Consider the following 115,343-nt stretch of genomic DNA (forward strand, 5'->3'; position numbering starts at 1 on the left):
ATCGTGGTGCTGAGCGCGTACATGGTGGTGCTCGGCGTCGGCCTCGGCATGCTGATGCAGAACCTGGTGCTGGTGGCGCAGAACGACGTGCCACCGCAGGACCTGGGCACGGCCACGTCGACGCTGTCGTTCTTCCGCAGCCTCGGCGGTTCGATCGGCGTCAGCGCGCTCGGCGCGGTGCTCGCCAGCCGCATCACCACGCTGACGCTGGAAGGCCTCGGCCCGCAGGCGGCGAACATGCCGGCGGGTTCGGGTGACACGGTGCCGAACCTGGCGCTGCTGCCCGAGCCGATCGCGACCATCATCCGCGACGCGTACGGCGAAGCGACCAGCGAGCTGTTCCTGATCGGCGCGCCGCTGGCGGTGCTGGCGCTGGTGGCGATCCTGTTCATCAAGCAGATCCCGCTCAAGACGCAGAGCGCGAACGAGCGCCTCGCCGAAGAGAACGCCTAGCGGTTACGCGGGGGTCGTGAGTGTTCAGACCGGTTAGAACCGGCCGGAACACTCACGACCCCTTTTGATCAGCCGCGCAGCAGGTAGCTGGTGGCGAAGCCGCTCGACGTGCACACGGCGAGCTGGCTCTGTGTCTGGCTGTAGGTGAAGCCCCACGGGACGGTGCACGCCCACAGGTTGTTGCGCGGGACGCGGATGTTGTAGCTGTTCGCGAAGCCGCTGGAGGTACAGACCGCCAGCTGGCTCTGCACCCGGTCATAGGTATAACCGGACGGCACGGAACAAGCGTAGAAATTGTCGCCCGGCGCGCGCAGGTGATAGCTGTTGGCGAAACCACTGGACGTGCAGACCGCCAACTGGCTCTGCGTCCGGTCGTAGGTGAAACCGGCGGGAACATTGCAGGCATAGATGTTGTCCTGCGGTCTTCTCAGGTGATAACTGTTCGCGAAACCACTCGGACTGCAAACGCCGAGCTGGCTCTGCACCTGGTCGTAGGTGTAGCCACCCGGCACCGTGCACTGCCAGGTGTTGTCGAGGTCCTCCACAGTGGCCTGAGCTGCGGAAAGACTACTGCCGAGCAAGGCGCCCACGGCGACCGTGACCAGCGCCGCCCGGCGCGCGATCCTGCGTAAAGCTGACATTTCTTGAGACCTCCCCGTTCATGGTTTTCAAGGCGCGCTTATTTGACCCGGCGATCCACCGGCCCGAACAGCGGCCATTCGGTGGATATCCGGTGGTATTACCAGAATTGCCTTGACCGCGATTAATCCCTTTTATTGCCCCGGTATTTTTACCGTCGTGGCCGACGGCCGGACCAGGCAAGGTCGGAGCCCGGTCAGTCGTCCGTCCGCAGGAACTCGGGTTTCGGTCCGGTCCAGGTCAGCGCGTTCAGCGCAGCCACGATCTTCTTTTCCTCGTAGTAGAAGTGCGACTCCAGCAGCGCGGTCAGCCCGTCGAGTTCCCGGCTGATCGTGGCCGCGTCCGCGTCCTGATCGAACAGTTCCTCGAGGCGCCGCATGATCCCGGCGACGATCTCGTGATCGTTCTCGAGTTCGGTGAGCACCGGTTTCAGCTCGGGGAACTGCTCGGCCAGCGCGGGGAAGGCCCCGGCGTCCTCGCCGGTGTGGTGCCGTGTGAGCGCCGAGCAGAAGGTCAGGCAGTGGGTGCGCAGTTCGCGAGGGAGGCCGGACTCGGCGTTGGCGCGGAGACGGGCGAGCTGGTCGCGAAGCCAGATGTGGACTTGGATGAGCTGGTTGCCGAACGCCGTGAGGCGGGCAGTGTGGTCGGTCAAAGAGGAGATCCCAGGTTTCGGCGCCTCCATGCCCGCGGCGGTCTGCTTGCCGGGTGCACTGCGACGCTGGCGCCAGAACATCATCAGACCAGCGACGGCGTCAAGCGCTTTCTTGCCAGCATGAACTCGTGCCGCTCGCTACGACCGTAGGCTGTCGGGCATGGTCGTCCACCTGCTCGTGACCACGACTACACCCAACCGAGAGTCCGGGGCCAACCTCGCGACCTCGGCCCTCTCGGCACACTTGGCCGCGACCTCCCAGCTGATCGGGCCTCTCGATTCGTTCTTCTGGCACCTCGGGGAGAACGGCACAGGCGAGGAGTGGAACGTGACGTTCAAGACCACGGACGCACGGTATGCCGAGCTGGAAGCGCATATCGTCGAGAACCATCCGTGGAAGAAGCCCGAGGTGACAGCCGTCGAGATCGTCCGAGGCACCGACGCCTACTTGCGATGGGTCGAGGAAGCCACCACTGACCGCTCAAGCTCCGGCTGAGCTGGCAGAACATTGACCGAAACCACGTCGCCCAGCCCCGCCAATCCCTTGGCCATCAAGGGACATACGAAGGATCCCCACAGGGAAATCCCTGGTGGTGGGCCGGGTCGGGCTCGAACCGACGGCCAAGGGATTATGAGTCCCCTGCTCTAACCAACTGAGCTACCGGCCCCTGGGCGCGAGAGGAACCGGGTGGCTCCCCCAACGCGTTTGCGATTGCATACGATTCCCAGTTGGTTTCAAGCTATCACAATGTGCCACCAGCGCGGACGCAGTAGGCCAAACAGGTTGTCTCCGAGTTCATCGTGGCGGGTTTCGTCTAAGTTTCAATGACGCCGTGTCGCCTGGATGGTGCCTATGCCTGCCCCGGAAACCACCATGCGGTCCCAAGCGACGGTCAAACTCGCCCTGCTCGACGCGTTCACCGCGGGCGCTGCCCTCGGGTTCCTCGCGCACCAGCATCGGGAGGCTTTGATGACGCATTCCACGGCCATCGGCCTGGGGATGGTGGTGTCCGCCGCCGCCCTCGTGCTGCTGCGTGCCGGATTTCACACCCTGAACAGGGCGAACCGGCGGCTCGACGCCATCTTCCGTGACGAACTCGACGACGAGCGCCGCTAGGCGGGTTTGCGTGCCTCGATGAGGTAGCGCCGGGAGTGTGCCACGAACCAGCCCTCGGCACGTATGCGCTGGTCAAGGGCGGCGAGCCGAGCGCGGTAGCGGGCGATCGTGAAGTCGGGGACCGTCCAGAACACCTTGCGCAGGAAGTAGGCCACGGCGCCGATGTCGAAGAACTCGACTCGCGTCCACTCCTCGCGGGCGTCCACGACGGTCAGGCCCGCCGCCGCCGAGGCTTCGGCGGTCGCACGTTCGCGGGCGGGCGGAAGCGAGCCCATCATGGCCTCGCTCAGCTCCCGGTTCGAGCCGTGGCCGACGCATTGGGCCAGGAAGGTGCCGCCCGGCGCGAGCACGCGGGCGATCTCCGGCCACGGCAGCGCCGTCGGGTGCCTGCTGGTGACCAGGTCGAACGTGCCACCCGCGAACGGCAGGCCACCGCCCTCGGTGACCAAGACCACCCGGCCGCCGAGGTGCCGGAGGTTCGCCGCGGCGATCGCGGCGTTGGGCGGCCAGGTCTCGGCCGCGACCAGCGTGGACGGCGGGCTCGGGATCTCCGCGAGCACCTCGCCGCCGCCGGTCTGCAGGTCGAGCCCGGCGCGGGCCTGGGACATGCGGTCGGCGAGCAGGCGTGCGTAGCCCCACGACGGGCGTTCCTCGGTCGCGCGGCCGTCGAACCAGGAGAAATCCCAGCCTTCGACGGGTTCGGCCTCGGCTTCGGCGAGCAGGTCCTCGAAGGTCATGGGACGAGTTTTCGCAGCGGCGTCGATCTTCGCAAACCAATAGCCTGGCGGCCATGACGCTCGAATCGATCGAGAACGACAACTGGGGCGAACTTCCCACGGACGCAACACGGTTGATGGAAACCGTTCACCGGTGTCAGCACTGAAGACCCTTCGATCGGGTGATCTTGGCGGACCGCAGGTGCTGGGGCTCGCCGGGACACTGCTGGTCGTGCTGGTGGCGCACGGCGTGCTCGCCACGCCCGCCGTCGGGCTCACCGGCATGGCCGTGGTCGTGGCCGCTTGGCTGCTGCCCGGTGGACAGCGGCCGAGCCGCCGCCGGACATTGTGGACACTCGCACTCTGGGGCACGCCGCTGCTCTTCGTTCCGCCGTTCCTGAGCGGCGACATCTACAGCTACCTCGCGCAAGGCGAACTCGCGCGGCGCGGGCTCGATCCGTACACGACCGGGCCTGCCGTGCTCGGCCAAGACAATCCGCTGACGAGCCTGGTCAGTCCGTTGTGGCAGCAGACGCCTTCGCCGTATGGCCCGGTTTTCACGCTCCTGGAACGGCTCATCGCGAGCGTCTCGGGCGGGAATGTCCACATCGGAGTAACGCTTTGTCGACTTCTCGCTCTAGGCGGGATCGCGCTCATCGTGTGGGCGGTACCCAGACTCGCCGTGCGTGTGGGCGTGTCAGCCGAGAACGCGCTCTGGCTCGCCGTGCTGAATCCGTTGGTGCTGTGGCACTTCATCGGCGGCGGACACAACGACGCGCTGATGGTCGGGCTTGTCGTCGCGGGATTGGAGCTGGTGCTCGCCGGGTCGGCTTGGGGGATGCCACTTCTGTGCGTGGCGGCGAATGTCAAGGTGACCGCGGTCGTGGCGGTCGCCGTCGCGGGTGTCGAGCTGGTCAAGCGGCGGCCGGTGGTCGGCGCGGTGACCACGCTGGGCATGCTCGCCGCGATCACCGCACTCGCTTCCTGGGCCGGAGGATTCGGCTGGGTGCGTACCCTGGCCACGTCGAACTCGGTGCCGAGCTGGCTGGCGCCGACGAACTGGCCCGGGTTCGTCGACGCGTCACTCTTCGGGGTGGGCAAAGCGATCGGTGCGGCGCTGGCCCTGACAGCCGTGGCAATGTTGTTGTGGCGGCAATGGCATGGGCGGCTCAGTCCTCCGCTCGTGCTCGGTTGGGGTATGGCGGCGGTCATCGCGGGCGGACCGGTCGTCCAGCCGTGGTACCTGCTGTGGGCCATTGTTCCGCTGGCGTCAGCCATTAATGCTGGTAGGGCGCGTGCAATTCTGATAGGAGTGGTCGCGGTGTTCGCACTCGTATTGCCACCAGTAAGGGATACCGGTGGCAATCTTGCACTCGGTTACCTCATAGCCATCTCCGCACTTGTTGTCATCTTTTTTTTCAAAAAGTGGACAAAGCTTCGAACAGCTCCATTGAGCGGTTGCGGGCCGTATCGCGCGCACTAAACTGGAAATCTCCATCACGGGCAGTGAAGCGGAGGCGGGGCGATCATGGCCGGGGGGCGGGAAAATCCGGACGACGGCCCGCGCTCTCGTCCACCCCGGCAGTTACCCGCCGATGTTCGCGGATTCGTCAACCGGATCAGTGAACTGGAACAACTCGATCGGTTGCACGATGCCGACGAGCGCGACCCTCATGCGGTGGGAATTTCGCTCATTGTGGGCACAGCCGGTGTCGGTAAAACCGCGTTGGCGGTGCACTGGGCGCACCGAATGCGTGACAGTTTCCCGGACGGCCAGCTCTACGTGAACCTTCGTGGTTATGATCCCGGACCACCGATGACCTCGGATCATGTCCTCGATCAGTTCTTGCGCGCGTTGCATGTGCGACCTGATGCCATTCCGGTGGATTCGGCCGCGCGTGCGGCGCTGTACCGATCGCTGATTTCGGACCGGCGCATGCTGATCGTGCTGGACAACGCGGTGAACGCCGGCCAGGTCCGGCCGTTGCTGCCCGGCGCCGCCAGCTGCCTGGTCGTGGTCACGAGCCGCAGTCATCTTCCCGGTCTCGCCGTCCGCGACGGCGCGCGGCAGGTGCCGCTGGCGACGTTGTCCGAGTACGAATCGCTGACCCTGCTGCGCGCGGTGACCTCGGATTATCGGCCAGGCGACGACGATCGGGACCTGGCCGAGCTCGCCAGGCTCTGTGCCCGGTTGCCGCTCGCCTTGCGCATCGCGGCCGTGCGCGCGGTGGCGAGACCGCATATGCATTTGAGCGAGCTGATTCAGGACCTGCGCGACGAGTCTTCGTTGTGGGACGCGTTGTCGACCGACGACGAAGAGGAGGCCGGAGCCGTCCGGACCGTCTTCGCCTGGTCATATCGGGCACTGACGGTCGAAGCGGCGCGGCTGTTCAAACTGCTCGGCCTGCACCCGAACCCGGAGTTCGGCACCGGAGCGGCCGCCGCGCTCGCCGGCGTCTCCCCCGCGGTCGCCCGGCGTCACCTGGACGAGCTGGCCGGCGCTCATCTGCTGGAGAGCACCGGGCGCGATCGGTACCAGTTCCACGATCTGCTGCGCGCCTTCGCCGTGGACCAGATCCAGCATGACAAGTCCACGGAACTCCGGAAAACAGCGCGGTATCGCATGATCAGCTGGTACCTGCACACCGCGCGGGCGGCAGGCGCGGCCGCCGCCCGCGGCTATGCCATGCCGATCGACCTCGAGCCGCCACCCGTGGGCGTCCAGCCGCTCACGTTCGCCGGCGACGAAGAAGCCGTTCAGTGGTACGAAACCGAGCGGGCCAATCTGCTCGCGGTCACCAGGACCGCGGCCGAGTCCGGGCTGCACGACCTCGCCTGGCGTCTTCCCCCGCTGCTGACCGAGATCTACATGTCACACGATCCGGTCGACACCTGGCTGCGAGCGGAAGAGATCGCGCTGGAGTCGGCCAAGAGAGCCGGGGACGGCTATGGCGAGGCCATCCTGCTCGACAGCTTGGCCGTCAAACTCAGGCTCGACCGCAAGTTCTCCGAGGCCACCGCGCACTATCGCCGCGCCGCGGACCTGTTCCGCGAGCTTGGCGACCGGTTCGGGGAAGCACGCTCGCGGAACGGCCTCGGTCTCACGTATCTGACACACACCAAGTTCGATGAGGCTCGCCAGGAGTTCGAGCGGACTCTGCCGATCGCACGAGCGCTGGGCAACGACCATCTCACCGCCGTGCTATTGCGCAACCTTGGCTGCACGTACGCCGACGCCGGACAGCTCGGCGAAGCGGACGAGTTTCTGAGACAGGCGCTGGTCATCTTCCACGAAACCGGGAGTGACTCGGAAGAGGCCTCGACCCTGCGTTATCTGAGCGAAGTCCAGCGAGACCAGCAGCTGCCGGACGCGGCACGAAGTTCACTCGAACAAGCACTCGGCATCGGCAGGCGGCTGGCCGATACCCTCACCGAGGGGCTCATCCTCCTCGAATTGTCCAAAGTGGAAATCGCCACCGGCGATCCCGCGAGAGCGCTGGTGTCCAGCCAGCGGGCCGCGACCATTCTGCGCCGCTTCCACCATCGCAGCAGGGAAGCACAGGCGCTCGACACGACCGGCGAGGCTTACCGGCGACTGGACCGCGCCGAGGAAGCCTCCGCCTTCCACCGCCGGGCCGCCGCGACGCACCGCGAACTCGGCGACGACTGGCTGCTCGCTGTTTCGCTGCATCATCTCGCGACGAGCCTGAAACAAAGCGGCAAGATCGAAGAAGCACGCATCGCCTGGGAGGAGGTAACGACGCTGCTCGAAGCGGCATCCGGGAATCGGGCCGCCGAGCTGCGGATATTGGTTTCGGGAGAACTGGACACGCTGTGATCGGGAGGGATCAGAATGCGTTTCGTCAAGAGGCTGGGAAAACCGCCGCATGAAATCGGCATGACCACGTCAAAGGACAGTTGCCCGGACATCTGGGAACTCGATGACGGCTCGTTCGCGGTGATCGGCACGGATGTCACCCGGCAATTGGCGGGCAGGCTACCGCCGGATGTGCATTGCGCCGACTATGAAAAGATCGTGGTCGTCTCGCGGCCGACCCTGCTGGCCGCGAAGAATGACATCCCGGAGAGCTGACCCGATGAAGGTGAATTTCCCGCCACCCGCCGCGGTGGTGGACGACTATGTGGACCGTCCGGCTTTCCGCGAGGAGTTCTGGAAGGCGACCGAACGGTTGCGCACCAGGACGGTCAAGGTGGAATGGGGACAGACCTTCCAGGAGCCCGGGAATCCGAGCTGGGAGGCGTTCGCCGCGGGCGACTTCCGCAAGGCGATCCACCTGATCGAGCAGAACCGCCAAGACCACATCCGCCAGCAGCGGGTGTTCGACGACACCGGCACGCCGTTCTATCGGATACGCGTCATCAGATTCCCGCTGAGCGACTACCTGAAGTGGGAACTGGCGCATTTCCGGCTCAACGCGGAGCTGGGTGAGCGGATCTTCCTGGCGGAATCGGCGAGGATAGCCGACATCGAGCTGGAGGGCGGCCTCGACGACTTCACGCTGTTCGACGAGTTCCTCATGCTGGCGACCGAATACACCGAGGACGGCGTCTTCAAAGGCGCGCATATCGTGCGGGATCAGCGGTACCTGAGCCAAGTTTCGGACCTGGCCGACAAGCTGCTGGACCGCAGCCTGCCTTACGAGGAATTCCCGCTCGAAAAGTATGTCCCGGAACTCGAAGGATGACCGCACCGGCGGTGGTCCTGTTCTCGTTCGGGCCCGAGCAGTTCTCGATGCTGCACCACACGTGCGAGGCGGCCGGCTACACGCCGGTCGCCTGCGTGTACTGCCGGTCGAAGAAGCCACACTCGCCGACCTCGGCCGAGGTCGGCGAGGGCCTCGGGCAAGTGCTTGGCGACATCCCGCCGGGCATGGATCTGCTGGTGCCCGGCAGCTCCGAAGGCCTGCTGGCCGGGCTCGCCGGGTACCGGCCGGATCTCTTCGTCGTGTACGGGTTCTCGTGGCGGTTGCCGCCGGAAGTCCTGCGGCTGCCCAGGCTCGGCGTGCTCAACATCCACGCCTCCGCGCTCCCCCGCTACCGCGGCCCCGCGCCGGTGCTCGCCGCGCTGCGCAACGGCGACCGGACGATCGGGGTGACCGTGCACCGGATGAACGAGCGCTTCGACGCGGGCCCGATCCTCGCCCAGCGCGACGGCATCCCGCTCGATGAGGACATCGACGCCGCGCGGCTGTGGAAGTCGCTCAACCCGATCGTCGGCGACCTGCTCACCACCGCGCTCGCACTCGGCGACGGCGAGCCGCAGGACGAGACGAAGGCGTCCTACGCGGGCTTTCTGGAGCCGGAGTTCTCGGTCGTGGATTGGTCGCGGCCCGCGCGGGTCATCCACAACCAGGTGCGCACGTGGCGGTTCATCGGCGCCGGTCTCGGACCGGTCGCGACGCTCGACGGTGACCGGGTGACCCTGCTGCGCACCCGGCTGGAACCCGGCGAGGGCGTCGAGGTGAATTGCGGGGACGGTCCGCTGTGGATAGTCGAGTCCGCGCCGCCCTCCCCCAGTTGAGGTAGAAAACCGTTGCTACCAATCCGTTACCTCCGGCGCGCTGATCGCGTCGTAATCTTTCCCATTACCTCAACATCGAAGTGACGGGCGGGGAGGCGAGGACCCGCTGGCGTCGCAGTGTGAAAAGAATACGGCCGAAGACCCTTTTTGAAATCGCTGTTACGGCGTCGTGGTGCAGTTTACGCCATTAATGTAACAGCGCCGGTCGGCGGCCGAATCCCCCATTCCATCCCGTGCGGGCCCGGAGAGGATGGCGCGATGACGCCTGCGCTCAGGCAGCTCTCGACTGCCGAAGGTGAACGACGTTATCTTTTTCTGCCACCCGCAGGCGGCTCCGTGGGCACACTCCGGGAAATCGCGACCGCGGACGCGGTCTGGGGTGCGGAGTATCCGGGCAGGGGCGACCGGATCGCCGAACGACTGCCCGCGACACTGGAAGAACTCGCCGAGCGGCTCACGCTTGAATTCGTCGAAAGATTCGGCGAAAACGGTGTCACCAAGACAATGCTGATCGGCTTCAGCATGGGCGCTTTTGTCGCACTCGAGATGACGCGACGGGTGTTCACTTACTGCGGCGCGGAACCCGCCACGCTCGTCGTGGTCGGAGCCATCGCACCACACCGACGCCGCCCGAGCGCCTATCCGCAAACCGACGAGGCGCTGACCCGATTGCTCGACCGCGATGGCTTGGTGCCACCGGAAGTCCGCGACTACGCGTTGGATTTGCTCCGCGGCGACATGGCGCTCATGGAGAAATACCGCGGCCCGGCCGAGGTCCCGGTGTCGTGCCCGCTCATCGCGCTGTGCGGCGCCGACGATCCCGCCCGCGCCGCCACCGACGACGCGACCGGCGCGTGGCGGCGTTGGACGACCGGGCCGTTCCGAGCGGAACTCGTTCCCGGCGGTCACCTCGACCTGCTCAAACCGGGCCACGGCAGTGCGTTCTGGCATGTGATCGAGCGATGACCGGCCCGTCCACGCTCACCGGCCCGGTCCGGCGTTTGCCGCACGGCCATTGGTGGGAGCCGTTCACGGCGATGGCCACCGCCGAGCCCGCCCGGATCGGGCTGGTCGCCGACGAGGTCGCCTGGTCGTTCGGTGAACTCGACCTGTGGAGCACGCGCCTCGCCCACGCGCTGCGCGAGGCGGGCGCGACTCCCGGCACGGTCGTCGCGTGCGCGATGCGCCGTTCGGTGCGAGCGATACTCGGCCTGTTCGCGGTGGCCAAGACCGCCGCGATCTACTTGCCGATAGATCCCGCTCAGCCCGCCGCGCACCTCGACACGATCCTCGACGACGCCAAGCCGGCGGTGCTGCTGACCGACGTCCCGGCGCTCACCGCACGCGCCGATGTGGTGCTGTCACCGGACAACTGGCAGGCGGAACTCGCGCGCCACGCGACGGTCCCGCTGCCACTGACCCCGCCGGACGGCCCGGCCTACGTCATCTACACCTCGGGGTCGACCGGGCGCCCCAAGGGCGTCGTGGTCGGCAACCGCAGCCTGGTCAATCTCTACCGCGAACTCGCCGCCCGGTTCTTCCGGCTGCGCCGGGGCAGGCAGCGGGTGGCGCACGGGATGCCGTTCGCCTTCGACGCGTCGTGGAATCCGCTGCTCTGGCTGGTCGGCGGTCATGAGGTGCACCTCGTGCCGACCGAGGTCCGCGCCGATCCCGAGTTGTATCTGCGGTTCATCAGGGACCATCGGCTTTCGGTCGTCGAAGCCGTGCCCGCGCACGTGTCGGCGTTGATCCGCGCCGGGCTGCTCAACGGCGAGATCCGGCCGAGACTGTTGCTGATGGGTGGCGAGGCCGTCAGCCAAACACTGTGGTCACGACTGCGCGCGGTGCCGGATCTGGTGCCGGTCAACCTGTACGGGCCCACCGAGTGCACGGTGTTCACCACCGCCTGCCGGGCCGACCGGTACGACTCACCCGCGATCGGGCTGCCGATCGGCAACACCGCCGCCAGTGTGGTGGACGCCGGGCTGCGGCCGGTGCCGATCGGCGAACCCGGTGAGCTCCTGATCAGCGGCGACTGCGTCGCGCTCGGCTACCTCGGCAGGCCGGAGCTGACCGCCGAGAAGTTCGTGGCCGGGGCGTACCGGACCGGCGATCTGTGCCGCTGCCTGCCCGACGGCAGGCTGCAGTGGCTGGGGCGGCTCGACGATCAGGTCAAGATCCGCGGCCACCGCGTCGAACCGGGCGCGGTCGAGCACACCATCCTGAAACTGCCGGGCGTGCGGCAGGCGGTGGTCCAAGCCGACGCCGACCGCCTGATCGCCTACGTCGTGCTCGACCACGACACCGCCGAGGACCTGCACCAGCTGCTGCGGTTGCTGCTGCCCGACTATCTGGTGCCGTCCGCGGTCATCGCGCTCGACGCGTTGCCGCTCGGGCCGAACGGCAAGGTCGACCGCGCCGCGCTCCGGCCGGACGTCCCCGCGCGCCTGGGTGCGCTCACACCGTCGCAAGACCTCGTGGCCGGTCTTTTCCGGGATGTGCTCGGGGTTCCCGTGGTGACCGCGGACAGCGATTTCTTCGCACTCGGCGGCCACAGCCTGACCGCCGCGGTCCTCGCCGGGCGGCTGCGTGCGCGGGGCGTGCGCTGCACCCTGCGCGATGTCCTGCTCCGCCCCACCGTCGCCCAGCTCGCCGAGCTGGTGGAAGGAATGTGAAGGAAATGAACGACTACGACGTGATCGTCGTGGGGGGCGGGCCCGGCGGATCGACGGCGGCGGCGCTGACCGCGCTCGACGGCCATCGGGTGCTGCTGCTCGACAAGGAATCGTTTCCGCGCTACCAGATCGGCGAGTCGCTGCTGCCCGCCACGATCCACGGCATCTGCGCGCTGCTCGGCCTGCGCGAGGAGATACTGGACGCGGGCTTCGTCCGCAAACGCGGCGGCACGTTCCAATGGGGCACCAGCCCCGAGCCGTGGACGTTCAGTTTCGCGGCCTCCGACCGGATGGCCGGGCCGACCTCGTACGCCTTCCAGGTCGAGCGCACCCGGTTCGACAAGATGCTGCTGGACAACGCGCGGCGGCTCGGGGTCGAAGTGCGCGAAGGACACCGCGCGTTCGGGACGGTGAAGACCGGCGGGCGGGTCAACGGGGTCCGCTACATCGACGACACCGGGCACGAGCGGCTCTCGACCGCGCGGTTCGTCGTGGACGCCTCCGGGCACGGCAGCCGCATCCACCACGACGCGGGTGGCAGGCGGGAGTACTCGCCGTTCTTCCGCAACCTCGCGCTGTTCGGGTATTTCCTTGGCGGGTATCGGGTGCCGGAACCCAACTCCGGCAACATCGTCTGCGCCTCGTTCGCCGACGGGTGGTTCTGGTACATCCCGTTGTCGGCGACGCTGACGAGCGTGGGCGCGGTCGTCAAACGCGAGTCCGCGACGAAGGTGCAGGGCGACCCCGAAGTCGCGTATGCGGAGCTGATCAGCGCTTGCCCGCTGATCAAGGACTTCCTGCGCGACGCGAGCCGGGCCACGGAAGCGCCGTACGACCGGCTTCGCGTGCGCAAGGACTACTCCTACGACCGGACCGTGCTGTGGTCCCCCGGCCTGGCCCTGGTCGGCGACGCCGCCTGTTTCATCGACCCGGTGTTCTCCTCCGGGGTGCATCTGGCCACCTACAGCGCGCTGCTGGCGGCGAGGTCGATCAACTCCGTACTGGCCGGGCTGGTCGACGAGAACCGGTGTTTCCTCGAATTCGAAGCCCGCTACCGCCGGGAATTCGCGCTGTTCCGGGACTTCCTGATCACGTTCTATCACCAGCACAGCGACGAGCACGCGTATTTCGGGGAGGCACGCAAGCTCACTAAGCACGCTGGGAGCGCGGACGCGGCGTTTGTCGACCTCGTCGGCGGGGTGACGTCGACCGACTTCTCCCGGCATCTGCTCGGCGACGTGCTCGCGGAAGGCGCGCAACTGCAGTTACGCGGCCTGCTCGGGGAAGCCGCCGGCGCGGAGCCGCCGATGTTCCCCGGTGGGCTGGTCGCGTCCGCGGATGGCCGCCGCTGGCAGCTGCCCGATGTCTGAGCTGGCGATCCTGCTGGCCGCGCTGGCCGTTTTACTGGGCCTGGCCAGGGTTTTCGGCGCGGTGGCGGCGAAACTGGGCCAGCCGGCGGTCGTCGGGGAGATCGCGTGCGGGCTGGTGATCGGCGCGGCGGGCTGGCGGGTGCCCTCCCATGTCGGCGCCACGCTCGACGCGCTCGCCCAGTTCGGGCTGATCCTGTTCCTGTTCGGCGCGGGCGCCGGGCTCGCGCCGTCGGTACGGTCGGTCAAGGCGGCGCTGGTGCCCGCGCTCGGCGCCACCGTGCTGCCGTTCGCGCTCGGTGCGGCGCTGGCGTTGTGGCTGGCACAGCGGCACGCGCCCGCCGGGCACGCGGTGTTCGTGCTGTTCGTGGCCGCGGCCATGGCGGTCACCGCTTTTCCCGTGCTGGCAAGGATTCTGGCCGAGCGCGGCATGCTCGGCGACGCGGACGGGCGGCGGGCGCTCAGCGCGGCGGCGATCACCGACGCGCTCGCCTGGACCGTGCTCGCGTTCGTCGCGGGCTCGCTGCGCGGGAGTCGCGTGTGGACACTCGCGTTGATCGTGCCCGTTCTCGTTGGCCTGTATTGGCTTTCCAAGCCATGGTTCGGCGCGCTGGTGTCGCGGCTTTCCCGCCCGGCCACCATCACGCTGATGATCGCGGTGGCCTGCCTGGGCGCCGCGGCGACGGACGCCATCGGGTTGCACGCCGCGCTCGGCGCGTTCCTCGCCGGGGTCGCGGTCGGTCCGTCCGCCGCCATCGCCGAACCCGTCGGCTCGGTGCTGGTGCCGTTGTTCTTCGTGCTCATCGGGCGCAAGGTCGAACTCGGCGGGATCACCCCGCTGCTGGCCGCCGAAACCGCCGTCATCATCGCGATCGCGGTGCTCGGCAAGTCCGGTGGCGCCTATCTCGGCGCGCGTGCCGCAGGTGAGCCGCGCCGAGCCGCAGCGGTGTTCGCGACGCTGATGAACACCAGGGGCGTCACCGAACTCGTCTTCCTCAGCATCGGGCTGGACCTCGGCGTCATCGACAGCGGCTGCTACGCCGCGATGGTCGTGATGGCGCTGGTGACCACCGCGATGACCGGTCCGCTGCTGAACCGTCTGCTACTGCGGGACAAGGTGCGTTGAACATGATCGCTTATCCGCCGGAACCCTGGCGTATCAAGATGGTCGAGCCCATCAAGGCCACCACGCGGGAGTACCGCGAGCAGGCCATCCGCGACGCGGGCTGGAACCCGTGCCTGCTGCGCTCCGAAGACGTCGCGATCGACCTCTTCACCGACTCCGGGACGAGCGCGATGTCGGACAGGCAATGGTCCGCGCTGCTGCGCGGCGACGAAGCCTACGCGGGTGCGCGGAGTTTCTACGTGTTCGAGGCGGCCGTGCGCGGGTTTTACGGCTACGAGCACGTGATCCCGGTGCATCAGGGGCGCGGCGGCGAGAACATCCTGTCGCGCTGCCTGATCCGGCCGGGCACGCACATCCCCGGCAACATGTACTTCCCGAGCACCAGGGCGCATCAGGAACTCAACGGCGCGACCTTCCACGACGTCATCGTCGACGAGGCGGAGGACCCGCAGGCCGCGTTGCCGTTCAAGGGAAATGTGGATCTGGACAAACTGCGGGCCGTCATCGCCGAGTTCGGCGCGGACCTGATCCCGTACGTGTCGCTCGCCGCCACGGTCAACATGGCGGGCGGGCAGCCGATCAGCGTCGCGAACCTGACCGAGGTCTGCGAACTCGCGCACGCGCACGGGATCCCGGTGTTCCTCGACACGGCGCGCGCGGTCGAGAACGCCTGGTTCGTCAAGCAGCGCGAACCCGGCTGGGGCGACCGCTCGCTCGCTGAGATCCTGCTCGCGCTGTGCGCGCCGACCGACGGCGCGGTGATGTCGGCGAAGAAGGACTCGCTCGCCAACATCGGCGGCTGGATCGGGCTGCGCGATCCGGTGCTGGCCGAGCAGGCACGCGGCCTCGTGCTGCTGTACGAGGGACTGCACACCTACGGCGGCATGACCGGGCGCGACATGGAGGCCATCGCGGCCGGGATCGCCGAGTCCGTCGACGAGGCGCACATGGGCGCGCGGATCGCGCAGCTCGAGTACCTCGGTGGGCGGCTGGACGCCGAGGGGGTGCCGATCATCCATCCGATCGGCGGTCACTGCGTCTGCGTCGACGCGACCGCCGCGCTGCCCCAGATCCCCCGCACCCGGTTCGCGGCCCAGACACTGGCCGCCGCCGTGTACGTCGACGCCGGGATCCGCGGCGTCGAACGGGGCGGCGTGTCGGCCGGGCGCGACCCGGTCACCGGAGAGAACCGGTTCCCGCCACTGGAGTTCCTGCGGCTGGCGGTGCCGCGCCGGGTCTACACGCGTGCCCATATGGACGTGGTCGCGGACAGTCTCATCCGGGTCCACCGGGAACGCGACCGCATCACCCACGGCCTGGAGTTCGCGTACGAACCGGATCACCTGCGGTTCTTCCAGGCACGCTTCAGGCCGGTGTCGGGATCGTCGATTTGGTGAGGTCTTCGGCGATCGACCACAGCGAGGCGCCCAGGTCGACGCCCTTGGCGGTGCGGGGCAGCGCGGACTTGACCGTCGGGCCGACGAGCCAGCGGCGCGGGCCGTAGTACGCGCCCTGCTCGGCGGCGGGGTCGGCTGCGGCGAACAGGAGCGGCTCCGCGCCCTGGCGAACTCCTTGGGAGGGCAGCAAAGTGAAGTCGCCACGGAAGGCGGTCCGCGGCTTCTCGCGGCCGAGGTTCGGGCCCGAGGTCTGGAGGTTGGTCCTGGTGTAGCCGGGGTGGGCGGCGGTGCTGAGCAGGCCCCAGTTCCGCTCGACCGAGATCTTGGCGAGGTGGGTGGCCATCAGCAGGTTCGCGAGTTTCGACTGGGCGTAGGCGGCGCTCGCGCGGTAGTTCTCCGCGAACTGGAGGTCCTTGACGCGGATCCGCCCGAAGTTCGCCATGCCACTCGACATGGTCGCGACGCGCGGCGCGTCGGAGTCGAGCAGCAGCGGGAGCAGGAGGTTGGTGAGCGCGAACGGGCCGAGGAAGTTGCTGCCGAACTGCAGCTCGAAGCCGTCCTTGGTGGTGGCGCGCCGCGGCGGCATCATCACGCCCGCGTTGTTGACGAGCACGTTGAGCGGGGCGCCCTCGTCGAGCAGCTCCCGCGCGAACGAGCGGACGCTGGCGAGGTCGGCGAGGTCGATGCGGCGCACCTCGAGCTTGGCGTGGGGCACCTCGCGCAGGATCTCCTGGCGAGCCGCCTCGCCCTTTTCCGGCGTGCGGACGGCCATGATCACGTGCGCGCCGGCGTCGGCGAGACGCTTGGTGGTCTCCTTGCCGGTGCCGCTGTTGGCGCCGGTGATGACGACGCGTCGTCCGGTCTGGTCGGGAACCTGGTACATGGCCGCTCTCCTCTGATTTTAAAGACCATCGGTCTCTTATGGCTCGAAGTTAACAGACCGCCGGTCTACTAGCAAGAGACTGGCGGTCTGTAGGATGTGCGGTCATGATGTCGTTCCAGCGGGCACACAGCCCTGAGCAGCGCGAAGAGCGGCGGCGGGTGATCCTCGACACCGCATCTTCGATGCTGAACGAGATGCCGGTCGCGGAGATCACCCTCAACGAGCTGAGCCGCCGCGTCGGCCTGGCGAAGTCGAACGTGCTCCGCTACTTCGAGTCGCGCGAGGCGATCCTGCTCGAACTCGCGACCGCGGCACTGGCCGAGTTCAACATCCAGGCCGAGTCCGCGCTGGCCTCGATCGACCCGAACGCGCCCGTTCTGGAGCGCGGCGACCAGGTCGCGTCGGCGCTCACGGACTGCCTCGCCGCGAGTCCCATGCTGTGCGAGCTGGTCAGCACGCAGGCTTCGGTGCTGGAGCGGAACATCTCGACCGAGGCCGTGCTGCGGTACAAGCGGGACAGCATCCGGAACTTCGAGGCGCTGGCGGTGTTGATCCTGCGACGCCTTCCCGAGCTGGGCGAAGACGGTGTGACCAAGTTCGGCGCGGCGGCGATGCTGATGACCGGGGCGATCTGGACGCACGCCCACCCGGTCCCAGCGATCCTTGCGGCCTACGAGGCCGACCCGGCGCTGGCGATCTACAAGCTGGACTTCACCTCGACGCTGCGCGAAACGCTCCAGGTGATCATCACGGGCTTGTTGGCACGCAAAGGGTCGTGAGTGTTTAGACCGGTTAGAACCGGCCGCAACACTCACGACCTCTGCTCGGGAACACCCCTAGCCTCCCCGAGCAGGAATCGCTCCGCGCCGGCCTGTCCGCCCAGTAACCCTCGTGTCAGCCGACGTATACCCAACGTAGTCAGCTCGCGCCGACGCTGTCAAGAATAGTTGATGACTACCCGATCTCCTCACCCGGTTGAGGTAGAAGACCTACCGGAAGCGGCAGAATGTGCACAGGGAGTCATATTGGGCCTCCTCCACCGGGATGGATTCCCCGGCGGCTTGCCCGTTCGCGGGCGCGGACTGTGTATCTTGAGCGCGATATGATCATGTCGCTGTCAGGGGTGCGAAGTGACGGACGGCAAGCGCGGGATCGCCGAGGTGCTGGAAAGCCTCATCGGCGCGCACGCGAAACTGGCCGGTAAAAAGGACCTGAGCTCGCAGGAGATCGCCGACGCCATCCGCGCGAAAGGCGCGAACATCTCGCATACGACGATCTGGAAACTGCGCACCGGCCAGGAGACCAACCCCCGCATCGAGACGCTCGGCGTGCTGGCCACGCATTTCGGCGTCCAGGTGCAGTATTTCTTCGACGCCGACTACGCCGATCAGGTGGACCGCCAGCTCCGCGTGCTCGACTCGATGCGCGCCGGCAAGCTGCTCAACACCGCCGCCCGGCTGGAGGAACTGTCCCCCGAGGGCCAGGACTCGATACTGCGGATGATCGACCGGACGCTCCAGCGTGAGCGGGAGAACCGGCCCGCCGATGACTGAAAAGCTGACCAGGCAAGGGATCCGCGCCCGCTGCACCAAGCTGCTGCGCGAGCTCGGGCTGCGCCGCACGTTCACCACCGAGCAGCTGATCGGCAAGCTGGCCGAGTCACGCGGGCGGCCGATCCACCTGGACCCGGTGCGCTTCCCCTCCCCCGGCCCGTGCGGGCTCTGGGTCGCGACCGATCAGGCCGACTACATCCTCTACGAGGCGGACACCAGCAAGCCGCACCAGGAACACATCATCGTGCACGAACTCGCCCACATGGTCTGCGGGCATCACGCGCACGAGAAGACGCAGCTCTTCCCCGACGTGGCGCCGGAACTCGTCCGCGCGGTGCTCGCGCGCAAGGGGTACTCCGAGACGCACGAGCGTGAGGCGGAGCTGATGGCGTCGTTCCTGCTCGGCCGGGTCGAACCGGAGCCGGACCGGCCGGAGCCGTCCCGCGCGGTCGCCGCGCTCGACCGGATCCTGCGGCCGCCGACGTGATCATCGGCGTCCTCTTCCCGTTCGCCGCGGTGTTCTCCGCGATCGGGCTGCTCTACAAGCTCGGGCATCTGCGACGTAATCCGCGTGATCCCGCGCTCATCGCGTTGTGCCTGGTGTTCGCCGCGACCACGATCGGCTTCACGGTCAGCACGCCGTCGGTCGCGAAGGTGATCGCCACCGCCATCGGGTTCACCGGCGGCACCTTCGTCGTCGGCACCAGCCTGGTGCTACTGCTGGTCACCAGCGAACAGATCCTGCTCACCTACTGGACCACCGACGGCCGCGACGCCAAGCGCAAGGTGTGGACGCACCTGATCACCGGCGGTTCGGTCGTGCTCGGCCTGATCCTGCTGTTCGTCCTCGCCAAGCGCGCGACCGGCGGGCTGCCGCCGGTGTTCCTCGATTCGCCGTACTTCGACGTCTACGTGCTCGGCTACGTGATCGCGTACGTGATCGCGGAGATCCGGATCGCCCGGCTGTGTCACCGGCACGCGAAGAACGCGGAGCGCCGTTCGCTGCGGATCGGGCTGTTCACGGTCGCGGTCGGCGCCGTGCTCACCTTGGGCAACGGCCTGAGCAGGGCAGGTGACGTGCTCGCCGTGCACATCGGGCTGGACATGTCCGTCGCCGACCAGCTCGGCGGGTTGTTCGGCGGAATCGGGGCGATGCTCAAGCTGACCGGCTGGCTGATCCCGGGCATCGCGCCGTCGGCGGGCTGGCTCGCGAGTTACCGCGATCATCTGCGCCTGCGTCCGCTCTGGCTGGCGCTCGTCGAGGCGTATCCGCACATCGCGCTGGACGGACCGAAACCGCTGGCCGCCGACCTGCTTTCGGTCAGGGACATGAAGTTCAAGACCTATCGGCGGGTGATCGAGATCCGCGACGGGATCTTGGCGCTGCGGCCGTACCTGGACGGCCGCGACGACCTGGACGCGCGCGGCGAAGCGGCGCGGATCAAGGCCGCGCTCGCCAGCAGGCAGGCGCCCGGCCACAGCGAAGAGTCGCCGGACCGGGTCGGCGGCTCGGACATCGCGAGCGACCGGCGCTGGCTCGTCCAGGTCGCGAAAGCCTTCGACAGCAAGCTTCCCGCACTGGAGGTGCAGCGTTGACGTCGGTGATCCACACCGCGCCGGTCGTACTGCCGATCAGCACCGAGCCGGTCGCCGACGGCGCGGTGCTCGTTCAGGACGGCGTGATCGCCGAGGTCGGACCGGCCGCCGCACTCACCGCGCGGTATCCCGGTACGCCGGTGCGCGCGTGGCGCGGCACGCTGCTCCCGGGGCTCGTCAACGCCCACACTCACTTGCAGTACACCGATTTCGAGGACCTGGCGGCGGAACCGGTCACGTCGTTCGTGTCGTGGATCAAGAAGATGGGGCCGCGGCGGCAGCGGTTCACCGACCAGATGTGGGCCGACAGCGCCAAGCGCGGCGCCGATCTGCTGCTGGGCAGCGGCACCACGGCCTGCGCGGACATCGTCACCGACGCCTGCGTGCTCGAACCGGTCGCCGAGTCCGGCCTGACCGGCGTCTCGTACCTCGAAGTCGTGCTGGCCGACGACAAGCAGTGGGCCGCCGCGAGCCGCGCCCAGCTGCTCGAGGTGCTGGACCGGCCGAGCGGCCGGGTGCTCGGGATCTCGCCGCACGCCCTGTACACCGTCGGCACGGCGGTGTTCCGCGAGCTGGTCGCCCTCGCGCACGCCCGTGACCTGCGGCTGCATCCGCACCTGTCGGAGTCGGAGGACGAGGTCGTCTTCGTCCGCGACGGCACCGGGCCGCTGGCGGCGCTCGCGCAGTTGTTCGGCCGCGCCTACGAATTGGTCGGCATGGGCAGCGCGCTGTCGCCCGCCGCGCAGCTCGCGGAAGTCGGCGGGCTCGGGCCGTCGACCCATGTGGCGCACGGGGTGCACTGCGACGCCGCGGACCGCGCCTTGTTCCGCGCGCACGGCGTGCACGTGGCCTTGTGCGTGCGGTCGAACGCCGTGCTCGGCGTCGGCGCGCCGCCGGTCGCGGACTACCTGGCCGACGCGGTGCCCGTCGCGATCGGCACCGACTCGCTCGCGTCCAGCCCGTCGCTCGATCTGCTCGACGAGGCACGCGCGGTCCGGGAATTGGCTTCCCAGCAGGGATATCGCCATCCGGATCTCGCTCAGCGCGTGGTCGAGGCGGCGACCAGGGGCGGCGCGCTCGCGATGGGCGGCACCGACTTCGGTGTGCTGACGCCCGGCGCCCGCGCCGACTTCGCCGTGTTCGACACCGCGAACGGACCCGACCCCTATCGCGCGCTGCTCGATTCGGGGAGCTGGACCCATACCATAATCGCGGGCGAAATAGTTCGGGGAATCTCACGCTGATTCGCCCCGGGTTCGGAGAATTCCCCTCCGACCCCCTGTCCGGTTTGTCGCTACCTTGGAATGGTCGACGAACCAAGGGGGTTCTCTCATGCGGAAATCGATCGTGGCCGTGCTGGCCGCCGCACTGCTCACCGGGGTGGCGGTACCGGCGACAGCGGCGCCGGACAGAGCCGAACTGCGGCAGGCGATGGCCGAAGTCGTCGCCGCCGGTGGCGCGGGGATTCAGGTGCGGGTGCACGACGGCCAGGGCGACTGGGTGGGGACAGCGGGCAAACGCGAACTCGGCGGCCGTGACGGCGTGCCCGCCAACGGCCGGTACCGGGTCGGAAGCATCACCAAGACCTTCGTCTCCACGGTGATCCTACAGCTCGTGGGCGAGGGCAAGATCAAACTCGACGATCCGGCCGATCGGTATCTGCCGAAGTTCAGGCTCGACAAGCGGATCACCGTACGAATGTTGTTGCAGCACACCAGCGGCCTGTTCAATTACACCGGCGAGGTCGGCCCGGACGGCACGAGTGAGCCGGGAATCCCGTTGGAGGGCCAGGAATTCGTGGACAAGCGCTTCCACACCTATCGGATGGAAGACCTGGTCGGGGTGTCGCTGTCGAAGCCTGCCCGGTTCGCCCCTGGCACGAAGTGGTCGTATTCCAACACGAACTACGTGCTGGCGGGCCTGCTGATCGAGAAGGTGACCGGCACCGAGTGGGCCGAGCAGGTTGAGCGCCGCGTGCTGCGTCCGCTCGGGCTCAGGGAAACCTGGCTCCCCGGCACCCACTCGAACGTTCCCGGGCCGCACGCCCACGGCTACTACGTTTATCGCGCCGACGGAGCGCCTCGCGTCGTCGACATCACGCGGCTGAACCCATCCTGGGGCACTTCGGCCGGTGAGATCATCTCCACCACCGCAGACCTGGACAGGTTCATCAGCGCACTGTTCGGTGGCAAGCTGCTGGCGCCGCCGCTGCTCGCCGAGATGTTCAAGACCAGGCCGATCGACGACCGCCAGGCGTACGGGCTCGGCCTGCAGCAGACGAAAACCGGGTGCGGCACCACGATCTCCGGGCACACCGGCGGGATCCATGGCTACCTGTCGTACCTGTTCGCCACGGCCGACGGCACCAAGCGGTTCGAGTTCTCGCTGACCACCGGCACGACGGACCTGACGGATCCGGCACAGGCACAAAAGCTCGCGGAAGCGCTGGCGAAGGTCGCCAACGTGGCAGCTTGCGGCCAGGCAGGGGCGTTGCGGGCGAGCCGGCTCTGAGGAGTCGTGAGTTTCCGGCCGGTTAGAGCGAACCGGTATTCGACGACCTGCCCGTGACGTGGCCTTGGCTGGCGTGCACGGGCGGGGCTTGTGTCACGCTCAGCGGAACGACAGTGACTTATGTGTGGTGGTGTGTGGGAAATGTGGCGTTCAACGCTCCGTTTCCCACACGCCGGGCGGCGGGCTGGGTGACACGGGCGGCCCTTGTCACCCAGAGCGTTGCAAGGGCGGCCCTTGTCACGTGCCCAGGGTGGATGAGTCCGAGCGAGTGGAAGAATTTCTGCATCTAACGGAGCAAACCTTCCACTCGTGCCGAGACTCGGGCGGTAGGTAGCCAGGTACCGGTCCGTTAGAACCGGCCGGAACACTCACGACAGCGCGTCGTCCAGTTCGGCGAGGAGCTTGGCCTTGGGGCGGGCGCCGACGATCGTCCGCACGGGGACGCCGTCGCGGAAGAGGATCAGCGTCGGCAGTGACATGACCTGGTAGTTCCTGGCCTGCAACGGGTTCTCGTCGGTGTTGAGCTTGCGGACGGCGAGGTCCGGCCGTTCGCTCGCGATCTCCTTGAGCACGGGCGCGATCATGTGGCACGGCGGGCACCACTGCGCCCAGAAGTCCACTAGCACCGGCTTGCCGCTTTCGAGGACTTCGCTGGTGAACGTGTCGTCGGTGGTTTCCATCATTCCTCGACTCCGCAGGGTCCCGGTTGCCTGGCCAGCGCGCCGGCCAGTTTGGTGAGCAGTCCTTCGCGCACGGCGTTGAGCCGGTCGAGACAGGCGTCGACCTCGGCGAGCTTGCGCTGGTAGACCTCGACCGACGCGGGGCAGGCGTCACCGGCGTCGTGGCCGGTGCGCAGGCAGTCCACGAACGGGCGCGTGTCGTCGAGGCTGAGCCCCGCGGCCTGCAGCGTGAGGATCTCGCGGACGAGCCGGAACTCGTCCTCGCCGTAGTCGCGGTAGCCGTTCGCCGTGCGCGGTGCGGTCAGGAGGCCTTGTGCCTCATAGAACCGCAGCGCGCGGGTGGTGGTCCCGGCGCGCCGGGCGAGTTCACCGATTCGCATACCGGCGACGGTAAACCTTGACGCTGACGTCAACGCAAAGGTTACGGTTTTCCCAGCCTGCGGACGGTGGTGGCGCGGAACCGGAAGCTGTCCTGCTGTGCCGCTTCGTACTCGAACTCGACGCGGTCGCCCTCCTCGAGCGACCGGAAACCGTCCATTTCGATCACGCTGAAATGCACCCAGGCGTCCGCGCCGCCGGGCAGCTCGGGTGAGGCGATCGCGCCCCACCCCTTCTCCGCCTTGAAGAACTTGACCGTGCCCTGTGCCATGGCTCAGTTCCCCGGCCCGTCACGCACGACGCCGCGCACGGTGTCCAGCGAAACGCCGTACGGCGAGAACTGGGTCAGCCACCAGGTCGCGCCCGCCTTCGCGTACAGCGCCAGATCGGCGCCGGGCGCCACGTCGACGGCCAGGTCGAACGGCGTGTCCGAGTTCCGCAGCCCCGCGATGGTCTCGGCGATTTCGGCCACCTGATCGGGATGATCGAGGTTGACCGGGAAGAACCCGTCATACCGGGCGGCCCGGCGCATCGGCTTGGCGTTCCCGGGGAAGCCCGCTGCCCACACCGGCACCCCCGGCCGCTGCACGGGCGTCGGCAGGAACTTCATGCCGTCGACGACGTAGTGCTCGCCGTGGTGGCGCACCGGCTTGCCGGACCAGGCGGCGGTGAGGATCTCCAGCGACTCGTCGAGCATCGCACCCCGCGTGCGCGGATCGAGTTCCTCGCCGGTCTTGGAGAACTCCTCGCCGAATCGGTCCTCACCGATCCCGACGCCCAGGGTGAGCCTGCCACCGCTGAGCTGGTCCAGCGTCGCGGTCTCCCTGGCGACCTTGGTGGGCCGACGCCGCGTCAGTGGGGTCACCATCGGGCCGATCCGGACGGTCTCGGTGGCCGACGCGATCGCGGCGAGCGCGATCCACGGGTCGGCCACCTGCCGCACCGGCGCATGCCAGCGCACGTGGTCCCACACGAAGACCCCGTCCCAGCCCGCCTCTTCCGCCTCCGCGGCCAGCCGGGCTATCTGGATCGGGTCGGCGAGTTCGTCGAAGATGGGCAGCCAGAGTCCTGAACGCAGTGCGGTCATGATCTGTATTGTGCGGTGTGACCGGTTCTCTTGCGGTGCTCTTTTTGGACGTCGCGCCGGGCTGCACTGGAAGACCCGCGGGCTCGTCGAGTGGGCGGCGGGGCGGCCGTTCGCCTGGGTCGATGACGAACTCACCGCCACCGACCAGGCCTGGGTGGCCGAACACCACGCCGGCCGGGCCCTGCTGCATCGCGTCGATCACCGGCTCGGGCTGACCGACGCCGACTACACCGCACTCGCCGAGTGGTTGGGCTAAACGAGCACCGTGCCGCCGTCGACCGTGACCACGGTGCCGGTGGCGAACGCCTGCGTCATGCAGAACAGGAACGCCTCGGCGACGTCCTCGACCTCGCCGACCCGGCCGGCCGGTAGCTGCGCGGCCGTGGCGCGGTAGAGCTGCTCGCGGTCGTCGTCGGACAACCGCGACCAGAGCGGCGAGCGCACCACGCCCGGCGACACGGCGTTGACCCGCACCGGCGCGAGTTCGACGGCGAGCGCCTTGGTCAGCGACTCCATGGCGCCGCAGATGCTCGCCGCGACCGCCCAGCCGGGCCCCGGCCGGTCCTTCGCGACGCCCGTGGTCAGGGTGATCGACTCGCGCACGCGTGCGGACCGCACCGCCGAGAGCACGCCGAAGTAGCGGATCGAGAAGAAGTCCCTGGCCGCGTCGAGGTCGAGACTCGCCATCGGCATCAGTTCGAGCGGCTCACCCGCCGTGTAGACGAGGTGGTCGATCTCGCCCAGGTCTTCGAACAGGGCACGCACCGACGCAGGGTCGCCCAGGTCGGTCACCCGGCCGGTGGCCCCGGGGAGCGCCGCCAGTGCCTTGTCGACGCTGGACTGCCTGCTCGACACGACCGTCACCTCGGCGCCGCGCCCGGCGGCGGCGATCGCGGTCGCCAGGCCGATGCCGGAGGTGCCGCCCAGCACGATCACTCGCTGGCCTCGTAGTTCCATCGTGGTTTCCCTTCACTCGTCTGCTTCCACGATGGGCTGGCAACCCGGCTTCCCGCCAACACTCTTTCCGTCGGCTGTAATACCCTGAAGGTATTTCGCAGGCAAGGAGGCGCTGGTGGACGTGGATCTGCGGAAGCTGCGCTACTTCGTCGCAGTGGCCGAGCAGCTGCATTTCGGGCGGGCGGCGCAGGCCTTGCACATCGCGCAGCCCGTGCTCTCGCGGCAGATCAAGGCTCTCGAAGACGAACTGCGGGTCCAGCTCTTCGTGCGGGACAAACGATCGACCGAGCTGACCGCCGCGGGCCACCAGCTTCTCGCCGACGCCCGGCCCCTGCTGGCCAACGCCGACGCGTTGCGCCGCAGAGTCGGGCGTGCCGCGCGTGGTACGGACACGTTCACCGTCGCGTTCATGCCGGGCCTGATCGTCACGCCCGCCGTGCGCGCGCTCGTGTCGCGTCATCCGGAGCTGAACGTAGAGGTGCTCCGGACGAGTTTCGACGACCAGACGGCCGTCCTGCACGACGGCCGGGCCGATGTCGGCTATGTGCGGCTGCCCCTCGACCCGCGCGGACTGCGCGTCCAGCCGCTGATGACCGAGCCCCGCGTGGCCGTGTTCCCCGCGGACCACCGGCTGGCGGGCAAGGAAACCCTCGAACTGGCCGACCTCGCCGGGGAACACCTGCTGCAAGACCCCGCCTCGGTGCCAGAGTGGCAGGAGGTCGCCGAGGAAATGCGGTCCGGCACCCGAAAGCGCGAACCGGTGCTCACGATCGTCGAAGAGAAGCTGGAACGGGTCGCCGCGGGCCGCGGGATCGTGATCTTTCCCTTGTCCACGGCGACGTTCTACACCCGGCCCGACGTCGTGCACGTGCCCGTTTCCGACCTCGCGCCCACCCAGGTGTGCCTCGCTTGGGACAACGCGCGGCGCAGTCCACTGATCGCCGAATTCGCCGCCATCGCGGGGTCGGCGACCCCATGAACCAGAAGTGACCCACGTCACAGCCAGCGATGTCGAGACGCCGCTCGCGGCGTCGTCCCTGGGGTGTCCGTCACCGAGCCTCCCGAGGAGAAACATCATGCGCAAGCTCATCGTCCAGCAGTGGGTCACCGTCGACAACATCGCCGCCGAGGAGGACGGCGGGCTCGGCTTCGTGGCCGGGGAGCCTTTCGACGACGCGGTCACGAGCCCGTTCAAGGACAACGTGATGGCCGCCATCGACGCGGTCGACACGATGATCATCGGCGCGAACACCTACCAGCAGTCCAAGGGCTACTGGCCATACGCCAAGGAGCAGGGCGTGTACGGCGAGAAGTTCAACGCCCTGACCAAGTTCGTCGCCTCGTCGAAGCTCGATGACGCACCTTGGGGCGACTTCCCCGCCTGCTCGGTGACGCGCGATCCGATCGCCACCGTGCGGGACCTCAAAGCGCGCAGCGGCAAGGACATCCTGCTGTGGGGAAGCCTGACGCTCATGCGTTCCATGCTCGACGCCGGTCTCGTCGACGAGGTCCGGCTGATGGTCTGCCCGGCCGCCCGGGGTAAGGGAACGCGCGTTTTCGAGGATGCACGGGACCTGAAGCTGGTCGAGGCGAACGGTTTTGACAACGGCGTGGCGATCATGCGCTACGAAATCCAGAAATAGGTGCGAATCCGTTCTCACCATCGATGACCCGCCACGTACCACTGCGTGGAGCACGGAATCACCGTCCAGCGGGATGCGGTTCCTTTGCGGCGGGGTTGCCCGCTAGCGTCCGGACGACGGGTGATCTCCCTGCTACGAAATGGATTTTCCATGCGCAGACGAGTGATGACGTTGTCCACGATCGCGGTGGTGATCGCGGCCGGGCTCACCTTGCCGGCCGCGGGCTGGGCCGATCCGCCGGTCCGGCCGCCGCGGGATCCGGACGTGATCACGTTGATCACCGGCGATCAGGTCTTCGTGACCGCCCGGCAGGACGGCGGGACGGACGTCGAGATCAAGGCGGCCGAGGGGCGCGAGAACGTCGAGTTCGCCAAAGTGAGCGACGGCGGGGACGTGCTCGCGCTGCCGATGGACGCGGCGCCGCAGGTGGCGAGCGGGCGGCTGGACAAGCGGCTGTTCAACGTGACCGAGCTGGTGCGCGAGGGGTTCGCGGGCGGGCCGCTGCCCGTGATCGTCGCGCATGACGGGCCGATGGCGGCGGCCGTCACCAGGGAGCTGCCGAGTATCGGCGCCAGCGCGATGAAGGCGGATGCCGGGCTGTGGCGCGGGATGGCCGCCGCCGGTGTCGGCAAGGTCTGGCTCGACGCCAACGCGCGGCTCATCGACGATCAGAGCAACGCCCAGATCGGCGCGCCCGCCGCGTGGCAGGCGGGTTTCACCGGCAAGGGCGTCACCGTCGCCGATCTCGACAGCGGGTATGACCCGGCGCATCCCGACCTGCAGGGCGTGGTCGTCGGCACCAAGGACTTCCTCGGCGGCACCATCACCGACGGGATGGGGCACGGCACGCACACCGCGGGCATCATCGCCGGTTCCGGCGCGGCGTCGGCCGGCAAGTACCGCGGTGTCGCGCCGGACGCGAAGCTGCTGATCGGCAAGGTCTGCGACGCGAGCGGCAGCTGCCCGAACTCGGCGATCATCGCGGGCATGGAGTGGGCGGCCGCGCAGGGGGTGACCGCGGTCAACCTCAGCCTCGGCGGTGGCGCGACCGACGGCACCGACCCGATGTCGCTGGCGCTGAACAACTTGACCGCGTCGACCGGGACGCTGTTCGTCGTCGCGGCGGGCAACGCGGGCGCCGCGAGGACGGTCGCCAGTCCCGGTTCGGCCGACGCGGCGCTGACCGTGGGCAGTGTGACCAAACAGGACGGTCTGAGCCCGTTCTCCAGCCGTGGCCCCCGGGTCGGCGACCTCGCGATCAAGCCGGACGTCGCGGCGCCGGGCTCGGCGATCATCGCGGCCCGCGCGGCGGGCACGTCGATGGGCACGCCGGTGGACGCGAACTACACCAGTGCGAACGGCACTTCGATGGCCACCCCGCACGTCACCGGCGCGGCCGCGATCCTGGCGCAGCAGCACCCCGATTGGAAGGCGGCACAGCTCAAGTCCGCGCTGATGAGCGCGGGCAAACCGTTGGCGGGCTTATCCATTTACGACCAGGGCGCGGGGCGGCTCGACATCGCCACCGCGACCACGCGGCAGGTCACCGTCTCCCCCGCGAGCCTGTCGTTCGGCTTCGTCAAGTGGCCTGGCGGGCCTGAGCGAGCGAAGACGATCACCTATCACAACGACGGCGACACACCGCTCACCTTCGCGCTGGCACTGGACTTCACCGCGCCTACGGGACTGTTCACCTTGAGCGCCAAGGAAATCACGGTCCCCGCGCACGGTACGGCCGACGTGACCGTCACGCTGCGTCCCGGCGCGAGTATCCCGGAAGGACAGTACGGCGGCAGGCTGGTCGCGACGTCGGGGCAGACCGTGCTGAGCACGCCCGTCGGCACGACGATCGAGGGCGAGCGCTTCGGCCTCACGCTCACCGCGACCGGGCGCGACGGCAACGCGCCGCAGTTCATCACCGGCTCGGTCGTCGACACCGCGACCGGATCCTCCGTCGCCACGCTGATCACCGCGCAACCCACCACCGAGCTCCGGCTGCCCAAGGGAAAGTACGACATCCAGGCGGTGCTTTCGGAGCCGTACACCCCGGCAGGCGCGGGCCCGCGCAGCCTGATCGCGTTGCCGGAAGTGAACCTCGAAGCCGACGCGACGGTCGCGCTCGACGCGCGCAAGGCGTCGCTGGTCACCAACACGGTGGACGGAGTCGGAGTCAAAGCCGATTACGTCGACTTCGGTTTCGACGCGGGCAAGTCCGGAGTCGGCTACGTCGCCGACGGCACAGCGGGCATCTACGCCACGCCGACGAAACGGGTCACCGACCGGAAGTACGTCTTCCACTACATGCCCGCTCTCGTTCCTTTGACCGGAACGGAAATCTACCGCCCGGTGCACTGGGACAGCACGGGAGTCCCGGAGTCGCTCACCTACCGCGATCGTGTGCGCGACTTCGCGGTGGTGCACGCCGACTATGGCTCGCAGGCGCCGGGAAGTGTTGGCCAGCGCGGGATCCACGCGTTCTATCCCGGCTCGTGGGGCGGGATCACGCCGCTGCGCACGCTCACGCTGCCGGTGAAGCGCACCGAGTACTACACGCCCGGCAAGGACGTCAGCTGGAGCAACACCCTGTACTACCAGGAGCTTCGGCCGGTGGTGCGCTACGAGAGCGAGACGGCGCTGCGGACCACGTTCGACCGGCGGTCCTACGACATCCGGTGGAATCAGGCGCCGATCGGGCCGTCGACCGGACCGGTCGATCTCGGCTGGGGCCTGCAACGCAAGGGCGACAAGGTGACGGCGTACATCCCGCTGTTCTCGGCGTCGGGCAAGGACACTTACACGAGTTCACTGAACGCCAAGCTGACCGCGACCACGACGGCGACACGGGACGGCCAAGTGCTCGGAACGAGCGCTTACCCGGGCTACGCGCAGTTCACGGCGCCGGGCGCCGGTGTCTACACACTGACGACGTCCGCCACACGTGACCTGCCATGGTCGGTGCTCGGAACGTCGGCCTCGGCCACCTGGACGGTGCACGACCCTGGTGCCGACGGCGCGGTCCCGCTGCTGGCCGTGCGTTACTCGGGCCCGGACGCTCGCGCGGGGTGGCTGTATCCGTTGCGCCTGGAGGTACAGCGTCCGGTCGGCTCGACGGTGAAGCGGCTTGAGCTGGAAGTCTCGTACGACGAGGGCAAGACCTGGTGCCGCGCCCCGATCTTCGGGTCGACCGCCGTGCTGCTGCACCCCGCCACGCCGGGTTTCGTGTCACTGCGCGCCACGGCGACCGACCAGCTCGGCAACTCGGTGACCCAGACGACCATCCGCTCCTACCAGACCCGCTGATCGGGAGTCGTGAGTGTTCCCGACGGTTCTAACCGTCGGGAACACTCACGACCATTTCGTAACGGTGGTTACGCCCTGGTTTATGCCGGGAATTCCGTTTTCACGGCTGGGTTTCGTGTAACCGGGCGACTACGGATTGACGTGTTCGCGGCCGCCTCGCCATGGTGAGCGCTCTGGCCCCTTCGCAACGACGGAGTTGGCATCGTGAAGAAATTCGCTTCAACGGCAGCGATCCTGCTGATCGGTTCACTCGCACAAGTTCCGGCGGCGACCGCCGCTCCCCCACCCACCACGCAGCCTCGACAACAGGTCTATACCTTGCCGACTGGCGATCACGTGGTGATGACCAGGACCGGGCCGCGCTTCGAGCCCGCGCCAGGGCACGACAGGATGGCCTTCATCTCCCAGGTGAACGGTCAGTACACGGTGGTACCCGCCGCCGAGCTGGGTCGTCTGTCCTCTTTGGACACCTACCGGATCGGCCAGGCGGAGCCAAGACCGCCGCAGGCGGAAAGCCAAATGTCCCTGCTGCGCATCAACGCGATCACCCATGGCGGCAAAAAGGCGCCCGCCTCCGAGGTCATCGTCGTCAACACCGACAACCCCGCCGCCGCGGCGCTGGACGCCATCATGATCAACGGCGAGGCCCGCTTCCAGGTGCCGAACGGCCACTACAGCGTCGCCGTGGCGGCCTATCAGGTCGAAGACGCCGATCATGGCAAAGAGACCGAATTCCTCACCCAGACCGATGTGACGGTGTCCAATGGCGGCGCGACCGTCACACTCGACGGCCGTCGCGCGCACCCGGTCTCCTTCCAAACCCCGCTGCCGAGCGAGTTCGACGCGGCGACGATCGCGTGGACGCGCGGATCGGCGACCAAGGCGGCGTCACTGCAGATGGGCGCCTTGTCGGACACCAAGTTCTACGTCAGCGACGCGCCCAAGGCGAAGACCGGCGTGCTGAGCTTCTCCGTGACCGCCAGGCAGCTATCACCCGCGTCGGCGGCGACGCCGTACAGCTACTTCATCGGCATCCCCACGGTCGATCACATCCCAGTCAATCAGGCATACCGGATCGACCCGGCCAACCTGTCCACAGTGGACTCGACGTACACCACCGACCTGCCTGGCCAGCCGGTGCGCGCTTACGACTTCTGGGACATCCCGCACCCGTCGGTGAGGAACCCGCCGATGTCGAGCCTGCCGGGCGTCGTGGCACAAGCGCCTTCCTCGGAACGGCACTACCTCAGTGTCGCGCCCGGCATGTACTACGGCGGCGTGATGAACCCCAACGGCGAGCTGGGCGGCACACTGGAGCGCCTGCTGATCCCCAAGGCGGGCGAACATCGCACGCTCAGCTGGCGCGGCGGGCTGACCGTGCCCGCACCGTCCACTTACGACGGACCTTGTTTCCTGTGCCGCGAGGGTGACGTGCTGCACGGCGTCGGCATGATGGACACCGACGCCTCCGGTGACGTCGGTCAGTGGACCGATGGCACCACCACCATCACCCAGGACGGCACGCAGATCTACGAGAACACCACCATGGGCGTCGAATTCACCCAGGATCTCGCGTCAGGAAAGCATCGCTACCAGTACACAATGGACACTTCGCACGACGGCGAGGGCACCAACCTGTCCACGCACTCGCGGATCAGCTGGGGTTTCGACTCCGCGACCGGGTTCAGCCCGGCGCCGATCCTCTACGCCAGTGCCGCGTTCAACGCCAACGCCCACAACTCGGTCGCACCCGGTGAGGCGTCGCTGTCACTGACCGCGCGACACCAGGCGGGTTCGCCTGACAGCCCGCTCAAGAAGGTGGCCATCTCCATCTCCTACGATGGCAAGACCTGGATCCCCACCACCACGTCGATCCAGGACGCCACCCACGCCAAGGGCACCTGGACGGTGCCTGCGGACATCAAGCCAGGCTACCTCTCGGTCCGCATCGAAGCCGAGGACGCCCAAGGCTCCACACTGGACGAAGCCGTCGAGCACGCCGCGCTGGTGAACGCACCGGACGGTCTCGACTACCCGCAGACCCCGCCTCCGACGGCACCCGGCGCGAAGGCGGCCTGCGCCGACGCCCCGGCAGGGCACGCGCAGTGCTTCGCCATCAAGGCGCCGCGGACCGCGCGCAAGGCAGGGCAGCTGCCCGACGGTCTCGCACGCACCGACCTGGTCTCGGCGTACAAGCTGCCGCAGACCGGCGGCGCCGGGCGGACGGTCGCCGTCGTCGCCGCCTTCGACGACCCGACCGCGGAAGCCGATCTCGCGGAGTACCGCAAGACCTACGGCCTGCCGCCGTGCACCACCGAGAACGGCTGCTTCAAGAAGGTCAACGGGGCTGGCAAACCCGCGCCACTGCCCGGGTCGGACGAGGGCTGGAGTTCGGAGATGGCGCTCGACATCGAGATGGTGTCGGCGATCTGCCCCGACTGCAAGATCCTGCTGGTCGAAGCGGACGACGACACCGCCGCGGCGCTCGCGGCCGCGGAACGCACCGCGACGAACTCCGGCGCGGTGGCCGTGTCCAACAGCTGGGGAGGCACCGAGGACAGCACGGCTCCGTACTACGCACCGGCGTTCAGTCACCCGGGCGTCGCGGTGACGGCGTCCTCGGGCAACCGCGGTTTCCGGCAGGCCATGTGGCCCGCCTCCCTGTCGGAGGTGATTGCGGTCGGCGGCACCACGCTTTCCAAGGACACGAACGCGCGTGGCTGGACGGAGTCGGCGTGGGCGAAGGGCAGCTCGGGCTGCTCCGGCTACTCACGCAAACCCGCCTGGCAGAAGGACACGCATTGCCGGATGCGCACCGCCTCGGACATCGCGGCGGTCGGCGACCCGGCGACCGGGGTGGCCGTCTACGACCAGGGCGAGTGGTCGGTGTTCGGCGGCACGAGCGTGGCGGCGCCGATCATCGCCTCGATGATCGCGCTGGCCGGGAACTCCGCCGCCATGACGAACGCGAGGCGCATCTACTCGCGCTCGTCGGCGCTGTTCGACGTGACCACCGGCAGCAACGCGAACTGGGACTGCGGCGGCGACTACCTCTGCAACGCTCGTAAGGGTTACGACGCCCCGACGGGCATGGGTACTCCGAACGGTCTCGGCGCGCTCTAGCGAGGCCCGGTCCCTGGGTGTGTACCGCACCCGGGGACCGGTAAACTCGGCCGCCGATTCTGGGGAGAAAACCGTGGCAGAAACACCGAACGTCGACGCTTCCAATTCTGATCAGCTCGCCATGTGGGACGGCGGCAGCGGGACCTTCTGGACCGCGCGCGCCGACCGGTTCAACGAGGGCATGGCCGGTTACCACGGCACGCTCGTGAAAGCGGCCGGGTTCCAGCCGGACTCGCGGGTGCTGGACGTCGGCTGCGGCAGCGGCCAGCTCACGCGCGACGCCGCCCGCGCCGCGTACGACGGTTCGGCGGTCGGCGTCGACCTGTCGAAGGCGCAGCTCGAGCTCGCGCGCGCACTGGCCATCGGGGAGCAGCTGCCCAACGCGACGTTCCTGCAGGTGGACGCCCAGGTCCACGACTTCGGCGAGGCACGCTTCGACATCGCGGTCAGCAGGCACGGCACGATGTTCTTCGGCGACCGGCGTGCCGCGTTCTCGAACATCGCACGTGCGATCAAGCCCGGTGGCCGGTTCGTGCAGCTGACCTGGCAGCCGGTCGACCGCAACGAGGGCCTCACCACGTTCCGCACGATCGCGGCAGGCGGCAAGGCGGTGCCGCCGCCACCCGCCGAGGCCCCGACGCCGTTCTCGCTGAGCGATCCCGACCGGGTGCGCGCGCTGATGAGCGAGGCGGGCTTCGTCGACATCGAGCTGACCGGGCTGACCGTTCCCATGTACTACGGCAGCGACGTCGACGACGCGTACGACTTCATCGCCGACGGCTTCAGCTACGAGAAGCTGGACGACGACGTACGGGACAGCGCGATCGACGCGCTCCGGGCCGACATCGCCGCTCACCTCACCGAGGAGGGCGTCTTCTACAACGCGGCGCACTGGCTCATCGAGGCCCGGCGCTCGCCCGTTCGGTGATGGCCCCGGCGACGACCGCGACCACCACGCTCACCGCGATGACGGCTTCGGCCCAGTAGAAGGCCGTGTAGTCGAGCAGCGAGCCGATCGGCGGCGCGCCCGGCGCGATGTTGCGGAAGCCCGCGAGCGCGAACAGCGTCGCCGCCATGAAGCCGAACGCGGGCCAGATCAGCCCGCGGCGGCGGGTGACCAGGTGTTTCGCGCCGAGCAGGACCGCGATCGCGAGGCCCCACATGGTGATCATCATGAACACGGCGAACACCAGCACGCCCGCCGACCGGCTGAACCGGACCTCCGCGCCGCCCACCCCGTTCGCCACCTGATAGGACCGCACGGACAGCCCGAACAGGCTGTCCACCTTGTCCAGTGTGAACAGCACCGGCACCGACTCGCCGTCGACCTCCGCGGCGAACTGGATCTTGACGTCGTAGCTGTCGAACGGGTAGTCGGTCACGGTGCCGCCGGACAGCGCGATCGGCAGGTCGGTGCTCGAGATCCGCTGATGCGCCGGATAAACGTGGTCGCCGCGCAGGCTGGACGAGTTCAGCAGGTGCAGGTCGGCCGCAGGCGCGGCGCCGTCGTCCTCGCCGAACCTGCCGAGCGGGACGGCCAGCACCCGCAGCACCGCCTCGCGCCCGGCCGCGTCGATGCGCTGGACCGAGGCGAACACATCGATGCGGTCCGGCGCCTCGGTGCCCGCCGCGTGCCAGGTGTCCCCCGCCGTCCGGTCGGCGGCGTGCAGCCACAGGCCGAGCCCCGCCGCGACCACGACCAGCAGCGGGATCAGCAGGAACCTGAGCTTCGACATGGCGGAGATCGTGTCAGCGAATGTCCGCGCACGCTGGGTTTGTCACGCTGTCAGGTGAGGCTGACGACCCTGTTACGCCCCAAGCTCTTCGCTTGATAGAGCGCTTCGTCGGCGGCTTGGAGCAGGCGTTCGACGGCCGCGCCCGCGTCCGGGTACATCGCGACGCCGATGGACGCCGACAGATCGTCGATCACGGTCGCGGTGGTCGCCACGGTGAGCACCTCGATCGACGCGCGGACGCGCTCGGCGACCGTGATGACGTCCGTGCGCGTGACGTCGGGCAGCAGCACGACGAACTCCTCGCCGCCGAAGCGGCCGACGGAGTCGTAGTCGCGGACCGAATCGGTGATCGCGGTGGCGACCGCCTTGAGCACCGCGTCGCCCGCGAGGTGGCCGTGGGTGTCGTTGATGCGCTTGAAGTGGTCGAGGTCGATCATCAGCACGCCGAAGCAGGCGTCGGGGGTGCGCTCGACCCTGGCGAGCTCGCGGGTGGCGAGGTTGTGCCAGCCCGCGGTGTTGAACAGCCCGGTCTTCTCGTCCGTGGTGGCGGCGACCTCGAGCTGCTTGACCAGGACACCGCGATGCAGGAACAGCAGCGGCGGCACCACCAGCACCGCGAGCGCGGGCAGCGTGGCCAGCGCGAGCGCGGTGAGGACGCCGAGGCACAGCGTCGACGCTTCGAGCGCGTTGTCGGCCCAGCCGCCGAAAAGTGCTTGCACCGTGCGCTTTTCGACGGTCAGCCCGGGCAGCGCGACCAGCGCGCCGACCGCGAAGTAGACGACGCCGGCGAGCACGACCGCCACCACACCGCGCCAGCCCGCGTCGAGGACGGCGCCCATGGCCGGGACACCCGCGAGCACGAGCACGGCCGAGGCGGCGTGACAGGTGAGCGTCACGAGGCTGGCGTTGAACACGGTGCGGAACGGCGGCACCCGGCGCAACCGGTACCAGCTGCGGACGGCCAGGTGCAGGTACAGCACCGCGACCAGTGCGGCGACGAGCGCGGCCGGCAGGAGCAGCACGCCCGCGAAGGTCCAGACCGAGGTCATGTTGATGTGCGGGGTGGTGTTGACGCGCCTGCGCACGCGCTCGACCTGACGGCCGAGCTCGGCCTGCAGTATCCCCATCCCGGCGAGCGTGGCCAGCACCACCAGGTCACGGGCCGTCGGCACGGTGGTGACGGCGGCGCGCACCGTCAGCACGACGGCGGCGGCTTCGGCGAGCAGGCAATAGCCGACCAGGCCGCGGCGTTGCTGCCAAAGTGCCCATCGACCTGGGAAAAGCACGTCACGGATGTGCGCGGGGGCTCTGCCTGCCGCACCATCGTCGGTCATACTCAGGGTAGGTCCACCCGCCTTTCCAAGGTGCCGTCCACCACCAGTGTCCACCCAAGCAGCGCTGGAGCAGTGGAGGGAGGCCGCCATGAGCAACCGCGACACGTGATCAGCCCCGGCGGGCCCGGCTCCACCCCACCGCGATCGGCACGGCCACGACCGCTCCGGCGGCGCCTGCCAGCGCGACGGCCGGGGCCGGGCCGAGCTGATCGGCGAGCAGCCCGGCGCCGAGCGCGCCCAAGCCCTGCACAGTGATCAGCCCCGACGACAGCAACCCGGCACCCTGCGCCCGTCGTTCGTCCGGCAGCCGCCGCACGAACGACGCGGTGCCCTGGATGTTGTACGCGGTCGCGAACAGCCCCGAGCAGGCGAACAACAGCATCGAGACCGCCAGCCCCGGTGCCAGCAGGCAGAAGACCAGCGGAACACCGGCCAGGACGCCGAGCACCCCGATCACCCGGACTTGCGTGCTTTCCGGCACCCACTTCCCGAAGACGATCCCGCCGATCACACTGCCGATCGGATCGCTCGCCATGATCAGCCCGACGGCGACCGGGCCCATGTCGCCCGCGTACGGGGCGGCGAGCGCTTCGGGGACCACGTAAAACCCTGCCAGCCAACACAATCCGAGCAAGACCCGGAGCGCCGGGTCACGCCACACGATTTGGGCTCCGACCGCTGAGGAGGCCCAGAACGACATGCGTGTCTCGGTGCTTGCGGGGGCTGGTCGTTGTTTGACACCACGCTGGAGAAGCAGTGCCGAGGCCAGGAACGTCCCGGCGTCGAGCGCGAGCGCGACCGGCGGGTTGATCGCGGCGATCAGCGCTCCCCCGCCCGCGAACCCGGCGAGCTGCGCGGCTTGGCTGGTGATGTTCCGGATCGCCATGCCCGCGGTGTACTTCTCGCCGTCGAGCACGTCCGGCAGCAAGGCCTGCTGGGCTGCTTTGAAAGGGCCGTTGAGAAAGGTCGTGACGGCTACGAGCGCGCAGAGCACGGCCAGTGGCATGCCCGGCAGTGCCATCAGGCCGAGTAGGACGGCGCGGGCGAGGTCGGCCGCGACCATGACTTCGCGGCGTGGATACCGGTCGCCGAGGCCGCCCAGGAGGATCCCGCCCGCGAGCGCGGGGACGAAGGTGAGCGCGTAGGTCAGGCCGGTGAGGAAGGCGGACTCGGTGCGCTGGAACACGAGCACGGACAACGCGACCCTGGCGAGCTGGTCACCGGCGATGGAGCAGAGCTCGGCGAGCCACATGGCGCGGAACTCGCGCACGGCCAGTACGTTTTTGAACCGCACTCGCTCCGCCATGATCGCTCCTCTCGCCTGAGCGTAAGGGTTCGGAGGGGAAAGCGACGTTTTGCGGGGTCGGATCTAAAGACATCCCGTATGGACATTTCCGCTCCGGGGTCGGGTGGTGTTTGTGGTCGCTGCGGAAATATCCATACGGACCGGGGCACGGTGGTCAGATTTCGTTGTGGCTCACCGGAAACCCCGGCTGGTACTTGCTGCCCGCTTAGGTATGGGGTCGACCAGCCCGGTATGTCCAGTGGCATATGACTCTGGACACTGGTAGTGTGGAATGCATGATCAGCACCGAAAGTCCTGACACCGCAGCACCACCGCAGTGGTGGCGCTGCGACAAAGACACGCTGCTGCTCGCCTACGTCGCCCGCGAACGAGAAAAACGACGCCTGGAGGCCGAGCAGGGACAAATCCTGGCCGAGATCGAATCCCGCGGCGTGAAGGACGTGACCGGCTACGCCACGGTGCCGGGGATGCTGGTGGACTGGGTGCAGATCAAACACTCCGAAGCCAAAGCCCGCGTCGACCGAGCCCGCGCACTCAACCCACGCCAAGACGGCGGCACCCGGATTCCCGCACTCGCACCACATGCCGCCGCAGCAGCACTGGCCGGTGATCTCGGCGCGGCGCAGCTGGATCCGATCATCGCCGCCCTCGGCGCACTCCCACCCACAGTCTCAGCCGAAGACCGCGAGACCGGTGAGCAGATCCTGGTCAACCTCGCCCGCACCGCCGGACCCCGCCAGATCAGCCACGCGGCGAAAAACCTGCGCGACCGGCTCGACCCGGACGGGCGAGAGCCGAAAGATCCCGATCCGTCCGAGCCGCGTCATGAACTCGGGTTCGTGACCCACCGCGACGGCACCCACGGCATAAAAATCAAAACCGATGCGGAAACCATCGCCCGACTCAAAGCGACCCTGGATCCACTCGCCAAACCTCGCCCGGCATCCGAGGAAGAAGGCCGCGATACCCGCTCCCAATGGGAACGGCTCGGGGACGCGTTCGCCCACTTCGTCCGCATCGGCATGGGCAACCCTGATATCCCGACTCAGGCCGGGGACAGTGTGCATGTCGTTGTTACCGTCGGCCTCGACGAACTCAAGACCGGCATCGGGCGAGCGTGCCTGGACTTGGTCGGAGACATCAGCGCCACCGACGCACGCCTGCTCGCCTGCGACTGCAAAGTCATCCCCGTCACCCTCGGCTCCCACGGCGAACCGCTCGATGTCGGCCGCGCGCAACGCCTCGCCACACCCGCGCAGCGGCGGGCGCTGGCGATCCGGGATGGCGGCTGCGCGTTCCCTGGCTGTGATGCGCCGCCGCAGCAATGCACGGCTCACCATATTGTTTTCTGGGCTCATCACGGGGAAACCCGCATCGATAATCTCGTGCTGCTCTGCGGTCGGCACCACCGGCTGATCCACAACAGTGACTGGGAGGTGCGGATCGCCAGCGACGGGTATCCCGAGTTCATTCCACCGGCGTTCATCGACCCCGCACGTGCACCCCGCCGCAACACCATGCACACCACCCGAATCTGAATCGACCGATCGGTTGTGCGGCACATCAACCTAGACTGCCCGACCACCACCCAGGGCAGGCACCAAGCCCCGGCTGCGGCATCCGGCGAGCCACAACCAAATCGGGCCACCGTGCCCCGGTCCGTATGGATATTTCCGCAGTGACCCACTACGCAACCCGGCCCAGGAGCGGAAATGTCCATACGGGATGGCTTGAGATCCGGCCCGGCAAACCCGAATCCCAGGGCAAGCCCCGCAGCGAAGGGTCCGCTCGAGTCCTTGGCCGGTCCGCATGAGCGCCACGTCGCACACGGCCGGTCCGGCGCGTGCCATGATCGGATGCGTGGACACGACTTGGCTCGACGAAAGCCCGTTCCTGCGCGACCTCGGCGTCCGGTGGCACGACGGCGAGGTCGTCATGACCGTGACCGAACCCCATACCGCGCACGGCGCGCTGCACGGTGGGGCGACGGCGGCGCTCGCCTTGGCGGCCGCGCAGGCGACCATGCGGGCGGAGGATCCCGAGACCGATCCCAGCACCACGTCGCTGCACGTCACCTACGCGCGGTCGGGGCGAGGCAGCAGGTTCACCGCGGCGAGCACCACGCTGCGGCGGGCGCGGGAACTGGGGTTCCATCAGACCGAGATTCGGGACGAGGCCGGGCAGGTCATCGCGGGCGCGTCGAGCACGCTCGCCGATGGCAGGCAGGGCACCGGTGTCGCGCCCGACGCACCGGTACCGCCGGGTGACCCGGCGGTGTTCACGAAGGCCGCCGAGGCGATTCCCTTTCTGCGTGGGCGAAAGCTGCGGTTCGAGGGTGTCGGGCCCGGTGAGCTCGAGCTGAGCATGGGCCTGGCCGAGCGCAACCTCGACGCGAAGGGCCGCTTCGACGAGGGCGCGCTGGTCACGTTGATCGACATGGCGGGCACCAGCGTGCCGTGGACGCTCGCGCGGTCTGGCAACGGTGGCGCCACGATCTCGTTGCACGCCCAGTTCCTCGGGCCGGCGCCCGCTGAGCCGGTGACCGCGCGGGCGACCGTGCGGGCGCATGACGAGCGGGTCTTCTGGACCGACATCACCGTCTTCACGACGGCCGACCGGAAGATCCACGCGTTGAGTCAGCTCGCTTACCGGTTCGCCTGATACCGGTTCAGGCGTCTTCGGCCATGGCCGCGACCTCGGCGAGGTCGGGCGCGGCTTCGGCGAGGAAGCGCTCGACCAGCGCCAGTGGCAACGGTTCGTCGGTGTCCACCCGCACCAGGGCCGCGCCGGTGGTGCCGTCCAGGTAGGCCTCCATGACGACACCCTTGCCCGGCGTCGGCGCGACGTCCTCCAGCTCCCAGCCGAAGCCGAAGCGGGAGGTGTCGCTCCAGGTGTTGATCAGGTAATGGCGGCCGTCGTACTCCCAGCTCATTCCGGCATCATGCCCGGTCAGACCGCCAGGCGCGACCAAGATCGGGTGTCGCGCAGCAGCTGGCGGTCGTGGGTGGCGATCACGACCGCGGCCGGAGTGGCCGCGAGTGCCGCCGTCAGCTCGTCGACCAGGGTGGCCGACAGGTGGTTCGTCGGCTCGTCGAGCAGCAGCACGTGTGGCCGGGCTGCCAGCACCAGCGCCAGGTCGAGCCGCCTGCGGGCGCCGACCGACAGTTCGCCGACCGGGCGGTGCAGGTCGTGCCGGGCCAGCAAGCCCAGCTCGCCCAAGCGTTCCGCTCCGGCGATGGCGTACAGCTGCGCCGCCGTGCGGCCGTCAGGCAGCGCCGACTCCTGGCCTAGCAAGCCGATCCGGGCATGCCGGGCCCGGCGGACCGTTCCCGTGCCGGGTTCCAGCGCACCCGCGAGCACCGCCAGTAGCGTCGACTTGCCCGCGCCGTTGGGGCCGGTGACCACGAGCCTGTCTCCGGAGTCCAATGCCAAATCGACCGGCCGATGCAGCCTGCCCGGCACGCTCACCCCGTTGGCACGCAACAGCGTCGCGCCGGGATGGGCGGGCAGCTCGGGCATGGCGAAGCGGGCCGGTGGTGACGGGATCGCCACCACGTGCGCGGCCAGGTCTTCCTCGCGCCGGTGCACGGCACGGACGAGGCCGGGTGCGCGCGTGGCCCTGGTGTGCCTGCCGTGTCCCTTGGCGGGACGCCAGTTGTCGCGCAGGCGGTTCTGCGCGGCGGACAGGTCGTCCGCCAGGCGTTGGCGTTCGGCGAGTTGTTCGGCGTGCAGCGCCTCCCACCGGGCGCGTTCGGCCGCGCGGGCGTCGACGTACGCCGCGTAGCCGCCGCCGTACACCCTCGGCCTGCCGTCGCTGGACGGGTCGAGGTCGATGACGGTGGTGGCCACGTCGGTGAGCAGTGCCCGGTCATGGCTGACCAGCACGACCGCGCCGGGATAGGTGCGCAGCCGCTCGGTGAGGTGTTCGAGACCGGCCGCGTCGAGATGGTTGGTCGGCTCGTCGAGCACCAGCACCGCGTGGCCCGCGCCGAGCAGGCAGGCCAGCCGTACGCGGTGACGTTGCCCGACCGAGAGCGTGCCGAGCGGCCGGTCGCGGTCGCTGACGGCGTTCAACGCGGCGAGCGAGACCTCGACTCGCCGGTCGGCGTCCCACGCGTCGAGCGCTTCGACCTCCGCGAGCGCGGCGGTGTAGGCGTCGTCCGCGCCGGGACGGCCGTCGGCGAGCGCGTCGGTCGCGCTTTCGAGCCTGGCCAGCGCGCCGCGGACGGCGGACAGTTCCAGGTCGATCAGCGCGCCGACGGTTTCCGTCGCGTCGAGCGGGATTTGCTGGTCGGCGACGCCGAGCGAACCGGCGCGGTGCACTTCGCCGCGGTCGGCGGGCAGGTCCCCGGCGAGCACGCGGAGCAAGGTGGTCTTGCCGCGGCCGTTCTCGCCGACCACGGCGACCTTGTCACCGGCGGCCGCGACCAGGTCGACCCCGGTGAGCACCGGCCGTCCGCCGAAGGAGAGGTGCACGTCGGACACGCGGACATGCGCCGCGCGGGCAGGGGCAAGCGAAAGGTGAGACGGCATGAAAGAAAGTCCTCTGAATGAAAAAGATGCGCTGACAGGACGAACCAGGCGCCATGGCGCCGGAGAGGTGGTTCTCGTCCCTCAGAGGAAGAACAGCTGCATCATGATCACGACCCTAGACGACGCGCATCCCCGCTGTCGCGCGAATTAAAAGGAGTCGTGAGTGTTTAGACCGGTTAGAACCGGCCGGAACACTCACGACCCTTGCGCGAGGCGGAACTCGAGGAGGTTGCGCTGGTCGGTGAGGGCGACCGTCGACTGGAGGACCAGGCCGTGTGCCGAGGCGAGGTCGCGGAACTCGTCGACGCGGCGTTCGCGGCCGCCGAAGATCGCGAGCATGGCCAGGTCGAACTCGGTGTTGTCCTGCCGCCCGCCGAGCGCCTCGATCACCAGGATGCGGCCGGCGGGAGCGCAAGCCTCCACGCACCGGGCCAGGATGCGGTGCGCGTCGCGATCGTCCCAGTCGTGCAGGATGTCGCACAGCAGATAGGCGTCAGCACCGGCGGGAAGCGGATCGAAGAAGCTGGACGCGGTCACCTGCGCCCGATCTTCGACCTGGTGCGCGGCGAACGTGCGCACGGCCTCGGTGGCGGTCGGATCGAGGTCGACCAGGTGTCCGCGCAGCGAGTCATGCGCGACCAGGATCGCCGCGAGCAAGCTGCCATGGCCGCCACCGACATCGACGATCGTCGTGAACCGGCCCCAGTCGAAACCCGCCACGAGTCCGGGGATCTGCTCGCGGAAGCGGTGGGTCATCTGTTCGTCGAACGACGCTCGCAGATGCGGCTGCTGGGCGAGGTCGGTCCAAAAATCCTGCCCGAAGCGGCGCGTGTAGCCGGGCTCGCCGGTGGTGACGCTGTGCAGGAGTTCGGCGAACGCCATCTCGGCGCGGCCGCCCGCCATGTCCAAATGCAAGAAGTTGGTCAAGCCGTTGCCCGCGTCCGAGTACAGCGTCGCGCCGAAATCGGTGGTGCGGTAGCCGGTCGACGTGCGCTCGACGATCCCGAGCGACGTGAGATGGCCGAGCAGGAGTTCGAGCGGCACCGGCGCCACACCGAGATCGGCCGCGACCTGGCCGACGGTCGCGCCGTCGCCACGCAGCCGGTCCGGCAGGCCCAGTGTCACCGCGACGCGCAGCGCCATCGGGGTCGCCAGGCCTGCCAGGTTCCGGATCTTGGCTACGTGATCATTCACGACTGTCGAGGGTTCCAGCTGTGTCAACCGATTAACGGCCCGCCCGCCGGCGCCCACGCGGACCAGCCGCCGCTCGGGGTGACCTGATAACGCCCGTACAGCATGCGGCCACCGGAGAGGATGTCGATCCGGCCGTCGGCGTTGGTGCCGAAGCCGGAACCCACCGCGCCCGCCCCGAACGTCTCCCACGCCGACCAGCCGGTGCCGTTCTCCCAGCGGTGCTCGGTGGTGATCCCGTTGGCGGCGAACACTTCCAGCCTGCCATCGGCGTTGCGTCCGATGTGGACACGGGCGCCAGGCGGCCCGCCGAACGCGGTCCAGCCGGTCCACTCCCCCGCCACCTGGGTTCGCCGCGACGTGCCCGCCGCGCCACCCGCGATCAGTTCCAAAGCACCGTCCGGGCGCCGGTTGAGCGCCAGATGCGCGACGCCGGGCACGGTGCCGAACGGCTCGAACGCCCGCCACCCGCCGCTGGGCACGTCCTGCTTTCGGCGCTGTACCGTGCCGTTGGCGGCGGCGATCACCTCAAGGCGGCCGGTCGCGTCGAGACCGGTGGCGAGCACCGAATCGGCGGGTCCGCCGAACGGCTCCCAGCCCATCCACGCCCCACCCGCCTGCCAGCGGTGGAAGATGCCTTCCGATCCGCTCGCGAAGACCTCAAGGCGGCCATCGGCGTTCTGGGCGACCGTCAGATCATGCGCGGCCGTGCCGAAGTTTTCCCAGCCCTGCCAGACATTCGGCGCCGATTGGCTCCGATGGTCCACCCGGCCCTCCCCCAAGGCGAACAGCTCCAGCCGCCCGTCGAGGTCGCGGGCCGCGGACAGCGTCGCGAATTTCGGTCCTCCGAAAGGAAACCAGTCCGACCATGGTCCATTGCGGACGGTCTGGTAGCGCGACCATACCTGGTCCGGCCCGCCCGCGAACGCCTCTTGCCTGCCGTCCGCGCCGGACACGAGCACCACCCGGCCGCTCGGATCCGAACTCGCGTCGGCCGCGTACCGGCTGCTCCCGGTGCCGAAGTCCAGCTCCGCCAGCCACACTCCGCGCTGGCCCCACCCGGCATGGCTGACCCACCATTTGCCGTCGGTGTTCACTAGCTCGGCGGCATGGCTGAACACGTGGCCGGACAGCTGATCGGCCGAGAACCTGAACGGATCGTTGCTGGTGAACACATCCGTGCCGACGTACCCACCGCGCGGGCCGAGGAACAGGTGCCACGCGCCCGCCTCGAATACCACGAACGGCGACTCGGTGTTCCCGCCGCCGAAGCCGCGTGACGGGTCGGTGAACGCGATCGACCGCGCGCTCCAGTGCACCAGATCGGCGCTCGTCCGGTAGGCCACCACGTGGTTCCCGCCGCCGGGATCGCTGGTCGCGGTGTAGTACATGACCCACTGCCCGCCGATCCGCACCACATACGGGTCCCGCGCGACCGCGCCGTCGCGGAACAGCGGCCCGCTCGGCAGCCGCGTCCAGGTGAACAGGTCGGTCGACGTCGCCAGGTTGATCGCGTGCCGGGCTCCGTCGGCGCCTCCGCCCGCGTAGAACATGTAGTACGTCGAGCCGTTCTTGATCACGTGCGGCGCCCACAGGTGGGTTTCGCCGTACGCGGGATCGGTCTCCAGCACGGGAGCCTGCTTCGTCCACGGGCCGGTCAGACTCGGCGCGGTGGCGTGGGCGAACGTGTCCTCGTCGTCGTCGACCGCGGGTTCGGCGTGCGTGATGCCGAACAGGTGCCAGGTGCCCCGCGCGTCCTGGATGAAGGTGTGGTCGTTGATGTACCACGCCTGGTCGTCGCTCGGGTCGTAGATCTTCACGAACGGTGTGGCCCCGGTCTGCCCGGACGGTTCGGCGGCCGCCGCAGGCGGTGCCGCCCCCACGAGGACCGTGAGGACGAGCACCGCCAGCAGCGTGTGGACGCGGGTCATCCGACCGCCGGGCCGGAACCGTTGAGCCAGCCCCATTCCGACCAGGTGCTGAACCCGGTCTGCCAGCGGTGATAGACGCCGGCCTGGCTCGTGCCGAAGACCTCGATCCGGCCGTCAGCGTTGTTGCCGGCGGCGACTTCCGTGCCGCCGGTGCCGAAGTTCTCCCACGCCGAGAACGCCGCGTTCGGGCGGCCCTGCCAGGTGTGGCTCGCGGTGGAGGCGTTGACCGCGAACAGTTCGATGCGGCCGTCGACCGAGCGCGACGTGGCCAGCTCGGCGTTGGTGATCGTGCCGGAGCCCTCCCAGCCGGACCACGCGGTCGGGCTGGTCTGCCAGCGATGGAACACGCCGCTCGCGTTGGACGCGAAGACGTCGAGCCTGCCGTCCTGGTTGTAGCTGACGGTCACGTCGTGCCCGCCGGTGCCGAAGTTCTCCCAGGACGACCAGGCACCGTTGACCCCGGTCTGCCACAGGTGCTCGAACGTCGCGTCGGACAGCGCGAACACCTCGAGCCGCCCGTCCGGCGCGTTCTCCACGGCCAGCCGCGAGTTGACCGGTCCGCCGAAGGTGCCCTCCCAGCCAGACCAGCCGCCGTTCGGCGCGGTCTGCCAGCGGTGGAACACGCCACTGCCGTTGGACGCGAAGACCTCGATGCGGCCGTCGGCGTTGTTGCCCGCGGCGACCCGGTAGCCACCGGTGCCGAAGTTGGCCCACGAGGACCAGTTCCCGCTCGGCGCCGTCTGCCACATGTGGTCGAGAGTGCTGTCCGACAAGGCGAACAGCTCGAGCCTGCCGTCGGCGTTCGCGGCGATCGTCAGCTGCGCGTTCCGCGGCCCGCCCTCGGCACGCCACGTCGACCAGCCGGCGTTCGGGTCGGTCTGCCAGGAGTGGTAGACGCCGTCGGCGCCCGCCGCGAAGGCCTCCAGCCTGCCGTCCGCCGAGCGCCCGGTCACCACGCGGCCGTTGCCGAACGGGTGCTTCGGGCCGCCGCCCATGCCGGTCCACAACGCGTTGACGATCGTCGTCGCGTCGCCCGCCTCGACGCCGTAGAGGTAGCGGAGGTCTTCACGCGGGCGCTGCACGTCGGCGGCGACCTCGCCGATCGGCGCGTTGTTCCAGGAACCGTTGGGGTAGAACTGCTGCATCACGTCGAGGAACTTGTTGGTCGCGTGCACCGGGTCCATGCACTCGGCGGGTGAACCCCAGCCCTGCGACGGGCGCTGCTGGAACAGGCCGACCGAGTCGTAGTCGACGGCCTCGCTGTAGTTGTTGATGCTCGACTCGACGATGATCGTGGCGACCGCGATCGCCGCGGCCTTTTCGTTGAGGCCACGGGCTTTCACGGCCTGCGTGACGACGCGCGCGCACGAGACCTTGTAGCCGTTCATGTACCCGGCCATCTTGTTGCGCAGCTGCGGGTTGAGCTGATCGGCCATGATCCCGTCGGACGCCGACGGGCCGGCCGGGTCGCACGGCACGGTCGGGATGGCCATGCCCCTGGCCGAGCCGACCTCGGGTGAGTCGCCCGGCTGGTCGCCGACCGGGCCGGGGATGGGTGGCGGCGCGGCGAGCGCGCCGGTGGTGGTGCCGATGACCGCCGCCGCGGCGAGCGCGACGCCGATCGCGGCGCGCGTCAAACTACGTCTCTTCATGTGTTTTCCTTGTGTGCGAAGGGAATTAGCGGATCGCTGGTCCTGCGGAATCCTTGAGCCAGCCCCACCCGGACCAGTCGGCGAAGCCGGTCTGCCAGCGGTGGAAGACACCCGCGCCGCTCGACGCGAAGACCTCGATCCGGCCGTCCGCGTTGTGGCCTGCGTTGATCTCGGTGCCGCCGGTGCCGAAGTTGTCCCAAGCCGAATAGGGCGCGTTGGGGTTCGTCTGCCAGGTGTGGCTCGCGGTGGCGCCGTTGACGGCGAACACCTCGACCCGGCCGTCGACCGAGCGGTCCGAGGTCAGCTCGGAGTTCGCCGGGCCGCCGCCGGTCCCCTCCCAGCCCGACCAGCTGGAGAACCCGGTCTGCCAGCGGTGGAACACGCCGTTGGCGTTGGACGCGAACGCCTCCAGTCGGCCGTCGGTGTTGTGGTTGACGGTCAGGTCGTGCCCGCCGGTGCCGAAGTTCTCCCAGGACGACCAGGCGCCGTTGACCCCGGTCTGCCACAGGTGCTCGAACGTCGAGTCCGACAGCGCGAAGACCTCGAGCCTGCCGTCGAGCGCCGACTCCATCGCCAGCCGCGAGTTCGCCGGGCCGCCGAGGGTGCCTTCCCAGCCCGACCAGCCGCCGTTCGGGGAGGTCTGCCAGCGGTGGAAGACGCCGCTGCCGTTCGACGCGAACACCTCGATCCGGCCGTCCGCGTTGGCGCCGGCGGCGACCCGGTAGCCACCGGTGCCGAAGTTCTCCCAGTTCGACCAGGTCCCGCTCGGCGAGTTCTGCCAGATGTGGTCGAAGGTGCCGTCCGACAGCGCGAACAGCTCGAGCCTGCCGTCGGCGTTCGGCGCGATCGCGAGCTGGGCGTTACGCGGCCCGCCCTTGAACTCCCACGCCGACCAGCCGGCGTTCGGCTCGGTCTGCCACGAGTGATAGACGCCGTCGGCGCCCGCCGCGAAGGTCTCCATCCGGCCGTCGGCCGAGCGGCCGCTCACCACGCGGCCCGCGGCGTACGGGTGCGGCGCGGCGGCGGTGTCCTCGATGATCTTGGTGTAGCGGAGCGCCTTGTAGTCGCCGTTCGGGTGCCCGTCGAGGGAGGCGTCGTTGATGTTCGCGCGCAGATGGCGGACCGGCGTCGAGCCGAAGGAGTAGTAGGAGAAGCCGCCGTGGTCGTCCTCCCACTGATGGAAGAGGAAGACGTGGTCGTAGTAGGAGTTGAGGATGTCGCCGGGCCGCAGGTCGGCGCGCGGGATCTCCTGGGAGTAGTTCGGCAGCGCGCCGGTCCACGGGTTGTCCGCGAGATGCCAGGCCATGGAGATGTAGCCGGAGCAGTCACGGCGATAGCGGAAGTCGCCGCCGGGGCCGGGCGCGTCGCCGCCCTGGTTGTAGGGACCGGGCTGGTGGTCGACCCAGTACTGGGCGCGCCAGATCACCTCGCTCCGGGTGATCGGGCCGCCGAGCGCGGAGCCTTCCGCAGCGGCGGGCATGGCCATCCCGGCTAGGGACAGCGCGGCGATGAGCAACAGTAAAAGCACTCTGGCGGGTTTCAAGGGCACCTCTCCGGGGACGGGGGCGAGCGGCTCCGGAGGTTGCCAGCAGGCGATGAAAAACCGATGACACGAGGCGTTTCCGCTGGCCGCCCGCGACCGGCCATCTCTGGCCGGTTACTGACCTGGCCTGGTCAGGAGCCCGGACGCCACGATCGGTGCTCAGCCGACAAGGGGGGACTCGTCATGCCGACGACAACACTCGACGACCGCGCGCCCGCGGTCACCCAGGCCGAGCGCGCGGTGCTCCGCGGCATCGGCCGCGGCCTCAACGACACCGAGATCGCCGCCGCGCTCGCCACCTCCGACACCGCGGTCGCGCACTCGATCGGCAGGCTCTTCGCCAAGCTCGGGCTGCGCGACCGCGCGGCCGCCATCGTCTACGCGTTCGACCACGGCATCGTCACGCCCGGCCCCAAACCGGTCGTCCCGGGCAGCTTCCGGATCTCGGTGCTGGGCCCGCCGCGCGCCTGGAACGACGCGAAACCACTCGACCTCGGCCCGGTCCGGCAGCAGGCGCTGCTCGCCGCGCTGGTGCTGCGGCCGGACCGGACGGTCAGCCAGCGCGAACTGCTCGAAAGCGTGTGGGGCCTCGACGCGCCGGTCGGGAACGTGGTGCCGGTGTACATCTACCGGCTGCGGCAGAGCCTGCGCCGCGGCGACGACCGGTCCGACTCGATGATCGTGCGCGACCGGTCCGGCTACCGTTTCCGCAGCGAAGGCGTCCGGGTCGACACTTTCCAGCTGGACGCACTCGCGGCCGAGGCCGAAGCGTCCCACCGAGCGGGAGACCTCGAAGCCGCGGTCGGCGCGCTGGCCCGCGCGATCGGCCTGTTCGACGGCGAGCCGCTGGCGGGCCTGCCCGGCCCGTTCGCGGAACTGGAGCGGCTGCGGCTGACCGAACGCAGACTCTCGCTGTCGCTCCGGAAGGCGGAGTGGCAACTCCGGCTCGGCAGGCACGCGGAGGCGATCGACGACATCAGCGCGTCGGCGACGGCGCACCCGCACAGTGAGCCGGTGGCCGCGCTCCTGATGCACGCGCTCGCCACGAGCGGCCGCCGCGCCGAGGCGCTGGCCGTCTACACCCGGCTGCGCGACCGGCTCGCCAAGGACCTGGGCGTGGAGCCCGGCGCGCGGATGCGTCACCTACACGGTGCTGTTTTGCGTGGTGAAGACCGGTCCTGACCAGGCACCGGCCACAAATGGCCGGTTCGGAGCCTGTCGTCGCACGTGATCATCTCGCGATGATCGACTCCCGGCGTTGAAAGGAGAATGACGTGAGGAAGAGCTTCGGCCGCTGGCTGCTGGCGATCGCGTTGGCGGTCGCCTGTGTGCCCGTCGGACAGGCGCAAGCCGCCCCCGCGAAACGGCCATGCGGACCGGTCATGTTCGTGGTGCCCGGCTATCAGGACGGCGGCGCGTTCAAGCTGCTCGACCGGAACTTCGCACCGGACGGCGCCGATCCGGTGCGCATCCCGTACCCCAACAGCCAGGCCGACATCAACCTGTACGCCGACGTCGACGCGGGCGTCGCCAACCTCAGAACCGCGCTCTACAACCTGTACGTCACCTACAACTGCGACCTCGACACGAAGGTCTACATCGTCGGCTTCAGCCTCGGCGCGCTCGTGGCTGGCACGGTGCTGGAGACCGAGCCGCCCGACCGCAACATCCAGGGCGTCCTGTTCTCCGACGGCAGGCGTCAGTCGGTCGAGTCGAACCAGCCGGGCGACCCCGGCGGCCTCATCGGCCGTCTTCCGTTCCCCGGCCCCGGCGGCGCGGGCCTGCGCCCGCTCGACGCGTTCCGGTATCCGACGCTGACGTTGTGCAACGGTCCCCGATCCGGTGGCGGCGCCGACGTGATCTGTTTCGGCGGCTCGGACCTGAACAGCTACTTCACCTCGCACCCGTTCTACAGCTTCGACGTGGCAGGCGAGCTCGGCGTGCACGGCGAAGGCCCGTACGACCACAACCTGCGCAACCGCGTCATCCCGTGACGGACGGCCGGACCCGGCGCCCGCGCAGGATCACCGCCAGCGGTTCGGCCAGCAACCCCAGGTCGGTGCGCGGGTCTCGCGCGTAGACGACGGCATCGGCGGGCGCCCCGGGTTCAAGCCCCTTGAGCCCGAGGTACTCGCGCGCCGACCACGAAGCCGCCCCCAGCGCGTCATGCGGCCGCATCCCCGCGGCCGCCAGCGCGCGCACCTCGGTGGCGACCTGCCCATGCGGCCGGGAATCGGTGCCGGCGAGCACCAGCACCCTGGCCTCGGCGGCGGCCGCGACCAGCGGCCCGTGCGCCTCGGTCCCGCCGAGCAGCCAGTCCTTGGCGGGACCGTCCGGCCGGTCGCCCAGCCCAGTCACCATGTCCTGGAACCCCGACAGCGTCGGCGTCAGCGCGATGCCTTTGGCTGCCATGTCGGGCAGAAGGTCCTGGTCGAGCCACATCCCGTGCTCGACGGAATCGACACCGGCCCGCACCGCGGCCGTGCTGCCCGCGGCATGCTGGGTGTGCACGGCGACCCGCCCGCCGACCCCGTGCACGGCCTCGGCGACGGCCGTCAGCACGTCGACGGGCACGGCCTCGTCGTCGAGCCGCCAGTCGGCGATGATCTTGGCCCAGCCGCTGCGCTTCGCCTGCGCGGCGGCCACTCCCGGCAGGTCGGCGTGCTCGACGCGGTTGCCCCAGCCGTCGAAGAACTGCCCGCGCTGCGCGAGCCACGGCCCGGCGTGCGAAGCGCGCGGGAGTTCCGGGTCCGTCCCGAACCACTCCGGCGGCTGACCGGCGAGTCCGGGCGATCGGATGAGGGTGACCCCGGCGTCGACGTGCAGCCGGAGGTCATCGCGGAGCAGGTCCTCGTCGAGCGGATCGCCGGGCTCCGCGGCGCCGGGGTGAGTGTGGGCGTCGACGAGCCCGGGCAGCAGCCAGCCCTCGGCGACCAGCTCGGCGTTCGGGACCGGGTCGGTGGTCCAGCGATCGCCGTCGGCGTAAAGGTCGACGTACTCGCCGTGCGGTAAGGCGTAGCCCCGGATACGGATGACCATCGAAACCCCCAAGTCTCGACCCGAACGTACCGGGATTCGCGGCCGGACGCCTCGGCGTACGCAGGGGTCGTGAGTGTTGCGACCGGTTCTAGCCCAATGCCGTTAGTTGAGACTTGGCTTGCGTTGTCAATCGACGCGTCAGCGCGCGAAATCCGAGTTTGGGCCATCCACTGGCCCAAACTCGGATTTCGCGAAGGTCGGGCCCGTCGTGAGGGTGGACGTTGTGAACGGGGCGTTCACAACGTTCACCCCCACCCCTGCGGCACCCGCCGAGCGGCAGGCTTGATCAACCGGCCGCAACACTCACGACCTGAGACGCGCTCTTCGTAAAAAAGCTGATGCGTGGGCATGCCCGCCGGGCGATCATGGGACCGTGGATGAGCTGCTGAACGTCGCGCTGAACGAGGCGACCGTGCTCGGGTTGCGCCCGCGCCCGGACGGCGGCGTCGCCCTGCTGCTCGAGGTCTTGGCGCTCCCCGAAACCCCGGACGCCCGCCGCGAGCTGATCATGTCCGGGGTGTCCAGGGTCCGGGTGCTGCTGCGCCGAGAGATCATCGGCGAGGGCTACGGCCCGCCGATTCCCTTGGACGGCTTCGCCGCCATCGAGGCGTTCTTCGCGTCGATCACGCTGCCCAAGTCGATGTACGGCTGGGAATTCTTCGACTTGCCCGACGTGCCCGATGACTGGCCGCCGAATGTGAGCTTCGATGTCCGGCCGTCAGCCGGGCCGGGTTCGCACTCGCTGCACTGGTTCAACGAAGCCGGGCTCGACAGCGAGCAAGGCGGCTACACGCCGTACTGCATCGAAGGAATCGTCGAGTTCGAAACACTCGCCGTGACGTACGCCGACGGCACGCCACTGTCCCTTGAGGACTTCGCCGCCGCGGGAAAGCGTTGGTGGGACGACTTCTACCGCGTGTGATCAGCCAGGAGGAGTGAACCCGTGTGGCCAGACGGTCGCCTCGTCGGTGATGACACCGCTGAGATCCGCGCCTTCGAGATTCGCGCCGGTGAGATCGGCTGAACGCAGGTCCGCGCCACGAAGCGTGACGTCGAGCAGCGTCGCACCACCGAGTTTCGCGCCGACCAGGCTCGCGCCGTCGAGATTGGAGTAGGCGAAGCAGACGCGGGGAATGTCCAAACCGTCGAGGTCGGCGCCGCGCAGGTCCACCCGTTCGAGCTCGGACGACGCCCCTTCGCCAATCACTGATCCACGTTTCAGCACGGCCAGCACGGCACCGATGTCGTCGGGGAGGCCGCCGTGGAAGCGGCTCCGGTCCGGTTCCGGACCGAGCGGCGGCCACGGAAGCTGCTGGCGGACGAACGCGGTGAGCAGCGCGTGCGCGTGGCCCTGATAGCCGGGGTCGAGGTCGGCCAGGAGTTCCAGCGCGTAGACGCCGCCGTGCCTGACCGACACCTTGTCGCTGGCGAGCTGGTCGATGGCCTTGGTGAACAGGTCGATCGTGTGCCCCTCGCGGTTGGCGCGCACCTGACGCAAGGTCATCATCGCGCCGAGTGCCACACCGCTGAGCGCGAGCAGCCCGGCGAACCCCTGCAGCAGCGTGGAACGGCCATCGTTGCGCGCCTTGAGCTGCTCGGCCGGGGTCAAGCCCGCCACCGGCCCGACCAGCAAATCCGGCCCGAAGACCAGGCAGCTCACCAGGCCGCCGGCGAGTGCCAAGACCACGAGCACCACGACGACCGTCACCTTGACGCGCATGCCTCCCCCTTCGTCAAGCCGAAGGCCGACAGTAGTCGATGTTTGCGCTTAGGCGTATACGTCTATAGGCTGGCTTCATGCCGTTGGACGCGTCACGCAACAGCCTCGTGCTGCCCCTGCTCGGACTTCTCGTCGAGCAGCCGTCGCACGCCTACGACCTCACGACCCGGCTGAGCGAGCGGTACACGCATCTGCCTGCCACGCGAAGCACGGTCACCTCGCTCCTGAAAGCCTTGGAGAGAGCCGACTTGGTCACCTCGCGCACCCCGGAGCGCGTCGGCAGACGCCCACCGCGCACGGTCTACGAGTTGACCGAGACCGGCATGGCGGACTTCCGCACGAAGATCGAAGCGGGGCTGCGCGAGGCTTTACCGGCGTCGACCGACTTCGTCATGGCCGTCGCCTACGCTGGCGCGCTGTCACCCGACGACGTGTTGTCCATTTTGGACGCCCGCGCCGACCGTCTCGGCCAGGAACTCGCCGCGCTGCAAGGACTTCCCGACGGCGTGTCCGAGGTACACATGCTCGAGGTCACCTACTGGCGCGCCGTTCTGGCCGCCGAGATCGCCTGGATCGAGACTCTGGCTTCGCGCATCCGCACCCACGACATCGACTGGCCGGAAGGGACCGCACCATGAAGTTCGGCATCTACCCCGGCGGGCGCGCGGGCACCGTCTGCTCGCACCCGCCTGACACCGCCGCGATCGGCTCGCTCGTCGACGAGCTTTCGGGTGGCCACCCGTTCGTCATCCGCGAGTACGTGCATTTCTTCGGCGACTCGGCTTCGCCGGACGTCATCGCGTCACTCGGCGCCGAAGACGAACTCGAGCACCTCACCATGCCCGATGACTGGTACGCCGCAGGGCGTCGCGAGCTGGACCTCGTGGTCAGCTATCTCCCCCAGACCGCGGACATGCCGGGCTGGCTGGCGTTTCTCGACGCCGTCATCGACCGCTACGGCCACCTGACGCGCTACCTCCAGGTGACGCTGGAGCCCAACTTCCCGATCCCGTTCATCGACGGCAGCTCCCCCGGAGTCCGGGAAGCGCTGACGCAAGGCATCCCGCACGCCCGCGCCACGCTGAACCGACGTGGCCTGGAGGACGTCCGGGTCGGCTTCTCCGTCGCCGAGCCGCCGGAATGGCTGGGCGGCGACGGCGACTTCTGGCAGCATCTGGGCGGCTTGCCGGATTTCGCGGCACACGTCGACTATGTCGGCCTGGCGCTGTACCCGGACGCCTTCTCACCCGTCCCGCCGGAAGCCGTCGCGCCGATGACCACGCACGCGCTCCACCACCTGCGCGAACAGTCGCTACCGGCGGCCGGGATTCCAGCCACGACGCCCATTCACATCGCCGAGAACGGAACACCTCACGACTCACTGAGCGCCATGCTCGGCGCGATCGTCGCCGACCGGGAATCGCTGAACATCACCCACTACGAGCTGTTCAGCCTCCGCGACGCCGACAGCGCGTCGTCCGAGCCCACCGGCTCGCTCGGCCTCGTGACCGACACCTACCGCCGCAAACCCGCCTTCGAGACTTATCGGAATTTCGTCGACTCGATGTGTCGACCCGGCGCCGTCCCGTTCGACGCAGGAGTATGACAAACACTGTGAACGAGCCGACCTCGACCACCAACCTCGACCACTCCGGGTCAGCCGCGCTGGACTGGAGCCGCCCTCGCGACGTCCTCGTCGCCGACACGCCCGAGACCGACCTGACGTTCTTCGTCTCGACCGTCCGCCCGGACGGCCGCCCGCATTCGGCGGGCGTCGGCGCCATCTGGGTGGACAACGCGCTGTACTTCGTGAGCGGCCCCGGCACCCGCCGCGCCCGCAACCTGGCCGCGAACCCCGCGTGCGCGGTCTCGGTCCGCCTGCGCGGCATCGACCTCGTGCTGGAGGGCGACGCGCACCGGGTCACCGATCCGTCCACTTTGGAGCAGATCGCGGCCGTCTACCGGTCCGGCGGCTGGCCCGCTTCCGTCGAGGGCGACGCTTTCACGGCTCCGTACAGCGCGCCGAGCGCGGGACCGGCGCCGTGGCACCTGTACCGGCTCACCCTCCACACCGCCTTCGGGGTGGCGACGGCCGCGCCATACGGCGCCTCGCGCTGGGACTTCACGGCCCAGTGAGCGCCACCGACTGGGGTCGTGAGTGTTTAGACCGGTTAGAACCGGCCGGAACACTCACGACCCCCGGCCGCACGCCCACTCCGAATTGGGGTGCGGCGCCGGGGGCGATCACCGATGATGATGCCCATGACCGACACCATCCGGCTGGCCGTGACGCCGACTGACGTGGGTGACTTCCAGGTGGAGGTCTACGTCAATGACGTCGAGATGACCGCCGAAGGCGCGGGGCTCGGGATGGATCCGTTCGACGTTCTCATCCCGGTCAACCGGCTGGCGACCGAAGGTACCGTCCCGATCGCCCGATGCACTTGCGGCAACTACGGCTGCGGCGTCACCGATGTGGCGATCACCCGCGAGGACGGCCGGGTGCACTGGGAGTGGCTGGTCGAGAAGCCGATGGACCGGATCGTGTCGTTCGCGGCCGAGCAGTATGACGCCGAACTCGCGCGGATGACCGCCGATCATGCGTGGGAAACGCCCGAGCGGACGGCCGGGCGGCTCATCAAGACCGGGGTCGACCGGGAGCGGCTGCGCTCGCAAGGCGTCGAGCTGGGCTGGGTGAGCAATGACCATCGAGATCCCGAGCGGCTCCTGATTCATTTCACCCTCGGAGGTCGCGCCGCCTACCTCCACATACCGTGGAGTGGGCGCCGTCCGGACGAGGTGGCGCGAGAGGCCTGCGCGACTATGGCGTCGCATCCCCGTGAATGGCCTGCCGCCTACACACTCTGGTGATGAATGGCAACCGCTCCTCCCCCTCGTGCGTGTACCGGGCACGAGGGAGAGGAGCCCGTCATGGAGCGAGAGGAAGTCGAAAGCCCGCCGTCGTGGGCGATCGGGCTGGACATGGGTGAGCCGCGTTTGTGCGCTGCCGCACCGAAAAAGCCGTCAAAGGCGCCAGACGTCGACGCTGACGTCGTGCGTCCGCTCGGAAAAAACACGACCTCCCAATAACTTCCGCAAGTCGGCCTCGAACGAAGCCAGGCGGTCGCCGAACAAATGCGGCGCCGAACTGGACAGCGAGAAGACCGAGGCGACGATGTCGTCGGGCTCGCGGACGACCACCCGGCCCGGCACCCGGATCCGTTGAGGGCCCGTGAAACCCGCCGCCCGATAGATCTCGGTCTCGCCTCCGAGCGTGCCGTTCGGCAGGGTGCCTTGGCCCGCGCGGCGTACCGGGCCGAGGTAGGCGCGGACCAGGTCGGCGATCGCCGCGTACGACGGCCCGGCGCCTTCGTCGATGCCTTGGTGCGTGGTGGCGTGGATGTGCACGCAGGCTCCGCCGGGCTCGAGCATTCCGCGCACCTTCGCGGCGACACGGGGGCGGTCGAGCCAGTGGAACGACTGCGCGAACGTGACCAGCCTGAACTCACCGAGGCCGGCGGGCAGTTGCTCGGCACGCAGGTGCAGCCAGCGGCAGTTGGGGACGGCCGCGCGGGCCGCTTCGGCGAGCATGCCGGCGTCGGCGTCGATCCCGATCGCTTGCTCGAAGTGGCCCGCCAGCAGCAGTGTCAGGGACCCGGGGCCGCAGCCCACGTCGAGCAGGCGACCGGAACCGTCTAGGTCCAGTTCGGCCGCCAGCGCGTCGGCGAGGGCTGCGGGGTAGGCGACACGGCCCCGCGTGTAGTAGGCGGCGCTGCCCGCGTAAAGCGACGGGTCCACGTCAGTCGAAATCGGTGCCGCGGCTCACCTTTTCCCAGGTCGCGACGTCGGCGCGGAAGCGGTCGGAATGGGCGAGGAGCAGGTCGACCGCGTCGTTGCCGAGCGGGAGCCGCAGCGGGGTTTCCTCGGCGTCGAGTGCGGTGATGATCGCCGCGGCGGCCTTGGCGGGGTCGCCTGCCTGGGTGCCGTCCGAGGCCGCGGCATTGCGGACGGTCGCGCCGACCGTGTCCTGGTAGGCCGGGATCGGCTTGGAGACCGCGAATCCGTTCTGCAGATTGGTGCGGAAGTTGCCCGGCTCGACGATCAACACCTTGATGCCGAACGGTTTCACCTCGTCGGCCAGCGCCTCGGACAAGCCTTCGAGCGCGAACTTCGCCGCCGAGTAGGCGGAGTAGCCCGCGAACGACAGTGCCCGCCCAGGCTGCTGATCTGCACAATCGCCCCGGAACCTTGACCGCGCATATGTGGCAGCACCGCGCGGGTCATCGCGGCCGCGCCGAAGAACATCACCTCCAGCATGCCGCGCAGCTCGGCGTCGGTGTTCTCCTCGACCGCGCCGACCAGCGCGTATCCCGCGTTGTTCACCAGCACGTCGATCCCGCCCCGCCAGCCAGCGGCCTCCGCCACCGCGGTGGGGATGCGCGCGGAGTCGGTCACGTCGAGTTCGAGCGGCAGCACCCGGTCCGGATGCGCGGACACCAGATCGGCCAGCGCCTCCAGCCGCCGCGCGCTGGCCACGACATGGTCGCCCGCGGCGAGCGCCGCCTCCGCGATGGACCGCCCGAAACCGGACGAAGCGCCCGTGATCAACCAAACCTTGCCCATGGCCCCCATACCTTCCTGACGACTACCCCCACACTACGTATTTTCTTTGCCCCGCAACCACACTTCGCGCCATCGATGGGCGTCGTCCGGCCGCGCCACGGCACGGCGCGCGCCCAGTCCGAGCGGATCCACTCCGCACTCGGGACACGGGACGTCCGAGGCCGGGGTCCGCCCGCAGGCGAAGCAGAGCGTCGATCGGCTCGCGCCGGACTCGTGCGCGGCGATCACGCGCTGGACCACCACCGCCAACCGCGCGGTGGGATGCTTGTCGAAAACGGGACAGTAGGCGAGCATCCTGGTTCGCCATCGGTCAGCGTGGCTTGGAATCCGGTGACCGGCCGCCTTTTCCCGACGGCGCCGCGCGATGAAGTCTTCCTCAGAAGCCAGCCACACCAGCCGGGCCTGCTCCAGTTCCTCCAGCATGCGCACCAAGGACGGCTCGCCGACGACGAGATGGTGCCACGTGGCGCGGAAACCGTACGGCGCGAAACGCAGCACACATTCCCGCAGCGCCAGCACCCGGTCGCGCTGTGGCAAACCTGTATCGCGAACCTTGCGGGCTGATGCGAAATAGCTGGTCACCCCAAGGAGGGTATCGACGCGCTAGCGCAGCAACCACTTACTTGTCAGGCGCATGACGTCGCGGCGGCTCCGGCCGCCGTGGTCGGCCGCGATGAAGTGGTTCCCGATGCGCAGCGAGAACGCGAGCAGCGCACGCACCTCGACGTCTTCCTCGTCCTCGCAGAACTCCCCGAACAGCGAGCGCAGGTAGTCCATCCGGGCGTTGTCGGCGTGGCGGAGGCGCTCGGCGACCGCGTCGTCGCGGCGGGCCCAGTCGCGGATCGCCAAGTCGGCGGTGGTTCCCGTCAACGGGCCGTCCGCCGACGAGGCGATGCGGAAGAGGCGCTCCAATTTGGACCTGGCGTCGCCGCCGCCGCTCTCGACCTGCTCGATGATCTCCTCGGTGACCGCGCGCTCCCAGGCGTCGAGCATCTCGGCGAGCAAGGCGTCGCGGTTGCGGAAGAAGCCGTAGAAGCCGCCCTTGCTCACGCCGAGCGCCTGCGCGAGTGGCTCGATGCGGACGGCTTCGGGGCCGCCTGCGGCGAGGGCGCGGAGGCCTTCCTCGATCCACTTGCCGCGCGGGGTGCGGGTGATGCCCATGTGATCCCTCTCATCTATACGCCACCGTATAGATAGGTGCTAGCCTCGATGTATACGCCATCGTATAGATAAGGGGCACGGCATGAGACTCGCCAGCACCGAACACACTTCACGCCCGTGGCGGATTCACGAGATCGCCGCCGACTTCCGCCTCGAAGACGTCTGGGCGATGCCGACGCCCGGCGGCCCCGACGACCTCGCGCGGCTGGTGGACCAGTTCGCGAGCGGCACCGGCGGGCCGATCAGCTCGCCGGTGCCGAAGGCGCTCTTCGCGATCCGCTGGCAGCTCGGGAAGGTGCTGGGCTGGGACAAGAAGGACGCCGCCGAGCTGATGCCGTCACTGCGGGAACGGCTGCCGGAGGACCTGGCCGAAACCAGAGGGCCGGATCTTCAGGCCGTGCCCTTCACCTCCGTCTACCAGACCCACGACGAGTGGGTCGCCGAGATCCGCAACCGGACAGTCCACGCGCTGATGCACATCGGCTGGGTGCCGGACGGCGACGGCCACCGCGGGCAGATGGCCGTGCTCGTGAAGCCGAACGGGGTGCTCGGCCGGGTGTACATGATGGGCATCAAACCCTTCCGCTACCTGGGCGTTTACCCGGCGCTGCTGCGCGGGATCGGCCGCGGCTGGGAAGCGAACGCGAATTCGCGCTGAAGACATGTCGAAAAGCCGCCGCCTGCTTCTACACCCCTCCAGAAGCGAGAGGAGAAGCAAGTGAGCAACGTGAACTTCCTGGCGGTCGGGGTGGCGACCGTGGTGGCCTTCGTGGTGAGTTCGACCTGGTACATGGTGTTCGGTGCCGCGCGGGCCCGCCTGCTCGGCGCGGATCCGGCCGAACAGGCGAAGCCGGTGCCGTGGAAGATCGGCACCGAGGTGGTCCGCACGCTCGTGCTGGCCGCGGTGTTCGCCGCGCTGCTCGGGAGCGGCTCGCTGGGGACCGCGGTGCTGCTGGGGCTCGGCCTCTGGGTCGGGTTCCCGGCACTGATCCTGACCGGATCGGTGGTCTGGGACGACGCGCCGTGGCGGCTCGCCGCCATCCACGCGGGCGACTGGCTGGTGAAACTGCTGGTGATCGCTACTGTCATCGGTCTCTGGAACTGAAGGGGGAACCAGCCATGAGCTACGTGACCGACTCGCGCGTCGACGACTACATCGGCAAGCTGCCCGAGTGGCAGCAGGAGATCTGCCACGAGGTCCGCGACCTCGTGCACGCCGCGGATCCCGAGGTCGAGGAGACCATCAAACGCACGGTCCAGCCGTACTTCGTGCTCCAGGGCAACGTCTGCGCCCTGCTCGCGGCCAAGACGCACGTCAACGTCTTCCTCTACGACGGCGCGATCGTGCCCGATCCCGAGGGCATCATCACGGCCGGGCACGACAACAAGACCGCCCGGACCGTCTCGTTCCGCGAGGGCGAGCCGATCAACAAGCCCGCGCTCCTGGCGATGTTCCGGCAGATCATCGCCAACAACCGGGCAGGCGGCTGGCGCAAGCTCAAGCGTGACTCGAGGTCGTGAGTGTTCCGGCCGGTTCTAACCGGCCATACCACTCACGACCCCACGAAGGCGGTTATCCAGACCAGCGAGGAGTTCCAGTTGATGGCCACCTCGTTGGTCGAATAGGACCCAATCTCGTCGATGTAGCACTTCGCGGGCGGGCAGCCCGGGAGGTTCTGCTGCGCGACGGGGTCCGCCAGCGCGGAGTTGGGGCCGCCCGCGAGGGAACCGGGCGGCGGCTCCGGCAGCTTCGGGTCGAGTTCGTGGGCGAAGATCCGGTGGTGCTGGTTGTGACTGGCCCGCTCGCCGTACCCGGTCACGAACGACTGGTTCAGCGCGTTGCGCCCGAGCAGGTAGTCCATCGACTCGAGCACCGCGTCGCGGTAGCCGGCGCGATGGGTGAGGTCGTACGCGGTCGCGATGATCATCGCGTTGTTCGTGGTCGCGCTATTCGATCCCCAGGCGTACTGGCCGTCCGCTGGCAGGTAAGGGTTGGGATAGCCCTGCGCCTTCAGGTCGCGCACATAGCCGTCGGCGACCGCGAGGACACGCGAACGGGCCGCGCGCACTCGATCCGCGGGGAATCGGGATGGCAGTCGCACGATGGTCAGGTCGGCCAGTCCCCCGGTGTCCTTCCAGGAGAAACCGTCGGCCGTGAGCCTGGTGGTCACCCTGTCCAAATAGGACCGCTTGCCCGTGGTCGCGTACAGCTCCGCACCGGCCCACGAGAACTCGTCGGTGACGTTCGTGTCGTCGTATGGCCCGCCTCCGACGTTGTCCTCACGCGGCGCGTAGACGGCGGGATGCGCGACGGCCGCGTTCCACGCCTTCTCCGCGACGCTCAGGCAACGCTTCGCGAAAGCCGGATCCCGCACGGCCCAGACACGCGCGCACTGCGCACCGGCAGCGGCGAGATTGAGCGTGGCGGCCGTCGACGGCGGATGCAGGTAGCGCGGCTGAGGATCGTTCTGCGGCTGGGTCGGGAGCGGGGTCCACGCCTCGTCGTGGATCTTGTGGTGTGCCATGCCCGCGAGCGGCTTGCCGTCAGGAACCTGCATGCGCAGCAGGAACTCCATCTCCCAGCGCGCCTCGTCGAGCACGTCCGGAGTGGACGGTGACCGCTCGTAGGAGTCCATGAGCTGCCACGCGGCGAGCGCGCCGTTGACGACGTACTTGCCCTGATCGCCCGCGTCGTACCAGCCGCCGCGCACGTCGAGCGAGTAGTCGCAGGTACCGGGCCTGCAGGGCACCTGGATATCGCCCTTGTTGGGCGCGACGCCGAGATGGCCCGCCGGACGCGCGTACGGGTCACCGACGATCGCGATGCCGCTGCGGTTGTAGTAGAAGTACTTGAGCGCGTCGCGGCGCAACGAGCCGTACAGATTCTCGGCGATGTCGAACGGCAGGCTGACCGCGTCGCCGACCGCGATCGTGTAGCCGGTCCCGGCCTTCCGGAAGCCGCTGAAGTCGGCGAGGTGCACGTGGTCACCCGACATCGCGTCGTCGCCGCGGACCCGCGTCTCGCCTTCCGCCGCGATCGCGCCTGAAGCGTCGAGCAGCCGCCAGCGCACGGGCTCGCGAGTGGCGTCCACAATGGACGCCTGCTTGGGCCCGGACACCGCGTAGCCAACCTGGTTGACCCGGACCGGCGAGCCGAACGTCCGCCCGCCGCCGGGCGGGATCGCGCCGCCGGTCAGCGAGACGTCGTCCAAACACAGCCTGTACGCCTGAGTGGCGCCACCGGCTTGGAAACCGACCTGGCCGTGGAGCGTGGACACCGCGGCGGGCCCGGTGAACTCGAAGGTCGTGGGTGTGCCGGTCAGCGCGGCGGGCTTGGTGAAGCTGGTCGTGCTCGGCGGGACGGCGAGCCCCAGCGCGGCGCGGATCGTCACGTCGCGGCTCGCCGAGGCGGTGAACCGCAGCGTGTACGGCTGACCGGCCTCCAGCGGGATGTCGTTCTGGCCGATCATCGACTCCCACGGGTTCACCGTGCCCGCCGGGACATCGGCGCAGAGCCGCCCGGAGTCCACTGTCGACGGTGTGTTCCCGCTGCTCCACCAGGGAGCCTTGCCAATGCTGAACGTCCCGTTGAGCACGCGCTCGTACGGCTCGGCGTGCGCGTCGGTGGCGAAGCCGACCACGAGCACGGCCACCAGCCCGCCGACCGCCCACCGGGGTCGTGAGTGTTTTGGCCGGTTAGAACCGGCAATGCCACTCACGACACACCCAGCGGCTCGAGGGCGAGGTGGGTCGTCACGCCGTCCGGCCACGTGAAGGTCAGGTCTGTAAAGGTCGTAGGCGTATCGGGCAGAGCGTCCGCGCTCAAGGTGGCCAAGGCGACGAAGAGCCCGGCCGAAGCGTCGCCGGTCAAGCGGGGCATCCGGGCCCAGGCCGTGTAAGCGGTCCCCTGGGGCGCGACGACCTCGTCCTCGTCCGTCCAGCCCTGAAGCGGCCGTAGCGACGAAACCGCCTCGGCGCCAGTGGCCCAGCCGGTCAGTTCGACACGAGCGCCTGGCGGGGCCCCGATCACCCGATGCACCCGCAACTCGTGAACGCCACGGGCGACGGTCAAGCTCTCGACTCGCAGCCCAGGCACCATGGGTGAGCCCGTCGCGAAGACCGGCCGATGCCACGAGGCCGCCCAGTTCTCCGCGGCCCCCAACGGATGGATCCGGCGCCGTACACTCCGCACCCCCGCGACCACCACGGCGAAGTGGTTGTCGGCCGGGTTTCCGGCCGAGGTGGGACCGGTGTGGGTCGAGTAAGCGAGCCTGCCGTAGTGGGGATCGTCGTCACCGGCCACTTCGCCTTCGAATGGCCGGACATGGTCGCTGCCGTGGTTGTGCAACCGGACGATCCCGCCCGACGACTGCACCAGGAACCCAGGTTCGGGCAACGCCAGCACCCGATCCGGCCCCTCGCTCGGCGCAGCCTCCTCGACTGAGGTCCACAATGGATGATCAGCACCGGCCAGCAAGCACACAAAGGCTTTCGAAGCCCAGTAAGGCGACCCAGGTCCCGAGTAGGACTGCAGCGTCGGCTCATGCGGACCATGCCAGCCCAAGCTGAGCAGCCCGTTCTCGTCGACGGCGGCACGCTCCAGGAAATACCGGAGCGACCCGCTCAGCAGCCGCCGTGACACACCCAGCGCGAGCGGCGTCGAACCAGTCACCGCCCCGAGCCCCACCGCCGAAGCCGCGGCGAACCGATACGTCAAAGACCGTCCGAAATGGATCGGTGAGCCATCGGCCCCGAACAGCAGCGAGAAGCTTTCCAGATGCTCCCGGAGTCGATCACCGTGCAACGACTTCCCTGCCAGGTAGCCGTCCAGGACCGGATACAGATGCAACGCCCAGCCGTTGTAGTGGTCGAACGCGCGGCCGTCGCCGTCGGAGTACCAGCCCTGGCCGTGATACCAGGTCTCCAGCAGCTCCAAGGCCCGGCCACGGGCAGACGCCGTCTCCGCGTCACCGCGGCCGACCGACTCCAGGAAACCCGCGACAGTGAACGGGAACAGGTACCAGTTGTTCGGCGCGGGCACGTGCCGCAACGCCCCGCGCAACCACTCCTCGGCCCGGTCCTGCACCTCCGGATCGAGCCGGTCCCACAGCCAAGGCCGGGTCAGGCGCAAGCCGAGCGCCACGGACGCCGACTCGACCATCGGCTGCCCCTGCGTGAAATGGTCCAGGATGACCGGCCACGACTCCGCGCCGTCGCGGGCGGTCCCAGCGGAAAGCCCTTCGGCGTAACGGGAAAGCAGGCCATTCGGGTCCGCGCCGCCGGCACCGGCGATCCGGAACGCGGCGGCCAGGAACGTGCGCGCGTAGCCTTCGAGGCCGTCGGACCGGACCCCGCTCTTCGACGGGCGGCCGGGCAGGTCCAGGAACGCCCCGCGAGGGCTCGACCAGCGCCAAGCCGCTTCGAGCAGGCCGTCGGCGGCGGCTTCCCAGTGCGCGCGGGTGTATCCGGTGTGCGGGCTCAGGTCCCGGTCTTCGGGTGGGAGCCTCATGCGGTGCGGTCCAGCCTTTCGCGTCGAACCGGATGGGCGAACGGCACCCCGGCGGCCCAGCGGCCGACCTCGGAGACGGCCAGGTCCACCAGGCGCTGCCACTCATTGCCCTGCGAACCGGCCAGATGCGGAGTGATCAGCACGTTGTCGCTGTCCCACAACGGATGCGAGGCGGGCAGCACCTCGGGATCGGTGACGTCCAGCACCGCGCGGATCCGTCCGTCGACCGCCGCCTCGGCGAGCGCGTCCTGGTCGACGATCGCGCCGCGCGCCGTGTTGAGCAGCACCGCGTCGGCACGCATCGAGGCGATGAGATCGCGGCTGACCAGGCCACGCGTCGCGGGCAACAGTGGCGTGTGGACACTCACGACATCGGAGCGGGTGAACAACGCTTCAATACTCACCGCTTCGACACCGAGTTCAGCCGCCTCGTCGGCGCTCACGTAAGGGTCATGCAGGAGCACGCGCAGGTCGTACGGCCGCAGCAACTCGATCACCCGGCGGCCGATCAGCGAAGCCGACAGAATCCCGACCGTACGGCCGAAATTGCCGACCGAGTGCGGCGTGCGCAACGAGCCTTCGGTGCGTCGCGTGGCCCGGTAGTCCCGGGCGCGCTCCAGCACGCGCTTGCCGGTCAGCATGATCATCGCGACCGTGTACTCGGCGACCGGGAGCGCGTTGGCCGAGGCCGCCGACGCGACCTCGATCCCCCGCTCCCAGCAAGCCTCGGTGACGTGCGCGTGCACAGATCCGGCGGTGTGCACGATGGCGCGTAACCGCGGCGCGGCGGACAGCACGTCCGCGTCCAGCCGAGGGCAACCCCAGCCGGTGATCAGCACTTCGACGTCCGCGAGCACCGCATGAGCGTTCTCGAAGGAATCGAGCACACCGGGGGCCAGTGAACAAACCTCGCCGAACGCGGCCAGCGCCCGCGCGTCGATCACGGCGTCGGCGGCCTGCCGCGACATCGCCAGCGCGGCACGTGGGCTCACTTGACGGCTCCCGCGGTGAGACCGGAACGCCAGAATCGTTGCAGCAGAATAAAAGCGAGCACGAGCGGCAGCACCGCGAGCAGCGAACCCATGATCACGACCGGGTAGTACTCGGGTGACACGGTCGCCGAGCTGTTCCAGGTGTACAGGCCGAGGCTCACCGGGTACAGCTTCTGGTCGGAGAGCATCACCATCGGGAGGAAGAAGTTGTTCCAGATGGCCGTCAGCTGGAACAGGAAGATCGTCACGAAGCCCGGCCCGAGCATCCGCAGCGCGACCTTCCAGTACATGGCCAGCTCGCTCGCGCCGTCCATCCGCGCGGCCTCCAGCACTTCGTCGGGCACGTAGCCCTGGCTGAAAATCCGCCCGAGATAGACGCCGAACGGGTTGAACAGCACCGGGATGAACACCGACCAGAACGTGTTGACCAGGCCCGCGCCCGACGCCATCAGGTACAGCGGCAGCGCGAGCACAGTCTGCGGCACCATGACCGCGGCGAGTACCAGCCCGAACAGCTTTTCCTTGTGCCGGAAGCTGTATTTGTCGAACGCGTAGCCCGCCGCGACGCTCACCAGCGCGCTCGCCGCGGCGCCGACGACCGCGTACAGCAGGCTGTTGACGTACCAGCGGCCGTAGATGCCCTTGTCCATTGAGAACAGATCTTGCAGGTTCTTGATCGGCGAAAAGCCGTGCAAGGTCAGCAGATCGCTGCCGAACAACGCGTCACGGTCCTTCGACGCGGCGAGCACCAGCCACAGCACCGGGAGCAAGGTGTACAGCACCGAGATGCCGATCACGACGTTGACGGCGGTGCGCCCCAGAATCTTCGGTCTCATCGCCAGCGTGCTCATCGGGCCTCCCTGGTCCGGTTGGTCCAGCGGGTGACCACATAGGACAGTGTGATCGTGCACGCGAGCAGTACCACCGACGCGGCGGCGGCCAGCCCGTAGTTGTTGCGAGTGAAGGCCGCGTCGAAGATGTACATGCTCGGCGAGAAGCGCGAGTTGATGATCGGCGTCGCCTGGCTCAGCAGCATCGGCTCGGTGAACAACTGCAGCGCCCAGATCAGCGTGAACAACGCGACCATCACCACCGAGGCCCTGACCAGCGGCGTCTTGATCCGCAGCGCCAGGCGCACCGGGCCGGCGCCGTCGACGACCGCGGCCTCGATCACCTCACGCGGGACGGCTTGCAGCGCGGCGTAGAAGATCACCATGTTGTAGCCGAGGTTGCTCCACAGCGCGATGTTCACCATGGCGGGCACGACCGCGTGCACGCCGAGGAAGTTCACCGTGATGTCGGCCTTGCCGAGCAGGTCGATCACCGGGCTGATCCCCGGTGTGTAGAGGTAAAGCCAGATGATCGCGGCGATGATCCCCGGCACCGCGTGCGGCAGGAACAGCCCCAGCTGCGCCCACGCGCGCAGCTTCGCGACACCGGAGTCGAGCAGCAGCGCCAGCACCAGCGCGCCGACCACCAACGCCGGGAGGTAGATCAGGCAGTACAGCGCGACTGTCCCGAGTCCATTGAGGAACGTCGGGTCGGTCAGCACGGCCGCATAGCTGCGCAGGCCGACGAAGATCGTGCGCTCTTCGCCGAAGCCCAGGCCCGGCTGGTCGTCGCCGAAGAAGCTTAGCCAGACAGCCGTCCCCACGGGGATCAGGAAGACCAGCAAGAGAAGCAGGAAGAACGGCGCCATGAGCGCGGCGCAGGCGGAGCGTTCACGGCGCCGGGTGGCGGATGTGGCCATCGGGGATCACCTCCTTTCTAGGAGCTGTGCTCGGTGGTGGTGAGGCCGAGTGCCTTGAGGTCGGGCATCGTGCCGCGCTGCGCTTCGCGGACCGCGTCGAGCAACGTTCCGTCGCCCGCGCCCGCGAGCGCGAAACCGTCCTCCATCACGCGCTGGGTGGCGGTCATCCGCGGCCCCCAGGTCCAGCCGTCGCGGATCTTGGTGGCCTCGGCGTCGAAGAGGCTGTAGATGTCCTGGCCGCCGTAGTAGGCGCGATCGAAGGCGGCGCGCCCGACGTCGACCAGCGCGGGTGCGGCCGGGTACTGGCTGCTGGTGCCGCTGGACAGCCTGGCGCGCAACGAGTCGGGATGCGAGACCTGCCATTCGATGAACTCCATGGCGGCTTCGGGATTCTGGCTGTCCTTGGTGATCGCGAAGGTCGATCCGCCGTGCGTGCCGACGACCGGGTGCGCCGGATCCCACTGCGGGAGCGGCGCGATGGCCCACTTTCCCTTCTGCCCCGGGCGCGCCTTCATCTGCGCGCCCGCGTCCCACGCGCCGGTGTACCTCGCAAAGACGAGCCCCTGGCCGATCTGCGAGTCGCTTTGCCTGCCCAGCGACGGGTTCGCGAAGAGCAGTTCGTCGTCGATCAGCCCTTGCCAGAACGCGGCGACACGGCGGGTCGGCGCATCGGTGAGCGAGACGTTCCAGGCGCCTTGGCTCGTGTCGAACCAGCGCGCGCCCGCCTGCCAGGAATGCGCGGCGAACTGCAACGCGCCATCGGTGGGGAACAGCGCGAGCTTGCGGCCGGGTGCCTTGTCGCGCACGGTGCGCGCCGTCGCGGCGAACTCGTCCCAGGTGCGCGGGACCCGCAAACCGTGCTGCTCGAACAAATCCGTGCGGTAGTGCAGCACCATCGGCTCCACGTCGAGCGGCACGGTGTACACCCGGCCGCCGAACGTCGTGAGGCCCAGCGCCTGCGGAAGCAGCTTCTGACGCAAGCGGTCGCTCAGCAGGCCGGTGAGGTCGCGGGTGACGCCGTCGATGGCGAACCCCGGCACCTGCGGGTACTCGATGGTGGCGACGTCCGGCGCGTTCCCGGCACGGGCGGCGTTGCTCAGCTTCGCGTAGCCGCCCTGCTGCCCGCCGGGGATCTGCTGGAAGACGACCTGGATCCGCTTCTGGCTGCGGTTGAACGCGTCGACCACCTGCTGGCTACCGCGCAGTGCCGACCAGAAGGTGATCCGGGCCGGGCCGCTCGAGGTGCTTCCGCCGCCCGAACACCCGGCCAGCGGAAGGGCGAGCGCCGCGGCGAGCACGGACCGTCGGCTCGGTCGAGAGGGCATCGGTGCCTCCTGCGCTGCGTGGCGGACAACGCATTCTGTTCACCTGAGCGTTTTACGGTCAATACTTCGCCACAAAGCGGTCAAACGGTCAGGTACGGCTGGGTCGATCCACGCACCTTCAGCTCGGGGATCAGCTCGACCCGCCGCGGCCGCCCGGCGCTGGCCTTGCCGAGGCGGTCCAGCAGCAGCTCGGCGGCCACTTTCCCGACCTCGGACTTCGGCGGGGCGACGGCGGTCAGCGGCGTCCGGCCGAGCGCGGCGACGACGTCGTCGTACGCGACCACCGAGCAGTCGGCAGGCACCCGGATGCCGGCGTCGGCCAGCTGCTGGACCAGCATCAACGCGTCATCGTCGCCGTGCAGGATCGCGCCGGTGACGCCCCGCACGCGCACGAGCTCGGTCACCGAGCCGGGCGGGGTGCCGGGGTCCGCGCCCGCCTCCGGCGCGCTGAGCACCACGGTCCAGTCGTCGATCTCCGTGCGCGCGGTGGCGATCTCGGCGAAGGCCACCCGCAGCGCCCGCGCGGTCGGGCTGTCGTCACGCGCGGCCAGCGCGATCCGCCGGTGCCCGAGCGCGATCAAATGCTCGACCGCGAGATGCATGCCGTACCAGTGATCGGTGCACACCGAGTCGGCCGCGTGCAGCGCGCTGCCCGGCCGCGGCCTGCGTTCCATCAGCACGGTGGGCACGCCGGCCTCGGCGAGCCAGCCGTACGCCGCCTCCTCGTCGGCCGCGGTCCGCCAGCGCGGCGCGATGAGCAGGCCGGCGACCTCGTCGGCGACGACCCGTTCGACGATCGGCTGTTCCGCGCTGCGCACACGCGGCGCGATGTGCAGCACCACGCGCATGCCCGCCTCCTCGAGCACGGTGCGCGCGCCGTGGACGACCTCGTTGAGATAGGCGTGCCGCTCGGGGACGACCAGCGCGACCGTGCCGTCCTTCGAGTCGGGCATGACCGGCGCCTTGGGCACCGGGACCAGCGACCGGGCGACGCCGTGGCCACGCCGGAGTTTGCCCTCGCGCGCCAGCTCCTCGACGTCGCGGCGCACGGTGATCACCGAGACCTCGAGCTCGGCGGCGAGGTCGCTGACCCGCGCCTCGCCTCGCGCGCGCACGACCGCCAGTATCCGGCGGCGCCGCTCGTCACCCGGTTCGCGCATAACACAGCCTTACGATCGTTTGAGCGTTTCGCGGAGAGCATATCGATCAGAATTATGAGGTCAACCGGGTGCCACTTTTCGGGTGAAGTTCGGTCATCGGGGAGCCCGTTCCCCTGGACGGGTGACGCCCGTCACCTTACTTTTGAATGAATCAGACCAAAGTGTGCTTCCAAAATGACAAAGTGAGGGCAACGTGGCCCCGAAGATCTGGAAACTCGCACTGGCGGTGACGACGGCGTTCGCCTCGCTCGTCTCCCCCGCCCAAGCAGCCCCCGCCCACGAGGTGGCGAACGTGCTGGTCTTCTCGAAGACCGCCGCCTACCGGCACGACTCCATCCCCGCCGGGATCAAGGCGATCAAGGAACTCGGCGCCCAGTACCACTTCGGCGTCGAGGCGACCGAGGACGCCGGCGCCTTCACCGACGCCAACCTCAAGCGCTTCAACGCAGTCGTCTGGCTGTCGACCACCGGTGACGTGCTGAACGCCGCGCAGCAGGCGGCGTTCGAACGCTACGTCAAGGCGGGCGGCGGCTACGTGGGCGTGCACGCCGCGTCCGACACCGAATACGACTGGCCGTGGTACGGAAACCTCGTCGGCGCCTACTTCGCCGCGCATCCGCAGATCCAGCAGGCGGACGTGCGCGTCGAGGACCACGCCCACCCGTCCACTGTGGACCTTCCGAGCACCTGGAAGCGCACCGACGAGTGGTACAACTTCCGGCAAAACCCGCGTGGCAAGGTCCATGTGCTGGCGAGCCTCGACGAGAAGAGCTACGAGCCGGGCAACGGCGCCATGGGCGACCACCCGACCGCCTGGTGCCACACGAACGCGGGCGGGCGCTCCTGGTACACCGGCGGCGGCCACACCCAGGAGTCGTACACCGATCCGGCGTTCCGGTCACATCTCGCAGGCGGCATCCGGTACGCGGCCAAGATGGTCGACGCGGACTGCGGCACGAGCGTCGCGGCGCCGGTCGACACCGACTTCGACCAGATCACGCTGGCCAAGGGCGAGGAGAAGACCGGCGAGCCGATCGCGCTCGCGGTGCTGCCGAACCGCGACGTGCTGCACACCTCGCGTGACGGGCGCGTCTGGTACACGAGTTCCGCCGCGACGACCAAGCTCGCCGGCCAGCTCCCGGTGTACTCGCATGACGAAGACGGCCTGCAGGGCGTGGCCATCGACGCCGGGTTCACGTCGAACCGCTGGGTGTACCTGTACTACGCGCCCAAACTGTCCACACCGGACGGTGATGCCCCGGAGACCGGGACCGTCGCCGATTTCGCGCCGTTCAAGGGGTACAACCAGCTGTCCCGCTTCAAGCTGGGCACGGACGGCGTGTTGAACCTCGGCAGCGAGCAGAAGATCCTGCAGATCCCCGCCGAACGCGGGATCTGCTGCCACGCCGGTGGCGAGATCGACTTCGACGCGCAGGGCAACCTGTATCTGTCCACAGGGGACGACAGCAACCCGTTCGCGTCGGACGGCTTCACCCCGATCGACGAGCGCGCCAACCGCAACCCGGTCTTCGACGCGCAGCGCAGCGCGGGCAACACCAACGACCTGCGCGGGAAAGTCCTGCGTATCAAGGTGAACGCCAACGGCGGGTACAGCGTGCCGAGCGGCAACCTGTTCAAGCCCGGCACCGCGAAGACGCGGCCGGAGATCTACGCGATGGGCTTCCGCAACCCGTTCCGGTTCGCCGTCGACCGCAAGACCGGCTGGCTGCACCTCGGCGACTACGGCCCCGACGCGGGCGCGGCGAACCCGGCGCGCGGGCCCGGCGGGACGGTCGAGTTCAACCTGATCAAGCAGCCGGGCAACTACGGCTGGCCGTACTGCATCGGCGACAACCAGCCCTTTGTGGACTACGACTTCGCCACCGGCACGTCCGGCGCGGCGTTCGACTGCGCGGCGCCGAAGAACACCAGCCCGCGCAACACCGGCCTGACGAACCTGCCGCCGGTGCAGCGCGCGTGGATCCCCTACGACGGCGGTTCGGTGCCGGAGTTCGGGAACGGCTCGGAGTCGCCGATGGGCGGGCCGGTCTACCGCTACGACGCGGCGTCGGCGTCCAAGACGAAGTTCCCGGCGTACTTCGACGGCAAGACCTTCGCCTACGAATGGGAACGCGGCTGGATCAAGGAGATCGGCGTCGGCCCGAACGGCGAGCGCGGCGAGATCAAGCCGTTCTTCGACTCGATGACTCTGACCCGGCCGATGAACCTCGAGTTCGGCCCGGACGGCGCGCTCTACGTGCTCGACTACGGCAGCGGCTACTTCGGCGGCTCGGCGGAGTCGGCCGTCTACCGCATCGACTACACCCAGGGCAGCCGGACCCCGGTGGCCAAGATCGCGGCCGACCGCACGTCCGGGCCCGCGCCGCTGACGGTCCGCTTCGACCCGGCCGGGACGCATGACCCGGACGGGCAGCCGCTGACCTACGCGTGGGACTTCGACGGCAACGGCACGACCGATTCGACCTCGGCGGGCCCGGTGTCCTTTGTGTACAACTCGGCCGGGCAGTACACCGCGAAACTCTCGGTGACCGACTCGACCGGCTTGACCGGCGCGGCGAGCGTGGTGGTCACCGCGGGCAACACGGCGCCGACGGTCACCCTGCGCACTCCGCTCAACGGCAGTGTTTTCACGTTCGGCGACACGGTGGCGTTCAAGGTCGACGTGACGGATGACAAGCCGGTCGACTGCTCGAAGGTGATCGTCGAGTACATCCTCGGCCACGAGGGGCACGGCCATCCGCTGAGCCGGGCGACCGGCTGCGAAGGCACGATCGCGACCCCGGCGGACGGCGGCCACGGCGCCGACGCGAACGTCTTCGGCGTCATCAACGCGACGTACACCGACGGCGGCGGCACGGGTGCTCCCCCGCTGACCGGCTCGGCGGAGAGCGTGTTGCAGCCGTCGCTGAAGCAGGCCGAGTTCTACACCGAGGCCAACGGCATCCAGGTGGTCGCGCAGGCGGACGCGAGCGGCGGCAAGCGTGTCGGGTACATCGAGCCGGGTGACTGGATCAAGTTCGATCCGGTGAACCTGGCCGGGCTGCGCGGCATCGGCTACCGGGTGTCGTCCGCGGGCGCGGGCGGGACGATCGAGGTGCACTCGGGCTCGGTCACTGGTCCGCTCGTGCACCGCGTGACCGTCTCGAATACGGGCGGCTGGGACACCTATGTGGACATACCCGCCACGTCGATCACGGATCCTGGTGGCACGGGCGCGCTGTACTTCGTGTTCCAGGGAACGGGATCGGGCGGACTCTTCGACGTCGACGCGATCAGGTTCGAGAGGTAGGCGCACGACCGGGATAAAGCGGGCTTTATATCGGGGAAAAGCGTCCCGATATAAAGCCCGCTTTATCCCACTTGCCCTTAGGCCAGCTCGGCCGTCAGGGTGATCGTGGTGCCGGTCAGCGCCTGGCTGACCGGGCAGTTCTTCTTGGCGCCCTCGGCGGCCTCGACGAAGGCGGCCTCGTCCAGGCCGGGGACCTCGCCGCGCACGGTGAGGTGGATGCCGGTGATGCCCTCACCCGGCTGGAAGGTGACGTCGGCCTTGGTCTCCAGGCGGGTCGGCGGGTTACCGGCGCCGGTGAGGCCGTGGGACAGCGCCATCGAGAAGCAGCTGGAGTGCGCGGCCGCGATGAGCTCCTCGGGGCTGGTCTTGCCGTTGGCCTGCTCGGCACGGGACGGCCAGGACACCGGCTGGCTCCCGATGCCGGACGAGTCGAAGGTGACCGTTCCGCTGCCCTTGAGCAGCTCGCCTTCCCAGACCGTGTGTGCCGTGCGTGTAGTCGCCACGATGGCGTACCTCCTGATGTTGCTGTTGGTTCAGGACCCAGCATTCACCATCCGGCGGCCGCCAGCACGGCCGAACCCGCGGCCAGTGCGAGAAAACAACACGAATATCCGAGGTTGTGGAACACCCGCGCCCGCACATGGACCACGACGGCGCCGATGAAGAAGAAGATCAGCCCCACCGCGGCGGCGAACCCGAGCGGCCGGAAGCCGAGCAGTCCCGCGACGAGGCCCAGCGCGCCTGCCGCCTTGGGCGCGGCGAGATAGGGCACCCAGCGCTCGGAGATGCCCAGTTCGGCCGAGTTGGCCAGCACGAACTTCGCGCGGGACCAGTCGGCGACGGCCGCGCCGAGGTTGGCGATCGCGGCGATGAGGGTGACGATCACGTAAGCCATGACAAGAACCCTCACCAAACGGGCTCCGCACGTCCAATACCTGTGTCTATAACCTTGTGGCATGGATGTCGACACCCGCGCGCTGCGTTGTTTCGTCGCCGTGGCCGAGGAGGGGAACCTGACCAGGGCGGCGCAGCGGCTGTTCGTGTCGCAGCCGTCGCTGACCAAGCAGATCAAGCGGCTCGAAGCCCGGCTGGGCGTCGTGCTCTTCGAACGGTCACGCGCGGGCATGGCGCTCACCGAGCCAGGCCGGGCGCTCGCGGAACGGGCGCCGTCCCTGCTCGAGAGCTGGGACCTGGCGCTGCGCCAGGTCAAGAACGACGCCCGGGTGCTGCGCGTGGGGTTCATCGCGAGCGCCGCGAACGAGGCGACGCAGCGGATCGTCGCCGCGTTCACCGCGCGCCACCCCGGCTGGCGGGTCGACATGCGCCAGGCGCCGTGGTCGAATCCCGCCGCCGGACTGACCGGCCGCGAGGTCGACGTCGCGCTGCTGCGGCTGCCGTTTCCCGGCCAGGACAAGGTGCGCGTGGCGAAGCTGTTCAGCGAACCCCGTGTCGTCGCGCTGCACTTGGGCCACCGCCTCGCGCACCGCGACGAGATCGCGTTCCACGAACTCTGGGATGAGCCGTTCGTCGCCGCGCCCGGCACCACCGGCGAATGGCGTGACTACTGGCTGGCCACCGCCGAGCGCGACGGGCGCCCGCCCAAGATCGGGGCCGTCACCGACCAGCCCGACGCCTGGCTCAACGCCATCGCCAACGGCTACGGCGTCGCGCTGGCCCCCGCGTCCGCCGCCCGCTTCTACGCCAGGCCGGGCGTCGTCTACCGGCCGGTGACCGGCGTCGGCCCGACCGAGGTCGGCGTCGCATGGCACGACGACGCGGACCAGGTCGTGCGGGATTTCGTCCGCTGCTGCGTCGAACTCAAGCCCGAGTGAGCAGTTCCATGTTGTGGCCGTCCGGATCCTCGAAGTAGACGCCGCGGCCGCCGTTCATGGAGTTGAGCTCGCCGGGCTCCCGGTGGAACGGGTCCGCCCAGAACGTGATCCCGGCGGCGCGGATCCGGCCCATCGCGGCGTCGAACTCCTCCTCGCCGACCAGGAACGCGTAGTGCTGGCTGGCGACCTCGGCGGCCTGGGCGTAGTCGAGGGTGACGCCGTTGCCGAGCCGGATCGGCGCGAACGGCTCGGTCACCGGGTCGACCGGGACGCCGAGGATTCCGGCCAGGAAGGCCGCGGAGGCGTCGCGGTCGCGTGCCCACACGATCGTGTGATTCAGCTCGATGGTCATCGTGCGCTCCCCTGCTTTTCGAACGGGGCTGGCCCGCCGATCGGGCTGAGATGGATACTCGCGAGCCGCCACTGGTCATCCCGGCGTACCACGACATGGGTGGCGCGGAAACGCCCGTTCGCGGGATTGCCCTGGTACGACGCCACTTGTGCGTGCACCCCGATGGCGATCGCGGTGTCGCCGAGATCGAGGATCTCGACGTCGGACCAGTCGATCGACTCCGTGACGAGCGCGCCGCCGTCATAGCGCGCCAGCCACTGCTCCTTGCCCAGCACGAACCCGACCGGCCCGACCAGCCGGAAGCCGTCGACCGTCAGCTCGTCGAGTGCCTGCCTGTCACCTTGCTCTTCGGCCGTGGCCCAGCGCTTGCCGAGTGCGCGGATCTCTTCTTCGGTGCTCATGATCTCTCCCCGTTCGCTTGGCTGCCATCAACGTTAGATGTCTAACTGTTAGATGTCAAACCCTTAGAGTGCGGTACGGTTCGACGGTGCCTGCCCCTGTCACCACTCCCATCGGCCTGGTCCTCACCAAGACGGCCAAGACCGCGAGCCGCGCGTTCGACCTGTCATTGGCGGAAGCGGGCGGCTCCCAGCCGATCTGGCAGATCCTCATGTCCCTCAAGACCGCGCGACGCGCCAACCAGCGCGAACTCGCCGCGGACGTCGGCATCCAGGGCGCGACGCTGACCCATCACCTCAACGGGATGGAAACCGCGGGCCTGGTGACGCGCCGCCGCGATCCGGACAACCGGCGGGTGCACCTGGTCGAGATCACCGACGAGGGCGAGGCGCTCTTCCACCGCCTCGCGAAGGCCGCCATCGCACACGACAAACGGCTGCGGGCAGGCTTCAGCGAGGCGGAGCTCCACCTTCTCGCCGCACTACTGACCCGGCTCGGCGACAACGCCTCGACCGGCCCCACCGGCCAATCCGTGTGAACGCCACTTTCACAACGCTCGACGTTGTGAAAGTGGCGTTCATTTCGTCGGAGTCAGGGGCCAGGGCGCAGCCGAGGAGGAGCAGAAACCCGATCACACCAAGGATCACGTGGCCGGTGGCAGCGCACAGCCCGCACATTCCCAGCCACAGTGCGATCTTCATGATCCGAGCGTAGGTCCGCGCCCGGCGGGCGGCGCCGGAAATTAGGACGGCCTTAAGACGGAAGCCCGGTGGGGGTTCAGGTTTCCGGCGTCGGTGCGTACTGCGCGACGCCGTGGCCGAATGACCAGTCGATCGGCTCGTTTTCGGTCAGCGTGATCACGACGTTCCGCGGCTCGGTGCCCGCGTACTCATGCGCCAGCTCGGCGATCCGGCGGTACAGCGCCCGTTTCAGTTCGGGCGATCGGCCAGAGCGCATCGTGATCGCGACGAAGACAACGTCGTCGTCGCGGTCTATGCCAAGGAAGCCGTCGTAGCGAAGGGTGCCGTTATGGCTGGTCAAGACCTGGAAGCGGTCGTCGGGCGGGATCGCGATCGTGTCGACCATGGCGTCGTGCACGGCGCGGCCGAGCGCGTCGAGGCGGGCGGTGTCGGCGCGCAGGGCGTCAATGCGAACGAAAGGCATACTGTACATACTAGTAGGTACAGAGCGGTGCGGCTGCCCTTTTGTTCCTCGCTGCTGCCCGCGCGGCCCAAAAAGTGGCCTGTATCAGGGTTTTCGCCGAAGATCACGCTAACTTCGCAGTGCGGCCGGACGGACGAGGGGCGATCCCCTTCCCGGCCGCGGCCCGCGTGGTCCGCTCCCCTAGGCGGCCGCGCGGCGTCCTCGTCGCTGCTGGAGTCGTGAGTGTTCCGGCCGGTTAGAACCGGCCGGAACACTCACGAGCCTCCGGACCAGGTCGCGGTGCGCAGCCCCTCAGTCGGGGCCTCGACGGCCTCGTCGTCGAGCAGCATCGTCTCGCGCATGAAGTCGCCCGTGAGCCGTACGGCGGCAAGGCCGCCGGGGTTGATCAGCACGTCGACGTCGTCGGCCAGCAGTGACACCAGGTCTTCGAGATCGATGCGCAGCCACTCGGGCGCGGCGATCCGAGCGCGGTGCAGTTCCCCGCTCGCGACGACCACGCAAGCGTTTCCGTCAGGCGATTTGGTGATCAGCGGGCGCTCGTCGCCGTTCATGGCGATGTCGAACAGGGTGTCGCGCAGCATCAGCTGGATGTGGTCCGTCTTGGCCCGGCCCTGCAGCATCAGCCGCAGCACGGCGTCGAGCGGATCCGACGGCGCGTCCGGGCTCGACGGCACGTAGGCCGGGTTGGGCCGGAACCGGCCGAGCTTGCCGTCGGACTCCACCGGCCACAGGCCGACCACGGACGCGATCGGCGGCGCGGCGTCCTCCTCTGCGGGCCGCCACGCGGGGTCCATCAGCAGGAACCAGTTGTCCGGCGTCATGGCGGTCATGATGCTCCGTTCGGGGTGGGAGCGGCAGCGGGGACGAGGCGATCCGGCCGGTTCAACCACGCGGGCTGCGCGAACGGGCCGAGTTTCGGATCGGGGAACTGGCCGGGCTTCGGCACGATCAGCTGCTCCAGCCACGGCGGCAGCGTGACGTGGTGGACGACGCCGTCCCGGCCGAGCCAGTCGCGGGTGACCGTGCGGATCCGGTCGGCGTATTCGGGGTGCGAAGCCAGGAACGTCAGCGCGAGCGTCCACACCTCGTCGGCGCGCGGATGGGTCGCGACGGCCTCGGCGATGGCGGCGAGGTTCAGGTCGCCGGGGCGCAGCATGAGTTCGCGGAGCAGCGCGTTGATGACGCGCTGGCCGGCGTCCTCGACGGAGACCGCTTCGATCGGGCCGCCGAGAAGGTCGGCGCCCTGGGGAGCCGGGTTGACCGCGACGGGGTGCGGAACCGGCTGGGCCGGAGGTTCGGCTTGTATGCGTACGGGTTCGGGTTCGATGCGGGGAGGCGGGTCGAACCGCGGTGCGTCGAAGTCGACGTCGGGCTCGGGCTCGGGCTCGGGCTCGGGCTCGGGCTCGGGCTCGGGCTCGGGCTCGGAGTCATCGTCGCCGGAGTCGAAGTCCGGCTCGAAGTCGGTGTCCAGACCGAAATCGGGAACTTCAGGCCCGAAGTCCGGCATCACGAAGCCCAGACCGTCGAGCAAGTCGTCGTTGTCGTCGCTGTCATGGCGCACCGACCAGAGCGCCCGCGGCCGTCGCAGCCGTGAGGTCTCGGTGCGCTGCCCGTCCACCACATCGGACCACAGCACCGTCCGCCACTGTTTCGGCGATCCGGCGAGTTGTTCGGCCAACCGCGCCCGAGCCTCCGGGCTGCGGATCGGGCCGTCCTCCCACATCGCGCGCAGCTGATCGAGCGGCTTGGCCACGGCGGTTTCCCACACCGCGCCCCGGCCCGCCGCCAGGTCGCCCACGATCCGGGATCCTCGTTCCCAAGCGCCTTTCAGGCCTTCGGGCAAACTGCTGGTGCGCACCACCTCGGCCTTTCCGGAGCCGGCCTCGCTGAACACCTCGCTGCCCAGTGTCACGTGTTCGCCGGTCGGCGCGGGCGCGTGCCAAGCAGCCGTCAGTTCCTCGAAGAACGCGAAGCGGACGGGCGCCTCGGCGCGCAGTTTGTCCGGCTCGAGGAAGTAGACCATCGCGGTTTCCGCCAGGTCTTCGCTGGGGTTCGTGCCACCGTAGTCGGTGATCGGCCGTTCCCCGTCGAAGGCGATCTTGCCGTCCGACGTCCAAGCCCCGACCGCGGTGTTGAACGCGGGCTGCTCGTCCTTGAGTTCGCGGGCGATACGCTCGGCCGCCTTGCCGGAAAGTTCCCCTTCCCGCTTGACGAACACGTCCGGATGCCGCGCCTTCAACTCAGCGACGGCCGCCGCATGCCTCGGCGCGGTCTCCGCGAAGCTCGCGATGCCGAGCAGGTGCGCCTTGACCGAACCGACGAAGTCGTCCTTCGCGGTTTTGGCGTTGTTGTAAGGAGCTTCGGCGCCCTCGGCGAGCTTGGGCTTGCCGTCGGCGGTCCAGCTGCCGACCTTTCCGGTGAACTCAGGGAGCTTGTAGTCGAGCAGGCCGTGCGCGAGTTCGTGTGTGACGGTCGCCTGCACCTCTTTGGCGCCGCCACCGTAAGCCTTCGACACGAGCGCCAACGGATAGACCGCCATGCTCTTGTGCGAGGAGATGTACTCGCCAGTGGCCAACAGGTAAGGCTTCGTACCCTTGATCGCCTTGTTAAGCGCGCTGACGCTGACGACTTCCTGCGGGCTTCCCGCACGCGTCGAACGCGTACGCGCCTCACCGAGAATCGGCGCATAGTGCTCGAAAGCCGCCCGGACACCCCGCAACTCCTCGGGATTCCACTTGCGCGTCGCGATGGCGTCGCGCACCCGCCCCGGCGCGTCCGCGTGCGACTCGCGCACCGCGCGGACTCCTGCTTCGGAGTCCACCGTCGCACCGAACCGGGACCCGATCTCCTCCATGATCCCCTGGGCCTCGGCGTGCACGGCGGCTTCGTCCACATCCTTCGGGACCGCGACCTTCTCCTCGGGCCGCACCGGTTCCCCGGCCGTGCGAAGCGCGCCGCCGTCCTCGAAGTACCTGGTCCCGTCCTTGTTCAGGGTGACCTTGGTGTCCGGACCCCGGACTTCACCGTGATAACCATCGCCGCGGAGCAAGTCGGTCAGCTCGCCGAGCCTGCCGATCGCCGGATCGGCCACGTTGCAGCTCAGCCAAATGAGCGCGGCCTTCTGCCGCCAGCCGTCGCCGCCGGGCAGGCTCGTGCTCGACAGCAGCTTGACGGCATCCGCCGAGTCGAGCTTGACCTCCGCGCCGTCCGACTTGCGCCAGTACGAGAAACCGTCCTTGCCGTGGTGCATGGCGACGGTGTAGGCGTCGGGCTCGGTGACGAGATCGAGCTTGGTTCCCTCGCCGGGCTTGGGGAAGAAGACGCCCGCGACCTCGCCCGACCCGGTGCGCAGCGGTACGAAGTCCACATCGGACAGATCGTGCGCCGGGCCGAGCAGGGAGGACAGCGGGGTGATCTCGCGGGTGGGCTCGTCGGCGAGGGTGACGCTGTTTTCGGGGTCGGCGGGCTCGGGTTCGGTGGGCTCGGGGGTGATGGGCTCGGGGGTGGTTGTGGCTTCGTTGATGGACTCGGGTTTGACTTCCGGTTCCGGCTTCGCGGAGGCCTCGGTTTTGGGCTCGGCCTCGGGCTTGGCTTCGGCTTCCGGCGTGGGCTCGGCCTCGGTTTTGGACTGCTGCTCAGGCGCGGGCTCGACCTCGGGCTTGGCTTCGGCCGCTGGCGTGGGCTCGACTTGGGTCTTGGCTTCGGCTTCCGGCGTGAGACCAGCTTCGGCCTTGGACTGCCCTTCAGGCGCGGGCTCGACCACGGGCTTGGCTTCGACTCCTGGAGTGGGCTCAACTTCGGCCTTGGACTGCCCTTCAGGCGCGGGCTCGACCACAGGCTTGGCTTCGGCTCCTAGCGTGGGCCTAGCTTCGGCCTTGGACTGCCCCTCAAGCGCAGGCTCGACCTCGGGCTTGGCTTCGACTGCCGAGGTGGGCTCGGCGTCAGTCTTGGTCTGCGTTTCGGGCTTGGCTTCGGCTTCGAGTTTGATCTCGGCCTTGGCTTGCGCTTCGGCCTTCGCGGCCGCTTCTGCTTTGGCCTTGGCTTCCGCTTCGGCGCGAGCAACCTGCTCAGCCTTGGCCTGTTCGGCCATTTGGCGCGCGCGTTCGGGGGCCGCGGCGTCGATGCGCGCCTGCGCCTCGCGCGTCAACGCCTCACTGCGACGCTCGTTACGTGCTTCGGCCTCGCGAGCCGCTTGCTCCGCCTGCTGACGCTCCCGCTCCGGGCCGTTCGCTTCGGTGCGCGCTTTCGCCTCACGCGTCAATGCCTCGCGTCGACGTTCCTCGCGCGCCTCAGCCTCACGGACTGCTTGCTCCGCCTGCTGACGCTCCCGCTCCGGGCCATTGGCTTCGGTGCGCGCTTTCGCCTCGCGCGTCAGGTGCTCGCTCCTGCGCGCTTCGCGAGCTTCCGCCTCGGCCTTCGCCTTGGCTTCGGCCTCCGCCTCAGCGCGAGCTTTGGCTTCCTCCTTGGCCTTTGCTTCGGCCTCCGCCTCAGCGCGAGCTTTGGCTTCCTCCTTGGCCTTTGCTTCGGCCTCCGCCTCAGCGCGAGCTTTGGCTTCCTCCTTGGCCTTTGCTTCGGCCTCCGCCCGGGCCTTGGCCTCCGCTTCAGCCTTCGCCTTGGCCTCAGCTTCTGCCTCGGCACGAGCACTAGCTTCCGCCTCAGCTATGGCCTGTGCTTTGGCCTCCGCCTCGGCTTTAGCTTTGGCCTCAGCGCTGGCCCTGGCTTCCGCTTCAGCCTTGGCCTTGGCTTCCGCCTCGGCACGAGCCCTAGCCTCGGCTTCAGCCCTAGCCCTGGCTTCCGCCTCGGCACGAGCCTTAGCTTCCGCTTCTGCCTTGGCCTTCGCCTCGGCCTCGGCCTTGGCCCTGGCTTCAGCCTTGGCCTTGTCTTCTGCCTCCGCGCGAGCCCTGGCTTCGGCTTCAGCCTTGGCTTTCGCTTCCGCCTTGGCCTTGGCTTCCGCCTCAGCGCGAGCCCTAGCCTCCGCTTCAGCCTTGGCCTTCGCCTCAGCCTCAGCGCGAGCCTCCGCGTCAGCCTTGGCCCGAGCCTCAGCCGCCTCACGGGCGGCCTGCCGCTGCCTCGCCTGCTCGGCCTGCTGCCGTGCCCGCTCGGCCGCCACATCATCCAGCCGCGCCTGCGCCTCGCGGGTCAGGGCGTCGCGCTGGCGTTCCGCGCGCTCGGCAGCCTCGCGCGCCGCCTCCGGGTGCCGGACCTTGTCCAGCTCCGAGTCATAGGCCGCCTTGGCGCCCCACCACTTGCCCTCCGCCGCCTGCACGGCGGTCGCCGCGTCGTCCAGCGGGGCCGTGGACAGCGGCGGGTGCAGGGTCTGCTTGAGGCCTTCGTGCTTCTTGTACGCCTCGGTCCACTCCTTGCCCGCCTTCTGCAGCTCCGTCGCGGCGTCGGTGAGCGGCCGCGGCAACGCCGAAGTGTCGCGGTGGCGGACCACGTAACCGTCGTGGACAAGGAGATCCGCGACGCCTGCCTTGGCCGAACCCGCTTTCGGCCTGGCCACGAACCTGAACTCGACGTCGTGCAGATCGGCTCGGGTGAGCTTGCTGTCGGTCTTGATCTCGGTCGCGGACTGCGGGACCTTGGTCTTGTTCTTGGGCGCTCCGCCCTCGTTGACCTGGACCTTGTCCTTCGAAGCGACCGGGAGGTTGTACTCGACGCTGCCGGACATCGCGCTGAAGTTCTTGCGGCCCTCGGAGATGGTGTTCGCGTGGTTGGGCGCGCCGATGCCGCCGCTCGCCGCGGGGGCGACGATGTTGGCGGAATGGTCGCTGCCCGCCTTGACCTCGGTGACGTCGGCGTCGGAGGTCTTGATGTTGCCGTCGATCTCGACGCCGGCGCTGGTTCCCACCAGGCGCGGGTTGTTCTTCAGACGGGCGTGGATCTCGAGGTCGCGGTCGAGGCCGGGCGGCAGGGGCAGCACGAACTCGCCCTTGGCCATCGCGGGGAGGCCCGCCTTGATCGTCGCCGGGGTGATGCCCGCGGTGAGCGCGGCGATGGTCGCGGAGTCCACTTTGGAACCTGACCGCGTAATGGCCCGCTCGGCGCCTTCACGCAGGTCCGCCATGTCGCCGAAGTAGTGCTCGGCGGCGAACGTCCCGGTGTCCGGCAAGGGGGTGTGGCCGCGCGCGCCGCGCCAGTCGGAGGTCGCGGCGGGGCGGGCTTCGGTGCCGAACTGCGAGCGGATCGGGCCCGCCTCGCCGAGCCTGCCGTGTGACGGGTCCGGGAAGCTCTCTTCCGCGAGCTTCTGGATGGTCACCTCGCGCCTCGGCGACTTGTCGACGGCGACGACCTGGCTGGCGGTCTCGTGGCCGTTGACGTCGAGGCCCATTCCGCGCTGGACCTTGATCTCCAGCGCGAGGGTGCCGCGATAGTTCGCCATCGGGCCGGTGGTCGACTCGGTCTGTGAGTACGCGACCTCGCCCGTGTTCTTCTGCTTCGTGTCGCGCACGCCGAGATTGGTGCTCTCGGACAGGCCGGTCGTCAGCGAGCCGCTCGCCGCGCCGTGCTTGGCGGTCGGTGTGGTGCCGGGCGGGACCACGGACGGGTCGGTCTTCTGGCCGAACAGCGCGCCGGGGCGCAGGCTCGTGCCCAATCCGAGCAGGGTGCGGCCGGACGATTTGTGCTTGGTGTTCTCGATTTTCGCGACTTCTTCGGTCGACAGCTTGCCGACGTGGTCGATCCCGGAGAACGACGGCGGGTCGACGAAGCGCGCGCCGACGCTGACGTAATAGGTCTTGCCGGTGACCCGGTCTTCCAGCCGCAGCGGGGTGATTTGGCCGCCGTTGAGCGCATTGGGCGCCGAACGGTGCACATCGGACAGGAACCGGGTCAGCTCGCGGTGATTGTCGTGCGCGGTGTCCAAAGAAGACTTCGGCAGCAGGCGCTCGGCGGCCGACTCGCCCAGCGAAGCGGCGAGTTTGCGGCGCAGATGCGGGATCCGGTCGGTGAGATCGATCGTGGTGGTGATCGCGCCGAGGCCGACCGAGGTGCCCTTGGCCGTCACCAGCGAGTCCGGTGGCGCCAACGTCCGGCCGGGCGCGGGCGCGGCGGCGGGCGCTTCTCCCCTGACCGGGACCTCGTCGACGGTGGTGGCGTGCAGCTGCGCGGAGACCCGCTCCATCTCGGCGATCTGCGCGTCCGAGGCCCACATGAGCACCGAACCGTCCAGTTCGAACGCCTCACCGCTGCGCGCGACCTTCTTGTCCGGCAACAGGTCGAACCGGTCGAAGTTGCCCTTCGCCTTGGTCTCGGCGACCACCTCGGCCGCCAATCCGACCTTGACCAGCGTCTGCTTGACCGGCACGCCGTCTTCGACGGTGATCCGCTCCACGCTGGTCAGCTCACTGCCCTTGCCTTTGCCCCAGCGCGACGCCCACGGCGTGAACTCGCCGACCAGCACGCCGATCGCGTTGACCTTCGAACTCTTGGTGGTCGCGGCCTGGTCACTGGCCACAAAGGACACTCCACGGAACGTCACAGCCAGCGAATTTGAAACACCCTTGGACTTGCCGACTTTCGAAGCAGTACCAACGGTTTTCGCGTTCTCCTGGAACTCTTGCACCGAAACACGCTGCGGGTTGATCGGCGACAGCGCGACGGCGGCCTTGCCGTCGACGTCGGCCAGCCGCCTGCTGTAGTGCAGCCCGTCGATCACGATCGGCCTGGTGAACAGCCTGGGGTCGTTCTTCAGCGCGTTCGGCGAAAGCCGGTCGGAGATGAGCTTCGAGTTCTCTCCATCGGTGAACCGGAAGATCGGGTCCTTCGACGCGCTGACCAGCTGATCCTTGACCGAACCCTGCAAATGCTCTGTGCCGACCACGGCCAGGATCTCGGCGCCGTCCAGCACCCGCGACGACGGACCGCGCAGCCCGCTGATCGGGGTGTGGTCGTGCGGCCGCGTGTTGGCGCGCACGACGTCGACCGGGTCCGGCCTGGTGGTGCTGACCAGGTTCTCCGGCACGAGCACCCGGACCGGCATGCTTTGCGCGGCGAACGCCTCACCCCGAGGCCGGTGCACCAGCTCCGGCGCCGAGCGGCCGGGCAGCCCGAAGCTGAACCGCCGCGCCGCGGTGTTGACGCGGACATACGAGGTGATCTCCGGTGTCACGTTGAGCGTGCCCGCGAACGGGCGCAGGCTCTGCGAGTCGAGCGAACCGTCCTCTTTGAGCCCGTCGCCGTGCTTGCGGACGTCCGAGACCATGCCCTCGGAGTTGAGGTTGTGCGACTTAGACCAGATCCGGCTCGCCTTCGCCTCCGCGATGAACGTGCCGGTGGCCTTGCCGGTGACCCCGCGGACGCGGCCCTGCACGCCGCCGGTGACCGTGGTCTCGCGGCCGTCGGTGAACTTGCCGCCGGTCTTTTCCTTGACCTTGCCCGAGGTTTCGGCCTTGATCGGGTTCGACTCACCGGTCATGGTGAAGTCTGCGCGCAGCGTCACCGTGGTGTGGTAGTCGCGGAAGGTGCCCTTCTTGACCAGCGGGATTTGCAGGCCTTCGGGGGTGAGCATGGTGTCGAGCAGCGCGCCGAGGTGCGCGTCGGACATCGCCTTGCGTGCCTGCAGATCGCGGCTCAGTATCGCGTCGATGCTGTGGCCGATGCCCTTGGCGAACTCGGGATCGTCGAACTGACGGATGAACTTGTCGGAGCTGAGGTGATAAAGCTTGCGGCCGGGCACCTTCTGCAGCGCGTTGACGACCGTGCGATACACCTGGTCACCGCCGCTGAGGTCGTCCAGGTAGCTGCCGCCGAGCGAGTGCCCGGACTCGATGTGCTCCGGCGCGAAGTGCGTCCGCTCGTCGCCGGTGCGCACGACCTGACCGTCACCGTCGACCAGCCCGGCGGCGACGGCACGGTCGTGCGTGGTCACCTGGGTCGCGTCGATGGTGCCGGTCAGCGTCCGCGCGGCATGCCCCGGCGTGCGGACCTGCAGGTCGTAGACGGTCCGGTAGCGGACCATGTCGCCCTTGGTGCTGACCGAGTCCTTGGCGACCGACTTGTGCTCGAACGCCGCGGATTTGGTGCGGGAGTGGGAAAAACCGAACACCGGGCCGAGTGACAGGAACGCCACCTTGGCGTCGGCGCCCGCGCCGACCATGCCGCTGAACCCGCCGACGCGCTTCGCGCCGGTGGTGTTGGCGCCGCTGTTCTTGAGCGAGCCGATGTCGGTGTTCTTCGCGTCCGCGACGGTTTCGATGACCTCGACCTGCCTGGCGACGGCCCGCATCTCGACCATTCCCGACTTCGACGAGAACGAGGTCTTGGTCGGGCCCGGCGTCAGTGCGCCGGACCGCACCCAGCCCTTGTCGGGATGCGCGTCGCCGTCGAACACGGCCATCTCCGGCAGCTTCGCCTTGATGTTGCTGTCGTGCAGGAAGTCCTTCAAGACCTCACGCCCGACCGAGCCGATGCCGGTGAACTTGTCCTCGCCGATCGACCTGGCGACCTGGTCGAAGAAGCCGGCGCCACGGCTGGACACGGCCTCTTCGACGACGAACTTCGCGGGCGGCGCCTGGGTGAGGTCGTGCGGGGGCGCGGCCGGGGCCTTGAGCTGGGTCGGGACGTTGACGTCGACCGTGCCCGTGACCGAGTGGTCGATCCGCGGGCCGTCCGGGTTCGCGGGGTCCGCGATCCGGCCGACCGGCTGGTTCTTGGCGTCGGCGAGCGCGGTCGTCACCTTGACCGGCGCGGTGAACTCGGTGGACGCCTTGGCGACCTCGCCCTTGCTGCTCGAGCCGCCGTTGATGGTGTGCGACGCGTCCTGCGTCAGGCTCGCGGCGGGAGAACCCTGGAGGTTCAGTGAGGCGATCAACGGCGGGATGGCCGCGAACGCGCCGCCGACCGTGGCGTCCTTGTCCCGCGAGCTCTCGAGCTTGGCGGTGGTCTCGACGTCGGTCTTCGCGCTGAACTTCGCGGCGGCCGGATCGCCGTCGGGCGCCTTGGCGATCGCGTGGGGCCAGTCGAACTCGGCGCGCACCACCAGTTCCATCGGCTTGCCGCCGACGACCAGCTGGAACGGCCGCCCCTCGCCCATGAACGACAGGATGTTCGTGTCGACCTGCCGCTGGATGACGTCGAGCATCGGGTGATCACGCAACGCCGGGTAGGCCGCGACCAGCCCGGGCCGGATGTCCGCGCCGGCGGTCGGCCGGACCTGTTCGGCCGCGCCGGGCCCGCGGTTGTCGCGCACGTAGTCCGGGATGACCTCGTGCAGCGCCGCCGGGCCCTGCGGGGCGTGCTCCGGCCGGGGCGGGAGATTGTCGAGTTCGATGGTGTCGCCGCGCGGCGTGCTCGGGCCGCCGGGGTCGCGCGGCGGGTTGTTCGGATCGGGCTTGGGTGCGTCGGCCGGGGTGTGGAGTGAGGATTCGGGGCCTTCGCTGATGACGCGCGGCTCAACCTGCGGGAGCGTGCGCGGACGCGGGGGCGCGGTGAGCGTCTGGTCGATGACCGGGCCGGCGTTGCGCGAGATCTCGTCGATCTTGCCGAGGTCGCGTGCCGTGAGCGAGGCGTCGGTCCAGGCATTCGGCCCCATGATGCCCGGCTGATCGGTGCGGTTGAACAGCATCGCCTTGTTCTTGGCGCCCTCGCCGAGCCCGACGAAGTGGAACAGTTCGTGCAACGCACCGTTGACGGACCCGCGCACGTCCCACCGCAGCTGGTTGGTGCTCAGCTTTTCGTGCGGCAGCGAGGAATCGAACATCTTGACCGGCACACCACGCCCGGAGTCGGCATCCCAGCCGGGGAGTGTCTCGCCGGGTGTCTTGGCGTCGAGGGTCACGTGCAGCTGGTCGCCGTTGGCGAACCGGTATCGCTCGTTGAAATGCGTGTCGAGCGCCCGCTGGATCTCGGCGGCACGGTCGCGCCGCGCCTGCGGGCCGACGGATTCGGAGACGAGGTCGATCGGGATGGTGAACTCGCGGATCCACTTCCCCGGCGCGGCTTCGAACCGGCGGAGGTCGAAGCGGATCTGGGTGATCTTGCCGGACAGTTCGCCGCCGCCGGTGCGGCCGGTGCTGTCCGGATCGAAGCGTTCGGCGCTGTACCGGGTCGGGTGGGCGGCGTCGCGACGCTCCTGCCAGGACGACTGCGGGAGGAAGGTGTCCGGGGCGTGCTCGGTGGGGGTGTTGAGGCGGTGCTCGGGTGCGCCCGCGGCGAGGTGGGCGGCGACGACCGCGGCCTGCGCGTCGGGGAGGGTGACGGGTTCCTCGTGCTTGCCGAGCTGGGGCTTGGCCGGTTTGTCCATTGTGGACGGGATGGGCTTGGCGGGCTCGGCGGGGGCTTGGATCGTTTCCGGCCTGGGGGCCGGTGGCTTGGGCTGGGCGGGCTGGGCGGGCGCGGGGTTCGCGGCGGGCGGCTGGCTCGATGCGGTGTTGGTCGAGTTGGTGTTGGACGGGGTGGTGTTGGCCGGGGCGGGCTGCGGGGCCGGGGACGGGCTGGGAGGGGGTGGTGTGGTCGAGGTTTTGGGCGGGGCGGGCTGGGCGGCTGGGGTGGTGGGCGGGTTCGAAGTGGAGGTCGTGCTGCTGGCCGAGTTGGAAGTGGCGGCTGGGCTGGCCGAATTCGAGGTGGAGGCGGGCGAGCTGTTCGGCGAGTTCGAGCCGGATGAAGGCTGGCTCGCCGGGGTCGGCGCGGGAGCCGGGCCAGCGTTGGCTGAACTGTTCGGGCCGGATGAAGGCTGGCTGGTCGGGGCGGGAGCCGGGCCAGCATTGCCCGAACTGCTCGGGCCGGACGAAGGTTGGCTGGTCGGAGTCGGCGCGGGAGCCGTGTTGCTCGAACTGCTCGGGGCGGATGAAGGCTGGCTGGCCGGCGCGGGAGCGGCGTTGCCCGAAGTGACCGGGGCAGGCAAAGGCTTGGCCGGGGCGGGCTGGGTTGGGGCAGACTGAGCGGGCGGGGCGGCCGAGGGCTGGGTGGCCGAGTTGGTGGCAGGGCTCGCAGCGGGACCCGAGCCTGAACTCGGGGTCGGGCTCGAAGACGGTGCCGGGCCGGTGTTTCCCGAAGTGACGGGAGCGGGCGGCGCGACCGAAGGCTTGACCGGGGCAGGCTGAGCAGGCGCGGGCTGGCTGGCGGGGCCCGAAGATGGCGTCGGGCTGGCGTTTCCGGTGGGGACGGGCGCCGAGGGCTTCGCCGCCGCGGGTGAGGGGGCCGGGGATTGGCTCGCCGAGCCGTTCGGCTGGTTCGAAGAGGCTGCGGGGGAAGCGCTGTTGTTCGTGGAGCCAGAGGTCGCCGAGTTGCTCGCCGGACTCGAGGTGGCCGAGCCCGCTGCGGAGGAAGCCGGGCCACCCGACGAGGCCGGAGTGCCCGCCGATCCCGAGCCCGCTGAGGACGAAGCGGGATTGGCCGATCCCGAGCCCGAAGAGGACGCCGCGGAGCTGGCGGGTCCCGAGGAAGACGACGCAGAGTTGGCCGGTCCCGACGAAGACGACGCAGAGTTGGCCGGTCCCGACGAAGACGACGCGGAGTTGGCCGGTCCTGAGGAGGACGAGGGCGGGTTGCCCGCCGACGTCGAAGTGGCTGGGCTGGCCGACGATGTCGTCGGGGCGCTCCCGGTCGAAGACGAGGCCGGGCCGGACGAGGGCGACACGGGGTTGCCCGTCGAGGGCGAGGCGTTCGGTGTACCGGCCGAAGACTGGGTCGGCACCGCGGGCCCGCCCGAATTCGACGGCGTGCCCGTCCCGGAAGCGGGACCGCCCGACGTGACCGGGGCGGGCTGCGTCGACCCACCCGGCGAGGACTGCGCCGGTCCCCCTGCGACAGGCTGCCCACCGGTGACCGGAGCGCCCGACCCATTCGCGGCCGGGGCATTCGAGCCGCTGGTCACCGGTGCGGGCTGGCCGACGCCGCCGCCGACGGAACCGCTCTGCGAATCCGGTCCCGTGGACTGCCCGGCTTCCTGCGAACCGGGCTGACCAGCGCTGTTCGTACCCGGCGGGGTGGACTGGCCCGCACCGTTCGAACCCTGCGAGCCCTGGCCAGAGCCATGCGAACCAGTGCCCTGCCCATCGGCCTGCGAGGAACCATTGGTGCCCTGCGAACCCTGGCCCGCGGGCTGCCCCGAGCCATCCGAGACCTGCGAGCCCGGCTCTGTGGATTGCCCAGCCCCATTCGAGCCCTGCGAGCCCGTCCCGGTCGGTTGCCCGGCGCCATCTGAACCTTGCGAACCAGATCCCGTGGACTGCCCCGAGCCATCCGAGGTCTGCGAACCCGGCCCCGTGGACTGCCCAGAACCATTCGAGGCCTGCGAACCCGGCCCCGTGGACTGCCCAGAACCGTTCGAAGCTTGCGAACCCGTGCCAGTGGACTGCCCATCGCCATCCGAGGTCTGCGAATCCCCCGTGGACTGCCCGGTGTCGTTCGACCCCGTCGAGTGCCCGGTGCCCTTCGAGCCCTGCGAATCCGCGCCCGTGAACTGCCCAGAACCCTTCGAGCCCGACCCCTCGGAACCGGAGTGCCCGGAACCCGGACCATCCGCAGACGATCCCTCCGACGGAGCATCCTTCACGCTCGAAGGACCGTCCGGGGTGAACACCGACCCGACCGGCTTGCCGTCGTCGACGACCTCGTGCCCCGACGGGCCTTCGCTTTCGGACTTGGGACCGTCCGGAATGGACTTACCGCTACCGGGAAGGTCCAGTGTGGCCAGCTTGTCCTTCACCGACGGGCCGCCCCCGCCCTTGACGCCTTCTCCCCCGCCCTTGGCGCCGCCGCCTTTCTTGCCACCGCCGCCGTCATACGGGCCCATGGCGCTGAGGATGCCGTCCCACATGTTGCCTTCGGTGTTGCCGGTGGCCGCGTTCACCGCGGGGTTGGTGAACGCGACCATCGCCACCTGGCCACCCGCGTAACCACCGTGCCCGATCCCGCGCAGGTAACCGGGGACCTCCTTGCCGCTGCCCTTCGGCGGGAGGCCCTTGCGGAAACCCTTGCCCGCGCCGCGGAAAACGCCGAAACCAGCGCCGCCGATGGCGCCGCCGATCGCCGAGTTGCCGACCGACTTCCAGTCGATCTCGTCGCGGCCGCCCGCGGCCTTCTGGCCCGCTTGGATTCCGAGGTCGAGGCCGACCATGAAACCGGCGCCGCCCGCGGCGTACTTGGCGATGGTGAAGGCGAACTTGCCGAGCGCCATCGCGGCCTGCTTGAAGGTGATCTGGGCGACCTTCGCCAGCAGTTCCTTGAGGATCGCGGCCAGCCCCACGCGCGCGGCCGCGAGCACGCTCGGGACGAAGATGGCGCCGAACAGCGAGGCCAGCAGGGAGATCACCGTGGCCAGCGCCATCGCGGCCATCGCGATGAGCATGATCTTGGCCTTCTGGATGTCCGCCGCGGTCGCCTTGGTCTCCTTGGCGAACTCCTTCGACTGGCCGATCAGCTCTTCGATCGATTTGTAGATGTCGCCGCCGATGAAGTCGACGATGCTCTCGGCCGTGTTGCCGTTCATCGCGCGGTCGATGTCGCCGGCGGCCTTCTTGACGTCGGTCGCGGTGACGCCCAGCTCGGTCGCGAACTCCGACCAGGCGCGGCTCATGTCCTTGAGCCCGCCCTCGCTGCCCTCCGGCCACTCCATGCCGAGAGTGACCTTGAAGAACTTCTGCAGGCCATCAGGCAGCTGAGTGGTCTCGTCAGCACCACTCATAGCTGCCTCCTCACCGTGACCTCGTTAAGCGGATTTGTCGATTCTTTCGGCGTTTTCCTGGTCGACGCTTTCGAAGATCTCCACCGATTTGTCGACCTCGTCGCAGACTCCGAGTATTCCGTCGACCGTGTCCTTGATGCCGGTCCTGGCCTCGGTGGACGGTTGCCGGTAGCTCTTTTCGAAACCCTTGCCGATGTCGTCGTCGCCCCAGCACCCGTCATGGCGGTCCAGGGTTTCCGTCAGCTTCGTGAAAGCTCCGGAAAGGCGGCGACCCGATGCTTTGAGATCGCGGGTCGCCTGGCCGACACCGTCGGGGTCGAGAAAGAATTCCTCAGCCATCGCGCTGCTCCTTCTTCCGGTCGTCGAATCCGTCGATTCCTTCGAGCATCGGGGCGAGCAGCGCGTCGACCATTTCCTGCGGGTCGACCTTTCCGGTCGCGAGCCCGGCGAGATCGAGGCCGGGTACCGCGGTCATGCCCATCAGCTCGGTCATCTTCTCCATGCTCTGCGCACGGCCACGCTGCAAGGTCTCGACGAGCACGCTGGCCAGCTGCGCCGGCGCGAGCCCGCGATAGCGGTCGCCGTTGAACACCAGGTCGACGAGTTCGCCGCGGCCGTCGAACGTCATCGCGAGCGACTGGTCCTTGGCGCGGACCGTGGTGCGCTCCTCTTTCCACAGCTTGCCCAGCTCGCCGAGCTTGCGCCGCTCGTCCTCCATGGTGGCCAGCGCGTCGGCGGCCATGCGGTCGAGGTCGAAGACCCCGGAATCCGGTTCTGGCATCAGATCCTCCTCGACGGCGAACCGGTCAGGTCCGCGGGCAGCAAGTCGGTGAGCGGCACCTCGGGCTCGGGTTTCCTTGCCGGGCGGCCGATCGCGGCAGGCGCGCCGATCGCGGGGTCCCAGACGTCCGGGTCCTCGGTCAGCATGGCATCGACGTCGCGTTCGGTGTCCTGGTCGGTGCCGCGCAGGCCGCCCATCATCATCGGGGCCATCGGCATGCCACCGGTCGCGGCGGCATGCGACGACGCCGCCGCGACCGGCGTGGCACCTCCCGAAGTCATCGAGTAGCCACCGGTCGGCAGCGCCGCGAGTTCCGCGGGCAGCGGCCGGACCGGTGCCTGGTTCGCCAGTGGCGCGACCTCGACCGAAGGCAGCCGGATCCCGCCCGTCGACGCCGATCCCGTCGCCACGGCGTGCTTGGGCGCCGCGATCTCCGACGGTCCATTCGCGACGGATGCGATCGGCTTGTCGACCACCGGAACGTCCGTTGTGGACACTGTGACCGGCTTGACGCCCTGCACAGGAGCGACCGGCTCGGCGATCGCCTGCTCCTTGACCGCGGCATTCGTGGTCGTGGTCGTCTGCTTCTTCTCCGGCTTGCGGCCGACCACCGCGCCGGGCATCACCAGCGGAGCACCCACAGTGGACGGAGCCGCGGCACTGCGCTGAGCCGGTTGCCCCAGCACCGGCGGCACAATGTCCACAGTGGGCTGGAAGACCTTCTGCACACCGGACGCCTGCTGCGCGGGAGCGGTCACCATCTGCCCGGACGACGAGGCCTGACGGAGCAGCGAACCCCCGGTGGCGGTCTTGGCCATCCCGCCGACGAGCAGCCCGGCTCCCAGGAAGCCGCCACCGCCCGAGCTACCTCCGCCACCTGTCGCGTACTTCGCGGTCTCCGGGTTGCCAGTGTCCGGACCGCCATCGCCGACGACGTCGGTCACGGTGTTCTGGGTGCCGGGCGCGTCGGGGGCGTCGACCGGCGGCGCCATCCCGGAGCCGATTTGCTGGTACGCCTGGGAAAGATCGCTCACGATCTGCAACGCGCGTTGCTTCTGGTCCTGTCCCACTACCTCGGGCGCGGGGGCCTCCGGCGCCGGCGGCGCGCTGTCCTGCTCGGCCTTCGCCAGTTGCAGGTCACGCATGCGCTGCTGATGCATGGCGAGCTGGTCGCCCGCCTGCCGCAGCAACGTGCCGTAGCCCGGACTCTGGATCGTCTGCAGCAGCGAGGTGATCCGGGCGGTCAGTTCGTAGACGACGTTGCCGAAGCTCTCCGCGACCTGCCCGTCCCAGAAGTCCTGCATCGCCCGTTCTTCGCGGCGTACCTGGTCGAGCACCTCCTGCAGCCGCGCGCCTGCCTGATCGAAAGCGGCCGCACGCTGGTAGAACACCTCGGGCCCGACCTCGTTGATCAGCTGCGCGAGCTGCTCGAAGCTCAGCCCGGACAGCGACTCGATCCCCTCGGGCGGCGGGGGATCCGCGGAGACGTAACCCACCGGTCAGCTCCTTCCCAGCACCGGGGACGGCGGTGAATCGGTGCCCTCGCCGTCGTCCCACATGCCCTGTTCGGCCTGCAGCCAGATCTGTGGTTCGCGTTCCTTCTCGCCCTGGCCCATGCCACCCATGCCGCCGCCCATGCCACCCATCGGCATGCCCGGTGACATGCCCTGGCCCGGGCTGGTGGCGGTCAGTCCGCCGACCGTGCTGATCTGGGTCGCCGCGGTGACCGGCATGCCCGGCACGGAAAGCCCGCGCGAGCGCGCGACATCGGTGTCGAAGCGGGTCAACGGTTCCGCGGCGACGCCCCCGCCGACGCCTACTCCACCGCCACCGCCGCCGTGCCCGGAGCCGCCTCCGCCGCCACCGCCCAATTTGGACAGTGCCTCGTTGGCGCGTGCCTTGGCGTCCGCGAGACCACCGTCGCTGGACGCCGTCTTCCCCTCACCGAGGAAGCTCTCCAGCGCGGACTTCTGACGGCTGGAGGCGTCGATGCCGTCGATGGCCTTGTTGGCGGCTTCCTTGGCGTCGGCCAACGCCTGCCGTTGCTCGGCGCTGTCGCCGGGCTTGCCGAGCGTGTCGATGGCCTTGTCCGCGGCGGCTTTCGCCTCGTCCATGGCCTTCTGGTGATCGGGGCTCGACGGGTCGCTCGACGTGAGTTTGTCGATGGCGTCGTTCGCGGCCGCCTTCGCCGCGTCCAGCGCGTGCTTCTGATCGGGGCTGTCACCCGGCTTGCCGAGCTTGTCGATGGCCTTGTCCGCGGCGGCCTTCGCATCCTCGACGGCCTTGTAGTGCTCGGGGTTGGACGCCTTGTCGATGGCGTCGTGCGCCGCTTCCTTCGCGGCTTCGAGCGCGGCCTTCTGCTCCGGGCTGTCGGCGGGCTTGCCCAGCGCGTCGATCGCCTTGTCGGCCGCCGCTTTCGCGTCGTCCAGTGCCTTCTGGTGCCCGGGCGAGTGCGGATCGGACTTGGCCGCGTCCTCGATCGCCTTGTTGGCGGCGTCCTTGGCCGCTTCGAGCGCGTGCTTCTGCTCGGGACTGTCTCCCGGCTTGCCCAGCGCGTCGATCGCCTTGTCCGCAGCCGCCTTGGCCTCCTCGATGGCCTTGGCCTTCTCGGGGTTGGCGAGCTTGTCGATGGCGTCGTTCGCGGCGTTCTTGGCGTCTTCGAGCGCCTGCTGCCGCTCGGGGCTGTCGCCGGGTTTGCCGAGCGCGTCGATGGCCTTGCCCGCGGCCGCCTTGGCGTCGTCGAGTGCCTTCTTCGCGTCCGGGCTCTGGCCGCCACCGCCCGCGCCGCCCCCCTTGCCGAGATCGTCGATCGCCTTGTTGGCGGCCTTCTTCGCCTCGTCGAGCGCCTTCTTGCGCTCCGGGTCGTCGGTGCCCTTGGACAGGTCGTCGATGGCCTTGCCCGCGGCGTTCTTCGCGTCGTCGAGCGCCTTCTTGTCCGCCGAGCCGGGGCCGTCGGAGGACGTCGGCGGCTTGCCGAGCCCGTCGATCGCGTCGTTGGCGGCCTTCTTGGCGTCTTCGAGTGCCTTCTGACGGGCAGCGCTTCCCTTGTCGCCACCGCCGGCGCCGCTGCCACTGCCGCCGCCCGCACCGGTCGGCATGCCGCCACCGGTGTCGCCCGCGCCACCGCCCGTGAGACCGTCGATCGCCTTGCCCGCGGCGGCTTTGGCGTCGTCCAGCGCCTTCTGCCGCGCGGCGTCGCCGTTGTCCCCACCGGCGCCCGATCCGGAACCGGAGCCCGAGCCGGGTCCGTCGGACGACGTCGCCGGGCCACCGCCCTTGCCGGAGCCGGAACCAGAGCCCTTGCCCAGGCCGTCGATCGCACCGTCGGCGGCCTTCTTGGCCTCTTCGAGGGCCTTCTTGCGCTCGGGGTCGTCGGTCTTGTTCGCGAGGTCGTCGATGGCCTTGTTCGCCGCGTTCTTCGCGTCGTCGTAGGCCTGCTTCTCCTTCTCGCTCGGGCCGTTCCCCGAACCAGAGCCGGAGCCCGAACCGGAGCCAGAGCCCGACGACTCGTCATCGCTCGAATCGTCCTTCTTGTCGTCTTTCTTATCGTCCTTCTTGTCATCTTTTTTGTCGTCGGGCTTGCCGTCGCCGCTACCGTTGAACCGCGGGTCCTCCGACTTGGCCAGCCCGTTGACGATGCGCAGCGGCATCAGGTCCTGGCCGCGCTCGGTGTACTGGTTGCCGAGCCCCTTGAACTGCTCCTGCAACTCCTTGATCAGCTTGATCTCCGACTGCGCGCGGGCGTTGGTCGCGTCCGCGATCGTCTGGTTCTGCAGCCGGGTGATCTCGTCGGCGTCGGTGGCCGCCGCGACCGCGGCTTTCCCGGCGTCTTCGATCTTCTTGATCGCCTCTTCCCTGACCCGGTGCGACTCCTCGACCGTCTCCCACCACCGGGTGGCGAACGCCTGGATGGCGTGCCCGATGTTGCCGATGGTCAGGCCGTACTTCTTGGTCTCCAGCGTCTGGTAGAGGTCTTCGCTCTCCTTCAGCAGGTCGGTGGCGTACTTGTTGAACGCGTCACCGGCCTCGCCCTCCAGCGCGTCCTTCATCGCCTTGATCTGCGCGCCGAACTGGGTGTTGATGTCGCCCAGCCGTTTCGTGGCCGCGTTGAACTCGGTCTCGAAGTCGTACCAGGCCTCGGCCGTCTTGTTGCTCGACGCGCTGCCGCCGTGCGTCAGCTCGGCCGTGACCTCGTCGAGCGCGGTCCAGTTCGAATACTGGCCGACCTCCAATCCCGGCGCGGACTGGTTGTAGTCGCCGACCAGGTGCGTGGTCTTATCGGCCATGGCTAAGTGATCCTCACCGGGGAAAGGGACGCTGGACGGCTGGTGCTACTTCTTCTTGCCCGGGTACAGCGCGTCGTCGTAGCCGTCGCCGTCGGTGGCGTTGTCCTTGTCGTCCTTCGGGTCCGTGAAGTTGCCCTGCTCCGACTCGGTGTTCTCGTCGAGCTTCACGATGTCGTCGCGGATGTGCTTCTTCAGCTCGCCGATGCTCTCGCTGACCTTCTTGGCGTTGTCGCCGTCGAGGTTGGTGAAGTCCTTGGCGATCTTGGTGAGCGTGGTCTCCATCTCCTCGAGCGCGAGCTTGAGGTGCTCCGCGTGCGCGACGACGCCGTTGCGGCGGTCGTCGACGATCCGCTCCAGCCATTGCGCGAGCGGGAACTTGCCGGCGTTGGGCCAGTTCGCCTTCAGCTCGGTGAAGGCCTTCATATCGTCCATAATGGACCCGAGCTTGCCCGCCGCGTCCGTGATGGCCTTGGCGTCGAATTTCGTGGACATGACACTCCTTCACTGCTGGCTGGGGATGGAGCGGGGGCCGGGCCGGACGGCCGCACGGCCCGGCACCCGCGGAACGAGAGGCGTCAGCGCCCGACAGCGCCGGCGCCGCGCGCGTCCTGGTCCCGCATGTCATCGGCTCCCTGGCCCAGCGCGTTCTTCAGGTTGACCAGGTTTTCGCGGTTCTGCGTGAGGTCGTTGCTCAGGTCCGTCGACAGCGCTTCGTAGGCGTCGGCGGTGGAACCGTGCCACTCGCCCATGATCCGCTTGACGTCGGCGACCAGATCGTCGGTCTGGCTCTGGATCTCCGACGCCTTGTTGGCCATCATGCTCAGGCAGGTGTCGATGACGTTGTAGTCGTATGTGATCGTTCCGTCGGCCATGCTGAAAGTCCTTTCGGGATAAACGAGGTGGTGGGCTCAGGCGCCCAGGAAGTTCCCGGTCTCCATCGGCAGGCTCAGGATCTTCTGCATGCTGGTCTGGTCGGTGCCGTCCTGGTTGGACGCTTCACGGCGGATGTTGTCGGCCATGGTGTTGAGGTGCGCCAGCACCGACTTGCGGACCGACTCGACCCAGTTGTCACAGGTGGTGCTCAGCGCGCGGGTCGCGGCGCTCGGGCTGGCGGCGAGCGTGGCCTCGATCTCGCTCTTCAGCTGGTTGAGCTGGGTGTTGACGCTGTCACTGGTGGCCTCGTGCCGTGCGGCCTGCTGATTGATCGTCTCGACATTGAGTTGAGTTGAATGTCCCACTGGATTCCTCCTGTGTTCACTGAAAGCCTGATGGTGGAACAGTAACCGGCAGAATGGCTTCGAAAGTCTTTGAGCGACTCCGTGATACCGGAGGGAGGAAGTTCCCTCATGGCCTCGCGGGCTGGCTGCGTAAAGCGCCTTCGACACTGAGCAAAGGCCCGCTCGGTAACAACGCGAGCAATTCCGCGGGCACTTTCACCACTGAGGACTCGGCATATCCGAGCGAGCTCAGCACCTCGGGCCCGGCGAGCGGATACTTCCGGCCCACCTCGGTGATGAGAAAAGCGGCTCCCGGCGCCGCGCCTGGCGCCGGGAGGTCTCGGGCGAGCACGCCCCCACCCATCGGGATCGCCACCCGATCGGCCATCGTGCCCGGTGTGTGCTCGGCCACCGGCACGGACTCGGCGTTGACCAGCACGCGCGGCAGCAGCTGGGCCGAGACGGCGGGCTCGCCGTTCGCCGACGGCCCGAACTTCATGCAGGGCAACGCTTCCGTGCCGGGGTCGACCACCTCGGGTGGCTCCGGCGGCAGCCCGGCGACCAGATCGGGACCGGCCGAGACGGGCGCGCCCGTGATGCCTGCGGGTCCCACTTGGATCGGTGCGACGGCGGAGTTCGGGTAGGCCTCGCGGGTCGACGGCGCGGCCAGCACCAGCGCCGCGCTCGTGCGTGTCAGCGGGGTGACGCCGTCCTTGCGCACGAGGTAAAGCTGATCGGACGCCAGCGCCGGGTTGCGCACCTGCAGCACCTGCCCGACAACGCTGGACCTGCCGTCGACCATCGGGCCAGGCTTGCCGACATCGGGTGTCTGCGGCACCGCGATGTCGGTCCCGCGCGGGATGGTGTTGAGCCAGGCCAGCGTCACCGGCACCGCGATCTGGTCGCTGTAGCCGAGCGTCTCGAGCACCGCGCGTTGCGGCAGCAGCTGACGCTTTCCCTGCCAGATCAAGTACTTCGCGTTGTCCGGTGTGGACACCAACAGCGCTTGTTTGGCGCCGAGCGCGGGTCCGGAGTGCTGCGCGAGCAGCAGGGTCACGCCAGGACCGGCGGCGCCGGGGCCGCTGCCCGCGGGCTCCGCGCAGACCGTCCACGGTCCGGTCGCGAGCCGGGCGGACGTCGGCAGCGAGTCGGGCGCGCCGAGAATCCCGATCGGCTGGCCGACCGGCGTGCCCGCCAAAGACTTCTGCGAAACCGAAATGACTTCGCCGTTGTTCGCTTTGCCGGTGGCGAGTCGCGCGGACGAATAATTGAGCACCGGGCGCAGCTGGCCGTCGAGATAGACGTAACGCGCGCCGACGGTCTTGTCCATCACGATCGCGCCCGCGTGCCGCCACGAATTGTCGCCGCCGGGCACGAAAAGGCCGTAAATGCCGAAGATCGCGACGAGGATGCCCGCCACGAGAACGCCCAGCGCGGTGCCGGTGTTCAGGCGCCGGTTGGGCGCCTGCAGTACATCCGGCCTGCCGTGGGTCACCGCGGCCGCGAGCCGCCCGACCACGAAGAAGTACGCTTGGACCTGGTCCTTGCGTGACTGCATCAGCCCGCCAATCCCCGCATCGTCGCGTAGACGTGCAGTACCTGCAGCAGGATCGGGATCACCGCGATGGCGGTCACCGACTCCAAGATCTCCACCGCGCGGCCCCAGTACGGCCGCAATCGCTTGCCGGGCAAGCGTTCCGCGCTGAGCAGCAACAGCGCACCGGCGGCGAACACCGGCACGAACACCGCCAGCAGGCGGCCCAGCTGACCTTGTTCGGTCCCGATGTGCACCAGGTTGGCGACCACCGCGACCGAGGCGGGCACCAGGATCGACCACCGCTGCACCAGCCCGCCGGGGTGCCGCGACCGCAAGTAGAGCAGGAAGGCGATCACCAGCGAAAGGACCATCGACCAGCCGTGGCCCTCGACCACGAGTAATGGCAGCAAAAGCGACTGAGCACTGCCCAAACCGACATGCAGCGCGGCCGAATAGCCCACCGTCGCGGCGCCGCGTTCGGTCACCATCTTGTGCGGGATCGGCTCGATGTCCTCGTTCAGCTCGTCGGCTCCGGTAGGCAGCATCGGCAGCGTCAGGCCAGAGAGCCGGAACGCGGTCGACGGCACGAAAACCCCCATGATCAGGGAGATCGTGAGCCCGATCGCGGCGGCCTGCGAGGTCGTGGCCGGGGTCAGCGAGCCGATCAGCCCGGTCACCGCGAGCACCAGCGAGAACATCACCGCGCCCGCGAACAGCAGCGCGGCGTCGGCCACCGCGAGCAGGCCGATCGCCAGCGCGATCAGCATTCCCGCCGCCGCGCCGGTCAGCCGGATCATCGGCGTCGCCACCGGATCCAGCAGCTCGACCAGCAGCAACGCGGCGACCGTCGCGTACGCCACGCCGACCCCGGCGAGGATCGTCGCGACCTGCGGGCGCGCCGCGCCACGCGCGACCAGCGCGGCGCCGGCGAGCAGGAACAGCGCCAGCACACCGGAAACCAGCGTCTGCACACCGACGGAACCCGCGCCGGGGATCAGGAAAAGGCCCAGCAGCAGTGCGACGCCCGCGCCGAGACGGAACATCCAGCGCGTGCGCGCGGGCGTCCACGCGCCGGGGTGCTCGCGCACCTGCTCGCCGACGCCTTCGACCAGGTCGTCGTAGTCGATCGCGGCGAGCTGCTCGGCGCGCGGTCGCAAGTGGACGGTCTCGCCGTCGAGCAGGTTCAGCTCGGCCAGCGTGCGGTCCTCGTCGAGCGGCGGTTCGCCCAGCCGTTGCACCACCCAGCCCTCGTGATCCGCACCCTGCTCGACCCATTCGGCGCCGAACTGGGGCAGGATCGCGGGCAGCAGATCGGCCAGCGGGACCTCGGCGGGCAATGCCACATCGGTGGCCTGTTTACCGAGGACGAACCGTAGCCTCCCCGAGCTTGTTGTGCGATGCTGTGTCTGTTCTTCCATTGTGTCCAGGTCCTTCCTGCCAGGTCGGAGACCGGGAACCAGCCCGTATTCCAGCACCATGAGCGGCTGTTCCCACCCCAGTGCGACCCCCTCGGGGGCGAAATGGGGGAAGTCCACTCACCGAGGGAGAACTTGTGAGCACGATCCTTTTCGCCCGGCGGGCACGCAGGCCGAAACCGAGCGCGCCGAGCTCGGAGATCGAGATCCAGGAACCGCCCGCGGTCCCGGAGGATTCCGGCGGCGGGCTCAGCTCGGTGCTGATGTACGCGCCGATGGGCCTGGGTTCGATGGCCATGGTGATGATGTTCGTGCGCCCCGGTTCCGGGATGATGTCGTACATCGGCGGCGGCATGATGGTGCTGTCGGTGATCGGCATGCTGATCGCGCAGCTGATGCGCAGTTCGGTCACGCACAAGCAAAAGCTGCACGGGCATCGGCGCGACTACATCCGCTACCTGTCCCAGTTGCGCGGCAGGGTGCGCAAGTCACTCGCCGCGCAGCAGACGGCCGCGCGCTGGATCCACCCCGATCCGCGAGCGCTGTGGTCGATCGCGCTGGGCTATCGGCTGTGGGAGCGGCGGCCTGCGCACGAGGACTTCGGCGAGGTCCGGATCGGGCTCGGCGTGCAGCGGTCGTCGTTGAAGCTGCTGCCGCCGGACACCAAGCCGATCGAGGACCTGGAACCGCTGGCCGCGCACGCGTTGCGGCGGTTCCTGCGCGCCTATTCGACGTTGCCGGACGCGCCGATCGCGGTGTACCTGCGTGGCTTCGGGCAGATCCAGTTCAGCGGTGACGACGACGCGGTGCTCGGCCTGCTGCGGGCGATCCTCGCGCAGTTCGCCACCGCGCACGCGCCCGGCGATGTCCGGATCGCGGTCTGCGTCGATCCCGACCGCGCGCATCGCTGGGACTGGCTGAAGTGGTTGCCGCACAACCAAGATCTGGAAAGCCGCGACGCCGCGGGCACGCGGCGGCTGGTCACCGACGGCATTCCCGAGATCGAGCTGCTGCTCGGCGGGCCCGCGTTCACCGGCCGCCCGCGCTTCGAGTCGGACACGCCGATCACCGCGTCGGAACCGTTCGTGGTGCTGGTGCTCGACGGGGTGCAGGTGGCCGAGGATCACCGCGTCGCCGACGAGGGTTACCGCAACACCGTGGTGCTCGACGTGTCCGGTTCGCTGCCGTGGCAGCAACGGCCTGGCGTGCTGTTCCTGGAGGTCGACTCCGAGCAGGCGCGCACGGTCACGTTCGACCGGCTCGGCAAGCCGCGCACGAGTCCGCTGTGCCGCCCCGACCATCTCAGCGAGATCGCCGCGGCCGCGCTGGCGAGGACCATGGCGCGGTTCCGGGTCGGCGAGGCCGTCGAGGACGACGAGCCGATGGCGGCCGACTACGACCTCGCCGCGCTGCTCGGGCTCGGCGACGTCGCGACGTTCGAGCCGGTGAAGTACCGGCGTGAGCGAATGACCAGCAAGCGCAGGCTGCGCGTGCCGATCGGCATCGCGGGCGCCGGCGCGCCGCTGGAGCTGGACATCAAGGAGGCCGCCGAGGACGGCATGGGCCCGCACGGGCTGTGCATCGGCGCGACCGGGTCCGGCAAGAGCGAGCTGCTGCGGACGCTGGTGCTGGCGTTGGCCACCACGCATTCCTCCGAGGATCTCAACTTCGTGCTCGTCGACTTCAAGGGTGGTGCGGCGTTCCTGGGCTTCGACCAGCTGCCGCACACCTCGGCGGTCATCACGAACCTCGCCGACGAGCTGGAGCTGGTCGACCGGATGCAGGACGCGCTGACCGGCGAGCTGAACCGGCGTCAGGAGCACCTGCGCGCGGCCGGGAACTACGCGTCGCGCCGGGACTACGAGGCCGCGCGGGCGCAGGGCGTGCCGCTGGAGCCGATGCCCGCGCTGTTCATCGTGGTCGACGAGTTCAGCGAGATGCTGTCGAGCAAGCCCGAGTTCATCGACGTGTTCGCGATGATCGGGCGGCTCGGGCGCTCGCTGGGCGTCCACCTGCTGCTGGCGTCGCAGCGTCTCGACGAGGGCCGGATCCACAAGATCGAGACGCACCTGTCGTACAAGATCAGCCTGCGCACGTTCTCGGCGATGGAGAGCCGCAGCGTGATCGGCGTGCCGGACGCGTACGAGCTGCCGAACAGTCCCGGCAACGGCTACCTGCGGCCGGACACCCAGACGCTGGTGCGGTTCAAGGGCGCGTACTCGTCGGCGCCGTACCGGGCGAAGCGGCGGCAGACGGGGCTGGACTCGGTCGAGCAGCACGTGGTCCCGTTCGGCACGGCGTACATCGAACCGCCTTCGGTCGACCTGCCGGAACCCGAACCGGTGGTTTCCGATGCGCAGGAGGCGATCGAGACCATGCTCGATGTCCTCATTGGACGGTTGAAGCATGCCGGTCCGCGCGCGCACCAGGTCTGGCTGCCGCCGTTGAAGCAGTCGGCGACGCTCGATCAGCTGCTGCCGCCGCTGGTCGACCACCCGACGCTCGGCCCGCGCCCGGTCGGCGACCTGCACACGGCGAACCTGACGGTCCCGGTCGGCCTGATCGACCTGCCCGCGCAGCAGAAGCGTGAGCTGCTGCTGGCGGATCTGTCCGGCGCCAAGGGCAACGCGGCCGTCGTCGGCGGGCCGCAGAGCGGCAAGAGCACGCTGCTGCGCACGCTCATCGCCGGGCTCGCGCTCACCCACACCGCGGCCGAGGTCCAGTTCTATTGCCTCGACTTCGGCGGCACGCTCACCGCGTTGGCGAAACTGCCGCACGTCGGCAGCATCGCGCATCGCCTCGACCGCGACCGCGTCACGCGGACCGTGCTCGAGGTGACCAACCTGATGGCGCGGCGCGAGGCCTTGTTCGCCGAGCACAACGTCGACTCGATGGCGAGTTACCGGCGTGCGCGCAGGCAGGGGCAGTACGTCGACCTCGACCCGTACGGCGACGTGTTCCTGGTGGTCGACGGCTGGTACACGATCCGGCAGGACTTCGAGGAGCTGGAGGAGCGGTTCACCGAGCTGGCGGCGCGCGGGCTGAGTTTCGGTATCCACCTGGTGATCGCGACCAATCGGTGGTCGGAGATGCGGCCGTGGCTGCGTGACGTGCTAGGCACCCGGTTCGAGCTGAAGCTGGGCGACCCGGTCGACTCGGAGGTCCACTCACGCGTGGCGGCCACCGTGCCCGCGATCCCCGGCCGCGGCATCACCCCGGACAAGCTGCACTTCCTGGCCGCGCTCCCCCGTATCGACGGCTCGTCCGACACCGACGACCTGGCCGACGCGACCGTCGAGCTGTCGGAGGCGCTGGCGATGCCCGGCGCCCCCGTCGCGCCGAAGGTCCGCCTGCTGCCGCACGTGCTCACCGCGCGGGAGCTGCCGGGGCCGACGGCGCCTTCGCCGTCTGCGGAAATGCGGGTGCCGCTGGGCATCGAGGACGTCGAGCTGGCCCCACAGTGGCACGACTTCGACGCGTCACCACACCTGCTGATCTACGGCGACGCCGAGACGGGCAAGACGAACCTGTTGCGCCACATCGCCCGGTCCGTGGTCGCGCACCACACCTCCGACGAAGCCCGCGTGATGTTCGGCGACTTCCGCCGCGAGCTGCACGACTCGATCCCGGCTTCGCACCAGCTCGAATACGCGGTGGGCGTCGAGGCGCTGACCAAGTCGATCGCGGGCGCGGCGCCGGTGCTCGAGAAGCGCATCCCCGGCCCGGAGATCACGCCGGACCGCCTGCCCAAGCGCGACTGGTGGAAGGGCGGGCGGCTCTACATCATCATCGACGACTTCGAGCTGGCCGAGTCCTCGGGAAGCGCGGGGCCGCTGGGTCCGCTGATGAACATCCTCCCCCAGGCGGCGGACGTCGGCGTCCACGTGATCATCGCCCGCAGCACGGCGGGCGCGAGCCGCTCGATGATGAACCCGGCCATCCGCCGCATGTGGGAACTCGGCACACCGGCCCTGCTCCTGTCCTGCCCGAAGACCGAGGGCGCGTTCCTGGGAAGCCTCAAGCCACGCACCCTCCCGCCGGGACGAGCCCAGTTCATCAACCGCCGGCGCTCAGTCCGCCTCGTCCAAACCCCCCTCGCCGACCAGCCCTAAAAGCTAGCCCGGGATAAAGCGGGCTTTATCCCGGGACGCTTTTCCCCGGGATAAAGCCCGCTTTATCCCGGGCCAACACAAGCGGGCTCGTGAGTGTTCCGGCCGGTTCTAACCGGCCAAAACACTCACGACCCCTGAGCTGGGAACCGTGGTCCCGTACGGGAAGGGCAAACACGCGTATGGGAAGGGCAAACATGCGTACGCGAGCGGCAAACATGCGCGACCGGAGTCTTTGCCTTTCCCGTACGCGAGTTTGCTGCTCGTGTACGCGAGTTTGCGCTTGCTGTACGCGAGTTTGCCGGTGCCGGGGGTCGTGAGCGTTGCGGGCGGTTAGAACCGCCCGCAACGCTCACGAGTCCTGGAGTTCGAGGACGCGGGCGCGGGTCCAGCGGCGACGTCGGGCGGCCTTGACGAGGCGCGTGGTCATGACCAGGCCGAACGCGAAGACCGCCGCGCCCAGGATGCCGAGCACCGCGAGAAGCGGGCCGAGGTCGTCCGGCGCCGGGACCTCCGGGGCACGGGCCGCGGGCGGGGCAATGGGAGCCCCCGCGGCGGCCGGGCCTTCTTCGGCGAGTTCCGTGGTGACGGCGGCCAGGAGGTTGACGGTGCCCCAGCCCATCGCGGGGTGGGGCATGGCCATCGGGGGATGGTTCGCCGTGGCCTCGAGACGATGCTTGATCTGGGCCGCAGTCAGCGACGGCCGGTACGCGCGCACCAGCGCGGCGGCCGCGGTGACGAACGGGGCCGCGTAGCTGGTGCCGCTGCCCTGCCAGTGGCCGGGGCCCTTGGGGCCGACGCTGATCACGTCGACGCCGGGTGCCATCAGCGACAGGTACGGGCCCGTCTGGGAGAAGTCGGCGCGCTGGCCGTTGACGTCGACCGCGCCGACCGCGATCACGCCGGGGTACGACGCCGGGTAGGTGACCGGGTCACCGTCCTTGGCGCCGTTGGCCGCCGACGCGACCACGACGACGTCCCGTTCGACCGCGTAGCCGACGGCGGCGGCGAGTTCGCCGTCCTGGAGCGTCGTGCTGGCCGAAATGTTGATCACGTTCGCGCCGGAGTCGACGGCCTGCCGGATGCCCTTGGCCATGCCGCCCGGGGTCAGCGCGCCCGGCTCCCCCGAGGTCGCGCACCGGATCGGCAGGATCGTCACGCCCGGTGCCACGCCCGCGAAACCGGTGTCCGGCGACGCCGACGCGGCGATGATCCCGGCCAGGAACGTGCCGTGGCCGAAGCAGTCGCTGTCCGCGGGCCCGTTGCCGGGTGATGTCAGGTCGACGCCCCGCTGGACCTTGCCGCCCGCCAGCTGCGGGATCGAGCCATCGACGCCGGTGTCGACCACGGCGACGACCACGCCTTCGCCGCGGGTCAACGGCCAAACCCGTTGTGGCGCAAGCTGTTGCTGGGCCCACGGGACGGCCCTCGCCATGCCCTGCGGTGCTTGCAGGCACGCTTCCTGCTTGCCGTTGGGTAGTTTCGCGGGCCCGGACTGCGCCCAGGCCGGGGTGGCGAACAGCAGCGATCCGGCGAGCAGGAGCGGCACGGCCCGGGCGGTCACGACGCCGCCGCCGTCACGGTGGCCGACTCGTGCCATTCCAGCATCGAGGTGCTGAGGCGGGTGATGAGATCGGGGTCGTCGACCAGCCGCAGCTCGCCGCCGCGACGGCGGGCCAGCACGCGGTCCAGTTTGGCCAGCACGGCGAGGTCGCGGTCGTCGAGTTCGTCGCCGGTCGGCGTCTCGCCCGGCGCGAGTTCGCGGAACAGCACCGCGACCTTGGGCGCCGTCGGCACGTCCTCCTCGGGCGGGTCCTCGTCGTCGGCCGTGCGGATGGCGAGCGCCTTGAACCGCGCGCCCGCGACGAAGATCGCCTCGTCCACCGGACGGTTCATCAGCAGGTCGGACGTGCGCCGCGCCGAGCACGGCCAGATCAGCACGTCGAAGTCCGCGTCGGGCACGGTCACCGCGAGATCGATGCTCGCGGTCAGGAAACCGGGCTCGGTGAGCACCGTTCCCGGTGTGCTGCGCCGCTCGATCGCCTCGCCCAGTTTGCCTTGCCGCAGCACGGCACGCCGATGCGTCGGCAGCCGCCTGATCCCGGACACCAGGCACGGCACCAGCGCGTCGACCCCGCCGGCCTGACCGCCGCGCACCGCCTGGTTGAGCTCGGCCGTGCCCGCCTCGCCGCGGCCGAGATACAGGCAGACGGCCACATAGTCCGCCTTCAGCTCGGCCTCGCCGCCGTAGCGCATGGACGGCCACGTCGCCAGCGCCGCGTTGACCGTGGCCAGCGCTTCGCCGAAGACCTCGCCCGCCGCGGCCGTGAACCGGGTCTGCTCGGCCGACGTGCTCGGACGGTCGGCGATGACGAGCGGGCCGTGCTCGACGACCGGAAGCTCCTCCACGACAGGGATTTCAGGCTCGGGAACCGGCTCGGGGATCGGTTCGGGCTCCGGTTCCGGCTCGAGCGGCTCGAGTTCCTCGGCGACGGGCAACTCCGGCTCGGGAAGCTCGGGTTCCACCGGCTCCGGCGGACCGGACACAGTGGACACCGGAGCACTCGACATCGTCATGATCGGCGGCGGCGCGAACGACAGATCCGGCAACACCGGCTCCGGCGCGGCCACCTCGGCGACCGGGGTCGTGAGTGTTCCGGCCGGTTCTAACCGGTCAGAACACTCACGACCCCCGAGCACTGGCTCGGCCTCGACGACGGGCGCCGCGACCTCAGGTGCGGGCAGCGCAGGCTCAGCGACGGGCTCGGCCTCGACGACGGGCTCGGGCTCAGCCACGGGCGCCGCCTCGGCGACCGGGGTCGTGAATGTTTTGACCGGTTCTAACCGGCCGGAACACTCACGACCTCCGAGCAGCGGGGCCGGGACCGAGCGGACGCCGCACCGGGCCAGCGCTTCCCGTCCTCGCTCGTCGACGTCGCCGCCCAGCCGCACCCGCACCACCGCGCGCCGCGCCGGGTCGAGTCCGTCCAGCAGCCGTTCCGCGGCCTCCAGCAACGGCAAGCCCACCAGCTCACCGGCACTGCCCACGGTCAACGTCCACCCGGCCGGATCGAACGCCTCCGCGCCCGCCACGGCGCCGCCCATGCTCAGCAGGAGCCCGCCGGGCAGCACCGAAGCCCGCACCGGGCCACGCTGATACTGCCGCTCACCGCTCCGCGCCCACCCTGGTGGCGCGGCCGCGATGTCGAGCACCTCCTGCGCCCCACCCGCCACGGGCTGCCGCAGCACCGTCGCGAATGGACGATAAGTCGACATCGTGCTGAACACGATGTCTCGTTCCAGCAAGCCGGCCAGCGCCCGCTGCCAGTCCTGTGTGGACACCTCGGTCACACCCGGCACCACGAGGAACGGCCCGAGCGGCAACCGTCCCAGCAGCTCCGCCACCTCATCGGGCGAGACACCGGCGCCGACCACGATCTTCGGGAACCGGAAGTCCACCGGAACGGACAGCGCGTCGGCCACCGGGGACGACACCGTACGCACCACGAGCCCGGCCGGGATCTGCCACGCGACCACCCCGGCGCCGGTCACCTGCTCACCGCGGAGCACGGATTCCCAGGCGGGCACGGGGAAACGGAAGTGCACCGTCTCCCCGTGCCGCCATCCACCCTCGGCGAACATCGCCGCGCCCGGTTCGGCGATGAACCCGCCGCGAGGCGTGAACACCGGCACGCCGAGTTCCTCGCGCAGGCCGCGCGCGAGTTTCTCGTCCGCGCCGAGCCAGATCTCCGTCACCGGCCCGGCCGGCAGCAGCGAAGCGGGCAGCGTGTCACCGAGCAGCTCCCTGGCCGCGGCCGTGACCAGCACGAACAGCCTGCCCGGCATCCCGGCGACCGGAAGCGGCGGCGTCGGCTCGTCGTGGCGGCTCACCACCACGTGCGGACCGTGCCGCCGCGCCACCAGCCCGTCCAAATCCTGCAGCATCTTCACTCCCGCCGTGGAAATCGTTGGTCGGAGAACCGCGCTCAGCCACCCATGGGGAAGTCCTCGGTGGTCAGCAGCGTGAGGTCGGCGGAACCGGCGGTGGTCGCCATCGCGAGCCGCGAGGCCTGCCGGTCGGTCATCCGCTCGAACACCCGGCGCGCGGTCCGGCCGTTGCCGAACGTGCCATCCTTGGGTATCTCGTCGAAGTACCGCAGCAACGCCTCGCCCGCGCCCTCGTCGAGCCGGTAGTCGTGCTTGGCGCATTGCGTGCGCACGATGGTGACCAGTTCGTCCGGCGTGTAGTTGGCGAACTCGATGGTCCGGCTGAAGCGGGATTCCATACCGGGGTTGGATTCCAGGAACTTGGTCATGTCCTTTGTGTACCCGGCGGCGATCACGACGACGTCGTCGCGGTGGTCCTCCATCAGCTTGACCAATGTGTCGATCGCCTCGCGGCCGAAGTCCGGCCCGGTGCCGCCGCCACCCTGGCTCAGCGTGTACGCCTCGTCGATGAACAGCACCCCGCCCAACGCCGCGGTGAACGCCTCGGTGGTCTTGATGGCCGTGCCGCCGATGATCTGCGCGACCAGGTCGGCGCGCGCCACCTCGACCAGATGTCCCTTACGCAGCACGCCGAGTTGCGCCAGGATCTGCCCGTAGATCCGCGCGACCGTGGTCTTGCCGGTGCCCGGCGCGCCCGCGAACACCAGATGCCGCGCCATCGGCGGCGCGGACAGCCCGGCGTCCATCCGCCGCTTGGCCATCTTGTTGAGGTTGATCAGCGAGGTCACCTCGCTCTTCACCCCGGCGAGCCCGACCAGCCCTTCCAGCTCCACCAGCGGATCCGACCCCAGTTCGGCGCGCTGCGGGGCCTGCGCCGCCGGCGCGGGGACGTCCGCGGTCGCCGCCGTGCCGACCGCGTCCGCCGACAGGTTGCCGCTGCTGATCAGGTCGACGACCTCGATGCCGGTGCCGGGCCTGGTCTGGCGCACGCCGCTGCCGTGGTTGTCCCGCACGGTGCACCCGGAAACCTTGACCGCTTCTTCAGTCTCCAAGCGAATCCCGTCAGCGGCGCCACCGGTGAACTCCGAGTCCACAATGGACCCGGACGCGCCTTCGGCCACCAGACAGCCCATCCCGGTGCTGCCCTGCACTCGGCACCGCAACAGCGAGAGGTCCGCCCCGGCACCGGCGTGCACGCCGTCCGCGCCCGCGCCGTTGATTTCGCTGTCGGTCAACGCCAGCGCCGCGCCCACCACACTCACCCCGGCGCCGGTCATGCCACGCGCGCTGAGCCCGCTGACCGACGGCCGCGCGCCTTCGGCCACCGAAAGCCCCACGCCACGGCCGCCGTCGATCTCGATGTTCTCCAGCCGTCCCCTGGCGTCGCCGTGCAGCTCGATCGCCGCGCCGTCGCAGCCGAGCACCCGCAGCCGCCGGAAGAACGGGTCGGACGCGGTGTCCACCCGCACCCCCGCGCCGGTGCAGCCGGTGACCGTGATCCGGTCGAACTCGGTGACGCTGCGCTCGGTCACGCCGATGCCGATACCGTCCACTTCGGACACATCGCAGCCGGTGACACTGCCACCCGCGCGCCCGGCGAAATGCAGCCCGCGCCCGCGCGTGCCGCTCACCTGGCATCCGGTCAGCTGCGGCGCACAGGATTCAGCGACGAAAATACCTTCGGCGGCCGCACGCTGCACCTGACATTCCTGCAGTACAACGGTTCCTGACGACGCGAGATAGAACCCGATGGCCGAAGTCTTGGTCACGGCCAGCCTCGTCGCGCTCAGCGAAGCCTGCTGCTCGACCGCCACCGCAGGCTTCCCTGCGCCGCTGACCGTGGTGTCTTCGACGGTCAGTTTGCCATGGCCGTTAAGGCAAATCCCGTTACCGGCCGCACCACGCACCGAGCAGGCACGCATCAGCAGAGCGCCGTCGTCGGCGACCACCACGGCCGACGTCCCCAGCTCCTCCAGGCGGCAGGAATCGAGCACCCCGCCTTCGGTCGCGGTCACCACCACGCCCGCGCCGACGGAGTTGCGGATCTCGCAGTCACGCATCAGCACGGTCCCCGCGTCCCTGGCGAACACCGTCGCCCAGCTCGACGCCCGCACCACGCATTCGGTGATCCCGAGCTGCCCGCCGACGACCAGCACGGCCGGACTGTCCGCATCGGACGCGACGATCGTGAGCCCGGACAACGCGGCCGATCCGCTCGCCAGCGCCACGGTCACGCCGGTGTCGGCGACCAGCTGCACGGTGCCGGGCCCGTCCTCGGCGGTGATCGTGACGGCCTTGGTGAGCACCAGGTTCTCCGTGTACCGCCCGGGACCGACCACGATGACCGCGCCGTCGGTCGCCACGGCGAGCGCCTCGCCGACGCTGCGGTGCCCTTGGCCGGGGGTCTGGGTCACCATGATGACGTTCTGACTCACGTGCGGCGCTCCTGTCGTTTCACGCGCTGACCGGCTCCAGCCGCCCGCCCAGCCCGGACGTGGCCAGCCCGTGCCGGGTCCGGCAGCCCGCCTTGGCGAACAGCCTGGTGAGGTGTTTCTCCACGGTCTTCTCACTGACCAGCACCGCGACCGCGATCTGCCGGTTGGTGCGGCCCTGCCGGATCAGCTCGATGATCCGGTGCTGCAGCTCGGAAAGCTCGTCCGTGCGGGCCCGCGTGGCCGCCGGCGCGGCGCCGAACCGCGCCAGCGCGCGCTTCACCTCGGCGATCAGCCGCGACGCGCCGATCGCGCGCGCGGTCTCGTACGCCTCGGTCAGCGCGGCCACGTCGCCGTCGGGCAGGCACGCCAAGACCTCGTTCAGCCGGGTCGGCAGCTCACGCAAGGCCGGATAGTCACCGGGCACTCGCCACGACTCGGCTTGCCGGTCTTCCCCGCGCCAATCGGCCATCTCCGCGGCGAGCATCCGCGAGTACCGCTTGGCCGCGGCGTCGGCGCGAGGGTCGAGTTCGAGTTCACGGGCCGCGCTGAGCGCCGACGACCAGTCGGTGCCCGCGTATTCGCGGCAGACGCGGTGATACGCGGCCAGCGGGCCCGAGTCCGGCACGCGATAGTCCGGGCCGAGCAGCGCGGAGAACACCGTGCCCAGTTCACGACTGGCGCAGAACGCTTCCAGGTCACGATCCGAGAGCACGGTCCCCGGGGCGAAACACGCGACGACTTCGTCAAGCCGGATCTCTTCGCCCGCGAACCACCTGCGGCACAAGGCGAACTGAGGCGTGCCTTCGAATGCGGCTGACATGCGTTGTCCACTGTGGATCGCCACCAGCGCCGCCGCGATGGCCAGCTCCTCGTCGGCTTGATCGATCGACTCTTCGACGACCTGAGCCAGCCGCGTATAGTCACCGGCTCGGACGAGCAGCCGGATCAGCTCGGCCCGCAGGTCACGGTCCCGGCTGTGCCACCACGCCGCGTAGGCGTGCGAGACCGCGGCGAACGGCTTGCTTTGCTTGTCCTGCAGCACTTCCAGCAGCTCGGGTCGCGGAGCCATCGATCGGCCAGCCGCCGCGATGTGCCCCGCCGTCACCGGCCCGTGCCGTCCCTGGGCGAGCAACGACTCGGCCACCAGCCGGTGCAGGTCGCCCGGCTCGACGGTCAAAGCCCGACACCGGTTCCGCAGCCGTCCGGTGCTTTCGCTGTCGAGCACCCCGGCGAGCACGAGCTGATCCGCCGCGCGACCGTACGCGAGCGGCGCGCGTCCGGTCGCCGCGGCGAGCATGGGGATGTCGTCGACCCGGCAGCCGACCGCGCTGGAAGCGAGCGCGACCAGCTCACGCCCGGCATCGCCGCACCGGTCCAGCTCGACCATCAGCGGATGCGAAGCAGGCAGCCGCACGGGTTCGCCGGGATCACGCAGGCAGAGTCTGCCTTGGACGGTGGCGAGCCTGCCCTGTTCGCGCAGATCGGCCATTGTGGACACCAGCGTGCCCGGGTTTCCATACAGGCAGCCAAGAGCGTCCTGCAAGACGCGAGGCAGGACCGGATCGACCGGTATCCCGGCCAGCTGCCGCAGCAGGGTGTCGACCGCGGGGTCCGGCAGCGGCCGCAGCTCGATCACCTCGTCGGCCCGCTCGCTCAGCTCGGACGGGCCGTCGGGGCAAGCCGCGACGACGAAGTGCCCGGCACGTTGTGCGGTCGTGAGCGCGGCGACCGGCTGCCCGAGCAGATGGGCGTCGTCGGCCAGCACCGCGATCGGGGCCGTCGCGCGGATGGTGGTGAACAACGCGCTGAACGCGTTCAGCAGGCAAAAACGGCGCCAAGGCGAGGAATAGCCGTCCGCCGTGCACAGCTTGCCGACCGCGTCGAGCGCCGTGACCAGCCCGGCGCCGAGTTCCTCGAAGCGGCCGCGGATCGCGTCGAGCAGCAGGTGCGCGCCGAAAGCGTCCCAGTCCGGGCGCTCGGCGGAACCGTCCATTTCGATCACGACGAAGCCCTGCTCGGCGAGTTCACGGCGAACTTGGCCCAGCACAGCGGTTTTCCCGCTGCCGGCGTCGCCGCGGACGACCTTGAGCGCCGGGGTCGACCCATCCCAGCGCAGCGCGGCGAGCTCGTCCTGCCTGCCGGTGGGTTCGGTCCGCTGGCGCGCCATCTCCGGGTCTCCCCTCTGTAGTGCCGTCATTCAGTCACCGAGTGTCGCCATCGGCAAGGGGCGCGGGCGATCAATGGCTTGCACGGACAGCACTCTGGCCCCAATGGGCAGGTAGGGCGTCCGGGCGGACTCGGCGTCCGAACGGGCCAGACGGCGAGCGCGGCCCTGCCGTGGCGGGGCGCGCACCTGATGATGGCGAAGGTGGACGCTGTCATGGAACTCCTCGGCGAGGCCGGAGCACCCTGCATCTGGGTGACCGGTCCCGCCGGAGTCGGGCGCACCACGCTGCTCGAGCGGGTTCGCGATCGGCTTCGCGGTGACGGCCGCCGCGTTTCCGCGATGCGGTTCACCTCGGCGGGTGATCTGGTGCCCGCCGACGCGAGTCCCGACCGGCCGTGGCTGGCGCCCGTGGCCGGCGCGGCCGACGACCCCGAAGTCGCCCGCCGCGCGGCACTCGCCGCGGCGGCGCCGATCGTGCGCGGCGGCGATCAGGTGCTGCTGCTCGATGACACCCAATGGATCGACCGCGATTCGCTGGCCGTGCTCGAAGCACTCATCCGCAGGCTGGCGGGCAGCGCGGTGCGGCTCGTGTGCGCGACCCGCACACCCGTGCGTGACGCCGCGGCCGGACTCGCCATGGTGCGCCGGTTGCGTGCCGACGGCCTCGTGCGTCCGGTGCGGCTGCGGCCGTTGCGTGCCGACGAAATCACGCGCCTGGTCGTCGAAGCGATCTCGGCCGCGCCCAGCGGAGCGCTGCGGCGGCGGTTACAGGAACTCAGCCGCGGGGTGCCCTCGGCATTGCATCAAGCGCTCGAACTGCTGCGCGCGGAAGGCTCACTGCGCATTGTGGACAGACGCGCGTATCTGGTACCCGGCACCGCGACGACGTCTCCCCCGCGCGTGGTGCGCGAACTCGGCCCGGACGTGCTCGCGGTCGCGAAGGCGGCGGCCGTGCTGCATCCGCTCGGCGACGCGATGCCCGCGCTGATCAGCGAAGTGCTCGATCAGGACAAGGCGGAAACCCTTGAGCTGCTGGACATCCTGCGCGCCGAAGGGGTGTTGCACCACGGCGTCACCTGGCGCTTCACCATCCCGGTGACGGCGTCGGCGCTGATCGCCGAGCTGGGCCCGTTCGAGCGGCGTCAGTTCGCCGCGGCGGCCGTCACGGCACTGTGGACGGGCACCGCGCTGACCTCCGACCCCGACTATCTCGCCGACCAGATCGCCGAGGCGGGCAAGCTCATCGACCCGGCGCGGGCGCTCGGCGAACTGCTCCGCCGCGCGCTGCGAAACGACAAGCCCGAGCGTGGCGGCCGGTGGCTACGCGCGGCCATCGAGCTGACCGAGGACCGGGCGCAGCGCGCGATGGTCACGCTGCTGCACACGTCGTGGTGTCATCAGCACGGCGACCACAAGCAGAGTCTCGCGGGAGCACGGCTGCTGCTACGCGACTTCCCCGACCAGCTCTCCGCCGACGCGACGCAAGAAGTCCAGTCGATGGCGGTCAGCGCGTGCGACCCGGCCGCGCTGGCGGAGATCGCCGCGGGATCGCCGGACTGGACCCCCGCGTCGAGCGCGATCGCGTTGAGCAGGCTGGACCGCTGGGCGGACGCGGGCGCGCTGCTCGCCCGCACCGAGCCCGGCTGCCCGACCTCGGCGATGCTCTCCGGGCTGTACGCGAGCCTCGCGGACTTGTGGGCGGGCCGCCCGGAACGCTTCGACGCGAACCTCGCCGCACGCGCCGCGTGGCCGTTGCGGGAGGTGCGAAGGCATCGCACCGACCAGATCCGCTCGCACGTGACCGCGCTTTTGGTCATCGGTGAGCAACACCGGGCCGAACGCCTGCTCGCTGACGAGCGGTTCCC

Annotated in this window: 92 protein-coding genes, 1 tRNA gene and 1 pseudogene (2 of these 94 running past the window's edge); 42 read left to right on the top strand and 52 right to left on the bottom strand. The window is 69.2% G+C overall.

The window, feature by feature from the left end; translation table 11 throughout:
- Nucleotides 1–453 carry the end of an MDR family MFS transporter gene (locus tag BLV57_RS20555; protein ID WP_245757427.1) on the top strand. It extends 1,098 nt beyond the left edge of the window, so the window shows 453 of its 1,551 coding nt (coding positions 1,099–1,551); the start codon falls outside the window, past its left edge; it ends in the stop codon at nt 451–453.
- Nucleotides 454–521: 68 nt separating this feature from the next.
- On the opposite strand, the gene BLV57_RS20560 is transcribed toward BLV57_RS20555, so the two are convergent.
- Nucleotides 522–1,094 (bottom strand): hypothetical protein, encoded by a 573-nt coding sequence (locus BLV57_RS20560; RefSeq protein ID WP_091291140.1) that lies wholly within the window; start codon nt 1,092–1,094, stop codon nt 522–524.
- A 194-nt stretch (nt 1,095–1,288) separates the two neighbouring features.
- A complete protein-coding gene (locus BLV57_RS20565) occupies nt 1,289–1,828 on the bottom strand; it encodes a hemerythrin domain-containing protein (protein ID WP_245757428.1) in 540 nt (179 codons plus the stop codon).
- 76 nt (nt 1,829–1,904) lie between these two features.
- On the opposite strand from BLV57_RS20565, the gene cutA reads away from it, so the two are divergent.
- Nucleotides 1,905–2,240 carry a divalent-cation tolerance protein CutA gene (gene cutA, locus BLV57_RS20570; RefSeq protein ID WP_091291141.1) on the top strand — a complete coding sequence of 112 codons (336 nt, stop codon included), beginning with the start codon at nt 1,905–1,907 and terminating at the stop codon, nt 2,238–2,240.
- A gap of 95 nt (nt 2,241–2,335) precedes the next feature.
- Here the strand turns inward: cutA and BLV57_RS20575 are convergent.
- Nucleotides 2,336–2,412 (bottom strand) — tRNA-Ile (locus BLV57_RS20575).
- A gap of 185 nt (nt 2,413–2,597) precedes the next feature.
- Here BLV57_RS20575 and BLV57_RS20580 point away from each other — a divergent pair.
- A complete protein-coding gene (locus BLV57_RS20580; RefSeq protein ID WP_091291143.1) occupies nt 2,598–2,861 on the top strand; it encodes a hypothetical protein in 264 nt (87 codons plus the stop codon).
- Here the strand turns inward: BLV57_RS20580 and BLV57_RS20585 are convergent.
- The gene (locus tag BLV57_RS20585) at nt 2,858–3,598 is read right to left on the bottom strand and encodes a class I SAM-dependent methyltransferase (RefSeq protein WP_091291145.1); all 741 of its coding nucleotides are present in this window, start codon (nt 3,596–3,598) and stop codon (nt 2,858–2,860) included. The two genes, BLV57_RS20580 and BLV57_RS20585, sit on opposite strands and share 4 nt — an antisense overlap.
- Nucleotides 3,599–3,731: 133 nt before the next feature.
- Between BLV57_RS20585 and mptB the strand changes: the two genes are divergently transcribed.
- From mptB to BLV57_RS20635, 10 genes are all read left to right on the top strand, one after another.
- Nucleotides 3,732–5,060, top strand: a complete 1,329-nt coding sequence (gene mptB / locus BLV57_RS20590; RefSeq protein ID WP_143047108.1) for a polyprenol phosphomannose-dependent alpha 1,6 mannosyltransferase MptB — start codon at nt 3,732–3,734, stop codon at nt 5,058–5,060.
- Between the two features lie 162 nt (nt 5,061–5,222).
- Nucleotides 5,223–7,415, top strand: coding sequence for an ATP-binding protein (locus tag BLV57_RS20595; RefSeq protein WP_425426022.1), 2,193 nt, complete (start codon nt 5,223–5,225; stop codon nt 7,413–7,415).
- A gap of 15 nt (nt 7,416–7,430) precedes the next feature.
- A complete protein-coding gene (locus BLV57_RS20600) occupies nt 7,431–7,670 on the top strand; it encodes a hypothetical protein (RefSeq protein ID WP_091291150.1) in 240 nt (79 codons plus the stop codon).
- Nucleotides 7,671–7,674: 4 nt separating this feature from the next.
- Complete coding sequence (locus BLV57_RS20605; RefSeq protein WP_091291152.1) at nt 7,675–8,283, top strand: DUF6879 family protein; 609 nt, start codon at nt 7,675–7,677, stop codon at nt 8,281–8,283.
- Entirely contained in the window at nt 8,280–9,119 is an 840-nt protein-coding gene (locus tag BLV57_RS20610; RefSeq protein WP_091291154.1) for a methionyl-tRNA formyltransferase, read from the top strand. Before BLV57_RS20605 ends, BLV57_RS20610 begins: the two co-directional genes overlap by 4 nt.
- Before the next feature lie 258 nt (nt 9,120–9,377).
- The gene (locus tag BLV57_RS20615; protein ID WP_091291156.1) at nt 9,378–10,085 is read left to right on the top strand and encodes a thioesterase II family protein; all 708 of its coding nucleotides are present in this window, start codon (nt 9,378–9,380) and stop codon (nt 10,083–10,085) included.
- Nucleotides 10,082–11,794, top strand: coding sequence for a non-ribosomal peptide synthetase (locus tag BLV57_RS20620; protein ID WP_245757430.1), 1,713 nt, complete (start codon nt 10,082–10,084; stop codon nt 11,792–11,794). Before BLV57_RS20615 ends, BLV57_RS20620 begins: the two co-directional genes overlap by 4 nt.
- A 5-nt stretch (nt 11,795–11,799) precedes the next feature.
- On the top strand, nt 11,800–13,164 hold the full coding sequence (locus BLV57_RS20625) for a tryptophan 7-halogenase (RefSeq protein WP_091291158.1): 1,365 nt from the start codon (nt 11,800–11,802) through the stop codon (nt 13,162–13,164).
- On the top strand, nt 13,157–14,287 hold the full coding sequence (locus tag BLV57_RS20630; protein ID WP_091291937.1) for a cation:proton antiporter: 1,131 nt from the start codon (nt 13,157–13,159) through the stop codon (nt 14,285–14,287). Before BLV57_RS20625 ends, BLV57_RS20630 begins: the two co-directional genes overlap by 8 nt.
- A gap of 2 nt (nt 14,288–14,289) precedes the next feature.
- A complete protein-coding gene (locus BLV57_RS20635; RefSeq protein WP_091291160.1) occupies nt 14,290–15,684 on the top strand; it encodes a tryptophanase in 1,395 nt (464 codons plus the stop codon).
- Here BLV57_RS20635 and BLV57_RS20640 read toward each other — a convergent pair.
- The gene (locus tag BLV57_RS20640; protein WP_091291162.1) at nt 15,653–16,567 is read right to left on the bottom strand and encodes an SDR family oxidoreductase; all 915 of its coding nucleotides are present in this window, start codon (nt 16,565–16,567) and stop codon (nt 15,653–15,655) included. The two genes, BLV57_RS20635 and BLV57_RS20640, sit on opposite strands and share 32 nt — an antisense overlap.
- A 104-nt stretch (nt 16,568–16,671) precedes the next feature.
- Between BLV57_RS20640 and BLV57_RS20645 the strand changes: the two genes are divergently transcribed.
- From BLV57_RS20645 to BLV57_RS20670, 6 genes are all read left to right on the top strand, one after another.
- Nucleotides 16,672–17,346 (top strand): TetR/AcrR family transcriptional regulator, encoded by a 675-nt coding sequence (locus tag BLV57_RS20645; protein WP_091291164.1) that lies wholly within the window; start codon nt 16,672–16,674, stop codon nt 17,344–17,346.
- Nucleotides 17,347–17,697: 351 nt separating this feature from the next.
- On the top strand, nt 17,698–18,120 hold the full coding sequence (locus tag BLV57_RS20650) for a helix-turn-helix domain-containing protein (protein ID WP_091291166.1): 423 nt from the start codon (nt 17,698–17,700) through the stop codon (nt 18,118–18,120).
- Nucleotides 18,113–18,607: a hypothetical protein gene (locus BLV57_RS20655; protein ID WP_091291168.1), complete on the top strand. Its 495-nt coding sequence runs from the start codon at nt 18,113–18,115 to the stop codon at nt 18,605–18,607. Before BLV57_RS20650 ends, BLV57_RS20655 begins: the two co-directional genes overlap by 8 nt.
- The gene (locus BLV57_RS20660; protein WP_091291170.1) at nt 18,604–19,716 is read left to right on the top strand and encodes an MAB_1171c family putative transporter; all 1,113 of its coding nucleotides are present in this window, start codon (nt 18,604–18,606) and stop codon (nt 19,714–19,716) included. Before BLV57_RS20655 ends, BLV57_RS20660 begins: the two co-directional genes overlap by 4 nt.
- A 5-nt stretch (nt 19,717–19,721) precedes the next feature.
- Nucleotides 19,722–20,960 carry an amidohydrolase family protein gene (locus BLV57_RS20665; protein WP_245757467.1) on the top strand — a complete coding sequence of 413 codons (1,239 nt, stop codon included), beginning with the start codon at nt 19,722–19,724 and terminating at the stop codon, nt 20,958–20,960.
- Nucleotides 20,961–21,048: 88 nt separating this feature from the next.
- A complete protein-coding gene (locus BLV57_RS20670) occupies nt 21,049–22,227 on the top strand; it encodes a serine hydrolase domain-containing protein (RefSeq protein WP_091291172.1) in 1,179 nt (392 codons plus the stop codon).
- A gap of 368 nt (nt 22,228–22,595) precedes the next feature.
- On the opposite strand, the gene trxA is transcribed toward BLV57_RS20670, so the two are convergent.
- Genes trxA through BLV57_RS20690 form a run of 4 tightly spaced genes read right to left on the bottom strand, consistent with a single transcriptional unit; the run spans nt 22,596 to nt 24,372 of the window.
- A complete protein-coding gene (gene trxA, locus BLV57_RS20675; protein ID WP_091291174.1) occupies nt 22,596–22,910 on the bottom strand; it encodes a thioredoxin in 315 nt (104 codons plus the stop codon).
- Nucleotides 22,907–23,287, bottom strand: a complete 381-nt coding sequence (locus tag BLV57_RS20680; RefSeq protein ID WP_091291177.1) for a MerR family transcriptional regulator — start codon at nt 23,285–23,287, stop codon at nt 22,907–22,909. Before BLV57_RS20680 ends, trxA begins: the two co-directional genes overlap by 4 nt.
- A 41-nt stretch (nt 23,288–23,328) precedes the next feature.
- Nucleotides 23,329–23,556 carry a cold-shock protein gene (locus BLV57_RS20685; protein ID WP_091291179.1) on the bottom strand — a complete coding sequence of 76 codons (228 nt, stop codon included), beginning with the start codon at nt 23,554–23,556 and terminating at the stop codon, nt 23,329–23,331.
- 3 nt (nt 23,557–23,559) lie between these two features.
- The gene (locus BLV57_RS20690; RefSeq protein ID WP_091291181.1) at nt 23,560–24,372 is read right to left on the bottom strand and encodes an LLM class flavin-dependent oxidoreductase; all 813 of its coding nucleotides are present in this window, start codon (nt 24,370–24,372) and stop codon (nt 23,560–23,562) included.
- Here BLV57_RS20690 and BLV57_RS20695 point away from each other — a divergent pair.
- Nucleotides 24,371–24,628 (top strand): hypothetical protein, encoded by a 258-nt coding sequence (locus tag BLV57_RS20695; protein WP_218134845.1) that lies wholly within the window; start codon nt 24,371–24,373, stop codon nt 24,626–24,628. The genes BLV57_RS20690 and BLV57_RS20695 overlap by 2 nt on opposite strands.
- Here the strand turns inward: BLV57_RS20695 and BLV57_RS20700 are convergent.
- Nucleotides 24,625–25,329 (bottom strand): SDR family oxidoreductase, encoded by a 705-nt coding sequence (locus tag BLV57_RS20700; RefSeq protein WP_091291183.1) that lies wholly within the window; start codon nt 25,327–25,329, stop codon nt 24,625–24,627. The genes BLV57_RS20695 and BLV57_RS20700 overlap by 4 nt on opposite strands.
- A gap of 115 nt (nt 25,330–25,444) precedes the next feature.
- Here BLV57_RS20700 and BLV57_RS20705 point away from each other — a divergent pair, with 115 nt between their 5' ends.
- The 5 genes from BLV57_RS20705 to BLV57_RS20725 all read left to right on the top strand — a co-directional run bounded on the left by BLV57_RS20705 (nt 25,445) and on the right by BLV57_RS20725 (nt 34,323).
- Nucleotides 25,445–26,308, top strand: coding sequence for a LysR family transcriptional regulator (locus tag BLV57_RS20705; protein ID WP_091291185.1), 864 nt, complete (start codon nt 25,445–25,447; stop codon nt 26,306–26,308).
- A gap of 97 nt (nt 26,309–26,405) precedes the next feature.
- Nucleotides 26,406–26,972 (top strand): dihydrofolate reductase family protein, encoded by a 567-nt coding sequence (locus BLV57_RS20710; protein ID WP_091291187.1) that lies wholly within the window; start codon nt 26,406–26,408, stop codon nt 26,970–26,972.
- Nucleotides 26,973–27,122: 150 nt separating this feature from the next.
- Nucleotides 27,123–30,272: a S8 family serine peptidase gene (locus tag BLV57_RS20715; RefSeq protein WP_091291189.1), complete on the top strand. Its 3,150-nt coding sequence runs from the start codon at nt 27,123–27,125 to the stop codon at nt 30,270–30,272.
- Nucleotides 30,273–30,590: 318 nt separating this feature from the next.
- A complete protein-coding gene (locus BLV57_RS43680) occupies nt 30,591–33,395 on the top strand; it encodes a S53 family peptidase (RefSeq protein WP_218134846.1) in 2,805 nt (934 codons plus the stop codon).
- A 73-nt stretch (nt 33,396–33,468) separates the two neighbouring features.
- Nucleotides 33,469–34,323: a class I SAM-dependent methyltransferase gene (locus BLV57_RS20725; protein WP_245757431.1), complete on the top strand. Its 855-nt coding sequence runs from the start codon at nt 33,469–33,471 to the stop codon at nt 34,321–34,323.
- On the opposite strand, the gene BLV57_RS20730 is transcribed toward BLV57_RS20725, so the two are convergent.
- The 3 genes from BLV57_RS20730 to BLV57_RS20740 form a co-directional block, all read right to left on the bottom strand.
- Nucleotides 34,292–35,131 carry a DUF4436 family protein gene (locus tag BLV57_RS20730; protein WP_091291193.1) on the bottom strand — a complete coding sequence of 280 codons (840 nt, stop codon included), beginning with the start codon at nt 35,129–35,131 and terminating at the stop codon, nt 34,292–34,294. The two genes, BLV57_RS20725 and BLV57_RS20730, sit on opposite strands and share 32 nt — an antisense overlap.
- 50 nt (nt 35,132–35,181) lie before the next feature.
- Nucleotides 35,182–36,465 (bottom strand): GGDEF domain-containing protein, encoded by a 1,284-nt coding sequence (locus tag BLV57_RS20735; protein WP_091291195.1) that lies wholly within the window; start codon nt 36,463–36,465, stop codon nt 35,182–35,184.
- 109 nt (nt 36,466–36,574) lie between these two features.
- Nucleotides 36,575–37,771 carry an MFS transporter gene (locus BLV57_RS20740; protein ID WP_091291198.1) on the bottom strand — a complete coding sequence of 399 codons (1,197 nt, stop codon included), beginning with the start codon at nt 37,769–37,771 and terminating at the stop codon, nt 36,575–36,577.
- A 275-nt stretch (nt 37,772–38,046) separates the two neighbouring features.
- On the opposite strand from BLV57_RS20740, the gene BLV57_RS20745 reads away from it, so the two are divergent.
- Both BLV57_RS20745 and BLV57_RS20750 read left to right on the top strand, forming a co-directional pair.
- Entirely contained in the window at nt 38,047–39,309 is a 1,263-nt protein-coding gene (locus BLV57_RS20745; RefSeq protein WP_091291200.1) for an HNH endonuclease signature motif containing protein, read from the top strand.
- 322 nt (nt 39,310–39,631) lie between these two features.
- A complete protein-coding gene (locus BLV57_RS20750; RefSeq protein ID WP_176968732.1) occupies nt 39,632–40,432 on the top strand; it encodes a hotdog fold thioesterase in 801 nt (266 codons plus the stop codon).
- A gap of 7 nt (nt 40,433–40,439) precedes the next feature.
- Here the strand turns inward: BLV57_RS20750 and BLV57_RS20755 are convergent, their stop codons facing one another.
- From BLV57_RS20755 to BLV57_RS20780, 6 genes are all read right to left on the bottom strand, one after another.
- Nucleotides 40,440–40,703, bottom strand: a complete 264-nt coding sequence (locus BLV57_RS20755; RefSeq protein WP_091291204.1) for a hypothetical protein — start codon at nt 40,701–40,703, stop codon at nt 40,440–40,442.
- Between the two features lie 17 nt (nt 40,704–40,720).
- Entirely contained in the window at nt 40,721–42,304 is a 1,584-nt protein-coding gene (locus BLV57_RS20760) for an ABC-F family ATP-binding cassette domain-containing protein (protein ID WP_091291205.1), read from the bottom strand.
- Nucleotides 42,305–42,499: 195 nt separating this feature from the next.
- On the bottom strand, nt 42,500–43,498 hold the full coding sequence (locus BLV57_RS20765; protein ID WP_425426014.1) for a methyltransferase: 999 nt from the start codon (nt 43,496–43,498) through the stop codon (nt 42,500–42,502).
- 23 nt (nt 43,499–43,521) lie between these two features.
- Nucleotides 43,522–45,426 carry a DUF8189 domain-containing protein gene (locus BLV57_RS20770; protein ID WP_091291207.1) on the bottom strand — a complete coding sequence of 635 codons (1,905 nt, stop codon included), beginning with the start codon at nt 45,424–45,426 and terminating at the stop codon, nt 43,522–43,524.
- The gene (locus tag BLV57_RS20775; RefSeq protein ID WP_091291209.1) at nt 45,423–47,078 is read right to left on the bottom strand and encodes a PLL family lectin; all 1,656 of its coding nucleotides are present in this window, start codon (nt 47,076–47,078) and stop codon (nt 45,423–45,425) included. The genes BLV57_RS20770 and BLV57_RS20775 overlap by 4 nt, the downstream gene beginning before the upstream one ends.
- A gap of 25 nt (nt 47,079–47,103) precedes the next feature.
- The gene (locus tag BLV57_RS20780; RefSeq protein ID WP_218134847.1) at nt 47,104–48,606 is read right to left on the bottom strand and encodes a PLL family lectin; all 1,503 of its coding nucleotides are present in this window, start codon (nt 48,604–48,606) and stop codon (nt 47,104–47,106) included.
- Nucleotides 48,607–48,804: 198 nt separating this feature from the next.
- On the opposite strand from BLV57_RS20780, the gene BLV57_RS20785 reads away from it, so the two are divergent.
- Complete coding sequence (locus BLV57_RS20785) at nt 48,805–49,803, top strand: AfsR/SARP family transcriptional regulator (protein WP_091291211.1); 999 nt, start codon at nt 48,805–48,807, stop codon at nt 49,801–49,803.
- A gap of 92 nt (nt 49,804–49,895) precedes the next feature.
- Entirely contained in the window at nt 49,896–50,615 is a 720-nt protein-coding gene (locus tag BLV57_RS20790; protein WP_245757432.1) for a hypothetical protein, read from the top strand.
- Here BLV57_RS20790 and BLV57_RS20795 read toward each other — a convergent pair.
- A complete protein-coding gene (locus tag BLV57_RS20795; RefSeq protein WP_091291213.1) occupies nt 50,605–51,660 on the bottom strand; it encodes an amidohydrolase family protein in 1,056 nt (351 codons plus the stop codon). The genes BLV57_RS20790 and BLV57_RS20795 overlap by 11 nt on opposite strands.
- A 373-nt stretch (nt 51,661–52,033) precedes the next feature.
- Here BLV57_RS20795 and BLV57_RS20800 point away from each other — a divergent pair, with 373 nt between their 5' ends.
- The gene (locus BLV57_RS20800) at nt 52,034–52,582 is read left to right on the top strand and encodes a hypothetical protein (RefSeq protein ID WP_091291215.1); all 549 of its coding nucleotides are present in this window, start codon (nt 52,034–52,036) and stop codon (nt 52,580–52,582) included.
- Here BLV57_RS20800 and BLV57_RS20805 read toward each other — a convergent pair whose 3' ends face one another.
- A complete protein-coding gene (locus tag BLV57_RS20805) occupies nt 52,583–53,380 on the bottom strand; it encodes a pentapeptide repeat-containing protein (RefSeq protein ID WP_091291217.1) in 798 nt (265 codons plus the stop codon).
- A gap of 77 nt (nt 53,381–53,457) precedes the next feature.
- Between BLV57_RS20805 and BLV57_RS20810 the strand changes: the two genes are divergently transcribed.
- The 4 genes from BLV57_RS20810 to BLV57_RS20825 all read left to right on the top strand — a co-directional run bounded on the left by BLV57_RS20810 (nt 53,458) and on the right by BLV57_RS20825 (nt 56,251).
- Nucleotides 53,458–54,018: a PadR family transcriptional regulator gene (locus tag BLV57_RS20810; RefSeq protein ID WP_091291219.1), complete on the top strand. Its 561-nt coding sequence runs from the start codon at nt 53,458–53,460 to the stop codon at nt 54,016–54,018.
- Nucleotides 54,015–54,986, top strand: coding sequence for a hypothetical protein (locus BLV57_RS20815; RefSeq protein WP_091291221.1), 972 nt, complete (start codon nt 54,015–54,017; stop codon nt 54,984–54,986). The genes BLV57_RS20810 and BLV57_RS20815 overlap by 4 nt, the downstream gene beginning before the upstream one ends.
- On the top strand, nt 54,983–55,516 hold the full coding sequence (locus tag BLV57_RS20820; RefSeq protein ID WP_425426015.1) for a pyridoxamine 5'-phosphate oxidase family protein: 534 nt from the start codon (nt 54,983–54,985) through the stop codon (nt 55,514–55,516). The genes BLV57_RS20815 and BLV57_RS20820 overlap by 4 nt, the downstream gene beginning before the upstream one ends.
- 126 nt (nt 55,517–55,642) lie before the next feature.
- On the top strand, nt 55,643–56,251 hold the full coding sequence (locus BLV57_RS20825) for a hypothetical protein (RefSeq protein ID WP_091291224.1): 609 nt from the start codon (nt 55,643–55,645) through the stop codon (nt 56,249–56,251).
- 153 nt (nt 56,252–56,404) lie between these two features.
- Here BLV57_RS20825 and BLV57_RS20830 read toward each other — a convergent pair whose 3' ends face one another.
- From BLV57_RS20830 to BLV57_RS20845, 4 genes and pseudogenes are all read right to left on the bottom strand, one after another.
- Complete coding sequence (locus BLV57_RS20830) at nt 56,405–57,178, bottom strand: class I SAM-dependent methyltransferase (protein WP_245757433.1); 774 nt, start codon at nt 57,176–57,178, stop codon at nt 56,405–56,407.
- Nucleotide 57,179: 1 nt separating this feature from the next.
- Nucleotides 57,180–58,012, bottom strand: a pseudogene (locus BLV57_RS20835) (oxidoreductase).
- 24 nt (nt 58,013–58,036) lie between these two features.
- Nucleotides 58,037–58,585, bottom strand: a complete 549-nt coding sequence (locus BLV57_RS20840; protein ID WP_143047109.1) for a hypothetical protein — start codon at nt 58,583–58,585, stop codon at nt 58,037–58,039.
- A 21-nt stretch (nt 58,586–58,606) separates the two neighbouring features.
- Nucleotides 58,607–59,164 (bottom strand): TetR/AcrR family transcriptional regulator, encoded by a 558-nt coding sequence (locus BLV57_RS20845; protein WP_091291229.1) that lies wholly within the window; start codon nt 59,162–59,164, stop codon nt 58,607–58,609.
- 82 nt (nt 59,165–59,246) lie between these two features.
- Between BLV57_RS20845 and BLV57_RS20850 the strand changes: the two genes are divergently transcribed.
- From BLV57_RS20850 to BLV57_RS20860, 3 genes are read left to right on the top strand one after another with little or no spacing between them, the layout of a single operon-like run.
- Entirely contained in the window at nt 59,247–59,822 is a 576-nt protein-coding gene (locus tag BLV57_RS20850) for a DUF2867 domain-containing protein (RefSeq protein ID WP_091291231.1), read from the top strand.
- Between the two features lie 60 nt (nt 59,823–59,882).
- Nucleotides 59,883–60,269: a DUF1761 domain-containing protein gene (locus BLV57_RS20855; protein WP_245757434.1), complete on the top strand. Its 387-nt coding sequence runs from the start codon at nt 59,883–59,885 to the stop codon at nt 60,267–60,269.
- 14 nt (nt 60,270–60,283) lie between these two features.
- Complete coding sequence (locus BLV57_RS20860; protein ID WP_091291232.1) at nt 60,284–60,685, top strand: DUF1801 domain-containing protein; 402 nt, start codon at nt 60,284–60,286, stop codon at nt 60,683–60,685.
- Between the two features lie 32 nt (nt 60,686–60,717).
- Here the strand turns inward: BLV57_RS20860 and BLV57_RS20865 are convergent, their stop codons facing one another.
- From BLV57_RS20865 to BLV57_RS20895, 7 genes are all read right to left on the bottom strand, one after another.
- Nucleotides 60,718–62,817: a glycoside hydrolase family 9 protein gene (locus BLV57_RS20865; RefSeq protein WP_218134848.1), complete on the bottom strand. Its 2,100-nt coding sequence runs from the start codon at nt 62,815–62,817 to the stop codon at nt 60,718–60,720.
- Between the two features lie 62 nt (nt 62,818–62,879).
- Nucleotides 62,880–64,673: a DUF2264 domain-containing protein gene (locus tag BLV57_RS20870; RefSeq protein WP_091291235.1), complete on the bottom strand. Its 1,794-nt coding sequence runs from the start codon at nt 64,671–64,673 to the stop codon at nt 62,880–62,882.
- On the bottom strand, nt 64,670–65,665 hold the full coding sequence (locus BLV57_RS20875) for a hydroxyacid dehydrogenase (RefSeq protein ID WP_245757435.1): 996 nt from the start codon (nt 65,663–65,665) through the stop codon (nt 64,670–64,672). The genes BLV57_RS20870 and BLV57_RS20875 overlap by 4 nt, the downstream gene beginning before the upstream one ends.
- The gene (locus tag BLV57_RS20880) at nt 65,662–66,516 is read right to left on the bottom strand and encodes a carbohydrate ABC transporter permease (RefSeq protein WP_091291237.1); all 855 of its coding nucleotides are present in this window, start codon (nt 66,514–66,516) and stop codon (nt 65,662–65,664) included. The genes BLV57_RS20875 and BLV57_RS20880 overlap by 4 nt, the downstream gene beginning before the upstream one ends.
- On the bottom strand, nt 66,513–67,415 hold the full coding sequence (locus BLV57_RS20885) for a carbohydrate ABC transporter permease (protein WP_091291239.1): 903 nt from the start codon (nt 67,413–67,415) through the stop codon (nt 66,513–66,515). Before BLV57_RS20885 ends, BLV57_RS20880 begins: the two co-directional genes overlap by 4 nt.
- 17 nt (nt 67,416–67,432) lie before the next feature.
- A complete protein-coding gene (locus BLV57_RS20890; protein ID WP_091291240.1) occupies nt 67,433–68,740 on the bottom strand; it encodes an ABC transporter substrate-binding protein in 1,308 nt (435 codons plus the stop codon).
- Between the two features lie 80 nt (nt 68,741–68,820).
- Entirely contained in the window at nt 68,821–69,900 is a 1,080-nt protein-coding gene (locus tag BLV57_RS20895) for a substrate-binding domain-containing protein (protein ID WP_091291242.1), read from the bottom strand.
- 226 nt (nt 69,901–70,126) lie between these two features.
- On the opposite strand from BLV57_RS20895, the gene BLV57_RS20900 reads away from it, so the two are divergent.
- The gene (locus BLV57_RS20900) at nt 70,127–73,210 is read left to right on the top strand and encodes a ThuA domain-containing protein (protein WP_091291950.1); all 3,084 of its coding nucleotides are present in this window, start codon (nt 70,127–70,129) and stop codon (nt 73,208–73,210) included.
- A gap of 77 nt (nt 73,211–73,287) precedes the next feature.
- Here the strand turns inward: BLV57_RS20900 and BLV57_RS20905 are convergent, their stop codons facing one another.
- Nucleotides 73,288–73,713 (bottom strand): OsmC family protein, encoded by a 426-nt coding sequence (locus tag BLV57_RS20905; RefSeq protein WP_091291244.1) that lies wholly within the window; start codon nt 73,711–73,713, stop codon nt 73,288–73,290.
- A gap of 44 nt (nt 73,714–73,757) precedes the next feature.
- Complete coding sequence (locus tag BLV57_RS20910; protein ID WP_218134849.1) at nt 73,758–74,105, bottom strand: DoxX family protein; 348 nt, start codon at nt 74,103–74,105, stop codon at nt 73,758–73,760.
- Nucleotides 74,106–74,166: 61 nt separating this feature from the next.
- Between BLV57_RS20910 and BLV57_RS20915 the strand changes: the two genes are divergently transcribed.
- Entirely contained in the window at nt 74,167–75,042 is an 876-nt protein-coding gene (locus tag BLV57_RS20915; protein ID WP_091291247.1) for a LysR family transcriptional regulator, read from the top strand.
- On the opposite strand, the gene BLV57_RS20920 is transcribed toward BLV57_RS20915, so the two are convergent.
- Together BLV57_RS20920 and BLV57_RS20925 are read right to left on the bottom strand one after the other, a co-directional pair.
- Nucleotides 75,029–75,394: a VOC family protein gene (locus BLV57_RS20920; protein WP_091291249.1), complete on the bottom strand. Its 366-nt coding sequence runs from the start codon at nt 75,392–75,394 to the stop codon at nt 75,029–75,031. The two genes, BLV57_RS20915 and BLV57_RS20920, sit on opposite strands and share 14 nt — an antisense overlap.
- Nucleotides 75,391–75,795: a nuclear transport factor 2 family protein gene (locus tag BLV57_RS20925; RefSeq protein WP_091291251.1), complete on the bottom strand. Its 405-nt coding sequence runs from the start codon at nt 75,793–75,795 to the stop codon at nt 75,391–75,393. Before BLV57_RS20925 ends, BLV57_RS20920 begins: the two co-directional genes overlap by 4 nt.
- Before the next feature lie 86 nt (nt 75,796–75,881).
- On the opposite strand from BLV57_RS20925, the gene BLV57_RS20930 reads away from it, so the two are divergent.
- Nucleotides 75,882–76,331 (top strand): MarR family winged helix-turn-helix transcriptional regulator, encoded by a 450-nt coding sequence (locus BLV57_RS20930; RefSeq protein WP_091291952.1) that lies wholly within the window; start codon nt 75,882–75,884, stop codon nt 76,329–76,331.
- A 239-nt stretch (nt 76,332–76,570) separates the two neighbouring features.
- Here BLV57_RS20930 and BLV57_RS20935 read toward each other — a convergent pair whose 3' ends face one another.
- The 12 genes from BLV57_RS20935 to eccD all read right to left on the bottom strand — a co-directional run bounded on the left by BLV57_RS20935 (nt 76,571) and on the right by eccD (nt 100,747).
- Nucleotides 76,571–76,957 (bottom strand): tautomerase family protein, encoded by a 387-nt coding sequence (locus tag BLV57_RS20935; RefSeq protein WP_091291253.1) that lies wholly within the window; start codon nt 76,955–76,957, stop codon nt 76,571–76,573.
- A gap of 254 nt (nt 76,958–77,211) precedes the next feature.
- Nucleotides 77,212–77,787 (bottom strand): type VII secretion system-associated protein, encoded by a 576-nt coding sequence (locus BLV57_RS20940; protein ID WP_091291255.1) that lies wholly within the window; start codon nt 77,785–77,787, stop codon nt 77,212–77,214.
- On the bottom strand, nt 77,784–91,583 hold the full coding sequence (locus BLV57_RS20945) for a hypothetical protein (protein ID WP_143047110.1): 13,800 nt from the start codon (nt 91,581–91,583) through the stop codon (nt 77,784–77,786). The genes BLV57_RS20940 and BLV57_RS20945 overlap by 4 nt, the downstream gene beginning before the upstream one ends.
- A gap of 24 nt (nt 91,584–91,607) precedes the next feature.
- Nucleotides 91,608–91,922 (bottom strand): hypothetical protein, encoded by a 315-nt coding sequence (locus tag BLV57_RS20970; RefSeq protein WP_091291264.1) that lies wholly within the window; start codon nt 91,920–91,922, stop codon nt 91,608–91,610.
- A complete protein-coding gene (locus BLV57_RS20975; protein WP_091291266.1) occupies nt 91,915–92,364 on the bottom strand; it encodes a hypothetical protein in 450 nt (149 codons plus the stop codon). Before BLV57_RS20975 ends, BLV57_RS20970 begins: the two co-directional genes overlap by 8 nt.
- Nucleotides 92,364–93,860, bottom strand: a complete 1,497-nt coding sequence (locus BLV57_RS20980) for a WXG100 family type VII secretion target (RefSeq protein WP_091291268.1) — start codon at nt 93,858–93,860, stop codon at nt 92,364–92,366. The genes BLV57_RS20975 and BLV57_RS20980 overlap by 1 nt, the downstream gene beginning before the upstream one ends.
- 3 nt (nt 93,861–93,863) lie before the next feature.
- A complete protein-coding gene (locus BLV57_RS20985; RefSeq protein WP_091291270.1) occupies nt 93,864–96,650 on the bottom strand; it encodes a hypothetical protein in 2,787 nt (928 codons plus the stop codon).
- 45 nt (nt 96,651–96,695) lie between these two features.
- A complete protein-coding gene (locus BLV57_RS20990) occupies nt 96,696–97,142 on the bottom strand; it encodes a hypothetical protein (RefSeq protein WP_091291271.1) in 447 nt (148 codons plus the stop codon).
- An 83-nt stretch (nt 97,143–97,225) separates the two neighbouring features.
- The gene (locus BLV57_RS20995; RefSeq protein WP_091291273.1) at nt 97,226–97,522 is read right to left on the bottom strand and encodes a WXG100 family type VII secretion target; all 297 of its coding nucleotides are present in this window, start codon (nt 97,520–97,522) and stop codon (nt 97,226–97,228) included.
- A 36-nt stretch (nt 97,523–97,558) separates the two neighbouring features.
- Nucleotides 97,559–97,888 carry a hypothetical protein gene (locus BLV57_RS21000; protein ID WP_091291274.1) on the bottom strand — a complete coding sequence of 110 codons (330 nt, stop codon included), beginning with the start codon at nt 97,886–97,888 and terminating at the stop codon, nt 97,559–97,561.
- A 106-nt stretch (nt 97,889–97,994) separates the two neighbouring features.
- The gene (gene eccB, locus BLV57_RS21005) at nt 97,995–99,425 is read right to left on the bottom strand and encodes a type VII secretion protein EccB (protein WP_091291276.1); all 1,431 of its coding nucleotides are present in this window, start codon (nt 99,423–99,425) and stop codon (nt 97,995–97,997) included.
- Complete coding sequence (gene eccD / locus BLV57_RS21010) at nt 99,425–100,747, bottom strand: type VII secretion integral membrane protein EccD (RefSeq protein ID WP_245757437.1); 1,323 nt, start codon at nt 100,745–100,747, stop codon at nt 99,425–99,427. The genes eccB and eccD overlap by 1 nt, the downstream gene beginning before the upstream one ends.
- Nucleotides 100,748–100,956: 209 nt before the next feature.
- Between eccD and eccCa the strand changes: the two genes are divergently transcribed.
- Complete coding sequence (gene eccCa / locus BLV57_RS21015; RefSeq protein WP_091291279.1) at nt 100,957–104,931, top strand: type VII secretion protein EccCa; 3,975 nt, start codon at nt 100,957–100,959, stop codon at nt 104,929–104,931.
- Between the two features lie 349 nt (nt 104,932–105,280).
- Here the strand turns inward: eccCa and mycP are convergent, their stop codons facing one another.
- The 4 genes from mycP to BLV57_RS21035 are packed head-to-tail and all read right to left on the bottom strand — an operon-like array spanning nt 105,281 to nt 113,508.
- Nucleotides 105,281–106,528 (bottom strand): type VII secretion-associated serine protease mycosin, encoded by a 1,248-nt coding sequence (gene mycP / locus BLV57_RS21020; protein WP_091291280.1) that lies wholly within the window; start codon nt 106,526–106,528, stop codon nt 105,281–105,283.
- Entirely contained in the window at nt 106,489–108,873 is a 2,385-nt protein-coding gene (locus tag BLV57_RS21025; protein ID WP_143047111.1) for a hypothetical protein, read from the bottom strand. Before BLV57_RS21025 ends, mycP begins: the two co-directional genes overlap by 40 nt.
- A 41-nt stretch (nt 108,874–108,914) precedes the next feature.
- Nucleotides 108,915–111,311, bottom strand: a complete 2,397-nt coding sequence (locus BLV57_RS21030) for a right-handed parallel beta-helix repeat-containing protein (protein ID WP_091291283.1) — start codon at nt 111,309–111,311, stop codon at nt 108,915–108,917.
- A gap of 19 nt (nt 111,312–111,330) precedes the next feature.
- Nucleotides 111,331–113,508 carry a helix-turn-helix transcriptional regulator gene (locus tag BLV57_RS21035; RefSeq protein ID WP_091291285.1) on the bottom strand — a complete coding sequence of 726 codons (2,178 nt, stop codon included), beginning with the start codon at nt 113,506–113,508 and terminating at the stop codon, nt 111,331–111,333.
- Between the two features lie 162 nt (nt 113,509–113,670).
- On the opposite strand from BLV57_RS21035, the gene BLV57_RS21040 reads away from it, so the two are divergent.
- A protein-coding gene (locus tag BLV57_RS21040) for an ATP-binding protein (RefSeq protein WP_091291954.1) crosses the window boundary here: on the top strand, nt 113,671–115,343 show its 5' portion. Its footprint extends 889 nt past the window's final position; 1,673 of the gene's 2,562 nt are visible here — the first part of the coding sequence; it begins with the start codon at nt 113,671–113,673; the stop codon falls past the right edge of the window.

It is taken from the genome of Amycolatopsis xylanica (genome assembly GCF_900107045.1).
Lineage (GTDB): Bacteria > Actinomycetota > Actinomycetes > Mycobacteriales > Pseudonocardiaceae > Amycolatopsis > Amycolatopsis xylanica.

Coding starts and splice junctions, on each gene's coding strand:
- BLV57_RS20560 (WP_091291140.1), bottom strand. CDS start 1,094: ATGTCAGCTTTACGCAGGATCGCGCGCCGGGCGGCGCTGGTCACGGTC.
- BLV57_RS20565 (WP_245757428.1), bottom strand. CDS start 1,828: ATGATGTTCTGGCGCCAGCGTCGCAGTGCACCCGGCAAGCAGACCGCC.
- cutA (WP_091291141.1), top strand. CDS start 1,905: ATGGTCGTCCACCTGCTCGTGACCACGACTACACCCAACCGAGAGTCC.
- BLV57_RS20580 (WP_091291143.1), top strand. CDS start 2,598: ATGCCTGCCCCGGAAACCACCATGCGGTCCCAAGCGACGGTCAAACTC.
- BLV57_RS20585 (WP_091291145.1), bottom strand. CDS start 3,598: ATGACCTTCGAGGACCTGCTCGCCGAAGCCGAGGCCGAACCCGTCGAA.
- BLV57_RS20600 (WP_091291150.1), top strand. CDS start 7,431: ATGCGTTTCGTCAAGAGGCTGGGAAAACCGCCGCATGAAATCGGCATG.
- BLV57_RS20605 (WP_091291152.1), top strand. CDS start 7,675: ATGAAGGTGAATTTCCCGCCACCCGCCGCGGTGGTGGACGACTATGTG.
- BLV57_RS20610 (WP_091291154.1), top strand. CDS start 8,280: ATGACCGCACCGGCGGTGGTCCTGTTCTCGTTCGGGCCCGAGCAGTTC.
- BLV57_RS20615 (WP_091291156.1), top strand. CDS start 9,378: ATGACGCCTGCGCTCAGGCAGCTCTCGACTGCCGAAGGTGAACGACGT.
- BLV57_RS20620 (WP_245757430.1), top strand. CDS start 10,082: ATGACCGGCCCGTCCACGCTCACCGGCCCGGTCCGGCGTTTGCCGCAC.
- BLV57_RS20625 (WP_091291158.1), top strand. CDS start 11,800: ATGAACGACTACGACGTGATCGTCGTGGGGGGCGGGCCCGGCGGATCG.
- BLV57_RS20630 (WP_091291937.1), top strand. CDS start 13,157: ATGTCTGAGCTGGCGATCCTGCTGGCCGCGCTGGCCGTTTTACTGGGC.
- BLV57_RS20635 (WP_091291160.1), top strand. CDS start 14,290: ATGATCGCTTATCCGCCGGAACCCTGGCGTATCAAGATGGTCGAGCCC.
- BLV57_RS20640 (WP_091291162.1), bottom strand. CDS start 16,567: ATGTACCAGGTTCCCGACCAGACCGGACGACGCGTCGTCATCACCGGC.
- BLV57_RS20645 (WP_091291164.1), top strand. CDS start 16,672: ATGATGTCGTTCCAGCGGGCACACAGCCCTGAGCAGCGCGAAGAGCGG.
- BLV57_RS20655 (WP_091291168.1), top strand. CDS start 18,113: ATGACTGAAAAGCTGACCAGGCAAGGGATCCGCGCCCGCTGCACCAAG.
- BLV57_RS20670 (WP_091291172.1), top strand. CDS start 21,049: ATGCGGAAATCGATCGTGGCCGTGCTGGCCGCCGCACTGCTCACCGGG.
- trxA (WP_091291174.1), bottom strand. CDS start 22,910: ATGATGGAAACCACCGACGACACGTTCACCAGCGAAGTCCTCGAAAGC.
- BLV57_RS20680 (WP_091291177.1), bottom strand. CDS start 23,287: ATGCGAATCGGTGAACTCGCCCGGCGCGCCGGGACCACCACCCGCGCG.
- BLV57_RS20685 (WP_091291179.1), bottom strand. CDS start 23,556: ATGGCACAGGGCACGGTCAAGTTCTTCAAGGCGGAGAAGGGGTGGGGC.
- BLV57_RS20695 (WP_218134845.1), top strand. CDS start 24,371: ATGATCTGTATTGTGCGGTGTGACCGGTTCTCTTGCGGTGCTCTTTTT.
- BLV57_RS20690 (WP_091291181.1), bottom strand. CDS start 24,372: ATGACCGCACTGCGTTCAGGACTCTGGCTGCCCATCTTCGACGAACTC.
- BLV57_RS20700 (WP_091291183.1), bottom strand. CDS start 25,329: ATGGAACTACGAGGCCAGCGAGTGATCGTGCTGGGCGGCACCTCCGGC.
- BLV57_RS20710 (WP_091291187.1), top strand. CDS start 26,406: ATGCGCAAGCTCATCGTCCAGCAGTGGGTCACCGTCGACAACATCGCC.
- BLV57_RS20715 (WP_091291189.1), top strand. CDS start 27,123: ATGCGCAGACGAGTGATGACGTTGTCCACGATCGCGGTGGTGATCGCG.
- BLV57_RS20730 (WP_091291193.1), bottom strand. CDS start 35,131: ATGTCGAAGCTCAGGTTCCTGCTGATCCCGCTGCTGGTCGTGGTCGCG.
- BLV57_RS20735 (WP_091291195.1), bottom strand. CDS start 36,465: ATGACCGACGATGGTGCGGCAGGCAGAGCCCCCGCGCACATCCGTGAC.
- BLV57_RS20740 (WP_091291198.1), bottom strand. CDS start 37,771: ATGGCGGAGCGAGTGCGGTTCAAAAACGTACTGGCCGTGCGCGAGTTC.
- BLV57_RS20745 (WP_091291200.1), top strand. CDS start 38,047: ATGATCAGCACCGAAAGTCCTGACACCGCAGCACCACCGCAGTGGTGG.
- BLV57_RS20755 (WP_091291204.1), bottom strand. CDS start 40,703: ATGAGCTGGGAGTACGACGGCCGCCATTACCTGATCAACACCTGGAGC.
- BLV57_RS20760 (WP_091291205.1), bottom strand. CDS start 42,304: ATGCCGTCTCACCTTTCGCTTGCCCCTGCCCGCGCGGCGCATGTCCGC.
- BLV57_RS20770 (WP_091291207.1), bottom strand. CDS start 45,426: ATGACCCGCGTCCACACGCTGCTGGCGGTGCTCGTCCTCACGGTCCTC.
- BLV57_RS20775 (WP_091291209.1), bottom strand. CDS start 47,078: ATGAAGAGACGTAGTTTGACGCGCGCCGCGATCGGCGTCGCGCTCGCC.
- BLV57_RS20785 (WP_091291211.1), top strand. CDS start 48,805: ATGCCGACGACAACACTCGACGACCGCGCGCCCGCGGTCACCCAGGCC.
- BLV57_RS20795 (WP_091291213.1), bottom strand. CDS start 51,660: ATGGTCATCCGTATCCGGGGCTACGCCTTACCGCACGGCGAGTACGTC.
- BLV57_RS20805 (WP_091291217.1), bottom strand. CDS start 53,380: ATGCGCGTCAAGGTGACGGTCGTCGTGGTGCTCGTGGTCTTGGCACTC.
- BLV57_RS20810 (WP_091291219.1), top strand. CDS start 53,458: ATGCCGTTGGACGCGTCACGCAACAGCCTCGTGCTGCCCCTGCTCGGA.
- BLV57_RS20815 (WP_091291221.1), top strand. CDS start 54,015: ATGAAGTTCGGCATCTACCCCGGCGGGCGCGCGGGCACCGTCTGCTCG.
- BLV57_RS20820 (WP_425426015.1), top strand. CDS start 54,983: ATGACAAACACTGTGAACGAGCCGACCTCGACCACCAACCTCGACCAC.
- BLV57_RS20825 (WP_091291224.1), top strand. CDS start 55,643: ATGACCGACACCATCCGGCTGGCCGTGACGCCGACTGACGTGGGTGAC.
- BLV57_RS20845 (WP_091291229.1), bottom strand. CDS start 59,164: ATGGGCATCACCCGCACCCCGCGCGGCAAGTGGATCGAGGAAGGCCTC.
- BLV57_RS20850 (WP_091291231.1), top strand. CDS start 59,247: ATGAGACTCGCCAGCACCGAACACACTTCACGCCCGTGGCGGATTCAC.
- BLV57_RS20860 (WP_091291232.1), top strand. CDS start 60,284: ATGAGCTACGTGACCGACTCGCGCGTCGACGACTACATCGGCAAGCTG.
- BLV57_RS20870 (WP_091291235.1), bottom strand. CDS start 64,673: ATGAGGCTCCCACCCGAAGACCGGGACCTGAGCCCGCACACCGGATAC.
- BLV57_RS20880 (WP_091291237.1), bottom strand. CDS start 66,516: ATGAGCACGCTGGCGATGAGACCGAAGATTCTGGGGCGCACCGCCGTC.
- BLV57_RS20885 (WP_091291239.1), bottom strand. CDS start 67,415: ATGGCCACATCCGCCACCCGGCGCCGTGAACGCTCCGCCTGCGCCGCG.
- BLV57_RS20890 (WP_091291240.1), bottom strand. CDS start 68,740: ATGCCCTCTCGACCGAGCCGACGGTCCGTGCTCGCCGCGGCGCTCGCC.
- BLV57_RS20895 (WP_091291242.1), bottom strand. CDS start 69,900: ATGCGCGAACCGGGTGACGAGCGGCGCCGCCGGATACTGGCGGTCGTG.
- BLV57_RS20910 (WP_218134849.1), bottom strand. CDS start 74,105: ATGGCTTACGTGATCGTCACCCTCATCGCCGCGATCGCCAACCTCGGC.
- BLV57_RS20915 (WP_091291247.1), top strand. CDS start 74,167: ATGGATGTCGACACCCGCGCGCTGCGTTGTTTCGTCGCCGTGGCCGAG.
- BLV57_RS20920 (WP_091291249.1), bottom strand. CDS start 75,394: ATGACCATCGAGCTGAATCACACGATCGTGTGGGCACGCGACCGCGAC.
- BLV57_RS20925 (WP_091291251.1), bottom strand. CDS start 75,795: ATGAGCACCGAAGAAGAGATCCGCGCACTCGGCAAGCGCTGGGCCACG.
- BLV57_RS20935 (WP_091291253.1), bottom strand. CDS start 76,957: ATGCCTTTCGTTCGCATTGACGCCCTGCGCGCCGACACCGCCCGCCTC.
- BLV57_RS20940 (WP_091291255.1), bottom strand. CDS start 77,787: ATGACCGCCATGACGCCGGACAACTGGTTCCTGCTGATGGACCCCGCG.
- BLV57_RS20945 (WP_143047110.1), bottom strand. CDS start 91,583: ATGAGTGGTGCTGACGAGACCACTCAGCTGCCTGATGGCCTGCAGAAG.
- BLV57_RS20970 (WP_091291264.1), bottom strand. CDS start 91,922: ATGGCTGAGGAATTCTTTCTCGACCCCGACGGTGTCGGCCAGGCGACC.
- BLV57_RS20975 (WP_091291266.1), bottom strand. CDS start 92,364: ATGCCAGAACCGGATTCCGGGGTCTTCGACCTCGACCGCATGGCCGCC.
- BLV57_RS20985 (WP_091291270.1), bottom strand. CDS start 96,650: ATGGCCGATAAGACCACGCACCTGGTCGGCGACTACAACCAGTCCGCG.
- BLV57_RS20990 (WP_091291271.1), bottom strand. CDS start 97,142: ATGTCCACGAAATTCGACGCCAAGGCCATCACGGACGCGGCGGGCAAG.
- BLV57_RS20995 (WP_091291273.1), bottom strand. CDS start 97,522: ATGGCCGACGGAACGATCACATACGACTACAACGTCATCGACACCTGC.
- eccB (WP_091291276.1), bottom strand. CDS start 99,425: ATGCAGTCACGCAAGGACCAGGTCCAAGCGTACTTCTTCGTGGTCGGG.
- mycP (WP_091291280.1), bottom strand. CDS start 106,528: ATGGCACGAGTCGGCCACCGTGACGGCGGCGGCGTCGTGACCGCCCGG.
- BLV57_RS21025 (WP_143047111.1), bottom strand. CDS start 108,873: ATGCTGCAGGATTTGGACGGGCTGGTGGCGCGGCGGCACGGTCCGCAC.
- BLV57_RS21035 (WP_091291285.1), bottom strand. CDS start 113,508: ATGACGGCACTACAGAGGGGAGACCCGGAGATGGCGCGCCAGCGGACC.